The 115,343-nt window shown below is 69.4% G+C and carries 76 protein-coding genes and 1 pseudogene (1 of these 77 cut by a window edge); 33 read left to right on the forward strand and 44 right to left on the reverse strand.

The features are described from left to right. Window positions 1-235 precede the first annotated feature (235 nt). Together ABD817_RS10905 and ABD817_RS10910 are read right to left on the reverse strand one after the other, a co-directional pair. Entirely contained in the window at window positions 236-1,411 is a 1,176-nt protein-coding gene (locus ABD817_RS10905; protein ID WP_425583314.1) for an acyl-CoA dehydrogenase family protein, read from the reverse strand. A 59-nt stretch (window positions 1,412-1,470) separates the two neighbouring features. After that, the gene (locus tag ABD817_RS10910; protein ID WP_344917691.1) at window positions 1,471-2,673 is read right to left on the reverse strand and encodes an acyl-CoA dehydrogenase family protein; all 1,203 of its coding nucleotides are present in this window, start codon (window positions 2,671-2,673) and stop codon (window positions 1,471-1,473) included. 76 nt (window positions 2,674-2,749) lie between these two features. Here ABD817_RS10910 and ABD817_RS10915 point away from each other — a divergent pair, with 76 nt between their 5' ends. Together ABD817_RS10915 and ABD817_RS10920 are read left to right on the forward strand one after the other, a co-directional pair. Continuing rightward, the gene (locus ABD817_RS10915; protein ID WP_344917692.1) at window positions 2,750-3,346 is read left to right on the forward strand and encodes a YdeI/OmpD-associated family protein; all 597 of its coding nucleotides are present in this window, start codon (window positions 2,750-2,752) and stop codon (window positions 3,344-3,346) included. Between the two features lie 44 nt (window positions 3,347-3,390). Beyond that, window positions 3,391-3,978: a GNAT family N-acetyltransferase gene (locus ABD817_RS10920; protein WP_344917693.1), complete on the forward strand. Its 588-nt coding sequence runs from the start codon at window positions 3,391-3,393 to the stop codon at window positions 3,976-3,978. Between the two features lie 163 nt (window positions 3,979-4,141). On the opposite strand, the gene ABD817_RS10925 is transcribed toward ABD817_RS10920, so the two are convergent. After that, window positions 4,142-4,720 carry a TetR/AcrR family transcriptional regulator gene (locus ABD817_RS10925; RefSeq protein ID WP_344917694.1) on the reverse strand — a complete coding sequence of 193 codons (579 nt, stop codon included), beginning with the start codon at window positions 4,718-4,720 and terminating at the stop codon, window positions 4,142-4,144. 73 nt (window positions 4,721-4,793) lie between these two features. Here ABD817_RS10925 and ABD817_RS10930 point away from each other — a divergent pair, with 73 nt between their 5' ends. After that, a complete protein-coding gene (locus tag ABD817_RS10930) occupies window positions 4,794-6,008 on the forward strand; it encodes an FAD-dependent monooxygenase (RefSeq protein ID WP_344917695.1) in 1,215 nt (404 codons plus the stop codon). Between the two features lie 15 nt (window positions 6,009-6,023). Here ABD817_RS10930 and ABD817_RS10935 read toward each other — a convergent pair whose 3' ends face one another. The 3 genes from ABD817_RS10935 to ABD817_RS10945 all read right to left on the reverse strand — a co-directional run bounded on the left by ABD817_RS10935 (window position 6,024) and on the right by ABD817_RS10945 (window position 9,324). After that, a complete protein-coding gene (locus tag ABD817_RS10935) occupies window positions 6,024-6,884 on the reverse strand; it encodes a DMT family transporter (protein ID WP_344918100.1) in 861 nt (286 codons plus the stop codon). A 173-nt stretch (window positions 6,885-7,057) separates the two neighbouring features. After that, window positions 7,058-8,668: a pentapeptide repeat-containing protein gene (locus tag ABD817_RS10940; RefSeq protein WP_344917696.1), complete on the reverse strand. Its 1,611-nt coding sequence runs from the start codon at window positions 8,666-8,668 to the stop codon at window positions 7,058-7,060. Between the two features lie 290 nt (window positions 8,669-8,958). Beyond that, window positions 8,959-9,324 carry a VOC family protein gene (locus ABD817_RS10945; protein ID WP_344917697.1) on the reverse strand — a complete coding sequence of 122 codons (366 nt, stop codon included), beginning with the start codon at window positions 9,322-9,324 and terminating at the stop codon, window positions 8,959-8,961. 469 nt (window positions 9,325-9,793) lie between these two features. Here ABD817_RS10945 and ABD817_RS10950 point away from each other — a divergent pair, with 469 nt between their 5' ends. From ABD817_RS10950 to ABD817_RS10960, 3 genes are all read left to right on the forward strand, one after another. After that, the gene (locus ABD817_RS10950; RefSeq protein ID WP_344917698.1) at window positions 9,794-10,912 is read left to right on the forward strand and encodes a DMT family transporter; all 1,119 of its coding nucleotides are present in this window, start codon (window positions 9,794-9,796) and stop codon (window positions 10,910-10,912) included. Between the two features lie 469 nt (window positions 10,913-11,381). Beyond that, window positions 11,382-13,583, forward strand: coding sequence for an accessory Sec system translocase SecA2 (gene secA2 / locus ABD817_RS10955; RefSeq protein ID WP_344918101.1), 2,202 nt, complete (start codon window positions 11,382-11,384; stop codon window positions 13,581-13,583). A gap of 192 nt (window positions 13,584-13,775) precedes the next feature. Further along, window positions 13,776-14,579 carry a helix-turn-helix domain-containing protein gene (locus ABD817_RS10960; RefSeq protein ID WP_344917699.1) on the forward strand — a complete coding sequence of 268 codons (804 nt, stop codon included), beginning with the start codon at window positions 13,776-13,778 and terminating at the stop codon, window positions 14,577-14,579. A gap of 135 nt (window positions 14,580-14,714) precedes the next feature. Here the strand turns inward: ABD817_RS10960 and ABD817_RS10965 are convergent, their stop codons facing one another. The 10 genes from ABD817_RS10965 to ABD817_RS11010 form a co-directional block, all read right to left on the reverse strand. After that, entirely contained in the window at window positions 14,715-16,160 is a 1,446-nt protein-coding gene (locus tag ABD817_RS10965) for a PepSY-associated TM helix domain-containing protein (protein WP_344917700.1), read from the reverse strand. 351 nt (window positions 16,161-16,511) lie between these two features. Beyond that, window positions 16,512-17,057 (reverse strand): hypothetical protein, encoded by a 546-nt coding sequence (locus ABD817_RS10970; RefSeq protein ID WP_344917701.1) that lies wholly within the window; start codon window positions 17,055-17,057, stop codon window positions 16,512-16,514. A gap of 211 nt (window positions 17,058-17,268) precedes the next feature. Continuing rightward, complete coding sequence (locus ABD817_RS10975; RefSeq protein WP_344917702.1) at window positions 17,269-18,366, reverse strand: CU044_5270 family protein; 1,098 nt, start codon at window positions 18,364-18,366, stop codon at window positions 17,269-17,271. Continuing rightward, window positions 18,359-19,162 (reverse strand): RNA polymerase sigma factor, encoded by an 804-nt coding sequence (locus tag ABD817_RS10980; protein ID WP_344917703.1) that lies wholly within the window; start codon window positions 19,160-19,162, stop codon window positions 18,359-18,361. Before ABD817_RS10980 ends, ABD817_RS10975 begins: the two co-directional genes overlap by 8 nt. A 92-nt stretch (window positions 19,163-19,254) precedes the next feature. Further along, window positions 19,255-21,081: a GH39 family glycosyl hydrolase gene (locus ABD817_RS10985; RefSeq protein WP_344917704.1), complete on the reverse strand. Its 1,827-nt coding sequence runs from the start codon at window positions 21,079-21,081 to the stop codon at window positions 19,255-19,257. 59 nt (window positions 21,082-21,140) lie between these two features. Continuing rightward, window positions 21,141-22,751, reverse strand: a complete 1,611-nt coding sequence (locus ABD817_RS10990; RefSeq protein ID WP_344917705.1) for a glucoamylase family protein — start codon at window positions 22,749-22,751, stop codon at window positions 21,141-21,143. A 19-nt stretch (window positions 22,752-22,770) separates the two neighbouring features. Beyond that, window positions 22,771-23,580, reverse strand: a complete 810-nt coding sequence (locus ABD817_RS10995; RefSeq protein WP_344917706.1) for a carbohydrate ABC transporter permease — start codon at window positions 23,578-23,580, stop codon at window positions 22,771-22,773. 44 nt (window positions 23,581-23,624) lie between these two features. Further along, window positions 23,625-24,572, reverse strand: coding sequence for a carbohydrate ABC transporter permease (locus ABD817_RS11000; protein ID WP_344917707.1), 948 nt, complete (start codon window positions 24,570-24,572; stop codon window positions 23,625-23,627). Between the two features lie 2 nt (window positions 24,573-24,574). Next, window positions 24,575-25,825 carry a sugar ABC transporter substrate-binding protein gene (locus ABD817_RS11005; protein ID WP_344917708.1) on the reverse strand — a complete coding sequence of 417 codons (1,251 nt, stop codon included), beginning with the start codon at window positions 25,823-25,825 and terminating at the stop codon, window positions 24,575-24,577. Further along, on the reverse strand, window positions 25,822-26,826 hold the full coding sequence (locus ABD817_RS11010) for a LacI family DNA-binding transcriptional regulator (protein WP_344917709.1): 1,005 nt from the start codon (window positions 26,824-26,826) through the stop codon (window positions 25,822-25,824). The genes ABD817_RS11005 and ABD817_RS11010 overlap by 4 nt, the downstream gene beginning before the upstream one ends. A gap of 530 nt (window positions 26,827-27,356) precedes the next feature. On the opposite strand from ABD817_RS11010, the gene ABD817_RS11015 reads away from it, so the two are divergent. Continuing rightward, window positions 27,357-30,395, forward strand: a complete 3,039-nt coding sequence (locus tag ABD817_RS11015; protein ID WP_344917710.1) for an AfsR/SARP family transcriptional regulator — start codon at window positions 27,357-27,359, stop codon at window positions 30,393-30,395. Window positions 30,396-30,561: 166 nt separating this feature from the next. Here the strand turns inward: ABD817_RS11015 and ABD817_RS11020 are convergent, their stop codons facing one another. The 3 genes from ABD817_RS11020 to ABD817_RS11030 form a co-directional block, all read right to left on the reverse strand. After that, window positions 30,562-30,705, reverse strand: coding sequence for a hypothetical protein (locus ABD817_RS11020; protein ID WP_344917711.1), 144 nt, complete (start codon window positions 30,703-30,705; stop codon window positions 30,562-30,564). 724 nt (window positions 30,706-31,429) lie between these two features. Continuing rightward, the gene (locus ABD817_RS11025) at window positions 31,430-32,431 is read right to left on the reverse strand and encodes an NADP-dependent oxidoreductase (RefSeq protein ID WP_344917712.1); all 1,002 of its coding nucleotides are present in this window, start codon (window positions 32,429-32,431) and stop codon (window positions 31,430-31,432) included. 95 nt (window positions 32,432-32,526) lie between these two features. Beyond that, window positions 32,527-33,522: a zinc-binding dehydrogenase gene (locus ABD817_RS11030; RefSeq protein ID WP_344917713.1), complete on the reverse strand. Its 996-nt coding sequence runs from the start codon at window positions 33,520-33,522 to the stop codon at window positions 32,527-32,529. A 128-nt stretch (window positions 33,523-33,650) separates the two neighbouring features. On the opposite strand from ABD817_RS11030, the gene ABD817_RS11035 reads away from it, so the two are divergent. Next, window positions 33,651-34,841, forward strand: a complete 1,191-nt coding sequence (locus ABD817_RS11035; RefSeq protein WP_344917714.1) for an ADP-ribosylglycohydrolase family protein — start codon at window positions 33,651-33,653, stop codon at window positions 34,839-34,841. 10 nt (window positions 34,842-34,851) lie between these two features. Here ABD817_RS11035 and ABD817_RS11040 read toward each other — a convergent pair whose 3' ends face one another. The 3 genes from ABD817_RS11040 to ABD817_RS11050 all read right to left on the reverse strand — a co-directional run bounded on the left by ABD817_RS11040 (window position 34,852) and on the right by ABD817_RS11050 (window position 37,482). Beyond that, window positions 34,852-36,189, reverse strand: coding sequence for a sensor histidine kinase (locus ABD817_RS11040; RefSeq protein WP_344917715.1), 1,338 nt, complete (start codon window positions 36,187-36,189; stop codon window positions 34,852-34,854). After that, the gene (locus tag ABD817_RS11045; RefSeq protein WP_344917716.1) at window positions 36,186-36,851 is read right to left on the reverse strand and encodes a sigma-54-dependent transcriptional regulator family protein; all 666 of its coding nucleotides are present in this window, start codon (window positions 36,849-36,851) and stop codon (window positions 36,186-36,188) included. Before ABD817_RS11045 ends, ABD817_RS11040 begins: the two co-directional genes overlap by 4 nt. 478 nt (window positions 36,852-37,329) lie before the next feature. After that, the gene (locus ABD817_RS11050) at window positions 37,330-37,482 is read right to left on the reverse strand and encodes a hypothetical protein (protein WP_344917717.1); all 153 of its coding nucleotides are present in this window, start codon (window positions 37,480-37,482) and stop codon (window positions 37,330-37,332) included. 101 nt (window positions 37,483-37,583) lie between these two features. On the opposite strand from ABD817_RS11050, the gene ABD817_RS11055 reads away from it, so the two are divergent. Continuing rightward, window positions 37,584-38,141, forward strand: a complete 558-nt coding sequence (locus ABD817_RS11055) for a DJ-1/PfpI family protein (protein ID WP_344917718.1) — start codon at window positions 37,584-37,586, stop codon at window positions 38,139-38,141. Between the two features lie 21 nt (window positions 38,142-38,162). On the opposite strand, the gene ABD817_RS11060 is transcribed toward ABD817_RS11055, so the two are convergent. Next, window positions 38,163-38,846 carry a DUF998 domain-containing protein gene (locus ABD817_RS11060; RefSeq protein WP_344917719.1) on the reverse strand — a complete coding sequence of 228 codons (684 nt, stop codon included), beginning with the start codon at window positions 38,844-38,846 and terminating at the stop codon, window positions 38,163-38,165. Between the two features lie 104 nt (window positions 38,847-38,950). Between ABD817_RS11060 and ABD817_RS11065 the strand changes: the two genes are divergently transcribed. Both ABD817_RS11065 and ABD817_RS11070 read left to right on the forward strand, forming a co-directional pair. Continuing rightward, on the forward strand, window positions 38,951-39,664 hold the full coding sequence (locus ABD817_RS11065) for a TetR/AcrR family transcriptional regulator C-terminal domain-containing protein (protein WP_344917720.1): 714 nt from the start codon (window positions 38,951-38,953) through the stop codon (window positions 39,662-39,664). 4 nt (window positions 39,665-39,668) lie between these two features. Then, window positions 39,669-40,166, forward strand: coding sequence for a hypothetical protein (locus ABD817_RS11070; protein ID WP_344917721.1), 498 nt, complete (start codon window positions 39,669-39,671; stop codon window positions 40,164-40,166). A 179-nt stretch (window positions 40,167-40,345) separates the two neighbouring features. Here the strand turns inward: ABD817_RS11070 and ABD817_RS11075 are convergent, their stop codons facing one another. The 3 genes from ABD817_RS11075 to ABD817_RS11085 all read right to left on the reverse strand — a co-directional run bounded on the left by ABD817_RS11075 (window position 40,346) and on the right by ABD817_RS11085 (window position 45,205). Further along, a complete protein-coding gene (locus ABD817_RS11075; protein WP_344917722.1) occupies window positions 40,346-41,500 on the reverse strand; it encodes an ARPP-2 domain-containing protein in 1,155 nt (384 codons plus the stop codon). Continuing rightward, window positions 41,497-42,870 (reverse strand): hypothetical protein, encoded by a 1,374-nt coding sequence (locus ABD817_RS11080; protein WP_344917723.1) that lies wholly within the window; start codon window positions 42,868-42,870, stop codon window positions 41,497-41,499. The genes ABD817_RS11075 and ABD817_RS11080 overlap by 4 nt, the downstream gene beginning before the upstream one ends. 232 nt (window positions 42,871-43,102) lie before the next feature. Next, window positions 43,103-45,205: an MMPL family transporter gene (locus ABD817_RS11085; RefSeq protein WP_344917724.1), complete on the reverse strand. Its 2,103-nt coding sequence runs from the start codon at window positions 45,203-45,205 to the stop codon at window positions 43,103-43,105. 69 nt (window positions 45,206-45,274) lie between these two features. Between ABD817_RS11085 and ABD817_RS11090 the strand changes: the two genes are divergently transcribed. From ABD817_RS11090 to ABD817_RS11115, 6 genes and pseudogenes are all read left to right on the forward strand, one after another. Continuing rightward, complete coding sequence (locus tag ABD817_RS11090; RefSeq protein WP_344917725.1) at window positions 45,275-45,745, forward strand: MarR family winged helix-turn-helix transcriptional regulator; 471 nt, start codon at window positions 45,275-45,277, stop codon at window positions 45,743-45,745. 121 nt (window positions 45,746-45,866) lie between these two features. After that, window positions 45,867-46,223 carry a nucleotide pyrophosphohydrolase gene (locus ABD817_RS11095; RefSeq protein ID WP_344917726.1) on the forward strand — a complete coding sequence of 119 codons (357 nt, stop codon included), beginning with the start codon at window positions 45,867-45,869 and terminating at the stop codon, window positions 46,221-46,223. Window positions 46,224-46,901: 678 nt separating this feature from the next. Then, window positions 46,902-48,204: pseudogene (locus tag ABD817_RS11100) on the forward strand (DNA/RNA helicase domain-containing protein). A 1,024-nt stretch (window positions 48,205-49,228) separates the two neighbouring features. Further along, window positions 49,229-51,757 carry a DUF4132 domain-containing protein gene (locus ABD817_RS11105; RefSeq protein ID WP_344917727.1) on the forward strand — a complete coding sequence of 843 codons (2,529 nt, stop codon included), beginning with the start codon at window positions 49,229-49,231 and terminating at the stop codon, window positions 51,755-51,757. 354 nt (window positions 51,758-52,111) lie between these two features. Continuing rightward, window positions 52,112-53,014, forward strand: coding sequence for a hypothetical protein (locus ABD817_RS11110; RefSeq protein WP_344917728.1), 903 nt, complete (start codon window positions 52,112-52,114; stop codon window positions 53,012-53,014). Further along, window positions 53,011-53,766, forward strand: a complete 756-nt coding sequence (locus ABD817_RS11115) for a hypothetical protein (protein ID WP_344917729.1) — start codon at window positions 53,011-53,013, stop codon at window positions 53,764-53,766. The genes ABD817_RS11110 and ABD817_RS11115 overlap by 4 nt, the downstream gene beginning before the upstream one ends. A 98-nt stretch (window positions 53,767-53,864) precedes the next feature. Here ABD817_RS11115 and ABD817_RS11120 read toward each other — a convergent pair whose 3' ends face one another. The 10 genes from ABD817_RS11120 to drmA form a co-directional block, all read right to left on the reverse strand. Continuing rightward, window positions 53,865-54,215, reverse strand: coding sequence for a DUF1801 domain-containing protein (locus ABD817_RS11120; protein ID WP_344917730.1), 351 nt, complete (start codon window positions 54,213-54,215; stop codon window positions 53,865-53,867). A gap of 347 nt (window positions 54,216-54,562) precedes the next feature. After that, window positions 54,563-56,677 (reverse strand): elongation factor G, encoded by a 2,115-nt coding sequence (fusA, locus tag ABD817_RS11125; protein WP_344917731.1) that lies wholly within the window; start codon window positions 56,675-56,677, stop codon window positions 54,563-54,565. 423 nt (window positions 56,678-57,100) lie between these two features. Then, window positions 57,101-58,399, reverse strand: a complete 1,299-nt coding sequence (locus ABD817_RS11130; protein WP_344917732.1) for an erythromycin esterase family protein — start codon at window positions 58,397-58,399, stop codon at window positions 57,101-57,103. Window positions 58,400-58,858: 459 nt separating this feature from the next. Further along, window positions 58,859-60,226 (reverse strand): carotenoid oxygenase family protein, encoded by a 1,368-nt coding sequence (locus tag ABD817_RS11135; protein WP_344917733.1) that lies wholly within the window; start codon window positions 60,224-60,226, stop codon window positions 58,859-58,861. Window positions 60,227-60,344: 118 nt separating this feature from the next. Beyond that, window positions 60,345-62,615, reverse strand: coding sequence for a GmrSD restriction endonuclease domain-containing protein (locus ABD817_RS11140; protein ID WP_344917734.1), 2,271 nt, complete (start codon window positions 62,613-62,615; stop codon window positions 60,345-60,347). 74 nt (window positions 62,616-62,689) lie between these two features. Then, window positions 62,690-64,783, reverse strand: coding sequence for a UvrD-helicase domain-containing protein (locus tag ABD817_RS11145; RefSeq protein WP_344917735.1), 2,094 nt, complete (start codon window positions 64,781-64,783; stop codon window positions 62,690-62,692). Between the two features lie 59 nt (window positions 64,784-64,842). Further along, the gene (locus ABD817_RS11150; RefSeq protein ID WP_344917736.1) at window positions 64,843-66,429 is read right to left on the reverse strand and encodes a serine/threonine-protein kinase; all 1,587 of its coding nucleotides are present in this window, start codon (window positions 66,427-66,429) and stop codon (window positions 64,843-64,845) included. A 189-nt stretch (window positions 66,430-66,618) separates the two neighbouring features. Beyond that, complete coding sequence (gene drmC / locus ABD817_RS11155; RefSeq protein ID WP_344917738.1) at window positions 66,619-67,383, reverse strand: DISARM system phospholipase D-like protein DrmC; 765 nt, start codon at window positions 67,381-67,383, stop codon at window positions 66,619-66,621. Between the two features lie 25 nt (window positions 67,384-67,408). Beyond that, window positions 67,409-69,337 (reverse strand): DrmB family protein, encoded by a 1,929-nt coding sequence (drmB, locus tag ABD817_RS11160; protein WP_344917739.1) that lies wholly within the window; start codon window positions 69,335-69,337, stop codon window positions 67,409-67,411. Continuing rightward, window positions 69,337-73,299, reverse strand: coding sequence for a DISARM system helicase DrmA (gene drmA, locus ABD817_RS11165; protein ID WP_344917740.1), 3,963 nt, complete (start codon window positions 73,297-73,299; stop codon window positions 69,337-69,339). Before drmA ends, drmB begins: the two co-directional genes overlap by 1 nt. A gap of 203 nt (window positions 73,300-73,502) precedes the next feature. Here drmA and ABD817_RS11170 point away from each other — a divergent pair, with 203 nt between their 5' ends. The 4 genes from ABD817_RS11170 to ABD817_RS11185 all read left to right on the forward strand — a co-directional run bounded on the left by ABD817_RS11170 (window position 73,503) and on the right by ABD817_RS11185 (window position 78,204). Further along, window positions 73,503-73,847 carry a hypothetical protein gene (locus ABD817_RS11170; RefSeq protein ID WP_344917741.1) on the forward strand — a complete coding sequence of 115 codons (345 nt, stop codon included), beginning with the start codon at window positions 73,503-73,505 and terminating at the stop codon, window positions 73,845-73,847. Between the two features lie 203 nt (window positions 73,848-74,050). Beyond that, complete coding sequence (locus ABD817_RS11175) at window positions 74,051-76,762, forward strand: DNRLRE domain-containing protein (protein WP_344917742.1); 2,712 nt, start codon at window positions 74,051-74,053, stop codon at window positions 76,760-76,762. 16 nt (window positions 76,763-76,778) lie between these two features. Next, a complete protein-coding gene (locus tag ABD817_RS11180; RefSeq protein ID WP_344917743.1) occupies window positions 76,779-77,195 on the forward strand; it encodes a hypothetical protein in 417 nt (138 codons plus the stop codon). A 112-nt stretch (window positions 77,196-77,307) separates the two neighbouring features. Beyond that, window positions 77,308-78,204 (forward strand): serine/threonine-protein kinase, encoded by an 897-nt coding sequence (locus tag ABD817_RS11185; protein WP_344917744.1) that lies wholly within the window; start codon window positions 77,308-77,310, stop codon window positions 78,202-78,204. Here ABD817_RS11185 and ABD817_RS11190 read toward each other — a convergent pair. Continuing rightward, window positions 78,194-79,363, reverse strand: coding sequence for a protein kinase domain-containing protein (locus ABD817_RS11190; RefSeq protein ID WP_344917745.1), 1,170 nt, complete (start codon window positions 79,361-79,363; stop codon window positions 78,194-78,196). The genes ABD817_RS11185 and ABD817_RS11190 overlap by 11 nt on opposite strands. A 535-nt stretch (window positions 79,364-79,898) precedes the next feature. On the opposite strand from ABD817_RS11190, the gene ABD817_RS11195 reads away from it, so the two are divergent. Both ABD817_RS11195 and ABD817_RS11200 read left to right on the forward strand, forming a co-directional pair. Next, window positions 79,899-80,513: a hypothetical protein gene (locus tag ABD817_RS11195; protein WP_344917746.1), complete on the forward strand. Its 615-nt coding sequence runs from the start codon at window positions 79,899-79,901 to the stop codon at window positions 80,511-80,513. Between the two features lie 151 nt (window positions 80,514-80,664). After that, a complete protein-coding gene (locus tag ABD817_RS11200) occupies window positions 80,665-82,818 on the forward strand; it encodes a hypothetical protein (protein ID WP_344917747.1) in 2,154 nt (717 codons plus the stop codon). A gap of 1 nt (window position 82,819) precedes the next feature. On the opposite strand, the gene ABD817_RS11205 is transcribed toward ABD817_RS11200, so the two are convergent. Next, window positions 82,820-83,263 carry a hypothetical protein gene (locus ABD817_RS11205; protein ID WP_344917748.1) on the reverse strand — a complete coding sequence of 148 codons (444 nt, stop codon included), beginning with the start codon at window positions 83,261-83,263 and terminating at the stop codon, window positions 82,820-82,822. A gap of 85 nt (window positions 83,264-83,348) precedes the next feature. Between ABD817_RS11205 and ABD817_RS11210 the strand changes: the two genes are divergently transcribed. After that, window positions 83,349-83,639 (forward strand): hypothetical protein, encoded by a 291-nt coding sequence (locus ABD817_RS11210; protein ID WP_344917749.1) that lies wholly within the window; start codon window positions 83,349-83,351, stop codon window positions 83,637-83,639. Between the two features lie 95 nt (window positions 83,640-83,734). Here ABD817_RS11210 and ABD817_RS11215 read toward each other — a convergent pair whose 3' ends face one another. From ABD817_RS11215 to ABD817_RS11225, 3 genes are all read right to left on the reverse strand, one after another. Beyond that, window positions 83,735-84,271 carry a phosphoribosyltransferase gene (locus tag ABD817_RS11215; RefSeq protein WP_344917750.1) on the reverse strand — a complete coding sequence of 179 codons (537 nt, stop codon included), beginning with the start codon at window positions 84,269-84,271 and terminating at the stop codon, window positions 83,735-83,737. Between the two features lie 196 nt (window positions 84,272-84,467). Continuing rightward, on the reverse strand, window positions 84,468-85,388 hold the full coding sequence (locus tag ABD817_RS11220) for a DNA-processing protein DprA (RefSeq protein ID WP_344917751.1): 921 nt from the start codon (window positions 85,386-85,388) through the stop codon (window positions 84,468-84,470). Between the two features lie 97 nt (window positions 85,389-85,485). After that, window positions 85,486-85,932: an ATP-binding protein gene (locus tag ABD817_RS11225; protein WP_344917752.1), complete on the reverse strand. Its 447-nt coding sequence runs from the start codon at window positions 85,930-85,932 to the stop codon at window positions 85,486-85,488. A gap of 416 nt (window positions 85,933-86,348) precedes the next feature. Between ABD817_RS11225 and ABD817_RS11230 the strand changes: the two genes are divergently transcribed. Beyond that, a complete protein-coding gene (locus ABD817_RS11230; protein ID WP_344917753.1) occupies window positions 86,349-87,176 on the forward strand; it encodes a helix-turn-helix domain-containing protein in 828 nt (275 codons plus the stop codon). A gap of 14 nt (window positions 87,177-87,190) precedes the next feature. Beyond that, window positions 87,191-87,400, forward strand: a complete 210-nt coding sequence (locus ABD817_RS11235; RefSeq protein ID WP_344917754.1) for a DUF397 domain-containing protein — start codon at window positions 87,191-87,193, stop codon at window positions 87,398-87,400. Between the two features lie 212 nt (window positions 87,401-87,612). On the opposite strand, the gene ABD817_RS11240 is transcribed toward ABD817_RS11235, so the two are convergent. Continuing rightward, window positions 87,613-91,842: an Eco57I restriction-modification methylase domain-containing protein gene (locus ABD817_RS11240; RefSeq protein WP_344917755.1), complete on the reverse strand. Its 4,230-nt coding sequence runs from the start codon at window positions 91,840-91,842 to the stop codon at window positions 87,613-87,615. Beyond that, window positions 91,839-95,018: a DISARM system SNF2-like helicase DrmD gene (gene drmD / locus ABD817_RS11245; RefSeq protein WP_344917756.1), complete on the reverse strand. Its 3,180-nt coding sequence runs from the start codon at window positions 95,016-95,018 to the stop codon at window positions 91,839-91,841. The genes ABD817_RS11240 and drmD overlap by 4 nt, the downstream gene beginning before the upstream one ends. Before the next feature lie 505 nt (window positions 95,019-95,523). Here drmD and ABD817_RS11250 point away from each other — a divergent pair. The 3 genes from ABD817_RS11250 (at window position 95,524) to ABD817_RS11260 (ending at window position 106,309) form a co-directional block, all read left to right on the forward strand. Continuing rightward, window positions 95,524-101,796, forward strand: a complete 6,273-nt coding sequence (locus tag ABD817_RS11250; protein ID WP_344917757.1) for a hypothetical protein — start codon at window positions 95,524-95,526, stop codon at window positions 101,794-101,796. Further along, window positions 101,793-103,850, forward strand: coding sequence for an MBL fold metallo-hydrolase (locus tag ABD817_RS11255; protein WP_344917758.1), 2,058 nt, complete (start codon window positions 101,793-101,795; stop codon window positions 103,848-103,850). Before ABD817_RS11250 ends, ABD817_RS11255 begins: the two co-directional genes overlap by 4 nt. A gap of 341 nt (window positions 103,851-104,191) precedes the next feature. After that, the gene (locus ABD817_RS11260; RefSeq protein WP_344917759.1) at window positions 104,192-106,309 is read left to right on the forward strand and encodes an N-6 DNA methylase; all 2,118 of its coding nucleotides are present in this window, start codon (window positions 104,192-104,194) and stop codon (window positions 106,307-106,309) included. A gap of 128 nt (window positions 106,310-106,437) precedes the next feature. Here the strand turns inward: ABD817_RS11260 and ABD817_RS11265 are convergent, their stop codons facing one another. Then, the gene (locus tag ABD817_RS11265; protein ID WP_344917760.1) at window positions 106,438-107,934 is read right to left on the reverse strand and encodes a serine/threonine-protein kinase; all 1,497 of its coding nucleotides are present in this window, start codon (window positions 107,932-107,934) and stop codon (window positions 106,438-106,440) included. 199 nt (window positions 107,935-108,133) lie between these two features. Here ABD817_RS11265 and ABD817_RS11270 point away from each other — a divergent pair, with 199 nt between their 5' ends. From ABD817_RS11270 to ABD817_RS11285, 4 genes are all read left to right on the forward strand, one after another. After that, the gene (locus ABD817_RS11270; RefSeq protein ID WP_344917761.1) at window positions 108,134-109,834 is read left to right on the forward strand and encodes a PD-(D/E)XK nuclease family protein; all 1,701 of its coding nucleotides are present in this window, start codon (window positions 108,134-108,136) and stop codon (window positions 109,832-109,834) included. A 75-nt stretch (window positions 109,835-109,909) separates the two neighbouring features. Then, window positions 109,910-111,106, forward strand: coding sequence for a pPIWI_RE_Y domain-containing protein (locus ABD817_RS11275; protein WP_344917762.1), 1,197 nt, complete (start codon window positions 109,910-109,912; stop codon window positions 111,104-111,106). Further along, complete coding sequence (locus tag ABD817_RS11280) at window positions 111,099-114,791, forward strand: pPIWI_RE_Z domain-containing protein (RefSeq protein ID WP_344917763.1); 3,693 nt, start codon at window positions 111,099-111,101, stop codon at window positions 114,789-114,791. Before ABD817_RS11275 ends, ABD817_RS11280 begins: the two co-directional genes overlap by 8 nt. Window positions 114,792-114,817: 26 nt before the next feature. Beyond that, window positions 114,818-115,343 carry the start of a pPIWI_RE module domain-containing protein gene (locus ABD817_RS11285; RefSeq protein ID WP_344917764.1) on the forward strand. The gene runs 2,438 nt beyond the window's last position, so 526 of the gene's 2,964 nt are visible here — the first part of the coding sequence; the start codon lies at window positions 114,818-114,820; its stop codon lies beyond the right edge, outside the window.

Raw genomic sequence — 115,343 nt, forward strand, 5'->3', positions numbered from 1 at the left:
CTACGCGGCCCGCTCGTCCCTCACGACCCACTCCACTCACCGCGTCGGGCTCGCCCTCCGCCACCGGTCGCTCACCACTCCTCGTTCACTACGCGGCCCGCTCGTCCCTCACGACCCACTCCACTCACCGCGTCGGGCTCGCCCTCCGCCACCGGTCGCTCACCACTCCTCGTTCACTACGCGGCCCGCTCGTCCCTCACGACCCACTCCACTCACTGCGTCGGGCTCACTCCTGTCATCGTGGGAGGTCCTTCCAGGGCACGTCCTTGTCGACGCGGGGTTCCGAGGGGAGGCCGAGCACGCGTTCGGCGATGATGTTGCGCAGGATCTCCGAGGTGCCGCCCTCGATGGAATTGCCCTTCGCGCGGAGGTAGCGGTACCCGGGTCCCCGGCCGAAGAAGTCGACGGTGTCGGAGCGGCGGAAGGTCCAGTCGTCGTAGACCAGGCCGTCCTCACCGCGCAGTTCCACGTCCAGCCCCGACAGGGCCTGGTTCAGGTCGGCGAAGGCGAGCTTCATGCCGGAGCCCTCGGGTCCGGGCTGCCCGGCGGAGAGCTGCTCGCGCAGGCGCGTACCGGCCAGGCGGGTCACCTCCGCCTCCACCCACAGGCGCAGCAGCCGCTGGTGCAGGTCGTGGGTGCGCAGCTCGGGCCGGGAGCGCCAGGTCTCGGTGACCAGACCGGCCACACCGCCGCCCCGCCGGACCGGCGCGCCGCCGATGGCGACCCGCTCGTTCATGAGCGTGGTCTGCGCGACCCGCCAGCCGTCGCCGACCTCTCCCAGCCGCAGGTCGTCACCGAGCCGTACGCCGGTGAGGAAGACCTCGTTGAACTCCGCCTCGCCGGTGATCTGCCGCAGCGGCCTGACCTCGACCCCGGGCGCGTGCATGTCGCACACGAAGTACGTGAGCCCCCGGTGCTTGGGCACGTCCGGGTCGGTCCTGGCGACCAGGATCGCCCACCGGGAGTGGTGGGCGCCGGAGGTCCACACCTTCTGCCCGTCCACCACCCACTCGTCGCCGTCACGCACCGCGCGGGTGCCGAGCGTGGCCAGGTCGGACCCGGCACCGGGCTCGCTGAAGAGCTGACACCAGATCTCCTCGCCCGTCCACAGCGGGCGCAGGAACCGCTTCCGCTGCTCGTCGGTGCCGAACGTCAAGATGGTGGGCGCCGCCATCCCCAGCCCGATCGTCTGCGTCCCGAGGTCGAGCTGCGGCGTCCCCTCCAGCTCGCGCTCCACCACGTTCTGCAGCTCGCGCGCGGCCCCGAGCCCGCCGAGCCCCTCGGGAAAGTGCACCCAGGCCAGCCCGGCGTCGAACCTGGCCCGCAGGAACTCCAGCCGGTCCCCGGCGGGGTCGTACCCGGCCAGGAACGCGGCGGCGCGCTCCCTGACCGCCTTCTCGTCCAGCGCCACGAACGCTCCCTTCCGTCGATCTCCATCAACCCTCGTCGGTTCGCGCGCCCCGAGGGGACTTACATGTGCTTTTTGAGCTCCCGGTAGGCCAGGGATCGCTTGTGGACCTCGTCGGGCCCGTCGGCCAGCCTCAGCGAGCGCGCTCCCGCCCAGAGACCGGCCAGCGGGAAGTCCTGGCTGACGCCTCCGGCACCGTGGGACTGGATGGCCTTGTCCAGGATCCACTCCACGTCACGCGGTGTGGCGATCTTGATGGCCTGGATCTCGGCGTGGGCGCCCCGGTTGCCTACGGTGTCCATCAACCAGGCGGTCTTCAGCACGAGCAGGCGGAGCTGCTCGATCTTCACCCGCGACTCGGCGATCCAGTCCTGGACCACACCCTGCTGGGCGATCGGCTTGCCGAACGCGTTCCGCGACAGAGTCCGGACGCACATCATCTCGACGGCCCGCTCCGCCATCCCGATCAGCCGCATGCAGTGATGGATGCGGCCGGGCCCGAGGCGGGCCTGGGCGATCGCGAAGCCGCCGCCCTCCTCGCCGATCAGGTTGTCGACCGGCACCCTGGCGTCCTCGAACACGATCTCGGCGTGCCCGCCGTGGTCGGAGTCGGAGTAGCCGAAGACGTGCATCCCACGCTTGACGTGCATGCCGGGTGTGTCGCGCGGCATCAGGATCATCGACTGCTGCCGGTGCGAGGACGCCTCGGGGTCGGTCTTGCCCATCACGACGAAGATCCTGCAGTTGGGGTTCATCGCGCCGGAGGCGAACCACTTGCGGCCGTTGACGACGTACTCGGAGCCGTCCCTGACGATCGACAGCTCGATGTTCGTGGCGTCGGAGGACGCGGTGTCGGGCTCGGTCATCGCGAACGCCGACCGGATCTCGCCGCGCAGCAGCGGCTCCAGCCACTCCTTGCGCTGCCACTCGCTGCCGAACATGGAGAGGACCTCCATGTTGCCGGTGTCGGGGGCGGCGCAGTTGGTCGCGGTCGGGGCGATCCTCGGCGAGCGGCCCATGATCTCGGCCAGCGGCGCGTACCGCAGGTTGGTCAGGCCCGCGCCGTGCTCACCGGGCAGGAACAGGTTCCACAGACCTCGCCTGCGCGCCTCCTGCTTGAGATCCTCCATCAGCGGAGGGGTGGCCCACCCGCTCTCGGCGGCCTGGGCCTCGAAGGCCTCCTCCGCCGGGTACACACACTCGTCCATGAAGCCGAGCAGCCGTCCCCGCAGTTCCTCGGTCTCGGTGTCGAACGCGAAATCCATGGGTCCTCCTCACGGTCTCCCGTGAGGGTACCGACCGGACGGTATGAGTGTCGACACGCCCCCTATGCTGAACGCCATGGAACCCGTCTTCTTCGCCACCCCCGAGGAGTTCCGCGCCTGGCTGGAGGCGCGTCACGAGACCGAGGCGGAGCTGCTGGTGGGGTTCTTCAAGAAGGGCACCAGCCGTCCCAGCATGACCTGGCCCGAGTCCGTCGAGCAGGCCCTGTGCTTCGGCTGGATCGACGGCGTCCGCAGGAGCGTCGACGCCGGGAGCTACAGCATCCGCTTCACACCGCGCAAGGCGCGCAGCACGTGGAGCGCGGTCAACATCGCCAAGGTCGCCGAGCTGACCGAGCGCGGCCTCATGCGCCCGGCGGGCCTGCTCGCCTTCGAGCAGCGGACCGAGGACAACTCGGTGATCTACTCCCACGAGCAGGCCGTGGAGTCCGCGCTGGAGGAGGAGCAGGAGCGCCGCTTCCGGGCGGAGACGACGGCGTGGGAGTGGTTTCAGGGCCAGCCGCCCGGCTACCGCAGGACCGCGCTGCACTGGGTGACCACCGCGAAGCGGCCCGAGACGAGGGAGAAGCGTCTCACGCGGCTGATCGAGGATTCCGCGGCGGGACGCAGGCTCGGACAGTTCGAACGCCGAGTGGTTCCCGGAAACACTCCCTGAGTGGACCTCCGAACAGGTCCACCCCGGGTTCTAGAGTCGTCCCCATGACCGCGAAGATGCCCGCTCCCGTCACCCTCGAAGGCGAGACCGTACGGCTGGAGCCGCTGACCGGCGGCCACGTCCCCGACCTGTTCCTGGCCGGTGGCGGCGACGACGAGGTGTGGCGCTGGATGCCCGCCCCGACCCCGCGCACCGAGGCCGAGCTGGCGGAGATCGCGGTACGGCTGATCGGGACGCCGGACCACGTGCCGGTCGCTGTGATCCTGAGGGAGACCGGCCGCGCGGTCGGCTGGACCACCTACATCGACACCCCGGGGTACGCCGACAGCATCGAGATCGGCTGGACCTGGTACGGCAGGTCCGTGTGGCGCTCCGCGGTGAACACCGAGTGCAAGGTCCTGCTGATCGACCACGCTTTCGACAAGCTGGGCGTGAACCGGGTCCAGCTCAAGACCGACAACCTGAACGTCCGCTCACAGAACGCGATCATGCGCATCGGCGGCGTTCCCGAGGGCACCCTGCGCCGCCAGCGCCGCCGTGCCGACGGCACCTGGCGCGACACCGCCTATTTCAGCATCCTCGACGACGAGTGGCCCGCCCACCGCGCCCGCCTCACCGGCCTGTCGCGCTGAGCCATCTCCCCCGCTGAGCCGCCTCCCCCGCTGGGCTTGTCTCCCCCGCTGAGCCGTCTCCCTCGCTGGGCCGTCACGTTGCCCGAACCGTCACCCCCGCCGAACCCGCTGAATCCTCCGTCCCCCGGGCCAGCGAACCCCGCAACGCACGACCTACAGGGGTCTATAGGGCCTCGTGGCCGAGCATGCCGCGCAGGAGTTCCCTGACCCCCAGGCGGAGGTCGTCCAGGGTCGGTTCCGCTCCGGCGCCGACGATGGCGTCGAACATCACCCCCTCGCTGAAGGCGATGATCTGGCGTCCGTGCCGTACCGGGTCGGACGACCCCACGGCGGAGAGGATCGCGACCACGGGGTCACGGAAGCGCTCACCGGTCCTGTCGTAGATCTTGCGCAGCTCGGGGCGGCGGGTGGCCTCAAGGGCCAGCTCGTAGCGGGCGACCGTCCAGCGTCGGCCGACGGTCAGCTGCGTCCAGAGCGCCTGGGCCGTCATCTCGGCGAGCGCTTCGATCACGTCCGGCCCCTGAGAGTCGCGGAGCGGCGTGAACGCGGCGATTTCCAGCTGGGTGAGCCGGGCGAGGGTCAGCTCCAGGAGCGCGGAGCGGGTGCGGGCCAGATTGGAGGTCGACCCCGGCGGCAGTCCCGCCGCCTCGTCCACGGCCCGATGGGTCAGGCCGCGCATTCCCCGATCCGCCAGCAGGGCGATGGCGGTATCGGCGACGAGCTCCGCGCGTTGGGACTTCACCCCCTGATACTACATTTGTAGTTCAACTACAGGCGTAGTAATGTCCACTGCATTCGCGGTAGAGGAGAAGGTCATGGCACGTGCGGCGGTCATCGGGGCGGGCATCGGCGGGCTGACGGCGGCGGTGGCGTTGCAGCGACGGGGCTGGGAGGTGACGGTGTTCGAGAGGGCGGCGTCCCTGGAACCGGTCGGCTCGGGACTCGCCGTCGCCGCCAACGCGCTCAGGGCGCTCGACACGCTCGGAGCCGGTGACGAGATCCGCGAGCTGTCGGCCATCCAGGGCTCGGGCGGCATGAGGCGCTCCGACGGCAGGTGGCTGGTGAGGACCAGCGTGGAGGCCGCCTCGGCACGCAACGGCGGCGACTCCGTGGTGCTGCTGCGCCGCCCCGACCTGGTCGACGTGCTCTCCGCCCGCCTCGCACCCGGCACGGTCCGGCTGAACACCGAGGTCTCGGAGGTCGACGCGGAGAACGGCCTGGTGACCCTCCCCGACGGGCCGGTGGAGGCGGACCTGGTGGTGGCGGCCGACGGCATCCACTCCCCCATCAGGTCGGCGCTGTTCCCCGGGCACCCCGGCCCCCGCTACGCGGGCGTCACCAGCTGGCGGATGCTCATCCCCGCCGAGGGCGTCCCGGGCCAGGCGTACGAGAGCTGGGGGCGCGGCAGGGTCTTCGGCGTCATGCCCCTCGCCGGGGGCACGTTCTACTGCTACGCCACCGACACCGTCCCGGCGGGCGGCGGTGGTGGGGACCAGCTGGCCGAGCTGCGACGACTGTTCGGGGACTGGCACTCCCCGATCCCGGAGCTGCTCGCGGCGGCCTCACCGGAGAAGGTTCTGAGGAACGACGTCCACCACCTCGCCACCCCGCTGCCCGCCATGCACCGGGGCAGGGTCGCCATGCTGGGCGACGCCGCGCACGCCATGACCCCCAACATGGGGCAGGGCGCCTGCCAGGCGATCGAGGACGCGGTGGTGCTGGCCCACGTGGTCGGCGACGGCGAAAGGTTCACCGGCGGCACCGGAGCGTACGGCGAAGGCGCGGTGCCACCGGGCGGGAGCGGTGGGAGCGGCGGGAGTGGCGGTCTGGCCGGTTACACCGCCGCCCGGCTGGAGCGTACGTCCAGGATCGTGGCCCGGTCCGCCACGATCTGCCGTATCACCCGGCTGCGCGACCCGCTGGCCGTGCGGCTGCGCGACGCGATGGTGACGCTCAGCTGGCGGCTCGCCCCCTCGCGCGTGCACGGCCCGATGGACGAGGTACTCAGCTGGACACCCCCTTCCGCCTGACCGGTGCGGATACGCCTACGGCGCGACGTTCACCTTCTCGCGCATCGGGGCGGGAACCCCCTGGTCGGGAGAGAGACGTCCCAGAGTGATCGTCCCCCAGACGAGCAACGCGGCGGCGAAGAGGGCGGGGATCACGTTCAGCCATCCGCTGGGCACCGCCTCGTCGAGCAGGAGAGCCCCCGCGAGGATGGAGGTGATCGGGTCGACGATCTGGACGGCGGCGTAGGAGATGCCGAAGTAACCCACCTCGTAGGTCTTCTGCAGCAGCACGACCGCGCAGACGAGCAGCACGGGAATGGCGACCGTGAACCAGTTGAGCAGCGCGCTCAGGTCACCGTCGAAGTTGCCGCCCACCACCCGGACGAAGGTGGAGACACTGGCCGTCACGGCCCCCGCGCCGACCGACAGCACCAGCGCGTGGGCCGAACCGGTCATCTTCCGTCCCAGCAGATGGGTCACCAGCACGACCAGCCCGACACAGCCGAGGAAGCCCAGCGCCTCCTGGTTCGTCATGTGAGGTCTCACGGGATGCGCGGGGACCAGCAGCAACAGTCCGAGCAGCCCGACGGCCACCGCGACCGAACCGAAGATCTCCGCCCTGTGCGGGCGCCTGCCGTGCAGCATCGCCGCCAGCGGTACCGCGAACACCAGCGTCGCCACGCTGATCGGCTGCACCGCGATCAGCGGCGCGAAGCTGAGGGCGACGGCGTGCAGGGACGCCCCGGTGAAACCGATGACGCCGCCGAGCCACCAGCGGGGCCGCTTCATCAGCTTCAGCGAGGCGCCCTCGGAGACCGCCTCGAACTGCTGGAGCGCGGCCCCCAGGGCGTAACCCAACGCGCCGACCAGGGCGATGGATATCCCGACCCAGGTCATCGCCACCCCACATAGCGGACGGGGCATCCGGAAAGAAGCGATTCACGGGTCATCCCGCAAGCTTAGGGCGCGCGACGAACGGGTAGGGACCCTCCTCGGCCGTATGACGTGCGGCGAGACACCACCCGGCCGGTGCCGGTGAGAGCTTGGCGCCCTACCGGGCGGGAAAACTCTCACGAACCGGCACCCCGGGCATGTCCGGCGTCCTGGTCATCGGCCTGGGCCTCGTCGGCCCCCGGACCGCCGTCGCCGGTCCGGGGGCCGACAGGTTCACCGGACCGGGAGCCCTCCCGAACGGGACGCGCGGCACCGGAGCCATCGTCGCGAACAAGGCGCGCGGAACTATCATCACGAACAAGACGTGCGATACCGGAACCGTCATCACGAATGGGACGCGCAGTACCGGAACCATCATCACGGACAAGACGCGCGGAACCGGAGCCGTCGTCGTGGGTGGCCTCGCGCCAGCCGGTGGGCCAGGATCGCCGGACGCCGGGAGCCTCCCGTACCGTCGCCTCCCAGAAGGCGGGCACGGTCGTGAAGCGGGCCTCGGAGAAGGAGGCCCCTCCCTCGAAGGCGGCCTGGCGGAAGACGGCCTCGTTCTCGAACACGGCGTCGCCGAAGATCGCGTCCCCCGCGAAGGTGGTCGTGCGGAAAAGGGCCCGGTCCCTGAAGACGGCCCGGCTGAAGAGTGCCGCCCGCTCGAACGTGACCTCCCTGAAATCCGCCCGGAGGCCGAACACGGCCTCCCTGAACATGACGTCGCCCCTGAACACGGCCCCTTCGAAGCCCACCTTGTAGTTGGCCTCGCCCCAGGCCGCCCTGCCGGTGAAGACGGTTCCCCCGAACACCGCCACGTCCTCGAAGGTGGCCCTGTCGAAACGGGCGAACCCCTCGAACCTGACTCCGCCGAACCGGGCCTCCCGCATCCGGCAGTCGACGAACGCCGGCTTCATGAGCCACGCCCCCGTGAGGTCGAGGTCGATGTCCGGCCAGAACGTGACGGGCCGGACCGGCTCGGACCGGCTCCAGCGCAGATGGTTCCTGAGGATCCCCTGGGCCGTGGCGCGCACCTGGAGTTCCTGCGGGTCGACGGCCTTCTCCTGGCTCATGGACTCCCCATCCCCCGGCGCGGCGGGGACAGGAGGCATGCGGAGATAGGCGCAGATCACGTCGACGATCGTCTGACGGTGTTCGGGATTGTCCTGCGCGACGCGTTCCAAGGCGTGCAGACCGGCCAGGCGTACGGCGGCCTTGTCGTGCCCGAGCTGGTCGGCCGCCTTGGTGTAGAGCTCGGTCACGCGCCGCTCGTCGGCGTCGTACTCCTGGTATGCCTGCGTACGCTCCCCGAGCCACTGGCGGCGCACCCCCAGGAGGAGCGCCACCAGTCCCACGGCCCCGGCGCCCACGGTCAGGCCGGTCTTCACCGCGTCCAGGCGCATCTCGACACGCTTGGCCGCGTCCGGTGCCGTGTCCGCGAGGGACAGCAGGACGGCCGTGGCGCTCCACATGGACACGACGATGAGTACGACGCCGCCGAGGACCCACCACCAGGACAGGACGCGCAGTGCCGCGCGGTCGTCCCGCCGGGGACGCGCCAGGATCAGCCCGGCACCCACCCCCGCGAGCGCCGCGGCCACCAGGGCGAGCAGGCCGGGCAGGGGTACGTAGGCGGCCACGTCCGGCGCCCCGGCGCGACTCGCCACCAGCGCGGCCGTCGCCACCGCCCCCGCCGCGACGAGTGAGCCCACGCCGATCGTCCCGCGCCCGGGGTGCCGCCTCATCAGTCCTCCTTGGGGGTGGGGCCTTCGCCTACGGGCGAGCCTCAGGCGGGGAAGAACGGGCCGTCCCCGTCCCTGGAGGGAGAGGAGAACCCGGAAGGCAACTTCAGCGCATCACTCCCGGATCGTCCAATCGTCCGGCGCGGCATCCAGCCCCCGAGACCCCGGGCCCTGGGGCTTCGGGGGTTCGGGCGGTGACCCGGTCCGGGGGCCGCGTGGTCAGCGGTCGAGCCCGGACCGGGCCCCCGGCGTTCGTCCGGTCCGAGGGGGTTCGCTCGGTCAGTGGCCGGTGGTCACTGGCCGCTGGGCGGGCAGACGCAGAACAGGTGTCCCTCGGGGTCGGCGAGTACGACCCACTTTCCCTCGCCGGGCTGGAAGTCGGGCCGGGTGGCTCCGAGCTCCAGGTAGTCCCGGATGGCCCCCTCCAGGTCGGGGACGCGGACGTCCAGGTGGAACTGCTTGTCGGGACCCGGCCACGTGGACGGCTTGCGGTCGAGGTTCTGCTGGAAGTAGATGCTCATCGTGCCGTCGCCGATACCGGCATAGGTGTCCTCCGCGTACTGGACCTCGTAGCCGAGGACGGCCGCGTAGAACTCGGCCAGCCGCCTGGGCTCGGCGCAATCGATGTTCACCGCGAGAAGTTGTGCTGTCGTGGTCATGGAACGATCGTCTCGCCCATACCTGTCAGCCACTGTCACGTTTGCCGGGGCCGTTCCCCGAACGGTGCCGGGACATCCTCGGCACTGGAACGGGTGCCCCGGTTCCCAATGCGCTTCCCGGCACGCTTCCCGGCACAGGCGCCGGAGCACAAGCCCGAACAGGTGGCCGACACGCTTCCCGGCACGAGTTACTGGAACAGGCTCCGGGCCGGTTCTTGACACGGTCCCGGCACAGGCAGTGGAAGCAGGCTCCGTACAAGCACCGGAACGGGCCGCGCGACCGGGATAAGTGGTGGCCGTCGTGAGGAGCGCCTGGCTAGGGTGAGCTCGTGTTTCTGATCGTTTCCCCGCCCCCCGCCCACTAGCGGGCGGCCCTCTCTCCTGACGACCGGACCCGAGCGGTCCGGTGGGTGCTTGCCGTCCGCGTACGTGCGACCTGACGACAACCACCTCATCTGGAGAGATCTCCATGACGCACGTCTCCGTACGGCGGGGCCTGCTGTACGTGTCCATCGCGGCGACCGCCTGGGGCACCGGCGGCGCGGCCGGCGCGCTGCTCCACCAGGCGGGCGGGCTCGGCCCCGTCGCCGTCTCCTTCTGGCGGTTCGCCGCCGGAGCGGTCGTGCTCCTGCTGGCCGCCTCCCTGTTCGGCCTGGGAAGAACCCGGCACACCACACCATTCGCGGCCAACCGGCGAAACCGCCCCGCCCAAGGTCCCGAGCACGCCGGACCACTCACCTCCACCCGAGGGAACCGTCCCGCTGAAGGGCCCCGGCACACCGGACCCCTCACCCCCGTCCGGCGAAACCGTCCCGCCGAAGAGGACACATCCCTCGAAGAGACCCCGCACCCCGGACCGTTCGCCGCCCTCCGGCAAGCCCGCCTCGCCCGGCGGGGCTCGGTGCTCGGGCGGGTCCTGGTCACCGGCGTGGCGATGGCCGTCTACCAGACGGCCTACTTCGCGGCGATCGCCGAATCGGGCCTGGCCGTGGCGACCGTGGTCACGATAGGCGCCACCCCCGTCCTCGTGGCCACGGGTGGGCGGCTGCTGCTGGGCGAGCGCCTGAGCGCGGCGGGGCTGGGCGCGGTCGCGATCGCCCTGACCGGCCTGGCCGTGCTGACGCTCGACGACGGATCGGCGACCTTCTCCGCGTACGGCATCGGGTGGGCGCTGCTGTCGGCGGCCGGGTACGCGGGCGTGACCCTGCTCAACCGGGCCTCCGCCGACGAGCCGTACACCACCGCGATGGGCGGCTTCGTCGTCGGCGGGCTCTGCCTGCTCCCCGTCGCGCTGGCCCAGGGCCTGCTGCCCTCCGGTGACCCGCTCGCCTCCTGGGCGGTCGTCGTCTACCTGGGTACGGTCCCGACGGCCCTCGCCTACGGGCTCTTCTTCACCGGTCTCGCCTCGGTACGCGCCACGACGGCCGCCGTGATCTCCCTCGTGGAGCCGGTCGGCGCGGCGTTCCTGGGAGTCGCGCTGCTCGGCGAGCGGCTCACCCCGGCGACGGTGTGCGGGAGCGTCCTGCTGCTCGGCGCGGTCGCCCTGCTCGCCCTGAAGGAGAGGGAACAGGCGACCGCTCCGGCGTGAGCCGCGCGAGGGTCCCGTACGAGGATCCGTACGAGACCCTCGCCGGGCCACCCACACGCGTGAGCCGTACGGAACCCTCGCGGGTCGCGCGGCCGTCCCGGCGGAGGGCTCGCGGTGCCGGAACCGTGGCCGTGGCTCGGAGCCCTCTCAACGCGGCCCAGGTCGGCGATGGACGTCGAGTACGGGGGGCGGGCTCCCGGCCAGGCGGTCGAGGTGGATCTCGTACCGGTGACCGGAGTACCGGTGACCGGAGAAGGCCATGTCCCAACCTTTGTTCCGATCACCGTGGATGTCCACGACTTGTTGGCTAAAATCACGTCCGACTTATCGTGCTATGACACGACGAGTCCCCGGTGCCCCGAAAATCTGATGGACGCACCTGGATCCTGAACGGCCGATCTTTGCACCACAATGTGCGGAGAGACGGAACGCGAGCCCGGAGACGGGCGTTGGAGGGAACGTGGCCTCGATTACCCAGCTCTTCAGGCGGCTCCTCGAACGCCCCGGCTCCATCGACCTCTCGAAGTTCGAGCGGGTCGTCGCGGAGGCCGGGGCCCGCGAGGAGCGGATCCGCGCGCTCGACGAGCTGCCCACGCCGTCGGCCGACGACCTTCCGGAGTTCTGCGCGATCATGCGGGAGGCCGCGCGCCGCACGCTCGACCTGCGGCCGTACGACGTGCAGCTGGTCGGCATGCTGGCGATGCTGTCGGGAAACGTCGCGGAGATGGCCACCGGCGAGGGCAAGACCCTGTCCGGGGCGATGGCCGCCGCCGGATACGCCCTGCAGGGCAAGCGCGTCCACGTCATCTCGGTCAACGACTACCTGGCCCAGCGTGACGCCGAGTGGATGGGCCCGCTCTACGAGACGCTCGGCGTCTCCAGCGGCTGGATCGGACAGAACTCCACACCCGACGAGCGCCGGGCGGCCTACGCGGCGGACGTGACGTACGGCTCGGTCAGCGAGATCGGCTTCGACGTGCTGCGCGACCGGCTGAGCACCCGCGTGGACGACCTCATCGTGCCCGCACCGGCCGTGGCGCTGGTCGACGAGGCCGACTCCGTGCTGGTCGACGAGGCCCGGGTGCCGCTGGTGCTGGCCGGTGCCGCCGACCCCGGCGACTCGGTGCCGGAGATGGCGGCGCTGGTCAGGCAGCTGGTCAAGGGCTACCACTACGAGCTCGACGACCAGGCGCGCAACGTCCACCTGACGGGCAAGGGCATCGACACCGTCGAGCAGGCGCTCGGCCTCGACCTCTACGACACCCCGGCCACCCTGACGGACGTCAACCTCGCGCTGCACGCGCACGCCCTGCTGACCAAGGACGTCGACTACATCGTCCGCGACGGCAAGGTGCACCTGATCAACCCGTCGCGGGGCCGGGTGGCGCTGCTGCAGCGCTGGCCCGACGGGCTGCAGGCGGCGGTGGAGGCCAAGGAGGCGCTCCCGCCGTCGGAGACCGGTGAGATCCTCGACTCGATCACCGTCCAGGCGCTGATCACCCGCTATCCGGAGAAGTGCGGCATGACCGGCACCGCGGTGGCGGTCGGCGACCAGCTGCGGGAGTTCTACGACCTCAAGGTCGCCGTGGTCCAGCCCAACCGGCCGAACGTGCGGATCGACGAGCCCGACCGCCTCTTCGAGTACCGCATGGAGAAGGATCTCGCGCTGGTCGAGGAGATCGTCGAGGTGCACGCCACCGGCCGGCCGATCCTGATCGGCACCCTGGACGTGGCCGAGTCCGAGCGCCTCGCGCTCACCCTGGCCGGGCGCGGGCTGGAGTGCGTGGTCCTCAACGCCAAGAACGACGCCGAGGAGGCGGCCATCATCTCCCGGGCCGGGGAGCGCGGCGCGCTCACGGTCTCCACCCAGATGGCCGGGCGCGGCACCGACATCCGCCTCGGCGAGGGCGTCGACGAGCTCGGCGGCCTGTACGTCATCGGCTCGGGACGGCACACCAGCAGTCGCCTGGACGACCAGCTCCGCGGGCGCGCGGGCCGCCAGGGCGACCCCGGCGGCTCGATCTTCCTCGTCAGCGGCGAGGACGAGCTGATCGCCCACTACGTCGCCGACGAGTACGCCAAGGGCGTGCCGGAGCACTCCCTCGTGGGCCACGCCCAGCGGGTCGCCGAGGGCGTCAACATGGAGATCCACCGCAACACCTGGCGCTACACCCGCCTGCTGGAGCGCCAGCGCGGCCAGCTGCTGGAGCGCCGCGACCGGGTCCTGCGCGACCGGGTGGCGGGCGACGCCCTGGCCAAGGCGGCCCCCGAGCGGTGGGCGGAGCTTCAGGAGAGCGTCGGCGAGGACGTGCTGCACGAGGCCGCCCGCCAGATCGTGCTGTTCCATCTCGACCGTGGCTGGGCCGACCACCTGGCGTACCTCGCGGAGCTGCGGGAGGGCATCCACCTGCGGGTCCTCGGCAGGCTCAACCCGATCGACGAGTTCCACAAGGACGCCGTCCCGGCCTACCAGCGCCTGCTGGCCGAGATCGAGTCACGCTCGGTCGAGACCTTCGAGACCGCCTCCGTCACCGACGAGGGCCTCGACCTTGAGGGCGCGGGCCTCAAGCGCCCCACCGCCACCTGGACCTACCTCGTCCAGGACAACCCCTTCGGCACCGAGTGGGACCGCATCCTCAACCGTCTCGCCACCAAGGTCCGCCACCGCTGACCGGCATCACCCTCACCGCGATCGGCGGGCGTCCGGCCGATGCCGGATGGTGCTCACTCGAACCACGACCGTGTCGCCGTCGATTCGGATTCGCCGGGGAGATGTGAGACCCCGGCTTCGGCTCCGACATCATGACACGCGTTACGTACGTGGTAATGGTTTCGCCGACCACCCCCCGTTATCGTGGCGTACGTGACCACCACCAGCGCGTCCCGGCCGGTAGGCGAGCTTCTGCGCCAGTGGCGGGAACGACGGCGGATGAGCCAGATGGACCTCGCGATCCAGGCCGACATCTCCACCCGGCACCTGAGCTTCGTGGAGACGGGCCGGTCCAAACCGAGCAGGGACATGATCCTCCACCTCGCCGAGGAGCTGGAGCTCCCGCTGCGCGAGCGCAACCACCTGCTGCTGTCGGGCGGGTTCGCACCGCTCTACGCGGAGACGCCGCTCAGCTCACCGCACATGGCGTCCGTACGGGAGGCGCTGGGGCAGGTGCTGAGCGGGCACGAGCCGTACCCGGCGGTCGTCGTCGACCAGCGCTGGAACCTCGTCGACCGCAACGCCGCGACCGGGGTCCTGCTGCGCGGGGTCGCACCGGAGCTGCTCGTCCCCCCGGTCAACGTGCTGCGGCTGAGCCTGCACCCCAAGGGCATGGCACAGCGGATCATCAACCTGGGCGAGTGGCGGGCCCACCTGCTGCACCGGCTCCGCCGCCAGATGAGCCTCACCGCCGATCCCGACCTGGCGGCGCTCTGGCAGGAGCTCGACGACTACCCCTGCGACCAGCCGGAGCCGGAGATAGACCGGCCGGGACCCGGTGACATCGTGATCCCCCTCCGGCTCCGCCGCGGCTACCGGGAGCTGGCCTTCTTCAGCACCATGGCCACCTTCGGCACCCCGCTGGACATCACCGTCGCCGAGCTGGCCATCGAGGCGTACTTCCCGGCGAACCCCGAGACCGCCGCCTACCTGCAGCACCAGCACCACCCCGACTGACGAGGACTGACAAGGACTGACAGGGGGGCGGGGATGCGGCGTGCGCCCCACGCCGCACCCCCGCCGTCTTGGCCGGTCCCGGCCGGTGTCACCCGGTCCCGGCCGGTCCGGGTCCTGGAAGGTCTTCCGTGCGTCTCAGCCGGTGACCCCGGCTGCCGGCTCGCTGTCCTCCCGCTTCCTCGCGCGCGAGGCCGCGACCCTGGCCAGGACGACGTCGACCACGAGGAAGGCGAGCAGCGAGATGCCCAGCAGCGGCAGGAACACGCCCACCGCGATCACCACGGCCGCCAGGGGCAGGACCACGGCCAGGGGCAGCCGCCGCAGGCCGCCGCGCTCGTAGGGGGTACCGAACCCTCGGGTCGGACGGCGCAGCCACCACATGCGGTAGCCCCACACGATGACCGAGATCAGCGCCAGGGCGAGCACGGCCAGCAGGATCTGGTTGACCAGGCCGAACAGCACTCCCATGTGCCCGTCAATGCCCCACCGGGTCAGCTTGGCCCCGATGGGGAAGTCATCGAAGCGCAGCTCGGCGACCGCCTGGCCGCTGGCGGCGTCCACCGCCACCTGGTCGTTGCGCTGCGGCCAGAGGCGGTCCACCTCCTTGACGACGTACGGGTCGCCGTGCTCGGCCGGCCAGACGATCTCCAGGGGTCCGGACAGGCCCTTGCCCGCCGCGGCCCGGACGACCTGGTCCGCGTCGACGGCCGGGGTGGCGCCCGCCCCGGACCCTCCGGCCGCGTGGTCACCGTGACCGCCGGAGACGGGCATCGACGGGGTGGACCAGCCGATCGAGGTCTGGAGCACGTCGACGTTGACTCCCGCGTACTTCGACCAGGTCAGGCCGGTGACCGACAGGGCGAGCAGGCCGACCAGCGCCCACAGGCCGACCGAGCCGTGCCAGGAGAGGGTCTTGCGCAGGCCGCGGGCGCCGCGCTCGGGGGCGAGGACGCGGCGCAGCCGCCGACCGGCACGGCGACGGCGGGTCAGCCACAGCACCAGGCCGCCGAGCGCGACCAGCCACAGCCAGCTGGCGGCCATCTCGCTGTAGACGCGTCCCGGCTCGCCCAGGTGCAGGTGGCGGTGGAGCTGGGAGATCCAGGTTCGCACGGGCAGCGCGCCCGAGCTGCCGTAGCTCTCCAGCGTCCCGCGGATCTCGGCGGTGTACGGGTCGACGAAGACCGCCGTGCGGATGCTCTCCGGGAGGCCGGGATCGTTGAACAGTACCCGGGTCGTCGCGCCGGGCTCGTCGTAGGTCCATACGGCCCCGACCGTTCCCCCGGGATGCGCGGCGGTGGCGGCGGCGACCTGTCGCGCCACGGGCAGCTTCTGCTGCCCGGCCGGTACGGAGGTCGTCAGCTCGTGGGAGTGGACCACGTTCTCCAACTGGAAGGAGGCGGCGTACAGCAGGCCGGTCGTCGCCGCCACCAGCAGGAAGGGCGCGACGAGGATTCCGGCGTAGAAGTGCAGGCGGAGCAGGAGCGAGCGCAGCGTCGCCCAGGTGGAGGGCACTCCGGGCACGGGGGTCGGGGAGGGGCCGGAGGGTCCGGCCTCGGGCTGGATCTCGACGTCAGACGTCATGGGAGGTTCTCCGTTCACAGGGAACGCGCGCACCGTCAGGTACGCGCCCCCGCGGTGTGAGGTTCAGGTCGGCGTCACCGAAGGGCAGGCGGTGCTCCGGCTCTCACCGGTGGAAAGGCATGGTGAGAACCGGGCTCGCGGCCCGTTGGCATGGCGTGGCAGGTGCCGGCGGATGCCGCCGGGCGCCGCTGCGGCGACGTTGTGACGACGCTGTGGCGGCACTGTGGCGGCGCTCGGGCTCACCGGCCGGGAAGGGCGCGACGGCGCGACGACCCGCGGCCGGGGAGGGTACGGCGCTCGGAGGCGCGGGCCCGCGAGGGCACGGCGGCGTCCGGGCGCGACCGCCCGATGTCAGATGGCGTGCGAGGGCGCGGGCGGCCCGCGGCGCGAGACGGCGGCGGCGAGCAGCCGGGTGACCGGTGACACCCGGTCGGCGGCGGTCGCGGCGGGGAGGGTGACGCGCTGGACGACGGGCGCGTGCCACCGCAGCAGGGTGAGGACCGAGGCGAAGAGCAGCAGCAGGAGCGTGGCCAGGCCGCACTCCCCGCGCTCCAGCCAGTGGGCCGACAGCACCGCCATCAGGGCGTGTACCAGCAGCATGAACAGGCCGGTGGACAGGTCACCGGCGCCGTGCTCGTGCCCGGTCGACGGCGGTACCGCGCCGGAGGTGAACCACAGGTGCATGCCGTACTGCGCGGCGAAGCTCGCGCCCAGCAGCATGCCGAAGCCACGCCGCCGCCGGGCGAGCACGAACGCGCCCGCCGCGGTCGGCAGCACCGCCCAGACCAGCACACCCGGTCCCACCGGGCTGCCTCCGGCCAGCACGTGCATGGCCAGTGACGCCGTCACGCACACGACCGCGAACACCGCGGCGCGAACAAAACGGAAGGCGTGCATGGGGCAATGGTGACAGAGAATGGCGAATTAGCCATCCCCTTGACCCGTTGTGAGGAGTGTGGATTAATACCACCCGACCTGTACGTCACGATTGGGCGGTCTGTGCTACTGGTGTGGTGTTCGCGGGCGAGGCGGCGACGCGGGTGCGGGTGCCGGTTCCATCGCGGTCACCGGCCTACCCGTGCCGCGCCTCGGGCGCGTGGCCGGAGCCCTAGGACGCGGGGCCGGAGTTCTCGGGCGTGGGGTCGGCCACCTCGGGCGTACGGTCGGCCACCTCGACCTTCAGCTGCGCCGTCGAGGTCAGCAGGGTGCCCTCGGGCGCTCCCGCCGCGGCCGCGTCCACCACGACGACGCGCTCGCCCAGGTACAGGTAGGTGGCAGGATCGAAGATGTACTCGTGCCGCACCCCGCCGAACCTGTTGACCATGGCCACCGCGACCCCCCTGCGCCCGGCGGCGTCCTCGGCCTCGGCGACGGTCTCGACGCCGGGGATCGTACCGGCCGCCCGGAACAGCGCGGCTCGCTGGGCGGACGGCATGTACGCCTGCGTGATCATCGACCCGACACTTCCCCACGCCTTGTAGTCGGCCAGGGGGTCCTGCGCCAGATCCCGGTAGAGGTGTTCGCGCATCCCCGCGGGATCGGTGGGCAACCGGCTCAGGAAGGCGTAGTCGGTGCGCTGGTGGTCGAGACGGATGTCGTAGCCGGTGAGCTTCGACGGGGCCCCGACGCTTCCCTTCCTCCGTTCGGCATCGGCGGGCAGCGGCTCCCCGGGGAACGGCCTCGGCTCCAGGTGCTCGCTCGCCATAACCCCTCCGTTCAGGGGGGAGCCCTCGACCGGCAGCCACACCTTGAGCAGGCTGCGCTTGAGGTAGCGAACGTCCTTCCCGCCCTCCTTCAGTTTGGCCGGGAACATGACCTGCAACTCGTAGGCGAGGAACTGCCCGGGTTCCGGGTGCAGCTCGTCCCACTGGCTCGCGGTGTCCGCGGCCCGCTGGAGGACCGCCGACATGGCCATGGGCGTCACCTGGACGGTCCTCTCCGGCTGGAGGGCCGAACGGGTGCCGACGTATCCGAGTCCCACGACCATCGCGGCCCCCGCCCCCATCGCGATGCTCGTCCTGAGGCTCAGCCGGAGGTTCCTCCTGAAGCCCTCCGAGCGGTGTGCCCGGCGGGTGGCCGGTGCCGGTGACGCCGCGCCGTAGGCGGCGATCTCCGACAGCAGCCGCCGCTCCTCGGCGCGCAGCTCCGCCGGACCCGGCCGGGGCACCTCGGCGCGCAGCCGGTTCACCTGGGTCATCTCATCCATGGAAGGTCTCCTCGCTGACGGACGTGGGGTCGGCCCCGCCGAGTTCCTCGCGCACCTTGCTCCTGGCCCGGTTGACCCGCGAGCGGACCGTGCCCACCGGGATGTCCATCGCCTGGGCGGCCTCCGTGTAGGTGAGGCCGCCCCAGGTCACCAGCAGCAGCACGTCCCGGTGGCCCGCGGGCAGCCGCGCCAGGGCGGCCGCCAGCCTGCGCCGCACGGCACCGGCGCTCAGCCGCTCGTCGCTGCGCTCGGTGAACGGGACGGTCACCGGGTCGACGCCGGTCCGTTCGAGAACGCGCAGCTGCCGCACCTCGACGCGCTTGTGCCGCCTGATCAGGTTGGTCGCGATGCCGTACAACCACGGGCGGGCGCTGGGCTGCGACGGGTCGTAGCCCTCCCTCCCCCGGAACGCCGCCAGGAAGGTGTCCGCCACGACGTCCTCGGCCGCGTCGGCTCCCAGGCGCCGGGTGACGTAGCGCTTGATCTCGGGCGCGTGCCGGTGGAAGACCGCGGCGAACGCCTCCGGCTCCCGCCGGGACCGCTCGATGAGAAGGGCGTCGTCGGCCTCGGCCCCGTCGGCGGGAGAGACGTCGCGGTCCCGCGTTTCGTCGGCGGGGAGGGCCTCGTGACACCCCGCCCCGTCAACGGGGAGGGTGTCACGATCCCCCGCCCCGCCGACTTCCCCGCCGACGGGGAAGTCGGCGGGGAAGTCGGCGGGAAAAGCGTCACGGTCCCGCGCCTCGTCGATGGGGAAGGTGCCGCCCGTCCCCGCCCGGGTCCGGCTCGTTTCGCTCATATCCGGCCTCTCGGCTCTCGGTCAGGACACCCGTTGTTGCCCTCCCGCGTGCCCGCGGTTCCCGAAAGCGACAGGATCGGCGCGCTCCCCCGTCACACCGGGGTGAACTCCAGGTAGGAGACGGCGGGCATGGGCAGGGTGAACTCCAGCCTCAGGGTGCCGTCCTCGGCGCGGACGGTACGGGCGGGTTCCAGCTCGTCCAGGGTGTTCGCGGCGTGCAGCCGTTCCCACTGCCCGCCCTCCGGCCAGTCCGCGCCCCCGCCGATCTCCGCCCAGACCGCCCGGATGTTGGAGTGCCGCTCGTCGATCCGGTGATGGCCGACCGCGTACTCCCCCGGGGCCAGTCCCTCGACGGTGAGGGTGACCTCGCGCGACAGGATCGCCGCGCCGTCGGCCCTGTCCTGGTCGAGGGTGCCGTTCCACACCAGCACCCCGACGGCGCCGGTGGCCGAGCGCGCCGCCCACGCCTCGACCCCCGCGACGTCGCCGGTGGCCGAGCAGGCGAGCTCGTCCTCGCCCAGCCGGTCGGCCAGGGTGAGCGCGAGGTAGCGGGGCTTGCGCAGGTTGCCGACCGTGAGCAGGCCGAACCCGCCGTGGAAGAGCGCCGGTGGACGGCCCAGCTCCTCGAAGTGGTCCGAGGCCACCCAGTGGGCCAGCGCGTCCACCCGCCCGGCCGCCGACCTCATCCCGTGCAGCAGGAACGCCGCCCCGAACGGCCCGTCGCCGATGCCGTGGAAGTGCGTGGGGGTGGGGCCCCACTCCGTCCACCAGATCGGCGTGCCCGCACGGCCGTGCCGTTCCAGGACGGGCCGCCAGTCGAGCGGGGCGTTGCCGTAGGTGTGGGTGGAGACGAAGTCGAGCGCCGCGCCCGAGGCGTCCACGTGGTCGATCAGCTCCTGGACCCAGCCGTTCGCCGCCGACGACGGGCCGCCGACGCGGATGTCCGGGTGGACGTCCTTGACGGCCGCCGCCGACACGTCGTACAGCCGGAAGAACTCCTGCGGCGTGCCGCTCCAGAAGACCTCCAGGTTGGCCTCGTTCCACACCTCGAAGGCCCAGTTGTCGACCACCTCCCGCAGACCGTACCGGTCGACGAGGTGCCGGGTGAGGTCGCGGACCAGGTCGCCCCACCGGTCGTAGTCCCTGGGCGGGGAGATGATCGCCCCGTAGCCGAAGACCGTCTTCGACGGGTCGGAGGCGAGGTCGCGCGGCATGAACGACAGCTCCACGATCGGCCGCAGGCCGAGCGCGGTGATCGTGTCGTAGACCTCGTCCACCCGGGTGAAGTCGTGCACGGGCTCGCCGTCGTCGTCCTCCCGGTAGACGCCGAGGTCGTCGCAGAGGATCGCGTGGGCGCGCACGGTCTCGACGCCGAGTTCCTCCCGCGTCGTCCGCAGCGCCTCGGTCAGCTCGGGGCCGATCGGCCGCCCGCCCACGGTGTCGGCGGACAGCATGTACGACAGGTGCTCGGAGCCGATCATGTACTTCCACGGCCTGGGCAGCGGCCGCGTGCTCGCGGAGGCGTCGACCCGCAGGGCCGTCGCGCCCGGTTCGGTGAGCGGCGCGGCGAACACCGGTCCGGAGAGGGGGCCGGTCCGCTCCATCGCGGTGACGGCGGCGACCCGGTACCAGGCGGGTTCCCCGCGCGTGTCGACGTAGTGCGGATCCGGCACGGCCGGAACGTCGACGTCGCGCTGCGTGGTCGAGGTGTACGGCCCCTCCTCGGCGGGCGCGCGGTGGACGAGGTAGCCGATGGCCCCGGCCACCGGTTCCCAGGTCAGCGTGACGTGCCCGCCCCCGCTGTCGGCGCGCAGGCCGCGGGGGGCGGTGACCTCGACCCGTCCGGCCGAGGTCACCTCCCCCGACGCCCGGTAAATGCGGGCCTGCCAGTCTCGGCGTGCGGCGTCGGCCGTGCTCATCAGATACGTCTCCCCGATGGTCGGTGGGTGGGTGTGCGGGCTCCCTCGGGAGGAGCGGCTCACTTGGGAGGCACGACGGCCCATTCCTCCTGGCGCAGGACGGGGGCGAGTTTGGCCGTGACGTCGCGGGTCGCGAAGTGGCGGCGCAGGCTGTCGCCCGCGAGCGCGTTGCCGAGCGCGATCATGATCATTCCCTGGTCGAGGGCGAGATACTGCTTGGCGACCTTGCCGCTGCGCACGGCGACCGCGTCGTAGAAACCGCCCGGTCCGTAGGCGTCGAAGTTCGCCCTGAGCCTGGCGAGGTTGGTCAGGGCCGCGCCGGGCGCGTGGCGCAGCGCGAGGAACGACGCGTGCGGGGTGACGACGCCGTCCCCGTACGACGTCGGCTCGGGCTGCCCCTCGCGGCATCCCTCGAACCCGTAGTCGACGGAGGTGCGCTCCTGGTCGGAGGTGTAGCCGGGGGTGTCCATGCCGATCGCGTCCACGCCGTACTCGCGGTAGCCCCCGGCGGGGTCGTTGGACGGGGAGAAGCCCCAGTAGCCGTACTTCGCCTCGTTCATGCCGTGCTCGATCTGGGCGGCGATGTAGACGGGCTGGTTGCGGCCCCAGCTTCTGGCGCCCCAGACGTCCTCCGGCACGAGCTGGGTCACCATCAGCTCCTCGAACATGCTGCCGCCCCAGGTGGGCACCAGGCGCATGCCTCGGTAGCCGTACGTGCCCTCGAAGACGTTGACGCCCATGTACGTGCGCCAGGCGCCGACCGGCTTCTGTTCGGCCCACGACCAGTCGCAGGTGTCGGGGAAGGTGCGCCACATGCCGTAGTAGTGCTCGGGCGGGAGCTGGCCGAGGGCGATGCCGACGTAGCTGGCGATCCTCGCCTCGGTGAGCGCGCCGTAGTGGTGGCAGGTGGAGTGGACGGTGGTCCCCGAGTCGTTGTAGTCGCTCTCGACCGAGCAGCCGGTGGGCTTCTCCGGCCAGAACCCGCCGCGCAGCAGGCCGGTGCCCGCGTCGGGCCGGGCCTGCGGGTCGTAGTAGGACTCGAAGTCCATGCCCTTCAGCAGCGCCCCGGCCTGCCTGGAGACCTCGGGCACCGCGTTGCGGACCATCATGAGGGAGGCCGCGAGCCAGCCGTTGTCGACGCTGGACAGGAACGGCTGGACGGCGGAGCCGTTCTCCGGCCAGGTGCGCACGATCTCCAGCGTGCGCGGGTCGTACCAGTTGTAGAACTGGCCGGTCGGGGCGTGGCGCTCCAGCTTCGCCGTGGAGGCGAGGGTCCTGGCCACCCGGCGCAGGGCCTCGGTTCTGGAGATGAGGCGGGTGTCGCGGGCGGCCACCGTACTCCACAGGTAGGTGGCGATGTTGGTCGGCGAGGTCACCTTGGCGCGGGTGGCGGGGTCGAGCGAGCCGTCGATCTTGTCGGAGGGCAGCCCGGTCGCCGGGTCGGTCATCGCGTCCATGGACTTCCAGGTGTCCGCGGCGTAGCGGCGCAGCAGCTCCCGCTGCCGCCCCGCCGACGTTGTCGACGCTGTCAAGGGGACAGAGGGGGAGACGAGGGGAGACGCGGAGGGGGAGACGGAGGGGGTGGGGGAAGGGGCGGCCGAGGCGGGAGCGGGGACGGCCGCGACCAGGGCCAGACAGGCCGCCAGGACGGCCGCGTGAAGACGACGCACGGGGGGCTCCTTACGTGGGTTACTTGAGTCCGGTGGAGGCGATGCCCTGGGTGAAGAAGCGCTGCAGGAAGACGAAGAGGACGAGGACCGGCAGCACGACGACCACCGCCCCGGCGATGAGCAGGCCGTACTGGGTGCCCTGGTAGCCGTTGAAGATCGCCAGCGCGACGGGCAGCGTGTACCTGTCCTCGCTCTGGGCCACCACCGCGGGCCAGAGGAAGTTGTTCCACGAGCCGAGGAACGTGATCAGGCCGAGTGTGGCCAGGGCGGGCTTGCAGAGCGGCATGACGATCCGGAAGAAGATCCGGAACTCCTTGGCGCCGTCGACCCGCGCGGCGTGGATCAGCTCGTCGGGGATGTCCGCGATGAACTGGCGCATCAGGAAGATGCCCAGCGGGGTGACCAGGCCGGGCAGGATGATCCCGAGGAAGGTGTTGACCAGGCCGAGCTTCGCGATGAGCACGAACTGCGGGATCATCACCACGATGGCGGGTAGCGCCATCTGCGTCAGGACCAGCGCGAAGAGCACGTTCTTGCCGCGGAAGGCCATCTTGGCGAAGGCGTATCCGACCATCGAGCAGAACAGCAGGTTGCCCGCGACGGTGGCGAGGGCCACCACCGCGCTGTTGACGAACACCTGCGTGATGTTCATCTTCTCCAGCAGCTCGCCGTAGTTGCCGAGCGTCCACTGTGTCGGCAGGAACTCCGGCGGGTCCCGCCTGATCTCGGTCTCCGGCTTGAACGAGGTGAGCAGCGTCCAGACGAACGGGAGCACGACGAGCACGAGTCCGGCGCTGAGCAGCGCGTACGTGGAGAAGCGGCGTTTCACGAGGGCCCCTCGGCCCGGTGTCGGTCTCACGTCCTGAGCCGGTCTCATCTGGACCTCCCGATCCGGAACTGCAGGACCGCCAGGGCCACGATCACGGTGAACAGGACGCTCGCCGCGGCGGCGGCGTAGCCGTAGTTGCCCGAGCCGAACTGGTTGTAGATGGCGAGCGACGCCGAGGTGGTCGCCCCCGCCGGGCCTCCCCGGGTCATCACCAGCGGCTCCTCCATGAACTGGGCGAACCCGATCGAGCTGTAGACGGTGCAGAACAGCAGCGCCGGGCGGAGCATCGGCAGCGTGACGGAGCGGAACCGCTCCCAGCGCCCGGCGCCGTCGACCTCCGCCGCCTCGTACAGCTCCCTGGGGATGCCCTGGAGGGCGGCGAGCAGGACGACCATGTCGAAGCCGAAGCTCCGCCAGGCGGTCATCACGATGATCACGGGGAGCGCCAGGTCCTCGTCGGCGAGCCAGCGGGGGCCGTCCACGCCGACCGCCCCGAGCAGCTGGTTGACCAGTCCCGCGTCGGGTTCGAGCAGGAACCTCCAGGCCACCGCGACGCCGATGATGCTGGTCACGTACGGCAGGTAGTAACCGAGCCGGAAGAACGCGGCGGGCAGCCGGGCGATCCCCGAGTTCAGCGCCACGGCCGCGCCCAGGCCGAGGGCGATGGTGAGCGGGAGCGCCGTCACCACGAAGATCAGCGTGTTGACCGCCGCCTTGCGCATGAGCTCGTCGTCGAACAGCCGCAGGTAGTTGTCGATCCCGACGAGGTTCACCCCGAGGGGGTCGCGCACGTCGGTGCTGCGCATGTCGGTGAAGCTCATGCCGAGCTCGACGAGGAGCGGCCCCGCCCAGAACACCGCGAACATCACGACGAAGGGCGTGACGAACATCCAGGCCAGGCCGGTACGGCGGAATCCGCCCCGGGGCCGCCGCTCCCGGGCGGGGGCCGGTCCGGTGGACTCGCGCGAGCCCACCCGCTCGTCGACCACCACGGTCAGACCCCGGTCCCGATGGTCTCGGCCTGTTCCTGGACGCTCTTCGCCGTCTCCTCGGCCGTCTGCTTGCCCAGGGCCATCTTCTCGATCTCGGTCTCCAGCACCTTGGCCACCTGCTCCCAGGTCGGGACGGCGGGGACGGCCTTGGCGTCCTTGAGCTGCTCGCCGAAGACGGTGACGCGCTCGTCGGCGGTGAGCGCCGGGTCCTGCCAGGCGGCCTCGACGCTGGGCAGCGCGTTGACCTTGGTGTACCAGCCGGCCTGGACCTTGGGGTCGACGAGCCAGCGCAGGAACTTCCAGGCGGCGTCGCGGTTCTTCGCGTCCTTGAAGACCACCATGTCGCTGCCGCCGACCAGGCTGGGACCTCCCGCGCTCCCCTTCGGGTAGGGGGCGACGGCGAACTTCTCCCCGAAGCCGTCGCCGCCCTCCTTCTCCAGGCCCGCGATCATCCACGGCCCCGAGTAGAAGGCGCCGACCTTCCCGTTGACGAACGTCTGCGGGAAGGCGCCGGTCGGCTGGTCGGTGCTGGCGAGCCCGCTCTCGAAGAACGAGCCGTACTGCTTGAGCGCCTTGACCATCTGGGGCGTGTCCAGCGTCCACTTCCCGTCCGAGACGATCTCACCCCCCGCCTGCCACACCAGCGGCAGCACCTCCTGCCAGGAGCCCTGCCGGAAGTTCTGCTCGACGCCGAGCGAGGCGCCGCCCCTCTCCTTGAGCGCCTTCACGAAGGCGGTGGTCTCCTCCCAGGTGGTGGGCGGCTTCACCGACGCCTTCTCCGCGAGGTCCTCGCGGTAGTACAGGGCGCGGGTCTCGACGTACCAGGGCACGCCGTACGCGGTCCCCTCCACCTCGACCGTGCCCCACGCCCCGGGGAAGAACGCCGACTTGTCGATCAGGTTGGCCGGGGTGGGGTCGAGGGCGCCGGTCTTGGCCATCTCGCCCATCCAGGTGCTGCCCAGCATGGTGATGTCGGGGGTGGCGTTCCCCGCGATGGCCGCGGTGATCTTGTCGTGGGCCACGTCCCAGCCGAGCGCGGTCACCTTGATCGTGATGCCGGGGTTGGCCGTCTCGAAGTCCTTGGCGAAGGCGCCCAGCGCCTCCCCCTCGGCGCCGATCGCCCAGACCGTGACCTCACCGGTGGCCTTGCCGGTGTCGACGTCCCTCGCCTGCTCCGCGGCCCCTCCGCCGCCCCGGCCGCACCCGGCGAGCACCAGTCCCAACGCGAGGATCCCGACGGCGTACTTCTTCACTTTTCCTCCAGGGGGTGAGGACCGCAGCTGGACCGCACGATCAGCTGGGTGGGGAGAATCTCGGAGTTCGGGACGGTACGCGTGCCCTTGATGAGCTCGTCCAGCGCGCGGGCGGCGCGGGCACCGAGCAGGCGCATGGGCTGGCGCACCGTGGTGAGGGCGGGCCTGGCGTGGCGGGCGGCCATGATGTCGTCCCAGCCGGTGACCGCCACGTCGCCCGGCACGTCGAGGCCGAGCTCCTCGGCCGCGAGGATGACGCCGAGGGCCACCTGGTCGTCGGCGCAGATCACCGCCCGGGGACGCCGCCCGTCACCGGCTCCCCCGCCGAGCAGCGTCCGTCCCGCCGCGTACCCGCCCTCCACGGTGAGCTCGCAGGGCAGCGGCTCCGGGGGCCGGATCCCGTGGCCGGACAGGACCCGCCTCACCCCCGTCCAGCGCTGGGTGACGTCGCCCCGGTCGTCGTCCCCGGCCAGGGCGAAGGTGGAGTAACCGTGGCCGAGCAGGTGGGTGGTGAGCGCCTCGGCCGACGCGGTGTTCTCGCTGGAGACCGCGTCCGCCCACTCGACGGGGTCGCGCGCGAGCAGGACCAGCGGCGTCCTGCTCCTGGCGATCTCGTCCACCACGGCGTCCTCGACGGTCCTGCCGAAGATCACCATGCCGTCCACCCGGCCGGCGAGGTCCCTGACCAGGTCCTGTACGGCGGCCCGCCCGCGCGTGGACAGGATGAGCACGGAGCGGCCGAGGTCGGAGGCCACCTCCTCGTACCCGAGGAGCACCTCGGCGAAATAGGGGCCCGACAGGTCGGGGAAGACGATCCCGTTGGCCGCGTGGCGGCCCTGGGCGAGGGAGACGCCGAGGCGGCTGGGGGTGAAGCTGAGCTCCTGAATCGCCCGCAGCACCTTCTCGCGCGTCCCGGCCGCGACGGGGCCGGTGTTGCGCAGCGCCCGGGAGACGGTGGCGATGGAGACGCCCGCCCGCTGCGCGACCTCGTAGATGGTCACACCCTGACCTTCGTCACTGTTTGACACCTGTCGTCCGATCTCCCGGCGAGTGGAAGCGCTTACACTCAACGGCGACAGGAAGTGGAAGCGCTTACAGTGGATGCTCGGAGTCAATCACTGGAGGTAATCACCAGTAAAGGTTTGTTACATCACCGTTACCAAACGGGCACGGTGTCACATCGGGCCCTGTGAGATCTTCCCGAGCCTCGTGAGATCTTCCCGGAAAGCGTAAGACCTGACCGGAAGACCTTCCCGGAAGGCGTGAGACCCGACCGGAGGAGAGGCCCGACCGAGAAGAAGGGCCTGACCCGGAGGAGAGGACCCGACCGGAGGAAAGGAACCTGGCCGGGGTGGCGCCCTGACCGGGTGGAGAGGACCCTCGACGTCTCCCTTCCTGGGAACGAATACCAATTGACTACCGTTGAAAGATCATCCGAGCTATTCTCGCCGGAATCGGGCAGTCCATAACCTCCTGGGCGCGGCGCCGTTCACCTCGCCCCCTGAGATCCGTGAGCCGTTCGGGGAGCTTGATGAGATTCCAGGTACTCGGCGATGTGACGATCATCGCCGACGGACGTCCTGTGCCGCTGTCCTCCCGCAGGCAGGAGCAGTTGCTGGCACTCCTCGTCTGCGCGCGGGGACGCATCGTGGCGGCCGAAACCCTGGTCGACGCGCTGTGGGGGGAGCGGCTCGGACCGCGCGCCGGGAAGAACCTGCAGGTGCTTGTGCACCGGCTGCGCAGGACCCTCGACGCCCCCGAGCGGATCCGGCACGACCGCTCGGGCTACACGCTGTCCGCGCGGCCGGAGGAGGTGGACGCCTGGCACTTCGCCGACCTGGCCGAGCACGCCAGACGGACGCTGAACCGGGGAGAGCCCGCGGCGGCGTCCGTCCTGCAGCGAGAGGCGCTCGCACTGTGGAACGGCCGCGCCTTCTCGGGACTGGACGGCGTGGCCCAGCTGGCGGAGGCGGCCGAACGCCTGGAGCAGGACCGCAGGCGGGTGCTGACCGAGCGCATCGACACCGACCTGGCACTGGGCAGGCACGCGGAGGTCATCCCCGAGCTGATCTCGATGGTCGCGGAGGATCCGCTGGTGGAGTCCGCGACCGCCCGGCTGATGGTGGCGATGCACAGGGCCGGGCTGCGTACGGAGGCGCTGGATGCCTACCGGCGCGCCCGCACCGTCCTGGCCGAGGAGCTGGGGCTGGAACCGGGACCGCAGCTGCGCTCGCTGGAACAGGCCATCCTGCGCGGGGACACCCGGGTCGGCCTGGACCCCCAGCCGGAAACGGCGGCACCGGCGAGACCCCCGGACCCCGCCACCCCGCCGGATCCGGCCCCGTCCCTGCTCCCCGCCGGGGTGAGCGACTTCACCGGGCGCGACACCGAGCTGCGCTGGCTCGTCTCGGTCCTGCGCGACCGTCCCGCCGCCGGACCGGTGATCTGCTCCGTCTCCGGCATGCCGGGGGTGGGCAAGAGCGCGCTGGCCCTGCGGGCCGCCCACGACCTGCGGGACGCCTTCCCCGACGGGCAGCTGTACGTGAACCTGCGGGGCGCCGGAACCGAACCGGTCGAGCCGTCGCACGCGCTCAGCCGGTTCCTGCGCGCCCTCGGCACAGCGGGAACCGCCATTCCCGACAACCTGGACGAGCGCGCCGAGGTGTTCCGCGCCCGCCTGTACGACCGGCGCGTGCTGCTCCTGCTGGACGACGCCGCCGACGAGGCCCAGATAGAGCCGCTCATCCCCGCGGGGAACGGCTGCGCGGTGGTGGTCACGAGCCGCGGCGCGCTGACCGCCCTGCCCGGCGCGCAGCGGCTCGCCCTGGGAGTCCTCGGGAACGCCGCCGCCGTCCGGCTGCTGGGTACGATCACCGGCCGGGTCGAGCTGGCCGCCGACACCGCCACCGCCGGGCGGCTGGCCGAGCTGTGCGGGCACCTCCCCCTGGCGCTCAGGATCGCCGGGGCGCGGCTGGCCGCCCGGCCGCACTGGAGCGTCGACCGGCTGGTCTCCCGGCTCGCCGCCGAACACGACCGGCTCGACGAGCTCACCCACGGCACCCTGTCGGTACGGGCCAGTCTCGCCCTCGGCTACTCGGGTCTCGACGAGCCCAGCCGTACCCTGTTCCGCCGCCTCGGCCTGGTCGAGACGCCCGACTTCGCCGGCTGGGTCGCCTCGGCCCTGCTCGACACCGGACCGCACGACGCCGGGACACATGACACCGGACCGCACGACGCCGCGACACGTGACACCGCATCGAACTACACCGGGTCGCACGACGCCGAGGAGATCCTGGAAGGACTGATGGAGGCGCAGCTCGTCGAGTACGCGGGCCAGGACGGCATCGGCGAGCCCCGCTACCGCGTCCACGACCTGGTACGCCTGCACGCCAGGGAGCGCGGCGCGACCGACGATCCCCCCGGTGCCACCGACGCCGCGCTGACCCGGCTGGCGGGAGGGTATCTCGCGCTCGCCGAGCGGGCGCACCGGCGGCAGTACGGCGGCGACTACACCGTCCTGCACGGCGACGGGCCGCGCTGGGACTGCGGGGAGGCCACCTCCGACCGCCTGCTCGCCGACCCGTCCGGCTGGCTGCGTGGCGAGCGGCTCGGTCTGGTGGCGGCGGTGGAGCAGGCCGCCCGGCTCGGCCTGAGCGAGATGTGCTGGGACCTGGCGATGACGGCGATCACCCTGTTCGAGGCGCAGGGCCACTTCGACGACTGGCGGCGTACCTCGGAGACCGCGCTGGCCGCCGCCCTGCGCGCGGGCGATCGGCGCGGCGAGGCGGCGATGCGCTACTCCCTGGGCACGCTCGCCCTGTTCCGGCAGCGCTACACCGACGCGCGGCCACACCTGGAGGCCGCGCTGCCGCTCTTCGCGGCGGTGAACGACCGGCACGGCCAGGCCCTCACCCTGCGCAACGCGGCGCTGATCGAACGGGTGGAGGGCCGGGTGGAGACCGCGCTCGACGGCTACCGGCGGGCGCTGCGGATGCTCCACGAGGTCGGCGACCGGCACGCCGAGGCCCACGTACTCGGCAGCATGGCCCAGATCCACATCGAGCACGACCGCCCCTACGCGGCGGCCCCGCTCCTGGAGACGGCGCTGGCCGCCTACCGCGACCTGGGCAACGCGCGAGGGGTCGCGCAGATCCTCAACAGGCTGGGACTGCTGTACCTGCGCCAGAACGACCCGGAACGGGCGAAGGACGCGTTCGGGCAGGTGCTGGCGGCCGCCAGGTCGACCGGAGACCGCATCGGCGAGGCGTACGGCCTGCTCGGGATGGGCGAGGCCGAGCTGCTGGCGGGTGAGCTCGACCACGCGGACAACCGGCTCGACGCGGCGCTGCTGCTGGCCGAGGGGCTCGGGGAACCCTTCGTCGCGGCCCGTGCCCGCCTGGCCTGCGGGCGACTCGCCATCGAGCGCGGCGAGCACGAGCTGGCCGCGTCCATGCTGGACCGGGCGGTGCGGGAGTTCGCCGACATCGGCCTGCCGGTCTGGCACGAGCGGGCACTCGACGCCCGGCGCGCCCTCGACGGCATGATGTCCTCCCCGCCCACCCCGTGCTGACCTCTCGCTCACGTACTCTCCACACTGTCTTCCACGGCAGCCGGTCATCGCTCGCATGCCTCCACACCGCCCGCTCCCGGCCAACCGGACCACGGTGCGCGGCCGGACGGGAGTACCGCAGCCCCGCCCGGCCGCTCTTCACGCGGCGCCGGTTCCCTCCGGTGAATTACTCGCCGGGGTCCATCCAGTGGCTGTCGCAGTCAGGCTTGGTGGCCTGATCATGCAGCTCGACCGCCGAGGCCGGTGTGGCGCTCGCGCCCAGCAACCCGGCCACCATCAGCGCCAGCAACCCCGCCTTGATCTTCTTCATCTCTCTCCTTGATCGTCAACAGATCGGTGCCATACCCCCGTGGGCGTTGGTGGTCGATAGCAAACCATGACCACCAGGTGCCGCATATGGGATCTCGCTGTTGAAATTCCTCCCCTTCGAGGCGTCCCCGCCCCTCTCCCCTCGGGTGCCGACGGCCTTGCGACAGACCGGTCCGGTCCCCCCGGTCGCCGAACCTCGCGCTGACCTGCCGCTCGACGCTGAACGGCCGGTATTCACCACCGGGCGACCGATGCCCGGTACGTGAGTTGGTGCCGGACGTCCGGCGAGGGCGAACCGGCGGAGAAGTGGCCGGCACTTCTCGGCGGGGTCGCGGTGACCACGGACGGCCCGGTTCCCGGCGTCATCGCCGTGGCAGCCCCCGTGGCAGCCGCGGCGATGACTCCGGCGGTCGCTGTGGCCCGCCTGACGTCGTTCTCGATCGGTGTACCACCCGGCGTTCCGGACAGTTCCCGGACCGACGAGAAGCGAGGCGACAGGCATGGGTACGGCCGGTTGGCCGGCCGTACCCATGTCGCCCCGGTGTCGTGTCGTTGAGCCCCAAGTACGGACGACCACCTTCACCTTGAGCGCAGCCCGGATACCGCCTGCGGACGGTATCTGAGCTGGTCAAGGTCAAAATAAACGGCTCCGGTTTCACGCCGGTTTCACCTCGTTCCCCGGGCCGGGTCCGGAAACCACGGGCCGGGGAGACGCGGATCCGGCGTCACGGAACGGTGACAACGATCTTGCCGAGGAGGTGCCCCGCCTCGCTGAGACGGTGGGCGTCGGCGGTCCTTTCCAGCGGGAAGGTCCTCTCGATCGGCACGCGCAGCGCGCCGCGCTCCAGCAGGGGGAGGACCTCCGCGAAGACCTCCGCCGGGGAAACCCCGTCGGCATCGGTGTCGGCACCGCTGTCGGCACCGCTGTCGGCACCGCTGTCGGCACCGCTGTCGGCACCGCTGGAGAAGCGCACACCGTGCTCGGCGGCCCGCCCGTCGGCGATGGTGACCACCCTGTCCGGACCACCGGCCAGCTCGACCGAGATGGCGAGCACGTCGCGGCCGGAGGCGTCCAGGACCGCGTCGACACCCTCCGGCGCCACGGCGCGCACCCGCTCGGCCAGGCCGTCGCCGCCGTCGCCGTACTCGACCGGCCGCACGCCCAGCTCGCGCAGGAAGTCATGACGGGCCGGGCTCGCCGTGCCGACCACCCGTACGCCCCTGAGGCGGGCGAGCTGCGCGGCGACGAGGCCGACGCCACCGGCGACCGCGTGGACCAGCAACGTGTGCCCCTCCTTCACGTCGAGCTGCCGCAGGGTACGCCAGGCGGTCCCGACGGCCACCGGCAGCGCGGCGGCCCGCTCGAAGGACAGCCAGGCGGGTATAGCCAGCAGGTCCCCGGCGTCGGCCACCACGTGGGTGGCCGCGGCACCGGAGACGACCGTGCCGAAGACGGCCTGCCCCACGCTCCAGCGCCCGTCTCCGGCACCCGAACCGGTGCCGAGGGCGTCGACCGTTCCGGCGAACTCGACGCCGACGCCCGCGGGCCCGGCCGACGACAGGCCACGGTCCATGAACCCGTAGCGGAGTTTCCAGTCGATGCCGTTGACACCGGCGGCCCGTACCGCGACCCGCACCTGCCCGGGTCCGGGATCGGGGATGGGAACGTCGTCGAGGGTGAGCACCTCGGGACCGCCGTACCGGGTGTAGCGGATGGCCTGGGACATGGTTCTTCTCCCTCTGAGCGCGTACCGCGCCCGGTTGACGGAATGGAGGGCCGGGCGCGGCACGCGCCACGACGGAGGCATGGGAGACGGGTCCCTCAGAGCAGCAGCAAGGTCTTCCCCACCGTGTCGCGGGCCTCGATGGCGATGTGCGCGTCGGCGGCCCGCTCCAGCGGGAAGGTCTGCCCGATGACCGGCCTGATCCGGCCCGCAGCCGCCTCGGACAGCGCCAGCCCGGCCAGCCGCCTGCCCTCCTCCGGGGCGAACTGCACCTGCTCGATCCCGCGCACGCTCACCCCTCGCCGCTCCGCCTCCCCGGGGTCGACCTGCGCGAAGCTCCCGCCGGGCACGCCGTACGTGAAGAACCTGCCGCCGCGCGCCGTGATCCCGAACGCGTCCTGGCCGATCCGCCCGCCCGCACCGTCGAAGACCACGTCCACCCCGTCACCGCCGCCTGTCCCGGGCGATCCTCTGTCGCCGACCGCCTCCCGCACCCGCTCGGGCCAGCCCGGCTCGGAGTAGTCGACCACGGTGTCGGCTCCCAGCTCCCTGGCCAGGTCGAGCTTGCGCCCGCCCCGGGCGGCCGCGACCACGTGGGCGCCGACCGCGTGGGCGAGTTGCACCAGCAGGCTGCCGAGTCCCCCGGCCGCCGCGGTGACCAGCACCCGCTCCCCCGGCTTGACCTCGGCCGCGCCCACCAGGCTCAGCGCGGCCGGGCCGATCTGGAGAAGCGCGGTCGCCTCCCGCACGCCCAGCCCCTCCGGCACCGGAACCAGGGCGTCCACCGACACCGCGACCCGCTCGGCGTAACCTCCGTCGCCGGTCATCGCGATGACGTCGCGGCCGATCCAGCCCTGATCGACCCCCTCCCCCGCCGAGACCACCCGCCCGCCCATCCCGCCCCCGGGCACGTACGGCGGGCTCTGGCCGAAGAACTCGGCACCCCAGCCGGTGCGGAGCTGCGTCTCAAGGAACAGGACGTCCACGACGGACACCCCGATCACGACCTGCCCGGCTCCGGCGACCGGCTCCGGGGCCCGGTCCACCACCAGTACCTCTGGTCCCCCGAACGCGGTCACCTGGACAATGCGCATATCGATCACTCTCCCTCGATGCCTTCGCGCACAGTCTCAGACCTCAAGTTATGTTGATGTCAACAGACAACGAAAGGATCATGCCCGTGCATCCTCCCGCCCATGACCCGCCGGACCACCGTGGCCGCGTGAGAGGCTGCCTGCTGGGCGGCGCCCTCGGCGACGCGCTGGGGGCTCCCGTCGAGTTCGAGTCGATCGAGAGAATCCGCAGGCAGCACGGGCCCGAGGGCCTGACCGGACTGGTCCCCGACTGGCGTGGCAAGGTCGGCCTGGTCACCGACGACACGCAGATGACGCTGTTCACCGTGGAGGGGCTGATCCGCGGCGGCGACGTCGCCGCGGTCCGGCGCGCCTACCTTCGCTGGCTGGACACCCAGCAACACCGCTCCCCACCCCTCGCCTCTCCCGTTTCCTCGGCTTCCTCGGCTTTCCCGACTTCCTCGGCTTTCCCGACTTCTCCGGCTTTCCCCGCGAACGACCGTCCGGCGTACGGTCCCGCGTCGACCTCGTCCGGGAACGACCTGGTCCGTACCGGCCTGCTCCGCGAGCAGGAATGGCTCTACTCCCGGCGAGCTCCGGGGAACGCCTGCCTGTCGGGCCTGCGCGCCCCTCGGGCCGCCGCCCCCGCCCCGTTCGGCGAACCGGGACCGGTCAACCCCGATTCCAAGGGCTGCGGGACGGTCATGCGCTCGGCCCCCTTCGGCCTGGGCGCGCGGAGCCCCCGTCACGCTTTCGACCTGGCCGCCGAGTGCGCCCAGATCACCCACGGCCACCCCACCGGCTACCTGGCCGCCGGCGCCTTCGCCGCCATCGTCCACTTCCTCGCGGAGAACCGGCCCGTCGAGGCGAACAGGTCTCCGACGCCGGACGAGACGCTCGCGCGTGCCGTACGGAAGGCGCTGGACCTGCTCGCGACGTACCCCTCGCACGAGGAGACCAGCCTGGCGCTGCGCGGTGCCGTCTCCCTCGCGGCGGAGGGCGGCCCGAGCCCGGAGAAGGTCGAGTCACTGGGCGGCGCGTGGGTCGCCGAGGAGGCGCTCGCCATCGCGGTCTACTGCGCCCTGACGTATCCCGCGTCCGGCGACGTCGAGCGGGCGCTGCTCCTCGCGGTCAACCACTCCGGCGACAGCGACTCCACCGGCGCCGTCTGCGGCAACCTCCTGGGAACCCTCCACGGCGAGGCGGCGCTCCCCGTCGGATGGCTCGCACACCTTGAGGGCCGCGACGCCATCACCGAACTGGCCGACGACTTCGCGGCCCGGTCCGCCGGAAACCACGAGATCACCGACGCCTGGCTCAGGAAGTACCCCGGCGCCTGACCCCGGGCCCTCACGCCGTCCGCGTGCTGAGCGGGAGGCGGAGGACGAAGCGTGCTCCGCCCGAGGACGACGCGTCCTCGACGTGGAGGGTGCCGTGGTGGGCGCGGGCGATGTCACGGGCGACGGCCAGGCCGAGCCCGGTGCCGCCGCGGTCACGGCTGCGGGCGGTGTCCAGCCGGGCGAAGCGCTGGAAGATGTACTCGCGCTCCGCTGGAGGCACGCCCGCGCCGTCGTCGGCGACGCTGAGTTCAGCTATGCCTCCGGCGCGGCGCACTGTGACCACCACGTCGCGCGCGGCGTGCCGTTGCGCGTTGTCCAGCAGGTTGTCCAGCACCCGGTGGATCTGTTCCGGGACGGCGTCGGCCGTCATGCCGACGGTGAGGTCGAGCCGCGCCGGGTGCGGATCCCCGGTGCGGCGCGCGGTTCCGGCCTCGGCCAGCAAGGCCAGGTCGACGGGCTCCAGGGCGGCGGGCGGCGCAGCTCCGATCCGGGCCAGCATGAGGAGGTCGCTGATGATGGCCTGCAGCCGTTCCACATCGCGCAGGGAGTGTTTCACCAGGTCGGCGAGGTTGGTCTCGTCGGGGTGAAGTTGCGCCTCCTCCAACTTGACCCGTAGCCCGGCCAGCGGAGTGCGCAGTTCGTGCGAGGCATCGGTGGTGAAGCACCGCTGGCGGTCGAGTGCCTGCTGCAACGACGCGGTGACCCGCTCCAGCTCCGCGGATATCGCGTGCTCACGGGTGTAGTGGCGGGCGTTGTCGACGCACACCGCGGCGCGGCCGACCAGCTCCTCGGCCAGGTCGAGGTCGTCCTCCTCGAACGCGTCCTTGCCCGTGGCGCGATAGAGGCTCACCACCCCGAGTGTGACGCTCCGGGCCCGCATCGGCACCGTGATGAGCGAGTGGATGCCCTGCTCACAGATTCTCCGGCCGTGCTCGGGATCCTGTGCCGGCCACCCGTAGGTGGTGAACAACACCGAGCCGAGCACCGACTGCTCGGTGGCGAGGCTGCGCCCCTGCGGCGTGGACGGAAGCGGGTAGATGAGCGTGCCACGCTGGTACAGAGCGGCCCCCTCCCCGACGCCCGCGAAGGCGACCCGGCGCAGCCCCGCGTCCATGCTGCCGGGCTCGTCGCCCCGCAGGACGCAGTCGGCCAGGTCGACGGCGACGTAGTCGGCGAACCGGGGGACGGCGACCTGGGCCAGTTCCTCGGCGGTCCGGGTGACGTCCAGGGTGGTGCCGATGCGGGAGCCCGCGTCGCACAGCAGGCCGAGCCGCTCGCGCGCCCGCAGGGCGAACTGACCGATGCCCGGCTCGCTCACGGCGAGCAGCCACTCGTCGGTTCCGGTCACCTTCCTCCCCCGTTCAGCCGGGCCTCCTGGCCGTCGGTGAGCCTCGCCTTCACCGCGATGGCGGTGGAACCGACGATCGGTTGGGCCACAAGCGTGGCGGTGCGGCCGTCCGAGAGGGCCATCTTCACCACCGCCGCCCGGCCCTGCGCGACCAGCCTCACGGCGGCGTCCGTCAGGGCGAGCCGATCACGGCGGCACAGGTCCAGGGGCGTGGAAGCCATCGCGACGCCTCCATCTGGCGCCCGGAGGAAGTCATTTACCAGGGCCTGCTCGTGTTCGACCACCATTTCGAACAATCGCCGCTCGACGGCGGCGGCCGATCGCCGGGCCAGGACCATCATCTCCGCGTTGGCCGTGTCGTTCAGGCAGACGACACTGATGGCCCCGTCCACCCGCCCGCTGAGCGGGTGGCGTATCGGGGCGCCCACGCCGGTGAGCCCGCGCAGTTCCTCCGCGAAGTGCTCGTTGCCGGTGACCTGGCAGATTCGCCGTTCCACCAGCGCCGAGCCGAAGGCGCTGGTGCCCATGTCCGCCTCGGCGAAGCGGAACCCGGGCGCGGCGCCAACCGCGTCCAGAGTCCGGCGCAGGGCCGGTTCGCCCTCGTTGCGCAGGAACAGGACCCCACTCGCATCGCCCAGGAACACGGTCACGGGGGTACCCATGATGATGGTACGCATCCGCTCGAACACGGGCCGGGCCGCGCGCACCACTCCGCGGTCGAAGTCAAGATCACCGGATAGGCGCGGCCGTACGGTGCTGGGCGTGAGTCCCGCCTCCTGACACCGCCGCCACGAATGCAGGGTCGTGGCGCGTACCTCATTCCCCGTGAGCCTCCCATCCAGGAACCACTCCACGAACTTCTCGTCGGGCCCTCCCCCGTCGTCCCACCGATCTGCCATCCGGCTCACTCCAAAGACATCCACACAGTGAGCTTTATGCACCTTTCACCCAGAATACGAAGGAACCACATCTCTAAAATCCCATATCCTGGCAAAGAAATGGCAGGTCCTGGCCTTCCTTGACGAAGGCCTCTTTGATCCCCACGTTGTTGCCCAGCGCGTACAGGACCAGCGGCAGCCGCTCGCGGATCACCTCGCGCAGGATCGCCGCTCTGGTCGCGACCGTGTGAAGCCGACTCCTTCAGGAGGTCCAGCGGGTCGATGATCCCCAGCGGGCGGCGACCTCGGTGTGCAGGGCGCCTTCGGCTTGCTGTGCCCGGCGCGGCTCACCGCGGTGCGTCTTCACCTTCGTGACCTTCGTGCCGCCGGACTTGTTCCCGCGGACCGCCTGCACGCAGGGGTATCCGTTTTACCGGTTTGTGGAAATCCCTGCCGTTGACCCCGTCCGTACGCGTGATAAGGATCGAAGGACACGGACCACGGAGGTGTTACGCGATGGCGAAGGTGCTGATCGTCACAGGTGACGCGGCGGAGGACCTGGAGGTGATGTACCCGTACCAGCGACTGCTGGAGGAGGGGTACGAGGTGGACCTCGCTGCTCCGAGCGTGAAGAAGCTCCAGTTCGTGGTGCACGACTTCGTCGAGGGGTTCGACACCTACACCGAGAAGCCGGGGCACACCTGGGGGTCGGACATCGCGTTCTCCGACGTCGATCCGGAGCGGTACGCGGCACTGGTGCTGCCGGGAGGCCGGGCGCCGGAGTACATCCGCAACGACCGCCGGTGCCTGGAGATCGTCAGGCACTTCGCCGAGAGCGGCAAGCCGATCGCGGCGCTGTGTCACGGGCCGATCGTGCTGGCCGCCGCGGGGGTGCTCAAGGGGCGGGAGAGCAGCGCCTACCCGGCCTGCGCCCCGGACGTCGAGCAGGCGGGCGGGACCTGGATCGACAGCGAGGCCCACGTCGACCAGAACCTCGTGACCGGACGGGCCTGGCCGGACCACCCGGCGTGGATGCGCGAGTTCATGAAGGTCCTCCGCACCGCGACCGGCTGAGCGGTCTTTTCCGGCGTACCCTCACCCGGTACCAGCTCCGGCCGATGTGTGGGATCCGCGTACCCGTACCGCGAGCACCGACGCCCACCCCCAGCCCAGGAGTGCCATGGCACGGAGGAGCAGGCTCAGGGGCCGGGAGTTCTCGCCGCCGTCCGAGAGCAGCCCCGCCAGCAGGTAGAGGGCGGGGAGCGCCACGCCCGTGGCCGCGCAGTAGATCGCCCATTCGCGCTCTCCCCGTACGGCGAAATAACGGGTGAAGACGAAGCAGGCCGCGACCAGCGAGACGAACACCACGCCGAAGGCGGCGCCGTGCAGGACGTAACTCCAGCCCGGATCCTCGGGAAGGCCCGGCGGCGCGCCGGGCGGGTAGCCCCACGCCGGTTCGAAGCGGAAGACTCCGGCGCCGACCAGGCCGGTCCCGTACGCGCCGATCAGTAGCGGCCCCCAGGCCCCGCCACGGCCCGGACGCAGCGCCCGCCACAGCCCGGCCGCGAACGCGACGTCCAGCAGCCCGGTGACGACGAAGTTGACGACCTGGATCCATCCCAGGTCGCCCAGGCTCAGCAGGCTGAGCGGCTGTCTCCGGGGGTCGAAATCCGCGCGCGTGTAGTCCTGGATCACGACTACGAGGACGAACAGCGGTCCGGCTACGGCACCGCAGGTCAGCAGGGCCCTGGTCAGCCGCTGTTCCCGGATGGTGGACATGCCTCTCCCCTCGGTGCCCGGGATGTCCGACGCGCAAGCGTTCCTTAGCAGCGCTAAGTTCGTGTCGCCGTCATGCTTCCTTAGCGCTGCTAAGGTGTCAACCGATGGGCGAGAACAAACGGGGGGCCGGCCTGACCCGGCAGACGGTGATCGACACGGCGCTGCGACTGCTCGACGAGGTCGGCCTGGACGGGCTGACGGTGCGCCGGCTCGCCTCGGAGCTGGGCGTCCAGTCGCCCGCCCTGTACTGGCACCTGCGTAACAAGCAGGAGTTGCTCGACGGGATGGCCGACGCGATCGTCCTGGCCGCCGGGATGGGGCCGCCCCGCGACGGCGAGTCCTGGCAGGACTGGCTCGCCCGCCGGGCCCACGCGTACCGCGACTCCCTGCTCGTCCACCGCGACGGCGCCCGTCTCGTCGCCAACGCCGCGAGCCTCGGCCCGGCGACGATCAGAATGTTCGACGAGGAGCTGACCGCCATGGTCGGCCACGGCTTCACCCCGGACCTGGCACTGCGCACGATCACGGCTCTCACCCGCTACGTCAACGGGTGCGTCCTGCAGGAGCAGACCGAACACCGGCGACACGTGGACACACCGCCGGACCGGCTCGCGGCGCTGGCCGGGCTGCTCGACGGGGGCATGGAGGCGACCCTGATCGTGGCGTTCCGCGAGAGCGGCGGCTCGTTCGGCGAGGACGCCTTCGAACACGGCCTCCGAGCCCTGATCGACGGCACGGCCGCCGCCCTGGCCCGCCGGCCCCCACCCCAGATGCTCAATCCTGGCGAGCCATTTCCCGAAGGTCGAACACTAAAATGAGGTGGTGAAGCTCCACGCGGATCCGATTTATCGGCTAAGCCTCACCCTTGTGGGGATTTCCCTCATCGCAATGGCCTTTGAGGGAATACGGGTAAGGCTTGCCATCGACATCCCCTTCCGGCTGGAAGACTTCCGGCAGGCTTCGCCGGCGGGTCTTCTGGGTTGCGCCGTCTTCGGCATCCCGATGGTGACCCTTGGTGGCCTGCTCACGACACGAGCCCTCTCGCTGGGCGTCACCTGCACCGACGAGTTCATCAGGGTTCGCGGCTGTTTCCGGACCCGCACCATCCCGGCCGGCAAGGTCACCGGTCTTCGCCGCGGCCTCCTGGGAGGGCTGGAACTCCGCTGGGAAGATCAGCACGGATGGCCGCGCTGGACCAGGATCGGCGCGTTCCCCGTCTCTTTTCTCGCCGGGAAGACCTGCGACTGGATCACGCCGCATAACGCGCGATGCGTCGGCGCCCTGGAAAGGTGGATCGATCAGCACGCCTCAATACGGTGACCGAGATCGCCTTTCGGGCAGTGAGCGAAGCGGCCGGCGACGCGGCCCGAACCGTCGAATCCAGCACCGGCGAGGGTCGCGCCCGGTCCTTTTCCGTCGGCGCACGACGCCGTTTCCTGTCCCGCCCGAGTTTGACGCGGAGGGTCTCCGTAAAACTCAAGGCGGTTCATCCGGCGTGGTCACCGACGACTGCGGCGGGCCTGGGCACGGTAGCGGTCGAGGACGTCCTGGCGAAGGAGGTGGCCGAAGCCCGCGGCTTCGATGCGCAGGCCGAGTTCGGGCTCGGTCACGCCGAGCGTGGCGGCGGTGTCGGCCATGTTCCAGTTGTCGGCGGCGAGCCTGGTCAGCAGGTGACCGCGTCGGACCTGGTTCTCCGAGAGGCGGAACGTCTTGAGGTACGCGAGCTGACCGGCGCCGTCGGTGATGAGCTCGCCGATGTGGTTCTCGCGTTGCCGTTCGAAGGGCGGCAGGAAGCGGGACAGGCGATACCCGCCCATCTCGGAGACGCGCTGGTAGGTGTGGTCCGCGCCCAGCAGCCCGCCCGCCATGACCCGGTCGTGGAAGGCCGCCCACTCGTCCTGCTGCCGGCGGGCCCGCGCGCGCAGATCGGCGAGCGACCGCACCGTCTCGTCCGCGATGCGGGCCCGGAAATCGGGCACCGGCCCGCTGAGCATCGCGTAGTGGTAGATCAGCTCGCCGTACAGGTCGTGCACGAGGGTGGTGTGCAGGGTGCGGTAGTCATCGGGGTGCGGCACCACGAACACGGCGGCGAGCGCGTCCGCGACGTAGACGAGAACGCCGCACTGGCCGCGGTGGATCTCGAAGACGCGAAGGGCGTCCTCCAGGCCACCGACCTCGGCGCCCGTGTACGCCTCCTCGACGCGAGGCGAGAGCCCGCGGCTGATCGCGCGGTGGGACCACTCCTCCCACGCGATCTCCGGCCCGCCGAAGTGCAGCGCCAGATACCCTTCGAGCGCCAGGTGCAGGGGCAGGAAGCGCAGCCGGTTCCTGCCGGCTCGGCGAGCCATCCGGCGGTGGAACCGCAGCGACATCCGGTCGGGCGCGCGGTCACGCTCCTGCGGCCCCCGCAGCTGGGTTCCGTACGCCGCGGCGGGGGTGCCGTCGTGCGTCCAGCTCGCCACGAACCCGTGCGGGATGTAGGAGAAGTACGCGGTCCGTGAGTCCACCTCCACGACGCCGAACTCCGCGTCGTAAAGCCGGGCGTCAAGCCGGAGGTCCTCGATCGGCTTCTCGCGGACCAGCGGGACGAGCCGTACGCCACCCCACGCCTGCGCGGGGCGGGTGGAGAGCCCGGTGAGGGCGAGATCCGTCATGCGTCCTCCCGCAGGAACACCTCGACGCGGCGCGCCAGATGGGCGCGCAGTTCGAGGATCCCGGTGCGCCCCTCCGCGAACTGGGCCAGCTCCACCAGGGCGACCAGGTTCTCGGCGTCGCGAATCCCGGCGGTCGGGACGGTGGGCGCCAGCCGCCGTACGTCGAAGTCGGCGGCGTCGTACACCGGATTGAGGTGCACGATTCCGCAGGTGTGGTCCAGGTCGAGCCGGGTGCGCCAGATCCGCAGCACCTCTCCCGCGAGCCCCGGCGGTGAGTTGTCCCATCCGTCGGAGACGATGACGAGACGCCCGGGTCGGCGTTCGAGGCCGTCGAGGATGCGCTCGCCGAGCGGTGTCGCCCCGTACGGATGGACGAGCAGCGCGTCCGAGCGGCCCGACAGCCACAGCGGCGTGTACTCGGAGGCGAGCGCCTCCAGGAGGAAATGGCAGGCGAGCGCGACGGCGAGCGGACGGCGGCGTTTGTGCCCCGACCCGTACGCGGAGAAGCTGTCGTCGAGGACGGCGGCCACCGCGCCCCAGCGCCCGGCCTGATCGCCCGCGGTCCGGCGGGCGGCCGCGCGCAGCGCCGCCGTCAGCTCGGCACGACGGCGCGTGCGATCGTCCGGCGAAAGGGCGAGCACATATGACGCCAGCCGGGTCAGCGGCATCGTGGTGAGGTCGGCCCGCACCGCGTCGGCCCCCAGGCCGCGCGCCGACTCCTGCAGACGCAGCCGCTCCAGCCGGGTGAGCCGGGGCGCGACGCGCTCCAGGAAGGTGGCGCGTGCGATGCCGTGTTTCGCCGCGAACCCCTCCGCCACCGTGTAGGGCAGTTCGTACAGCGCGGCCTGCTCGTAGTGGGCCCGCCGCCAGGTCTCCAGGATCGGTGTGGTGTAGGCGACCGGCCGGTGCGGGGTGAACAGGAACGGCCCCAGCTCACCTCCGGGCCTCAGGTGGGCATGGCGGACGGCGTCCTTGACGGCGCCACGGTACTTCACCGCGTCGAACGCGAGGTCGGGACGGGCGGCCAGCCAGTCCCGCATGATCGCCCTGGTGCGCCGGTTGTTGACCTTGGCGCGACGCAGCTCGCGGAACAGCCCGTACACCCGGGGCGGTGGCAGCAGGGCCAGCCTCCGGGCGATCAGGCGCCCCTCGGCCCGACGCTGCTCCGGGTCCGCCTCCCCCGTCGTGGCCAGCAGGTTCCTGGCGATCAGTACGGCGTTGTGGTCGTTGACGTCCAGGGCGAGGGTGGCCGCGTACAGGTCGCGATAGTTGCCCAGCAGGTAGCGGTGCAGGAAGTCCAGCGAGAGGCTCTGCTCGTCCGCGCCGGAGTGGAACTCGCGCTGGCCGGTGGAGGTGATTGCCGCGTTCACGAACAGCAGGACGTCGTCGGCGGCGATCAGATCCGCACCGGTCTCGATGTGAGCTTCGATCGCCGCCTCCGGGGTGGTGTACGAGGCCGGCCGGGGAATGGGGGCACGAGCTGCGAATCATCGCTTCAAAGGCGGGTCCCGGAAGTCGCACCGAAGTCCCGCGACCGGCTCCGGAAGATTAGCACCGACATATCGCCTTCTTCCTCTTGTTTCCCGCCGCCCGGGCCGGGGGTCACCTCGACGCTTCGGTCAGTTCCCGGGACTCCTGCCCCGCCCCGGAACGGCCCAGGCCGCTGGGCCACCAAGCCCGCGCGCCCAGATCTCGTACCAGCGCCGGGACCAGCAGGGACCGCACCACCAGGGTGTCGAGCAGGACGCCGAAAGCGACGATGAAGGCTATCTGCACAAGGAACGCCAGGGGGATCACCACCAGCGCGGCGAAGGTGGCGGCGAGCACGACGCCCGCCGAAGTGATCACCCCGCCGGTGGTGACCAGCCCGCGCAGCAATCCCTCTCGCGCCCCGTGGTGCGCGGTCTCCTCGCGCACCCGGGACATGAGGAAGATGTTGTAGTCCACTCCCAGCGCGACCAGGAAGACGAAGCCGTACAGCGGAACGGACGCGTCGACGCCGGTGAATCCGAACACATGCGTGAAGACCAGCGTGGAGACGCCGAGGGTGGCCAGGAAGTTCAGTGCCACGGTGACCACCAGGAGCACGGGCGTCACCAGCGAGCGCAGCAGGACGATCAGGATGAGCAGGATGATCGCCAGGACGACCGGGACGATGAGCAGCGTGTCGTTCCTCGCGGTCTCCGTCGTGTCGTACCGCTGGGCGCTGTAACCGCCGACCATGACGCCGTTCTCGGGAGCGAGCGTGGCGCGTAGGCGCCTGACCGTGTCCTGGGCGGCGTCGCCGTCCGGCGCGTCGTTCAACGTCGCCTCCACCAGCACGAGTCCGTCGACGACCTTGGGGGTGTCACCCGGTCGTCCGCTCTGGGTCACCGCCGCGGCCTCGGACACACCGTCGACGCCGCGGGCCGTCTCCGCCACGGCCGCGGCACGCCCGGCGGGGGCGACGATGACCGCGGGCTGCCCCGACCCTCCGGGGAAGTGCTCGCTCAGCGTCGCCTGCGCCGCCACCGACGGCGCGTCGTTCACGAAGGTCTCGTCCAGCGGCACCCCCCTGGCGTTCAGTTGCGGCGCGAAGAGGGCGAGGCCGACGAGAGGCAGGATGGTGGCGATCCAGAGCCGGCGCGGATGGCGGTCGACCAGGGTGGCCACCCGGCTCCAGATCCCGCGGCCCTCGGCGCCGGTTTCGTCTGCCGGACGCGGCTTCGCCGGCCACAGGGCGACGCGGCCCAGCAGGACGAGAGCCGCGGGCAGGAAGGTGAGCGCGCTGAGGGCGGCGCACACGATGCCGATGGCGCCCACCGGGCCGAGCGCGCGGTTGTTGGTCAGGCTGCTGAGCAGCAGCGCGAGCAAGGCCAGGGCCACCGTGGCGGCACTGGCGACGATCGGCTCGAACGAGCGCCGCAGCGCGACGCGGCCCGCGGTGAAGCGGTCGCCGGTCGCGGCCAGTTCCTCCCGGAAGCGTGCGGTCAGCAGCAACGCGTAGTCGGTGGCCGCGCCGATGACCAGGATGAACAGGATGCCCTGCACCTGACCGTCGACCCGGACGATGCCTCGGTCGGCCAGGAAGTACACCACGGCGCACGCGAGGCCGAGTGCGAAGACCGCGCCGCCGATGATGATGAGGGGCAGCAGAACGCTTCGGTACACCGCGAGCAGAATGATCAGAACGGTGATCAGCGCCACCCCGAGAAGCAGGCCGTCGATCCCGGCGAAGGCGTCGGACAGGTCGGCCCGGGTGGCCGCCGGCCCCGCGAGCTGAGCCCGCAGGCCGTCGACCGCCACCACCGAGCCGATCCGCTCCAGGGTCTCCCCGAGCGAGTCCTCAAGGTCGGGGCCGAGCTGGACCACGCCCTGCAGCGCCCGGCCGTCGTCCGACGGGATGGAGGGCGTGGGCGTCCCGACGACGCCCTCCGTGCCGCGCAGTGAGGCGAGTGCCCGGGTCGCCGTGGCGCCTTGCTCGGGAGTGATGTCCTTGCCGTCCGCGGTCCACACCACGATGAGTGGCTGCGTCGCGTCCTCGCGGAACCGCTCCTGCACCCCCAGCGCGCGGGTCGACTCCGCACTCTGCGGCAGGAACGCGGCCTGGTCGTTGGTGGACACCTCGGTGAGCTTGCCGGCGAACGGCCCCAGCCCTCCACCGACGGCCAGCCAGACCACCACCAGCAGCGCCGGGACAAGCCAGCGGATCGGTCGCCGCGCCATGAGATCACCCTCCCACACATAACTCAACCATTAAGTATCTCAATGATTGAGTTAAAGTAGCATGGCTGTATGAAAGGCGACAGCGAGGAGAGCATCGACCTGCTCTCCTTCGCGGTGCGGCTGCGCCGGATGACCGCCGAGTTCAACCGCATCGCCCACGAGTTCGCCCACGAGCACGGCCTGCACCCCACCGACGTCCAGGCCCTGATGAAGATCTTCGACGCTCCGTCACCGATCACGCCGAGCCGGCTGCGGGAGGAGCTGAACCTCACCTCGGGTGCCGTCACCGCGTGCCTCGACAGGCTGGAGCGGGCCGGGCACATCCGCCGGGTCCGCGACGCGCACGACCGGCGCGTGGTCCACCTGCACTACCTTGGCGCGGCACAGGAACTCGCCGCGGTCTTCTTCCGCCCGCTCGGCCGTAGCACGGACAACGTCCTGCGGCGTTTCAGCCCCGAGGAGTTACGCACCGCGGCCGCCTTCCTCGACGCCATGAACGAGGAACTTGAGGCGTTGCGAGCCGAGCCTGGTTCTCACTGACCCCGCCCGCGACCACGTGGGCTGAACGGTCGCAGTTCTGGTACGGCGAGCTCGCCGAGGTGACCGCCACCCCGTGCGGGTTGCTGGTGGTGTCGATCATCGTTGCCTGTAATTTGCTCCCATGACAGAGCTTGAGAAGCTGGCCGGAAAGCTCCGGCGGTTCGCCGAGGTCAGGGACTGGGAGAGGTTCCACACGCCGAAGAACCTGGCGATGGCTCTGGCCGGCGAGGTCGGCGAGTTGCTCGCGGAGCTGCAGTGGCTGACGCCCGAGGAGGCCGCGAGCGTCATGGACGACCCCGAGGCCGCCGAGCGCCTCAGGTCCGAGGTGGCCGACATCATGATCTATCTGACCCGGCTCGCCGATGTGCTGAACATCGACTTCGTCGAAGCCGCCCACGTCAAGCTCGACAAGAGCGACAGACGCTATGACGTGGAGACCTATCGGGGGTCGGCCAGGAAGGCCCCGCCGCTCGCCTGATTTTGTCGGATGATCGCTGTAATGTGCCTGGCGTAGTGATGCGGCCCGACGGGCTTCCGCTCATCATCTGAGCACGGATAGGCCCCCATACCGCACGAGTCTCTCGTGCTGCCTGGGGGTAGGTCCGTGACGGCATTTCGGCATTCCGCCGAAAGTCTGGCCATGCTGGCGACCGACGGTTCGGTTCCCGAACGACGGTTGGGCGAAGTCATCGCCGAGCACCTCCGAAGGACCGCGCGCATCAACCCCTCCGACGCCGAGCGCAGGTCCTGGGACCGGAGCCTTCCCGTCCTGGCTCGCGACCTGGTCGACGCCGGGCTCGGCGCCGTCGAGATGCTGGTCGAGTACCAGCTCCCGCTGACCAGCAAGCGCGCCGACGTGGTCCTCGCCGGGGTCGACCGCCGCACGGGTGGTGACGCGTACGTGGTGGTGGAGCTGAAGCAGTGGAGCCAGGCCGAGCTGTTCGAGGACGACCCCAACCTGGTGCTCGTCAGAGGCGTGGCCGGGCCTCGCCTGCACCCGACCCTCCAGGTCCAGAACTACTGCGACTACATCACCGACTTCGTCGGGGCCCTGGAGGGCCGGAGCGAAGCGGTCAGGGGCGTGGCCTACCTGCACAACGCCGCCGACCTCGACGTCGAGGACCTCTATCGGGAGGTGCTGGGCGAGCAGAGCCGCATGTTCACCAAGAGCCGTCGCGGAGCCTTCCTCGACTACCTCCGCGAGCGTTTCGCCTCCGAGCCGGGCGCCGGCGCGGCCGACCGGTTGCTCACCAGCGCCGTCCGTCCGTCGAAGCAGCTCCTCAAACTCGCCGCCGCGGAGATCAGGGACCGGGAGCAGTTCGTGCTGCTCGACGAGCAGCGGCTGGCGTACGAGATCGTGCTGAACTCCGTCGACAGGGCGCGCAAGGCGGATTCGAAAGAGGTCGTCATCGTCAGCGGAGGCCCGGGAAGCGGTAAGAGCGTCATCGCGCTGTCGCTGCTGGGTGAGCTATCGCGACAGGGGCGCGACGTTCTGCACGCCACGGGGTCCCGCTCGTTCACCGAGACGCTGCGCCGGGTGCCGGGCAAGGGCTCCTCGAAGGTGAAGAACCTCTTCAAGTACTTCAACAGCTTCACGAAGGCCGAACGCAACGGTCTCGACGTCCTCATCTGCGACGAGGCGCACCGGATCCGGGAGACCTCGCAGAACCGATACACCCCGGCCCGCCTGCGCAGCGACCGCCGCCAGGTCGACGAACTGATCGACGCCGCCAGGGTGCCCGTCTTCCTGCTGGACGAGCACCAGGTCGTACGGCCCGGCGAGATGGGCACCGTGGCCGAGATCAGGAGCCACGCGGAGGCCCGCGGGTTCCGGGTTCACGAGGTCTCCCTCGACGAGCAGTTCCGCTGCGGCGGCAGCCGCGCGTACGAGGAGTGGGTGCTGCGCCTCCTCGGCCTGCGAGCCGGCGGCCCCGTGCCGTGGCTCGGCGACGACCACTTCTCGGTCTCGGCGGCCGAGTCCCCGCAGGTGCTCGAGGCCCTGCTGCGATCGAAGCTCGACAAGAGCTACTCGGTCCGGATGACCGCCGGCTTCTGCTGGCCGTGGAGCGAGCCTCGCGAGGACAACACGCTCGTCCACGACATCCGGCTTGACGACTGGTCCCGCCCGTGGAACGTCAAGGGCGAGCGCGCTGTGGGCGACCCAGGACGGTGGCTTCGAGCAGGTCGGCTGTGTCTACACCGCCCAGGGCTTCGAGTACGACTGGAACGGCGTGATCATCGGCCCGGACCTGGTCTACCGCGACGGCAGGCTCGTCACCGTCCGGGCGGCCAGTAAAGACCCCGCCCTCACCCGGGGAACCACTAACGAGCAGGCGGACCGGTTGATCCGCAACACCTACAAGGTCCTGCTCACCCGCGGCATGATCGGCACTTTCATTTATTCTACGGACCGTGAAACCCAAGAGTTTTTGTCTCGTCTCGCGACACAGAAAAGCTGACCACTGCGACCCATATATCCACCCACTATACTTTAGCCCGAATGCCGACCTCTTCGAGGACGACCTCATTATGGTCATCCTTCCGACTCGAGGGCGGGAGCCGACCACCCATCCTGTTCTCCAGGTCGAGGATTACTGCGAGCACCTCAGGAATCACTGCGGTTCACTACAGGCCACGCCCCACGCATCGAGCGGAGTCGTGTATCTTCACAACGCGCCGCGCGAAAACGTTCGGAGACTCTTCGGCCTCGCAGCACAAAAAACGTTCAGCTGTTCACCCTCAGCCAGCGGGGAGCATTCCTGGCATATCTTCGCTCTCGTTTTTCCAATGAAACCGATGCCATCGTCGCGAACCGACTGCTAGGCGGAAAGGCACATCCGAACAAGCACTTTCTCACCCAGGCTGTCGATTCACTAAAGGGCCGTAACCACCTTGTTCTTCTCGGTCGACAGAGTGATGCTTTTCAGATCAGCGCAGCGTTCTGGGTCAGCCCGACAACAACATGAGCACGTGAGAGGGGGATGCGACGATCACCGGAAAGAAGTTTCAGTCAGGCCGTGCGATCTCCAGAAAGACAGCGAACACAGTACCTTTGTAACAGTCAGAGAAAATTACCGATCTCCTTAACCTTGATCCCACGATGGGCTTCGCGCAGAAGAAGGTGGGGCCGACATCGGAGCGTCGAGGCTCTTGGACTCACGTACTGAATCGAAGCAAGAAATTAGCTCTGCGGCCAGAATCGGACGAGATACGACTCCAGATCGTAGGAGGTGCTCTGCCGATCGCCTCTGGACGGTTCCCGTAGGCGCCGCATGTAAGCGTGAATATTCCACACTGTCTCACGGCTCCCCAGGCCGAAGACCAAGAGTGGAGGGAAATGCTCCACCCAGTCCGTCAGGCAGACCTTGACGGAATCCAGGCCACGCCCGGTCCTGACGCGGTTGTTCCGTGATCGGGACGGGCGGTTGGTTTGTCGGAGCCGGCTGATAGTCATGGCAACGCCTTCACCACTGGAGGCGACCGATGACTTCGGAGGCTGACATGGGTCTTCTCGACGAGCTCTCCCCCGAGCAGCTCGGATGGCTCGGCGACGACCCCGGCCAGGTTCGCGCGGACCTGTTCGCCCGGCTCGACGAACTCTACGTGCCGGCGCGGCAGTGGCCGGCGCCGACGTTCAGCGAGAGGGTCTTCGCCGAGCTCGGGCCCAGGCTCGGCGACGCGCAGTGGCGCGCGCTGGGGGTGTGGGCACAGCTGCGGACGAGCCTCCATATCCACGGGACGCATCATCGCCCGGATCCGGCGCTGCTGACCACGCGGATCGCCCAGCGGAAACTCGCCTGGACCGGCGACGAGGTCGAGCTGCTCTGGCGAGCCGCGATCGGCCCCGGCCTGCTCGACTACCGCCACGAGTCCTCGACGGCCCTTCCGTGGGCGGCCACCGAGAGGCTCTCCCCCGAGGCGCAACGCCGCCATCTCCCGCTCATGCGCCAGATCCAGGAGAGCCTGGCCGGCAACCCGTGGGCGCCCCACTCCCGGCTCAAACGCGACATGGACATCTTCCTGGCGAGACACACGGAGAACGACCCCGTACGGGCCACGACCTACCTGGTCGGCGAGGGCGACGGCTTCGCCACCCTGCTCGCCGCCGAGTACGGCTCCCGCCTCGGCGATTCGAAAACGCTTCCCCTGTCGTGCCACTGGATCACCGCGACCGCCGCGCGCCCCGCGCCCACCTGGCTCCGACAGGCCGCCGCCCTGCTCACACCGGACACTGGCCCGCTCATCCGGGAGATCCTGAGCCGCGTCCCCGCCCACCGGGAGACGACGATCCGGCACCGCCACGACACCCACGAGTGGACCACGACGACCTATCTGAACGAACGCACCGCCGTGGCGCTGCGCGGCCTGATATGGACGTGCGGGCTGATCGACGAGCCGTGGGTGGTCCCGCTGCTCGGGGAGGTCGCCCTGGCGGCGGGCACCGGCATCGGCGGATCCGGGCCCAACTCACGCAGCGAGAAGCTCGTCAACGCCGCCCTGCTCGTACTGGCCGAGCACGGCGGCCTGGAGGTGGTGGCTCCACTCGCCCGGATGCAGACCAAGGTCAGGAAGAGGTCGATCCTGGCGAAGGTGGCGCGGACGCTGGACGCGGTGGCCGAACAGGCCGGGCTGAACCGTGAGCAGCTGCTCGACCGGACCGTGCCGGCCTTCGGGCTCGGCCCGGACGGCGTACGGGAGGAGAAAGCCGGAGAGCACGTCCTGCGGCTGGCGCTGGACGAGGCGGGCACACCGCTGCTGGCCTTTATCAATCCGGCCGGCAAGCCTGTCAGATCAGCTCCGAAGGCGGTCCGGGAGAGTCACGGCGGGCTGCTCGCCGAGTTCAGGAACACGCTCAAGGAGATACGGAAGACGCTGCCCTCCGAGCGGCTCCGCGTCGAGCGGGCGCTCGCCGAGGAGCGGCTCTGGCGCTGGAACCAGGTTGAGGAGTTCTTCCTCGACCATCCCGTCACCGGCGTCCACGGCAGGCGGCTGATCTGGCAGATTCTGCAGGGCCCCGCCGGGATACCGGTCAGGACCGCCGACGGCTGGGAGCTCACCGATCCGATCGGCCGCCGGATCCAGCCCCGTGCCGACACCCCGATGTGGCTCTGGCATCCCATCAGGGAAACCGTCGAGGAGGTTCGCGGCTGGCGTGACCACCTTCTGGAGATCGGGCTGCGGCAGCCGTTCAAGCAGGCCTTCCGCGAGGTCTACCTGCTCACTCCGGCCGAGGAGCGGTCCGGGACCCTCTCCAACCGTTTCGCGGGACACAGGCTGCGGTACGGCCAGGCCAAGGCGCTGCTGTCCGAACGCGGCTGGACCGGTCTTTCGCTCGGCCACTGGGACGCGGCGGGCGGCTCGGAGCAGAGCGAGGCCGTCAAGGAGGTTCCGGGCTGGCGGGTGCGCTGGGACATGCACCTTCCTATGGGGTCCTGGGAGACAGATCGCTACGGCGACCCGGCCTCGTTCTGCGTCGGCGATTCGATTCGGTTCGACCGCACCGGCTCCGGCCATCTCAGTGAGGAGTCGTGGGAGGGGGTTCCCGAACCGACGTCACTCGCCGAGGTGCCCCCGCTGGTGCTGTCGGAGGCCATGCGCGACGCCGACCTCACCGTGGGCGTCTCCTCCGTCGGCCTCGACCCGCATGGACAGGGCGACTACTGGAACTCCTACAACTTCGGCGACCTCACCGAGAGCGCCGAGGTTCGCCGCGACGCCCTGACCCGGCTGCTTCCCCGGTTGCGCATCGCCGACCGGGCCGAGCTCACCGACCGCTTCCTGCGGGTACGTGGCGACCTTCGTACTTACCGGATCCACCTGGGGTCGGGCAACATCCTGATGGAGCCCAACGACGCCTACCTGTGCATCGTCCCCGATGTCACACCCGACCAGGTCTTCCTGCCCTTCGAGGAGGAGGGCGGCATGCTGTCGGTCATCGTCTCCAAGGCGCTCCTGCTGGCCGGCGACGCCGCCATCACCGACCTGTCCATCACCCGCCAGATCAGGGGCTGACCCGACGCCCGCCAGGAGACGCGGCGCGTCTCCTGGCGGGCTCGCCACTCCGCGTCCGTACCGCCCTTCACAGAGCGAGCAGACCGGGAAACGCCTGTTCTGTGGCCTGCGGAATCTCCGATCCTCCGGCTACACGGGATCCTCATCGCCCGGCTCCGGACCGGCCGCCATCAGCGGGCCCAATCGCGAGGCGAGGCGTTCCTCGTCCACCGGTACGCGCGCCCTGTGCAAAAATGATCATGGCTTCTGTGAGCCGTGAACCGGTCCATCCGGATTGCCGAAAAGGTGTTCGGCACCGCCGAGGACACCGCCGAGGACCATCGAGAATCATCGAGGAGAGGATGTCGGTTGTCCGTGACGGACTCGGAGCTCGCCGGCGAGCTCCGCGAGCTCGCCGATCATCCTCATCTGGCGGCCCGCCGGGAGCAGCTGAACGACCTCGCGAACGCGATCACCGATCCCGGGGGAGCCGGACGCTGGTGCGAGGTCGACCTGTTCGCCGCGTTCGCTCCCGACGACAGCATCCTCGTGGACGACGAACCGGTGGAAACCACCTCCTCGCCGGGGAGACCGCGATGGCGCCGGGGGCTCGGTGCCGCCGTCGGTCCGGCCCTCGCCTTCGTACCGATCCTCATCACCTGGCTCGGGTTGATGATGGCCACCGGCGCCTACGGCGACATCCTCGACGACGGAGGGGCGGACGCGGCCCGACGGCCTTTCCTGGAGATGTGGCAGCAGGGCTTCGACGGCAGGCTGCCCCGGTTGTTCGAGTTCGACAACATCGCGCTCTGCACCCTCGTGGCCATCTTCTGCCTCATCTGCTGGACCGTGTACGAGAACATCGCGCGGAACAACAGGGAGGACGCCTCGGAGCGGGCGCTCCGCGCCCTTCGCGTCCGGCTTCGCGGGGCGCTGACCGACGCGAGCCTCGTACTCGGCCAGGTACGGCTCTCCTCCCCGGAGCGGTTCGGGGCCGAGCTCAGCAAGGCGGCGGCCGACATCGGCTTCGTCGGGACCACGGCGCGCAAGGTACACACCGAGCTGGTCGAGGCGCTCACCCTGACCCTGGAGGCCACCCGGAAGACCACGGACGCGCTGACCGGCAGCGCGATCGACGTACGCGACGCCGTCGAACTCCTCAACGGGCACCTCGCGGCCATCAACAACACCTGCGACGACCTCGCCGCGGCCGTGGCGCGGGCCTCGACCGTGATCAAGGTCCAGGACGCCTCCCAGAGAATCCGGACCCCGCGGTGACGGCCCGGCGAAGGACCCCCACCTCGACCCTGCTGGCCGGTTTACTCTTCGCCGACCTGCTGCTCGGGCTCACGATCATCATGCTGGGAACGCAGGCGCCGCTTCCCTCATCCGCCGAAGCCGCGGCGGACACCAATCGGCCGCAACCGGACATCGTCCGGTCCCTGCCGGAGAGCACCCGGCCTCCGGCAGAGAAAGCGGAAAAACCCGAGGTGGAGAAACCTGAGACGGGGAAATCCGAGGCGGGGAAGTCCGAAGTGGGAACCCCCCGAGGGGAAAAGCTCTCGAAGGAAAAACCGCCGGAGGAGTCTCCGTCGAAGGAGCGGAAGGAACGGGAGAAGAGCGAGGATTCCCCCGGGAAGGAAAACCCCTCCCGGTCCCTCCCCTGTGCCGATCTCGTCGGAGGGGTCCGGGCGGAACCGACCACGATCTCCTTCCGGGTCGCCCCCGGCGCCGGTGACGGCGTGCTGGCCGCGCGGGTACGCCAGGAGTTGCGCGGGTACGGGGACCGCCTGGCTGGACGGCACGCCGGCATGGTCCTCACCTTCGGCACCGGCGACGGCGCCGGGGAGGGTGTCCGCCTGGCCACGCGGGTCAACACGGTCATTCGCGAGGCGTACCCGCGCGTCTTCGGGACGGCCGTGACCCGGAACTTCCACGACCTCGCCGCCCCGAACGGATCGGTCTCCATGGAGATCTACTTCGTGCCCCATGGATGCTCACCAGATCCTACGAACCCGAGAAACCAGTAAAAGGGAGAAAGCCACCCATCGGGATATAGGCGCCACCTTTGAACCGTCCGGCCCAAAGACGACGGCCTTGAGGTCCGGCCGCTCCTGACCGGCCCCAGCTACTCCTGGTCCAGTCGCACGGCCTGCCGCGCGTAGTCGCGCAGGGCCTCCTGGTTCACGGCTTCGGGCTTCTTGAGCTTGACGTGCCTCGTCGTCTTCCCGACGCCCTCCAGCAGTCCGAAGGAGTCCTCGAACTCCGCGCCCCGCGCGAAGGCGAAGGTCAGGTGCGTCTTGCTGACGCTGATGATCGCCAGGAGCTTGCGGCCCTGCCATGCGGGCGACCCACGGCTGATCACCTCGGTCGCGTCGGGAGCGCACTCCTTCATGAGCGTACGCAGCGTCTCCACGATTTCCCGGTGTTCCGGCTGGACCTTGGTTTCGACGAACTCATCCACAGCTTCGCTGCTCATGAACAAGCCTCTCTGACGTCGCTCGTTGATGCAGGTGGCACACGTCCCTGCTTCCCGGCCGGTCGATCATCGGCGGGATGAGGCAGCATAGCCCGGCCGGAGAACGACGGAAACACGATATTTCGGGGTGCCCGGCCTCCCTGTAGGTGTGCCCTGAGGTTCCCCTGTAGGTGCGCCCGGCCTCCCTGTGTCGGTGTGCCCGACCTCGCGGGACCTCGCATGGTTTCGAGCCTCTTCGCATGAGCCTTCCGGTGCCGGGACGGCCACAGTCACAGCGATGGCCCCGCCCGGAGGCGGGGCCATCGCCGGGTCTTACCGGGTTCTCCCAGGTCCTACCGAAACTGGTCCTACCGAGGCGGCGTCCCCTCGGGCACCGCGCTCGGTGCCGGGGCGTACCCGGTGGCCCGGGTGGTGAAGGTTCCCCGGCCCTGGGTCCGGCTGCGCAGCCGGGTCGCGTAGCCGAACAACTCGGCCAGCGGCACGGTCGCGGTGATCACCACCGCCCCCGCCCGCGCGGTCGAGCCGGAGACCCGGCCGCGCCGTGCCGACAGGTCGCCCAGCACCCCGCCGGCGGCGTCGTCGGGCACGGTGGCCGTGACCTCGACCACCGGTTCCAGCAGCACCATCACACTGGCCCGCAGCGCCTCCCGCAGCGCGAACCGCCCGGCCGTACGGAACGCCATCTCCGAGGAGTCCTTGGGATGGGTGGCTCCGTCGGTCAGCGTGACCCGCAGGCCGGTCACCGGATGCCCCCCGAGGGGCCCCTCGGCCAGTGCGTCCCGGCAACCGGCCTCCACCGCCCGGACGTACTCCCTCGGCACCCGCCCGCCGACGACCACCGAACGGAACACGAAGCCCGCCGCGCCGCCGTCAGCGTCACCGTCCGGGACGCCCTCCAGCGGTTCCACGTCGAGGACGACGTGGGCGAACTGACCTGCGCCGCCGTCCTGCTTGACGTGCCGGTACAGCAGCCCGGACACCCCGCGCCCGACCGTCTCCCGGTACGCCACCTGGGGCCGCCCGACCCCGACGTCCAGCCCGTGGGTACGACGGATCTTCTCCACCGCGACCTCCAGATGCAGCTCGCCCATCCCCGACAGCACCGTCTGACCGGTCTCGGGGTCGGTCCGTACCACCAGCGAGGGATCCTCCTCGGCCAGTCGCGCCAGCGCCGACGCCAACCGGCCGGTGTCGACGCTCCTGTGCGCCTCGACCGCGACGGAGACCACCGGGTCGGCCACGACCGGCGGTTCGAGGACCATCGGCGCCGAGGGATCGCACAGGGTGGCCCCGGTGCGAGCCGCCTTCAGCCCGACCACCGCGACGATGTCCCCGGCCACCGCCCGGTCCACCTCCGTGTTCCGGTCGGCCCGCACCCGCAGGATCCGGCCGATCCGCTCGGTACGCCGCGCGCCCGCGTCCAGCACCGTGTCTCCCTTCCGGATCGTCCCCGAGTACACGCGCAGGTAGGACAGCCGCCCGGTGGCGGTCGAACTCACCTTGAACACCAGCGCGGCGAACGGCGCCGCCGGGTCGGCGGCCCGCTCCCGCACCGTGCCGTCCCGGGAGCCGTCCTGAGTGCCGCGTACCGGCGGCACGTCCAGCGGTGAAGGCAGGTACGCCACGACGGCGTCCAGCAGCGGCTCGATCCCCCGGTCGCGGTAGGCCGATCCGCACAGCACCACCACGCCCTCCCCCGTACGGGTCAGATCGCGCAGTGCGGCGGCGAGGGTCGGCGCGGAGATCTCCGACTCCGCGCAGAACTCCTCCAGCGCGATCGGGTGCAGCTCGGCCACCGCCTCCTCCAGCAGCCGTCTGCGCCGGTGCGCCTCCTCCAGCAGGGCGTCCGGCACCGGCCCCTCCTCGAACGTGTCGCGGCCTCCGGCCCACACCAGCGACCGCATGCGCAGCAGGTCCACCACGCCGGTGAACCCGTCCTCCCGCCCGATCGGCAGCTGGACCACCAGCGGGACCACGCGTAACCGTTCGCGGATCGACGCGACCGCCGCGTCGAGGTCGGCACCGGCGCGATCGAGCTTGTTGACGAAGGCGATCCGCGGCACCCCGTGCCGGTCGGCCTGCCGCCACACCGACTCGCTCTGCGGTTCGACGCCCGCGACGGCGTCGAACACCGCGATCGCGCCGTCGAGCACCCGCAGCGAGCGCTCCACCTCGTCGGAGAAGTCGACGTGGCCGGGGGTGTCGATCAGGTGGACGCGGTGGCCGTCCCAGGCGCAGCTCACCGCCGCGGCGAAGATGGTTATTCCACGGTCGCGCTCCTGGGAGTCGAAGTCGGTGACGGTCGTCCCGTCGTGCACCTCGCCACGCTTGTAGGTGGCGCCGGTGGCGTACAGGATCCGTTCGGTGATGGTGGTCTTGCCCGCGTCGACGTGGGCGAGGATGCCCAGGTTGCGGACGCCGGTCAGCGAGTCGGTGACATGACGGTGCGGGTCGGTGCGCATGGCCCATGGCCCTTCGGAATGATCCGGACAGGACGGCGCGATTCATGACGAGACGAGTGGAGAGCCCCCGGTACGGTGCGGCCGGGCGGACAGGGTTCAGACGTTCGTCACGGGCATTCGACGCGGGCCGCGCGGCCGGCGTCGGGCACCGGCGAAGACACCAGGATCACGTCGTAGCGTGACGGGGGAATGACCACAGCGGCGTGATGGCGCACGGCCCGCTCCCCTCACTGGTCAGGGCTTCACTGGTCAGGGCGCGCGCCGCGATGTCGCGGCGGCGCGTGATCAGTGGCGAGTGTACTGAGAGCGCCACGGGCGGGAAACCGGTTTTCCGCCGGTGGCGACCCCGGCTCGACGCGTCGGCGACGGACGAGGCCCGGGTCCGGCACCGGTGCTCGCCCCGCTGACAGCGTCAACGGCGATTCACGAGTCCGGTCCGGAAGCGACGTGCTTGACGAAGAGGAGTCCGTCGGTCTCACGCAGCTGGCCGGGGTCCAGCGGGAAGTAGCTGTGGTTGGCCGACGTACCGATGCGCGGGGCCGGTTCAGTCCCCGCGGCGCCAAGGGCCCCGGCCAGGCCCGCCGAGTCGACGACGTAGCGGTTTCCCGGGAGGGCGGACAGGATTCCCTCGAGGGTGTCCGGCTTCGGGGCGTCGAGTCCCTGGTGCGGCGCGGCTCCCAGGGCCGAGGCCACGAAGGCGTACTCGTCACCCAGCCGCGCGCCGACGACCGCGCCGGCGCTCCACCACCTCAGCGTCCGGCCTTCCAGCGGCCCCCAGCCCTGCGGCAGCAGCCAGAGGCTCTCGTCGCGCTGGAGGTGGCGGTTGTGGGCGTGGACCAGCGTCGGCCCGCGCCGCGCCCGGCGCTCCCGCTCCGCGATGGCCAGCAGATTCTCGGCCATCATCGCGTCCCGGAGGCCCATGAGCCGCACCATGCGCGCCTCGGACGTGTCGGCCATCGCGGCGTGGTAGCGGAGCAACCCGGTCGCGGTACGCCCGTGCAGGTCCGCCCGCCACCAGTCCTCACGCGACGTCGCGCGGATCAGGCGCGGTGACTCGGCGGTGAGCAACGCCAGAAGGTCGTCCGCGATGAGGCGCAGTTCTCCGGCGTCGGCGGACAGTCCCACGGACAGGGAGGGATCCATGGTCACCGCGGGATCGCTCCATCGGTCGTCGGAGCCGACCAGGTGGTCGATGGTGCCCACGGTGTACGGGAGAAGGTCGATCTCCACATGGGCCGCGAGGTAGCCGTGCAGCGCGGTGAGGGCTCGCCTGGGACTGTCCGGGCCGGTCATCTCGAACGGACCGTCGAACCCGAAGAACCGGACCCTGTCCGACGCGGGACGATCCCGGTTGTGCTCCCTCATCCACCGCACGAGCTCGCGGCTCGACTCCAGCTCGCCGGATCCGTGGCTGAAGCCGCGACGCACGACGTCGTCGAACTCTCCCACCCCCTCGGTGACGTACGCGTCGACGATCAGACCCGTGAGGCAGTCGCTCTCAAGCGCGATCGACCGGTAGCCCTCGTGCTCGACGAGGTGCCGGAAAGCCTCGTTGCGCAGCCGGGGAAGCGTCTCCTCACCGTGCATGGCCTCGCCCAAGCCGAGCAGGCGGGGCCTGGCGGGAAGCGACCGGAGGAGTCTCGTGATCGCGGCGCCGAGATCGGCGACGCTCTCACCGGGGAAGGCCCACGCGTCGTCCCGGACCGGTGCGTCAGCGGCCATGGCGGCTCCTGTCTCTTCGATGACCCTGGCAACACCTTCAACCGTATCGCTTAACTCTCTGTTTAAACTTTGACGCTTTCCTACTGGTCAGCATGGCCGAAACCTTCAACCATGTGGGGCGGCTCAGCTCCGGCGCGCGAACTCCGGTCAGCTCCCCGCGGGCGACTCCGGCGTGCGAACTCCGGTCCGGCGCGTGGCCTCCGACCGGTCGGCCGGGCAGGTGGACGGACGGGCTTCGGCCCCCGGCGACCGTCGCCCCTCCCGCCCGCACCGGATTCACCGGTGCGGCCGGAAGGGCCGAGAGGCCGAGGAGCCGACGCCCTTCCCCCTGGACCTGGATCTGGCCCCGAACCCAGACCCGAGCCCGTACCTGAAGCTGGACCTGAAGCTGGCCCCGGGCCTACACCTGGACCCGGACCCGGACCCGGGGTCGCCCCGGACCGGCCGGTCTCGCGGCCGTCACAGGTCGGGGAGCCAGCTCCCGTGGAAGCCGAGCGGCACCCGCACCGGAAGGTGGATCCGTGCGACGGGCTCGCCGGTGAAGTCCCGCGCGGACAGGATCACCAGGTCCGCCGCCCCGCGGTCCGGGTCGTGGACGTAGGCCAGGACGTAACCGTCGTCTTCGCCGGCCCCCACGGCGGCGAAGACGCCCTCACCCACGGTGGCGCCGCGCCCGAAGCGGTGCACCTCGGCGACGTCCCTGTCGTAGTCGTGCTTGATCAGCGCGTTGTCGAACGCCTCGTCGGGGAGCGGCCCGTCCACCGGAGGCATGGCGACCTCGTTCATCTCCCCGATGACGGCGGCGTAGCCGTACCGGTGGCGGCGCGACAGGAGGCCCTCGTTGACGCGGGGGAACTCCTGCGGGCGGTCGTCGATCGTCCGCCGCCCCACCTTCCCGGCCTGCGGGTCGATCGTCCAGCGTTCCAGCACGGCCGGTTCGGCGGTGTTGGTGCGGACGTCCATCCGCGGATACCTGACGAGGTCGAGCACCACGGAGGAACCCTCGTCGTAGGCGTTGAGCGTGTGGGCGACGTAGCACGGCTCGATGTCGACCCACCGGACCCCGCCCCCGTCTCCCCTGTCGCGCGGCACGAGCCCGACCCGTGCCTGATGCGCCTCGTTCCAGAGGTAGGGCACCGCCTCCCCGGCCTGCACGAGTTCCATGCTGAACGTCACCGGCTGGTCGATCAGCACGACGTACCGTTCGGTGAGCGCGAAGTCGTGCATCATCGGGGCGTCCGGGACCGGGACCCTGGTGGTGCGGATCGCCGTACCGGTCCCGTCGATCACCACGTGCCGGACGTGGTCCCACAGCGGGAAGTACGTGACGGCGTGCAGCTCGCCGTTCACCGGGTCGAGCTTGGTGTGCGCGGTGAACGCGCCGTCGAGGGTCCCGCCGAAGTCGTACGGCCCGACGGTGCCGAGCTCGTCGTCCAGCTCGTACGGCAGCGGTCCCCCCTCGACCAGCGCGAGCGTACGGCCGGCGTGCCGGATCACGTGCGTGTTCGCGGCGAAGTCCATGGCCGGGTCGACGTCGCCGGTCCGGCCGGGGCGGCGGGGCTCCCCGAGCCGGTCGGTCACGTCGGCCGAGCGCACCCACCGGTTGCGGTACCACTCGGCGCGGCCGTCGCGGAGCCGGAGACCGTGGATCATGCCCTCGCCGAGCATCCAGTGGTGGGCCACCGGGTCCTCGATGTTCAACGGGTTGGGGCCGTTGCGCAGGAGCCGCCCGTTGAGCTCCGGCGGGATGCGCCCGGACACGGGCAGGTCGTACGCGGTGACCTCTTCCTTCACCGGCGCGAAGGGACCTTCCAGGTAAGGATTCATGACGAATGCCCTTTGGTGAGGTGGTGATGTCACCGACCTTCGCCGAAGTGGCTGACGGCCCGCGTACCGGCCGCTGACGAGGCGGTCACTGGGAGAACTACCCGCTTTCCGCGACCGGTCAGTGGTGGCCGAACTGACCGAGGCGGTGATGGGCGATCTCGACCTCGGCGGGCGTGAAGAGATCCGCGAACCGTGGCTGGACGACCAGCGCCTCGACGGTCAGGTCGAGGCGGCCTCGCTCCCACAGCGCCGCGAAACCGTCCGACACGGCCGGCGCGTGCAGGAGCTTGCGGGCCGTGGCGAGGCTGCCGTGCTCGGCCAGCATGCTCAGGAAGTACGTCGCGTGGTAGTTCGCCTCGCTACGTGCCCTGTCGTAGACGGAGCGCATCGCCTCGTTGAACTCGGCGTCCGCCGCCGACGTGGTGTCCGACCCTTCGAGGGCGGCGGACTCCTCATCCGCGTCGTCATGGGCGCCCGCGGCGTTCTCGTTGCGGCGGGTCACATAGCCGAGCAGGGCGTCGACCGATGTGAAGACCTCGTATCCCAGTTCTTCGAGGCGAGGCAGGTCCGCGACGTCGGGGTCGAGTTCCAGGACCACCGGCCTGCCCTGTCCCGCCTGGAGCCCGTCCGGCCAGAAGGCCTCGGCCACGGCCAGCGCTCGACCGGTGACGGGATCGGCGATCTCGCTGTCGAGCGCCGGTTCGGCGTATCCGAGCCGCACCAGCTCCTCCGCCATGGCCTTGACCTGCGCCGAACGGACGTCGTCCTGCTCGCCGGCGACCACCGTCACCGGCCGGAGGTCGGTGGCAGTCGCGGCGGAGGCGCCGTCGCGAAGCTCGGTCAGGAACGACTGGACGGCCTGCGCCAGCAGTTCGCGCCGGGCGGCGAGGAAGTCCGGGTAGCGCTCGACCCGCCACAGATCGGGATCGGAGGGAATCCACTGCGAGGCCAGCACGCCAGGTTGCTTCTCCTCGGCCTCCGCGAAGTACTCCTCGGGAGAACGTTTCCCGATCATGAGATTGGTGTCCTGTGTCAGGAAGCAGAAGTTCGCGACGGCGTTGACCTGCCCCCGGTCATACCCGGCCTTGTAGAGAACCGCCTTGGGGAAGATGTGGTGCACCTGTAGTGCACTGAGCTTGCCGAGGGCCTCGGCACGCAGTTCCAGACCGCTGCCGAGGTCCCGCGCCCCCTTGACCCGGGTGATCATGTAGAGGAGCGGGTAGAAGCGCGCTCCCTTGGTGGAGCCGTCGAAGTCGTGGGGCTGGATCTCCAGGTTCCCACCGCGCCAGCGCTCCAGGGAGGCGATCAGCCCGTCGATGCCTGATTCCTTCACGACCTCGTAGTCCTGGGCGAGGACGGTCTCGGTGGAGCCGGCGAAACGCCCCCACAGCGCCGAGTGGACGTACCAGAACAGCACCTTGTCACGGTGGACGGCGTCGGCGAACCGGCCTCCGGGGCTGAGGTGAAGCAGCCGCGAGATGACGGGAATCGCGTAGCGGCCCATGACGACCTGGTCGTGGTCCAGGCCGAGGCGCCCGGACGCCGCGTCCAGGAAGTTGCCGACGTATCCGACGGACTTGGCCAGGGCGGTCTCGAAGTCGGCGGCCGACACGGCGTCGAGCGCGGTGAACACCGCGCGTCCCGTCGCCACGGCGGTGGTGTTACGCAGGAGCCAGTCCAGGGAGAAGTCGAATCCCGCGCTTTCCCAGCGCTTCAGGTGGTCACGCATCACCTGCCGGGCCGGTGACCAGTGCGCGCAGATCTTCGCCAGCGCGAGGTCTCCCTTGGACAGGGCGGTCCCTCCGGAGTTCACCCGGTTGAAGATGTCGACGACGACCTCGATGTCCTTGTCCGGGCCGGTGATCTTCTCCTCGTGGAACTCCCTCTCAAGCAACTGCCTCAGCCGGTTGAGCCGCTCAAGGTAGGTGGCGAACCTGTCCGGGGCGGTGCTGAAGTCCTTGAAGAACGGCTCCAGCCCATCGGTGAACAGGCGGGTCACATCCACCCATCGGGCGTCGTCGCGCATCTTCGCCGGGGCGTAGAACTCGAAGTTCTCGTCCTCGACGTTGAAGCGGAGACCGGTGAAGGCGGAGGCGTCCCCCTCGAAGAAGGCGGGCGCGTGACCGCGGATGACCCCGTAGAGGGAGGTGATGCGCTGCTGGCCGTCGAGAAGCAGCAGCCGCACACCGCCGTCGGTCGCGCCGCCGCGCACCGAGGCCTGGTCCGGCTCGGTCTCCCACAGCAGCAGGCCGCCGACCGGATACCCGCGGTACAGCGAGCGCATGAGCCCGCGGACCTGGTCGCGGTTCCAGACGTATCCCCGCTGGAACTCCGGCAGGAGCACGGTGCCGTTGTCGATCTGGTGGAGGAGTACCGAGAGCTTGGCCATGTCCCGCCTTCATCGTGACGAACTGATGATCTTAACTGCCGCCGCACTTTTCGTGCTTGGTCTTTCACTGAAAGTCACGTGGTGAAACCGGCCAGGAACGGGCTGGCCGCGCCGTGCCAGGAGAGGTGGAGCTGCTCCCGCGCCCGGGTGCACGCGACGAACACCAGGCAGCGTTCACGTTGGAGGTCCTGTGAATGCGTCAGGGGATCCTCCCTGGCCGGGGTGACGGCGTTCGACGACGGCACCTGGTGTTCCGAGAGTCCGATGACCGCCACGCATCGGAACTCCAGTCCCTTCATCCGGTGCATCGTCCCGGCCCGGACCGCGTCGTCGGCGTCCTGCGTTTTGGCCAGCGACCGCGCGGGGATCCCTGCTCGCTCCAGCACGGCGATCGCCGCGTCCGCCAGCATGTTGGACCGGGCCGCGACGCCGATCTCCCCCGGTTCCACTCCTGCGTCCAGCCACTCACGGACCCTGCGCGCGAGCGCGTCCAGCTCGTCCTTCTGCGTGCGGTGTCCGCGCAGTTCCGGAGGGCGTCCGTGTACCTGCGACCGGTAACCGGCCACCGTGTCCAGCCCGCCGTCCATGTCGTCGATCCGCTCGCCGTGGAGCATGCCCAGGCTCCAGGCGAGGATCTCGGCGGTTGTCCGGTAGTTGACGGTGAGGCGCGACGAACGTCCCCCGACCCTGATCCCGATCTCCCGCAGCGAGACGCGGCTGTTGTAGATCCGCTGATGGGTGTCGCCCGCGATGAACAGGTCGTCGGGCCCCTCGGCGACCGCCGCGCGCAGAAGCCGCCACTGGACGGGGTGCAGGTCCTGCGCCTCGTCGACGACGATGTGCCGGTACGGCTTGTCCGGCCGCTCATCCAGCAACCGGGTGGCCTCGACGCAGATCGTCTCGTACGTCCATACCCGACGCCGTCTGAGCTCCTCCTCGAACTCCCACACCGCCTGCCATACCTCGGCCTTCTGCCGGGTGCCCAGCCCGCGGCCCCGCCCCTCCCGCTTGGCCTTGAGATATTCGGCGGCGTTGGTCACCCGCTGGGCGAGCACCACGTGCCGCCACTCCTCCGCGAGGAACGTCTCGGTGAAGGACACGTCGAGCCGCTTGACGACCCGCCGCCAGATGTCCTTCTCCTCCCTGTCGCGCAGGATGGCGGGGCGGCCGTGCCGCTCGGCGAAGACCTGGTAGGAGAGCTGGTCGACATGCCGTACCTCGATGTGGTCCCGGACCTTGGCCGAGTCGGCCAGCAGGCGTAGCCCCGCCTCCAGCGAGGCGGACAACGTCGAGGTGAAGGTGGTCACCAGCACCGGCCCCGCCTCAAGGCCCGCGAGGTGATGGGCGCGGTGCAGCGCGACGACCGTCTTGCCCGTACCGGGACCGCCGGTGACGCGCGCCGACCCGTTGAAGCGCACGTACGCCACGTGATGCTGTGCCGGGTGGAGGTAGACCCTCCAGAGCGCGAACGGGTGCCGGAACACCTCCATGAGCTCCTTCGGCCCCTCGACCAGCACCACCCTTTCCGGGGTGCGCTCGACCGCCGCGGTGATGTCCTCGGTGTCGTACGACTCCCGTCCCGGCACGACACCGAGCTCGGCCCACACCTCCTCGGGGGTCATGCCCGCGGCCAGGCCGTAGAGGGCGTCCCACTGGTTCTGCGGCAGGAAGGACCTGGCGGCCTCCAGTTGCACGATGTCGGTCAGCACCCTGGCGAAGGCCAGAGTCTGCTCGTCGACGCCGAGGCGCCTGAGGTCGGCGTCGCCCGCGTCGTCGAAAAGCCGTCGCGGCGCTCGATCGGCCATCCTGGCCAGTTCCGGCAGGGTGGCGTCGATCGCCGCCCCGTCCCTGATCTCGATGCGGCCGGTCGCCGTGTTCACCGAGGCCTTCCGCCGCTGCGCCCATGTGTAGGCGTCGTCGTGCGGGAGCACCTTCAGCAGCGTGAACGAGTCGCCGGTCTCGGGGGCCAACACGACCCCGCGCCAGAATTTGTCAATCCGGATGGTCCGGAACCGGGGGTCGCGTGCGTTGTTCGGTTTCTCCAGGTGCAACCCGGCATGCGTGGCCTGTTCGAACTTCGCGAAGACCTCCGCGACGCGCTCCTGGACGGATCGTTCCAACTTTCCGTAGTCACGGAGAAAGTCCTTGTCGATCCCGAGCTTTGCCACGCCATGTCCTCCGGGGGTTTCTCACGTGTGGAGACGACCTACAAGAATGCTCGCCCAGGTTATAGATCATCAAGGCTTTCCAGGATTTCCCGGACTTTGTCGACGGTGGGATGACGGGGGCCGTACCGCCGTTCGAGATCCCGCAGAAGATCGCTCAACGTGGCCTTCGCCCGCGACCTCCGGCCGGAGCCGAGCTCCAGCAGCCCGATCTGGCGTCGCAATTCCAGGGTCCGGTCCTCGTCGACGCCAAAACGCCGCTCGTCGTCCAGAAGCGCACCGAGTTGGGTCAGGGCGAGATTCGTCTCTCCGACCGCCGCGTGGCAGTTCGCCTCCATCAGGCGGCAGCGCAGCACGAGGTCGTGCTCGGGCCCTTCCCGTTCGGCGAGGTCGGCAGCGAGCCTGCGGAACTCAGGGGCCGCCCGCCGGTAGTCCCCGCCGAGGAACAGGGCGTCGGCCAGTTCAATCCGTAGATCGATCACGGCCGGATCCTTTGGCCCGAAGGCTCGGGCGGCGCCTTCCAGCGCGTCTGCCAGCACCTCCACGGCCTGGGAGAACCGGGACTCGGCCTTGAGCGCCGCGGCGTCCTTACGGGCGAACGCGATGGCGGCCCACCCGCTCCGCACCACCTCACCACTCTGTTCAGTCCGGCCCCCCTCCTTGTCGCGACGGATCCCGTCCGCCTGAGGGGACGCGAGCTGTCCGGTCTCAGCCGCCGGTCGGCCTGAGACGGGCGTGTCAGGGACGCCCCGACCGCCAGCGACCTCGTCGGCGGCGATACGCCCGACGACAGCCGCGTACATGCGTACCGGATGCGGTGCGCCGAGGTTCACGTAGCCGGGGAACGGCGGCAGGCTTCGGCAGAAGTCCATCAGTCGCTCGTAGACCACATCGGCGCTGGGAGGCCGCTTGTCCGGCGTCTTGGCGAGCAGCCACAGAACGAGCCGCTCCAACCCCTCTGGCACGTCCCGCCTTCTTTCGCGCAGCGGCCGTGGCGCGACGTCGGTGTGGTTGCGCATCGAGGCCAGCGCCGTGGGACCGGCGAACTGGTTGTCCCCGGCGAGCATCTCGTCCAGGACCACGCCGAGGGAGTACAGGTCACTCCGCCGACTGGTGACGCCGTTCATGGCCTGCTCGGGCGCCATGTAGGCGGGGGTGCCCACCACGACGCCCGTCCCGGTGAGCTTCGTCGCGACATTGGGGCCGAGCGCGGCGGCGATGCCGAAGTCCAGCACCTTCACCGTCCCGTCGGGGCAGAGCATCAGGTTGCTCGGCTTGAGGTCGCGGTGCACCAGCGAGCCCGCGTGGGCCACGGCCAGCACCGAGCACACCTGGGCGGCGATCGCCACGGCCCACGCCACGGGTACCTGGGCCTCGTCGAGGAGCGAGGAGACCGGGCATCCGTTGATGAGCTGCATGACCAGATAGAGGTCGTCACCGTGCGATCCGCAGTCGTAGACGGTGGGCACCCCCGGGTGTTCCAGTCGGGCCGTGATCCGCGACTCGCGCACGAAGCGTTTGGTGAGCTCGTCGTCGGGCCTGCCGTCGGCCTGCCTGTCGATCCGGATGAACTTGACCGCGACCGGCCGGTCCAGGCGTTTGTCGTAGCCGAACCAGACCTCTCCCATGCCGCCCGCGCGACGGGACACGGGGTCCAGTTCGTAGCGGTCTCCGATAATCGTCCGCCTGCCCAAAACGGTCCGCCTTCCACGGTGGCTTCGACTTTTCGTGACAATCGCCAAGGACTTTCCGGGAAAAACGTACATGTTCCTATGCAAGACTGCGGATCTCACCGTCGCTCATCGCTCTCGTGGTATTCCGCGCCTTCTCCCACCGCCTCATCGGAGCCTTTCCAGAATGCCCCGGGAACGCAGCTCGGCGATGTGCTCGGCCGCACGCCGCGGAGCGGTGCCACCCCGCACGAGCAGGCCCGCCTCGATGTTCCTGGCGACTCCCGACTGGGTGAGGTTGGCGCTGGAGACGAGCATGACGCGCCGGTCGGCGACAGCGAGCTTGGCGTGCGTCTTCGCCCCCTTCTCGGTCCGCCTGGCGACCGGCCAGTGCCACAGCTCGACTCCTGCGACCGCCGCGAACGCCGCCGCGGGCTCCGCGCCGCCCAACGCGGAGCCCGCGCCCTGCAACGTCTCGACGACGGCCATCACCGACACCCCGCGCCGCACCGCCGAGGTGAGGGCGTCGGCCAGAGGCGCGTACGGCGTCGCGGAGTAGGTCATGAGGAGCAGTTCGTGTGATGCCTCCCCCACGAGATCCACCAGAACCTGGGCGGTAGCGCGGACCGGCACGGGGTGGGTGCTCGGCCCGCTCCACACCGACTCCACCCGGATCACGTCCGCCTGCTGCACGTGCCCGTCGGCGACGCCCCGCAGATAGGCCGCGGCCTCGCCGTCGGGGATCCTTTCCTCCTCCTGCGCCGCCAGTACGGCCAGTGCCACCTCGGCGAAGCCGGGAACCGGAACCGACGAGGGAATCGCCGACCGCAACCACCCCTCGGCGATCCGCCCCGCCAGGACGCGGAGCCGCGCGGGTCCGAGCCGGGCAGCGGCCTCCGCCGCCGCCCGTACGAACCGCGAGTCCGGCGTCACGAAGACCCAGGACAGGAGCGGGGCCTCATGGAAGCTCGGGATAGAGGGCCAGATCGGGATCGCCGATCGGGACGACGAATCTGCGGTCGAGATAGCGGTTGCCCCGTTCGCAGGTCGTCTCCGAGACGAAGAGGCAGACGTGGCAGGCGGCCCCGTGCAGGAAGTCCTCGGGCCTGCGGGGCAGCCGCTCCGCGCACAGCGGGTCGGAGGAGCAGCGCCGGGCGTCCGACAGCGCACGACGGGTCAGCCGTACGAGTTCGTCGGGTTCGGCGAGCGACACCAGGCCGCCCAGGGTGCCCTCCGCGTCCGGCACCGCCGTGTAGATCAGCAGCCCGCTGCGCGGGTCGTCCTCGGTGCCCGCGTAGATCCGCTCGGACAGGCTGGCGGAACTGTAGCCGCACTCCAGCGCGATCGTACGGATCAGCAGGTGGGACAGGGTGTGCAGGGCGTAGTAGCGCAGGCCGGGCCAGCCGCGATACTTGTCGAAGCCCGCGGGGAGCCGGTCGGAGTACCGGTGCTCGCGGAATCGGCCGTACGCCTCGCGGTGTTCCTCCGGCACCGAGTGCCTCTCACGGCGCTCGTCCGTGAACGAGGAGCGGCGCACCCGCTTCTCCCAGGCGACCAGCAGTTCCTCGGGCACCCGCAGGAAGACGCCCTCACCGCGCACCTCGCTCGCCGGTACCCAGGCGGGCTTGGACCGGGCGAGCGGTGCCCGGATCACCAGGTCGGGGTCCTCGAAGTCCGGGGCGTCCAGCCGGGTGAAGCCGATCATCGCGCGGACCTCGCGCAGGCGTTCCGCCTGGACGACGTCCGTGTAGTAGCCCTTCAGCGGAGCGGGCACGCCGTCCGGATGCCGGTAGAGGGTGAAGTCGTCGCTCGGCTCGGGGAGCGTGGGACCGGAGAAGACCCGCCATTCGGGCGTGAGCAGGTCGGTCTGGCTCTCCGGGTCGGTGCCCGCGCCGTCGAGTCCGGCCCGGTGGCGCTCGATGGCCGCCCAGAGTTCCCCGTTGTCGGGCCACTTCTCGAACTCGTAGGAGAGCGGCGCCATCGTGCGCATGAACGGCAGGCTCTCCGGTCCGGGGACGTGTTGCAGGTTTCCCCAGAACTTCTCGATCCTGGCGTCGAGCTCGTTCGCCCCGCTCTCGGGGACGGCGAGCGCCGAGAGGGTCTGCGCGAACCACTGGTTGGAGGCGCCCACGACGAGGATGTGCGGCTGCTTGTCACAGCCCTGTTCGGCGAACGTGCCGAGGTGGGGGTGGCGTCCCCGGCAGCGCGGCAGCTGGTCCCTGCCGCGCCGCCCCATGGCCTCGCGGATGTTGCGGTCGGCGCCGCAGCGCTGGCAGACGATCCGCACGTTGGCCCCGATGTTGCCGCCGTAGTCCTCCATCAGGAGGTTGGGCTTGGCGACCTTGGAACACTCCTCGCCCCGGTGCACGAACTCCAGGTAGGGAAAGTCGTCCAGGTGTCCCGCCGCGCAGGCCAGCACGAAGCGGGCGCCGACCACGCGACGTTTCCTGTTGCCGCGCCCGCACTCGTGGAAGAACTGGGCCTCGTGCGGCTTGCGCGCCTTGTCGTTCTGGAAGCCGAACGCCTGCGTGTCGATCGGCGCCAGCAGGTTGCAGGTGGTGCACCGCATCCAGCTCGGGAACGGGAAGACGGGCACTCCGACCCGGGAGGCGTCCCCGTTGGGGTTGGTGTCGATCCCCGGCAGCCACGGTGCGGGCCTGAGGTCCTTGACCGACTTGCCGAGGATGGCCTGGACGGCGGCGAGCAGCCGGGGTTCGGCGATGGCCTGCGTGGCGTCGCCGAGGTTGTCGTGCCGCCACTCGTCCACTCCCTTGACCAGCACCGAGAAGTTCGGCAGGTCGACGATGGAGCCGACGCCGGAGGTGAACATCAGGTGGCTGGGACGCACCGCCCCCACCCGCCGCCGGTACGGTGCGGAGTCCGCCATCACTTGCCGCCCTTCTCGTCCAGCGTCGAGACACCCATCTCGTCGCCCTGGGGGATGTCCACGCCCTCGCCGTCGTCCTCGGGCGGGCGCAACGTCCACGGCGGCGCTCCATAGGCGGAAGTGAAGATGTCCCCGCCGCCCGGCAGCAGCAGATTGATCTCGTTCTCCGTCTCGCGCATCGAGTTGCCGACCGTGAGGTCACCCCACCGGCCGTTGCCCGCGCGGTCCAGCAGGCCGACGACGATCTCCTTCGTGGTGCTCTTGCGCCGCTCGTAGCCCAGCCGCGCGGGACCGTTCTTGCGCAGCTCCCAGGCGTCGGTCACGACTCTGATCCGCTCTCGCAGGTAGTCGCGGGCGCGGGTGTCCCCGGCCGCCTCCGCGCGGGCGAGGAACCGGTCGACGATCCGGCCGACGACCTCTCCGGAGAGCGACACGTCCTCGGCGTCGCGGTTGCGCGCGTGGGACTCCTCCACGTTGCGCACCGCGGCGACGAACGTTCCGGCCGTCCCCCGGTCCAGGGCCCGGCGCGTGTACGGCGTGACCGACAGCGCCTCGACCTGGCGGTAGAAGGTGGCGTGATAGTGCTCGAAGTCCTCGTAGTGCGCCAGGTCGCGGGGGCGTGACCAGTTGTAGAGCGTGATCACCAGGCCGGGGCGCTCGGCGTCACGGCCGACCCGGGACGAGGCCTGGATGTACTCGGCGGTGTTCTTCGGCTGCCCGGTGACCACCATCAGCCCGAACCGGGAGACGTCGACGCCGACCTGGAGCATCGACGTGGCGAGCACCACGTCGACGGGCTGCCGGATCGCCCCCCGCCGATGCTGACGGTCCGCCAGCGGGTGGAAGGCCCGCCGCCTGTCCTTGTTCCTCTCCCTCAGCACGTCGGCGATCTCGGCGCGCACCTGCGACCGCCGACCCGAGGTGTCGAGCTCCTGGTCGAAGCCGACCTCAAGCCGCCTGAGCACCTCGCTGATGTCGGCCGACGAGATCCGGGAGGTCAGCTCCACGATGGTGAGCATGTCGGTCGGACTGAGAAGGCGGTTCGACAGGCCCTTGCGCCTGCCGTGGGTTCGCACCCGCGTGGTCACGTCGTCGTCCATGTAGCGGCGCATGCCGGCGAGCTCGCGGGTGGCGTTGAAGTAACCGACGATCGTCATGTACGGGTCGGCGGGCTCGCCGTACCGGTCGAACATCGTCTGTCCGGCCAGGAACAGGATCTCGGCGAGCCTGATCTCGGCGGACTTGAGGCGCACCCCGTGCGCGCACACCCCGAGGTAACGGCGACCGGGGGTCTTCGGGGTGACCGGCACCTGCCGGGAGAAGAAGGTGTCGGCAACGTCGATGACCTGCGGCGGGAACACCGCGAGTCCCCGGCCGAAGACGCCGAGCACCTGGCGCTCGGCCCGCTTGGTGGTCGCGGTGGAAGCGATGATCTTCGGGCCGGTCGGCCGGCCCGGCGCGGGGTTCCACGTGCAGAGTTCGTCCACGGCCGCCTCGAACAGACCGACCGTGGTGCCGAGCGCTCCGGAGATCAGGTGCAGCTCGTCCTGGATGATCATGTCCGGTGGCCGGAGCCGCACCACCGGGCGGCTGACGACCTTGGGCAGCCTTCCCTTCGCGTTGTGCCTGCCACCGCAGTTGACCTGGTCGTCCAGGTCGGCGTGGCGGTAACCGTGCCGGGGACACCACTGGCCGACCCTGCCGAACAGGTGACCGGCGGCCCCCTTCCAGGGAAGCTGGGCCAGCTTGTCGACGGTGGCGATGACGAGGCTCGGCACCAGCCGGTAGATCTCCTCGTCGACGGTGAGGATCGGCAGGCCGTCCCTGCGCGCGGCGATCTCCTCGGGGTCGTCCAGCCGAGAGGTGAGCATGCGGTCCTCGCCGAGCCGCGAGAACGGGCAGAGCTCGGCGTCGCCTTCCCTGCCCCGGCCGCAGTAGAGCAGCACCCGGTTACGGTCCTCGTCGATGTCGAGGCTCCGGTCGCCGGTCAGCTTCTCCCCGCACCACGGGCAGGTGAGCGTCTGCAGGACGTTGGTCCTGCGGCTCGCCGGGGCCTGCCTGGCCTCGGTGATCTGGTCGGCCGCCTCCTTGAACGAGTTCGGGGAGACCGAGCCGCCGACCCACAGGCCGATGCGGAACGGCTCCTCCCCCCAGGTCGCGGGATCCTCGCGGCGCTGCACCTCGACGGCGCACACCAGCGCGGCGGCACGCTGGAACTGCTGCGCGGTGAGCAGCCGCAGGGTGTAGCGCATCAGCACCGACACCCCGGCCCTGCCGTCACGGGCGTCGACGCCCGAGCCGACCAGCCCTTGGAGGCGGCGGATCGCGAACGTGTAGGCGGTCAGACCCAGGTAGGCCTCGGTCTTGCCGCCACCGGTCGGGAAGAACAGCAGGTCGACGGTCGCCGAGGAGTCGGCAGCCCGCTCCGGGTGCTTCGGGTCGGTCAGCGACGGCAGGTTGAGCAGCACGAACGCGAGCTGGAAGGGCCGCCACCGCGCGGCCCTCACCCCCTGCTCCTCGATCTTCGCCATGGCCTGCTCGTAGCTCAGGCCCAGCTCGTCGCGGAGCTTACCGACGGCGGTACGGCGGCGCTGCGACGCCATCGCCGTACTGGCGAACCGGAACGCGGCCAGCGCGTCCGCGTGGTGCTCTCGCTCCGGGTCGGTGAGCAGGCCGACGCCGTCGCGGATGCGTGCCGCGGCCCGCCTGGCCTTGAAGACGGCGACCTCGGCGGCCTCGCGGAGCGGCTCCGGCAAGCCGGGGATGCGGGCCTCCTGCCCGTCCAGCCAGGTCGCGTACCCGTCGGCGAGCGGCCGGAGCCCGGCCCTGAGCTCCTCGGGCGAGGCGACGGCGAGGGCGTCCATGGACAGCTCGACCTCGGCGAGGTCCGTGCCCTCGCCGTCCGGGGCGACGGTGGCGGGCACGTCGTAGGCGGGCAGCCAGGTCGTGCGCAGCCGCTCCGCGCACCGCTGCCCCTGCGGCACGTCCGCGTGCACGGCGACGTTGCGGCCCGAGGCGTACCGGCGCTCGTCCCGGTAGAGCAGCCGCAGGTGCCGCTCCTCCAGGTCCTCGCCGACGGCCTCCAGGTCGTCCAGCGGGTCGTCGATCGGCAGGAAGACGCAGGCGTCGGGACCGGGGGCGGCGCGGTCGAGAGTGTCCTGGCCGGAGGCGGCGCGATCGGGGGTGGTCACGGTCAGCTCGGCCTGGAACAGCCACGCGGTGTCGGTGTTGCGTTCCGGCTCGGCCTGTTGGTTGACCAGCGTCAGCTCGACGACCCGCCTGCCGTCCTGCTGCGGCCGTACGGCCGCCCGCAGCAGGACGCCGGGGTCGTCGGCACGTTCCATCGTGAGCGGGAGCCGCTGCGAGGGCGCGCCGTCGAGCCGGACCTCCCGGTCGTACCGGATCGGTTCCCGCGACCAGATCGGGACGGTCCGCTCCCTGCCCTTGGCGTCCTCGACCACGGTGTCGGCCTTGCCGTACCGGCCCCAGGAGGCGGTGACGGCGAGCACGTCGACGTCGCCGGGCACCGCGAACGACAAGCCCATGGAGGAGGCCCAGATGCGGCCGAGGTTCTGCGGGGTGAGCACCTCGGGCAGCTCCCCCTCACTGCCGTCGCCCTCGGGCCCGATCTCGGTCTCCGGCATCTCACCGGCGTCCTCTCCGGGAGCCCTGCGCGAGGGCTTGGGGCCGAGCATGCCGACGAGGTAGCGCTCGCGCGGCCCGGATGCCCTGGGCGGGAGCTCCTCGGTGTCACCACCCCACGGGCCGAGCAGGTCACGCCGGACGAGCTCCTCGAACGCGCCGCGCACCTCGAAGGACGTGGCGCGCTCGAAAGCCTGCGGCACGTCCAGACCATGAGGCGCCTTCTCCTGGCCGGTCGTGGCTCCGCCCCCGCCCGCCAGGTCAAGCCCCTGCTGCTTGTCGCCTAAGTCCGGAAAAAGGTCCTCTTGGTCATTTGTCACGCCCGCCGACACCCCTCACCGAAGACCCCGCCTTGGCCGTTCATTACAGCAGATTTTGCCTGCTCTTCGGCATGTCTGCGGACCACGAGCCCACGGTCTGATGATGTCGGCTTGGCCTTCACCGCCCGTCCTCGGGCATCGACACGTGATCCGGCTCCCACCACAACTCGCGGGAGCTTCCTCGGCCGAATTCGTGGAAGCCGGTGGACATCGGAGCCTCCAAGGAACCCGAAGCGTTTCACCCCACCACGTCAGGTCAACTCGAATTGTCGCCCATGGCCCCTATGGTCAATGTCCCAGCGAGCAGCCAGGAGGCACCGCGTGACCACCACTCCCCACGAGAGCCGCATCCGGGTGAACCTCAAACCGAACGCGACGAGTATGAACATCCTGATGAGTACGACGCGCTGCGCCACGTTACAAGTTCGATTTTTGGTGACAGTGCCGAGACCTCCCATCCCGGAAAATTCTCCAACCTCGCCGACGATCCTCACTGGGTGTTCAACAGGGATCCACGGCTCGCCTTCGCCACCCACGATATCGGTTAGCCCGTTTCCTTAATCAGGAACCGACTCAAAAACATGTGACGCCAGCCCGTGCCACCAAAAGACTTCACCCCAAAAGCCGGACCTGACGATTCTCGACTCAACGTAACGCTCAGCTATCTCGCCGACACTCCGACAGGTCACGCAGAGCAACTGCAAGAACATATTGTTACAAGCAATCTTTACTGTTACTTTTTACTGGCTTGATGATCTCTGTCGGAGATAGGAGTTTTGTGCCCCCATTCCCCCAGGTTTCAACCAAGTTTAATCATCTAGGACGAGGAGCAATCGCCGGACTTCTGATCACCTCTCTCCTCACGATCACCCCCGTTTCCACGGCGTCAGCAGATCCCGCGCCCAGCGGAACCACCAAGCAGGAAAGTGTCACCGGTTCACAAACCGCACCCGTCGAGTTACTCGGAGCGGCAACCGAAACCACACGATACTGGCGCTACCCCGACGGACGCGTGACCACGGAGATCTGGCCGAGGCCCGTCCGCGTCCAGAAGAGCGGCGCCTGGGCGTGGATCGACCCCACCCTCGTGGAGCAGAACGGCGTCATCAAACCGAAGGTCATCAAGGGTGATCTGTCGCTGTCTCCGGGCGGCGACACGGACGTGTTGACCACCTTCACCCCCACGCCCAAGCAGTCCTTGGCCCTGTCATGGCCCACCGGGCTACCCAAGCCGAAGCTGGAAGGTAGCCGGGCCACCTATACCGACGCGGCCGGCCCCGGTGCCGACCTCGTGGTCACCGCGCTGGCGGTCGGCTTCCGCTATGACGTGGTCCTGCGGACGCGTCCGGCAAAGACCCTGGAGCTCAAGATCCCAATGCAGGGCAAGGGCCTCGCGCTGCGTGAGGCCCCAGACGGCCGTCTGCGGGTGACCGATGACAACAACCTCAATGTCGCCGTCGCTCCCAAGCCCTTCCTGCGCGGTACCGAGACCGCAAAGAGCCGTAGCGCCGAAACCGGGGCCGTCGAGGCCGCCGTGGCCACCGCGAACGGGCAACAGACACTGCTCCTCAAGCCTGACCCCACGTACCTGGCCGACCGGGCCACGTCATATCCGGTGACGATCCAGTCCGCGTTCAGCATCATCCCCACCGCCGACGCCGACGTCTGGAGCCTCACCCCCGACTTTCCGAACGGTGACGGCAGCACCCTGAAGGCGGGTACGGACCGAGACGGCAGCAAGTCCCGCGCCTACCTGAAGTTCAACGTGTCGCCCCTGGTCGGGCAGCAGGTCAGCAATGTCACCCTGTCCCTGCTCAACATCGACGGCCCCAGTTGCGGTACCGCGGTCGGTGACGGAATTCAGGTCCGTCGAGTCACTTCCGCCTGGAATCCTGCCACCGTCGCCTGGTCCTCGCAGCCGACCAACACCACCGAAAACGCCGTCACCAACAGACGCAGCGTCGGCGGAGCCTGCGATCCCGCTCCGATGAACTGGGACATCACCGCCATGGCCCGCCAATGGGCTGGCGATGTCGGGAACTACGGCTTGGTCCTCATGTCTCCGACCGAGCGCGCGGAAAAGAACTACCGAGTCTTTCCCGCCTCCGAGGACACCGACTTCAATGAGCCGCCCAAGGTCACCGCGACCTTTGATCCAGTCGGCGCCCCCGTCACCGTCCATCCCGCCGGCCCTGGCGGTGTAGAGGTCATCTCGGCCTCGGAGAAGTGGGGCGCCGACGCCCTGCAGATGGCCGAACCTCAGGCTCACGCCCTGAGCGCGGCCCAGGATCGCGTCGAAGCGAACTCCGACGCGCTCGCCACCCCGTACGTCGACATGGTCAGCGGTCAGGTCATCGTTCCCGCCGCTACCACCGGCGGTCGTGCGATCGGCTCCGCACTTCTGGCAGGAACCTCCCACCTTGGTCTCGCGGGCACCGACTGGACCGTCCCCGGCACCTACACGGGCGACGACACCGACGAGGACCTCGAAGGACCGGCCGGCCAGACAGAGAACTACAGCTTCACCCCGCAGGTGCCTGATGTGAGCGTCAGCTCGGCACGGCTCTCCAGCATCGTGTCGGAAGTGCTGCACGCGGACGCCGGCCAGTTGCCCGGCGCTGAGAGCATCGTCTCCGGCCGAGCATGGCCCGAACGCAACCAGGTCCTCTTCACCGCCAATGCCGTGTCATCCGAGATGCGACTTGCCCTCGCCCAACGCTACGGCACCAACGCCGTTGTTATCCGACTGGATCCGAACGCCGAGCACCCACAGTTTCAAGACAGCCGGGACAACGACAATGATGACTACATCAATGGCGCAGGAGCCTACCTCAACGGTCAGGATCAACCTTGCACCATGGGTTTCGCCTGGTCACTTCCGGCGGGTAGGCGACTTGTGACCGCTGGACACTGTCTGCGGAACGATTACGGGGGTGATTTTTCGTACGGACAGCGCGTGCTGGGCAATCAGAAATACGGTACGGGAACCGTAGCTCTCCCCGGCCAGAGTAAATTGCTCGGCGATTCCGCACTGGTGCAGGTCACCCAGGCACCGAAGCAACCGACGGCGTCCATCTTCGTCGGTGATGACGAATCGACCACGAAGCGTCCCGTGAAGCGCAGCTGGCCCCGCCGCGCCCAAAACGGTGACCTGTACTGCGTTGGTGGTAGGACGACGGGTCAGACCTGTAGCTGGAAGGTCATAAATCCTAACACCTCCATCGACTTGAAAGAGGAGGGCGTGACAAAAAACGTCGTAGAAGGCACCAGAGACAACGGATGCACTGACGAAGGCGACTCCGGCGGGGCTGTTTACACCATCGAGCCAGGTGCTGGATATATTATCGCCAAGGGGATTCACAACGCTGGAAATGTCCCCCTGATCGGTGACTGTGGCGAATACTTCACCGATATCCATTCTGTCCGCCAGGCATATGGCGGCGACGTCATGAAACGTAGATAGGAAGCACTTCGAGTCCATGAAAACTATCCGCTTCGGTACGCGCCCCAAGGCGGTCGCCATCGCTTCTGCGGCACTGGCCTTGACGGCATGCAGTGCCCCTTACTGGGAGAAGATCTATTTTACGACGCTGTCCGCCGATGAGTTGACCTTGACAGCAAAAGTGATCTTTGGAAAGCCCGGCAAGGACGGCACACATTGTGAGCGGGTTACAAGAGCGGAAGTGTTCGAATCCTCCTCCAAGGTGATCATAAAAGTCCAGGTGAGCGAAAGCGCCTGCCCTCGCCCTTGGCCCTGGGAAAAGGTCGTCACAAACTCAATAGGTTACCTGTATCCTGTGCAGTTCAAGTTGAAGAAACCACTCGCGGGGCGGACTGTCGTCGACGGTACAAGGAATAAAAAAATCGAAGTCGAACGATCGACAGACGCCTCCTGACACCAACGGGTAGCCGGGGGACATTCCCGGCTACCCATTTTTCCGCAGCCGTCCTGACGCTCCTCACGGACGACGTCGATCCTCCCCCACATCTGAAACCCGGAGTCTTTTAGTGGTCGCGCAGCGATACGAACTACGCCAGCCGATAGGCCGGGGCGGCATGGGTGAGCTCTGGGAGGGCGTCGACACACGCCTGAGGCGCAAGGTGGCCGTCAAGCGTGTCCGGCGTGACCGGCTCAGCGAGGAGACCCTTCGGCGGTTCAAGCGCGAGGCCCAGGTCATGGCGTTGCTCCGCCATCCCGGTGTGCCCTCCGTCTACGACTTCGGGGAGGACGAGTACGGGTTCTTCCTCGTGATGGAGTTCATCGACGGATGGCCCCTCACGCACGTGCTCGACGCGCACGAGAGGCTCCCTGTTTCGTGGGCCGCCCTGATCGGGGCACAGTTGTGCGCCGTGCTGTCGACGACGCATTACCACTCGCTCGTTCACCGGGATCTGAAGCCGGGCAATCTCATGCTCTGCCGCGACGCGACCCTCGTCGTCCTGGATTTCGGTGTCGCGACCGTGCTGAACTCACCGGACTTCTCGGTGATCACCGGGACGACGGGTGCCCCGGGAACCGCCCGCTACATGGCTCCCGAGCATGTTCACAGCGGCAGGACCAGCGCGCTGACCGACCTGTACTCGACGGGCTGCGTCCTCTACGAGATGCTCACCGGTGAGCGGGTGTTCCAGACGACGGGCCTCGTCGCCGAGGTCGGCGGACATGTCAGCCTTACCCCGATGCGTCCCGGAGCGCTCCGGGAGGCTTCGGTGCCCCGGGAGCTCGACGCGCTGGTGACAGCCCTGCTGGAAGAGGACCCCGACAAGCGCCCGCAACGTGCCGACGAGGTCTTTCACCGGCTCCTGCCGTTCGTGCGGGACCTGCCGCCACTGCCGGGCGTGGTCGATCGCGTGACGAGGCCGATCCATCTGTACGCCGAGGCGGTGTCCCGGTTCAGCCGGTGACCGCCATCATCACCTCGGCGGCCGTCGGCCGGGCCCGCGGGTCCTTGGCCAGGCAGGCGGCCACCGGATCCCGAAGCGCCGCGGGCAGCACGGACAGGTCGGGATGATGCTGGAGAATCATCCGGTAGATGTGCGGGTGGGAGGCGCCGTCGAACGCGTGCCTGCCCGTGGCGCCGAAGAGCATGGTCGAAGCCCAGCTGAAGATGTCGGACGCCGGGCCGACCGGATCACCGGAGATCTGCTCGGGAGACATGTAGATCAGCGTGCCCCTGAGGCCACCCGAGGTCATCGTGAACCGGTCCACCGCTCTGGCGATCCCGAAATCGATCACCCGAGGACCGTCCGGGCCGACCAGGACATTGGCGGGCTTGAAATCCCGGTGCACGACGTCCGCGGCGTGAATGCCGTTGAGCGCCGCCACCGTCCCTATGGCCAGCCGGGTCAGGCTGTCTCCGTCCCTCGGCCCCTCATCTCGCACCAGCCGCTCCAGGGATGGGCCGGGCACGTACTCGCTGACGATGTAGGCCAGGTCCTCAATGACACCGACGTCGATCACCCTGGCCGTGGCGAAGGGACGCACCCGCCGGGCCATGGCCGCCTCCTTGACGAAACTCTCGCGCTCGGCCGCGCCGCCGATGATCCGGTTGTGCAGCACCTTGATCGCCACCGGCTGCCCATCCGGACCGTGCGCGAGGTACACGGCGCCCTGGCCGCCTTCACCGATCTTCCGGGTCAGCACGTACGGCTTGATCCTGTCGATCCCGAGCCCGTCGAGGGAGCGAGAGACGGGCATCGCGCCCATGTCGTTCCACGAAGGCCGGGGGAACGACGGGGGCGGTCCGGCGGGAGCCCGGTAGGAGGGCGGCGCGGGCGGAACGGTGGGGCGTCGGTAGGACGGCGGAGGTGCGGGGTCGCGGCCCCAGGCCACCGAGGGGGCCGGATGTCTCGGCTGAGAGCGGAAGACCTTGGACCGAAGGAACAACGCGTGCGCCGTACCGCCCAGCCAGCCCACAAGAAGCCATACCCCCGCCGCCGCGTTCACCGGCGCCTCCACCTCGGTCGCGGGGTTCCCGTCGTCCATGACACTGGCGATGGTGGCGTACGCGAGCAGGAACGCACCGTAGAGGCCTGTCGCGAAGCCCAGGTTCTTGCTTCTCAACCGCACAGCGGCGTGTCCGATGATGAAGGGGGCCGCGAATCCGCAGGTGTACAGCGGAGCGAATGCCCAGACAATGCTGAGAGGGAAGCCTCGCCAGGAAGACCGGTCGGGAATGCGCCTGTCGGCGCTGTGGCCAAAAGCGGGGCCGCCGGTTGGGGACATGGTGTGAATGATACGGATCGTTCCATGCCCGGGACGGCGAGCGCCGAGAATTCGGTACCGAACATCGAATCACTGAGCGCTGTCTCGCCGATAGGTCCGTAGTGGGCGGCCTCGACGACGAGGCGCTCCCCGGTTTTCGCGGGCGAACGGCGCCCATGGATCTCGATCGCGGCGCACGTCATGATGCTGGAGAGGCCCGGCACCGCCAGTAAGCACGTCCAGGTAAAAGCACACATTTCTTTTGTCGGCTTGTACCGGGATTCCCTTTCCTCTTCTCCCTATCTTCGAACACGACGCCAAAGAGGGCGTCGATTCGAGATGAAAAGGATTTGACATACCCACCGACATCGATCTTGCTAAGGGACCTCACACGATGCGAGGGAACAGGACAACGCGCAGAGCACTCCACCTCTCCCTGCTGGCGGGCCTCGCGGCCACCGCGGTCGTCGCCACTCCCTCCGCCGGCCACACCGCCGCCGGAGCCGAGGTGAAGGTCTACCAGAACACCATCAGTCACATCGCCGGACCGGGAGAGGCCAACCGCGTCCGCTTCTACAAGAGCGGCACCAAGATCATGGTGCACGACGCGGTGCCCATCAGCGCGGGAGACGGCTGCACGCAAGTGAGCGCCACCAGGGTGAGCTGCACCTCGGACGGAGTGGGAGCGGTCGTCGCGCTGCTCGGCGACGGGAGCGACTCCATCGTGATCGACATCCCCATGCCGAGCTACGTCGACGGCGGCACCGGCTCCGACGCCTACTACGGGGGCACGGCCCCGACCACGAGCCGGGTCTTCTATGTCGGCGGAGAGGGCACCGACTGGGTCAGCTACCAGCTCACCACACAGCCCGTGAGCGTGACCCTGGACTCCCTGAACAACGACGGCCGCGTCGGGCTCGACCAGGACAACATCCAGCCCAGCGTGGAGAACGTGATCCTGAACCAGGCCGTCACGACCGAGGGAATCCCGGCCGTACCGGCCGAATGAGAAACACACCTGCGAGCCGGTCACGGCCTGGTCCACGCGCGGTGACCGTTTTTGACCAACCATCAGAACATGGGGTTATCTTTCACGGCTGGTGAAAATAACTCATTCTGGAACTAGGGTGAAATAACCAAAATAGAGTGAGGGGGAGTCGATGTCGCCGGGAACGGGGCCCTCGTCGCCGGACTTCACCGGAATCGACCCCGAGCTGATGCGGGGTTTCGTCACCGCACTGGAACGCGGTCGCGATGTGATCGGCGAGCAGTCCGAGCGGATCCGGCAGCTGCTCGCGGCGGCCGGGGTGCCGGCGGCGGGACTGCGGCCGATCAGGGAGATCGACGGCTGGGTCGGCGACGAGCTGCCGAAACTGCGCGAACGCCTGGAGACGATCAACCAGGACCTCCCCATGCTGGGAGAGGACTCCGGCGTCCCGGGGCGGGCATCGACGTGGACCGGCGACCGCTTCAACAACCCGTTCGAGTGGGGACTGCTGCCCTACGACGAGAAGACGGGAAAGTCCCCGGCGGGCAGTGCCAAGAAGGGCACCGACCTCGCCGCCGAGTTCCGACGTCTTCCCGAGTCCTCCCTCGGCCTGCCCAACGCCGACTACGACCGGATCCTTGGAAAGCTCGCCGACAGGCGGAAGGACGGCTATCTCACCGCCGGGTTCTTCCGGTCCATCGGTCCCGAGGGCATGCTCGGCATGATCAGCCGCCTGGAGAGGTACGACAAGAACGCGGCCGACAAGCACCGTAAGGTCATGGGTGACGCTCTGGCCACGGCGGTCGGCGCGCAACCGGCCCTCCTCGGCTCCGCCTGGAAGGCGGACAGCCTCAAGAAAACCCCGGAAACCAAGCTTGCGGGCCTGCTCGCGTACGGCACCTTCCCCGCCCCGTGGCTCACCCAGATGCTGCAGGGCAGGGTGGGCAAGCCGATCGGTACCGGCGACGGCAGCCGGCCCAGGCGTTGGAAAACCGATCTCGTCCCGTTCCTGCCCGCCCTGGCGAACAACCCCGAGGTGGCCAGAGGCCTGTTCAACCCCATGTCACGCGAGGATCTCAGAGACCTGTTCACCGAGTTCAACCGCATGGACACCTCCATGCCCCACGGAGATCCCCTGAGCGTGAAGTACGACATCAGCCTGGAATACGGCAGGTCCTACAAGCAGCCCTGGGGAACGGACCTCAACGTCGGCACGGAGTTCGGCCGGATGCTCGCCGCCGGAGGCGGGGCCTACGAGAAGGGCCCGCACAGCCCCGAGGCCGCGAAGTTCGCCTTCAACGTCATGACCATCATGGGAGACCTCAAGGACACCGACGGTACCGAGGACACTCCGGCCACCCCGATGGAGGTCATGCCGGAAGCCAGGCCCTTCATGTCGACGCTGGCCGGTGCCTACGCCGCCGAGATCACCGAGGGCGCGAACATCGGCGATGCCAACATGACCGAGGAGAGCACTCTGAAGCCCTTCACCACGGCCTTCGGCATGACGTCGGCGTTCACCCTGAGCCCGAAGGACACCTACCGCTTCCTGAAGACCTTCGCCGACTCCACGGCGAACCTCGCCCCATTCGAAAAGGGAATGGGCGCCCTCAGCATGAAACTCATCGCCGACGCCTCGGCGACGACCCGGAGCACCGGCGACGTCAAGCACATGGACCAGGTGTTCACCGCGCTGGGCAACGTGCGTGGCTTCGAACTGGCCGCCATCGAGAAGGTCCAAGGAACGCTGGACACAGCCGATAAAAAGCAGGCGGACATGATGAAATACCTGCGCGACACCACCATCGGGGTGGCGGGCCTCTTCGCCCCAACCAAGGCGGCGTCATATTTCTGGACACTCGTGGGCTTCTCCTTCTCCACTTACGACACCGCCGGAGACGTCTTCGGCGAAGAGGACGAGACACGGGTGGACCTGGCCGACAAGAAGGACGCCATCGAGACCCTCGGTCGCCAGCACATCTACGCGCAAATACTCATGGCCAACGGCTTCACGCCGAAGGTGACACCCGCCGAGTTCCAAACCGGCCGCGTGTCCATCACCGACGCCAACGGCAATCTCAAACCGTTCTCCGAGTTGATCAAGCCATCCGGCGTGTCCGTCACCGACGCCAAAGGCAACCTTAGGTCACCCTCCGAGCTGCTCAAGCAGGGGAACGAAGGGCTTGAGGCGTTCGAGCGGTGGGCCGTGGCCAACGGGATGGGAAGCAACGATCTATCAGTGGGAGATCTCTCTGAAAAGATGGCGAGCCGCTTCGATGGTGGTAACAAACGAGGCCGAGAGCGCGGTCTGGCCTACGACAGCTAGCTCACGAGATCGGGAGGCACTCAGTTTCACCCCGCACTCCGTATTGCCCGTTAGCTGGTGACTCCAAGATGATCACTGTCTTGTACGTGTCATTGGCAAGCCGGATGGGAGCATTGCCTGGGTCTTCGACAATGCGGTAGGGAGCAACCGAGGAAAGCTCACCGAGCATGTAGGTATTGAGTCCATCTGGCTCGCGTTGCGATGCGGCGTCTCTGGCCGTAGCCGCGAAGGTCCTCTTGGCCTTTCCCTCGCCACAGGAAATATCGCGCCCGCCGGAATCAGTAATCCGGACATCCAGAACGTGACTTTCCTTCATCAGTTCGGTGATGTGTGATTTGAGGGTCTCCCCCGCTTCGGCCGCCGTAGGGCCACTATCCCCACATCCGGACACCGTTAAAACCATCACCGCGCAGGCCAAAACCCCGCGCCTTGCAAAACGTGTCATACATTCCTCCAGGGCTGGCCGAGGTGCCGTAGATCCAATAATGTCCAATAGTCCGCCTGATGTATCGGCCTCCGAAGAGGGATATATGAATCCTGGCCCGGAAGATCTGGTGCCCAACCCGCGGCGTCAGGTGCTGGAACAGACATTGGCGGAGGTCAGGGCGAGAGTCGCCATCCTTGAGGCCGCGCTCGACCCGGCCCACGGCCAGTTCACCGGCCAGTCGGTGTGGGTCGGGCCGAAGGCCCGGACGTTCACCGAAGATCTCACCGCCCGCCGCGCCCGACTGCGCCAGGCGGCCAGGGCGCTCGTCGACGCCCTCGAAGAGGAGATCCGGTCCGCTCCGGCGAAGGTTTCGCCTTCCGCCGCACGGCATTGACACACCAGGCTCAAAGTCCGATCACGGGTCGACGCCACGGCAGCGGAGGATTTCCGCCCCCGGAGCACGCGACCGAGGTCCTCTTGTCATTGTGGTCAGGAGTGGACGGCGCACCAGTCTGAGCGGAAGGGCTTCTCCTTCACCTCACGAATGATCGGTTTCCAACCCTCCCATTCCGGGTTCACGTGGCGTCCGAGCACTACGGCGGCGACCCTGTCGGCACCCGCCAGTTTGAGCGCGTACGACACCGACTGGATACGAGACCCCGTCGTCCAGGTGTCATCGAGCAGAAGAACACGAGCGCCGCTGAGATCCACGCCGGACACCCTGAACCAGTCGGCGCGAAATTCCCGTACCTCAGGAGAGATGCCAGGATTCACGGACAACTCGGCCCACGGCAGACCGAGTCGGCCTTCGAGCATCGCCCGCAGAGGATGCATGTCCGGACGGCTCTTGGTGCTCGGCACGATCGCCGCGTGGCTCCAACCGGTGACGCGGGCCGCTCGGGTGACGCAGCCGAGATGCTCTCCGATGAAGAGCAGCAGGAGACTGAGAAGGTTCGTCTGGCTCTCCTGCGAGGGAAACCCCGCTTTGTAGGCGGCGAGGTTGTGCGCGTGCTGGGCTCGCTTCACCGCATAGGAGATAGGGACCACGACGTCGGCGACCCGTGACTGCGCCGACTTCAGATGCCTCTCACAAGCGTGGCAACGGCTCCAACCGGGGTTTACCGGTCCTCGGCACACGTAACAGATGGAAGGTGATGGATCGAGGGGATTTCGAAGGTAAGAAGCCTGCTGAGCGACTCGCGCGCGAACGAACTGCCAGGGATCAGCTGGTTGCGACAAGGCGGGGGGTCTCCGGAAGCGCGTCAGGGCCGGTGTGCAGATCCGAGATCACTTGCTCCACAACCGAGAGTAACTCCTCAAGGCCGGAAACCACATGCACTCCGGGCCTTTTCGCGTATTCCCGCGCCCAGTCGTGCTCCAGAAGCTGATCGGGCATCACGACGGGGCGGCCGTGCTCAAGGGCCAGTCGCGCCTGAATGCGCGCGCCGCTCTTCCAGGGCGCCTCCACCACCACCGTGGCCGCCGCGTAACCGCTCATCACCGCGTTGCGCATCGGGAAGCTCTGCTTGCTGGGCGGGGCGTCGGGCCAGAACTGGCTGATCACCGCACCCTCGCGGGCGATCTGCTGCTGCAGCGCCCGGTTCTCGCTCGGATAGAAACGGTTGATGCCCGTCCCGATGACGGCGACGGTCCGGCCGCCCGCCTCCAGCGCCGCTCTGTGCGCGGCGGTGTCGATGCCCTTGGCGAGACCGCTGACCACGGTCACCTTGTGCAGGGCCAGCTCTCTCGCCACCGTCGACGCGATCTGGAGACCCCGCTCACTCGCCTGCCGGGTGCCCACGACGGCGATCGCGCGCCGATCCTCGGTGAGAGTGCCCCGCGAGAACAGCAGCGGGGGCATCTGGTGAATGCCACGGAGCTGGCTCGGATACGCGCGATCGAAGCAGGCGTGAACCTCCAGGCCCGCCGCCTCCCATTCGGTCAGGGCCTCCGCGGCCCGCGCGATGGCGGTCACCACGGGATCCGTCTCGGGGAACAACGTCTCCTGGAGCCGGAGCTCCCGCTCAAGCATCTCCACCGCACCGCCGGTTTCGAGCACGCCGAGCGCGATGTCCTGCCACTTGGCGCCAGGACGCTGCAGCAATGCCACGAGTGCGGCACGTTCACGCAGTTCCTGGAGCATGCCTCCGATGCTACCGGGCAACAGGCGCACCACCCAGGGTCTTGGGTTCATCACATCCCAAAAATTCGAACTGTTCGAGGCGGCGACCGTCCGACCGCTATTCGGGAGCTCCCGGCGAAGCGGCCAGGGTGCACCAGACGATCTTTCCGCCCGGGGACGGGCGGTAGTAGCCCCACTCGCTCGCGAGCAGGTCGACGATGTGGAGGCCACGACCGCTCTCGTCGTCCGGGGCGGGGTCGCGGATCACCGGCGCGAGGGGGCTGGCGTCCCAGACACGGAGCACGATCGTCTCGCCGACCCGGTAGAGGTCCATCCAGATGTGGTCCGGGTCGACCTGAGCCGTCGCCTCCGTGATCGCGGAGCACGAGGCGTGCGCCTTGACCGCGTTGGAGACCAGTTCGGAGGTGACGAGCACGGCGGCCTCGATCAGGTCGTCCCGGTGCCAGCCCTCCAGCACGCGCTGGACGTGTACGCGGGCGTAGTAGGCCGACGTCGAGAAGACGGAGAGTTTCAGATACTGCTCGCTGCTGGTGACATCGGTCATTTTCACCCGCTCCTGATTGGTACGTCGGGCATAGGACCGGCACCGTTCGCAGACGGGGGCGCCGCTCACCCCACGGGGGACGAGGGCACGGTGCCGGTCCTACGGGAAGTACGGCCGGGGAGCGTCGCAGATGTGTCGCCGGTCGCACCACTGAGGCCGGGCGAACACCCGGTACGGGGTGGGCCGCCTCGGGAGGGAAGATCGTCCGCCCGGCCGTCTGGGGAAATCATGCGTTTCGCCCTCCAGGAAGAACCCAACCTGGAAGGGTTGACTCTGTGAGCATGCAGTATCACTCTCAGTTAATGCAAGGGCTACATTTGTATCTCGTACATGATCCAGAAATGCACCAAACGCGAGCGAGGTAAGGAATGGGTGAAAACGCACCCCCGTCATCCAGCAAGCGTCAACCTCCCACGGTGCGTCTGCGCCGCCTGGCGTCCGAGCTACGCCGTCTCCGTCAGGCCGCCGGGCTCTCCCAGGAGGATGTCGCGGAGAAAACCAACGTCAACATCGTCACGCTCTACCGGATCGAGACCGCCCAGACCAAGCCACAGCTCAGGACGCTCATCGCCCTGCTTGACGCCTACGCTGTCACCGGCGACACCCGCGCCGACCTGCTGGCCTTGCAGAAGGAGGCAAAGCAGCGCGGCTGGCTGAACGGCTTCGAAGCAGATCTTCCCGGCAAATACAGTGCCTACATCGGCTTGGAGTCCGAGGCCCGGCAAGTCATCAACTACGAGTCGTTGTTCATCCCGGGCCTGCTACAGACCGAGGAGTACATGCGAAAAATGATCCGAGGGGTGCGACCGACCGCCACCGACGACGAGATCGAGAGCCGCGTCGGCGCCAGGATGCAGAGACAGGCCCTCCTGGAAAACACCGTACCCCTACAGCTGTGGGCGATCTTGGATGAAGCCGCTCTACGAAGAAAGATCGGCGGCGATGCCGTCATGCGTGATCAGCTCTCGCATCTCGCCCAGCAGGCCAAGCGCCCGCACATCACCCTCCAGGTCATCCCGTTCTCTGCAGGAGCCCATCCGGGAATGCCAGGGAGCTTCATCGTCCTGAAGTTCGGCACGGACGACCCCGATGTGATCCACATTGACAGTGCGGCCGGTGACCTGTTCCTTGAAAAGGAAACAGAAATTCAGCGGTACAACAATATTTGCGAGCACCTTCGTGCGATAGCGCTCAGCCCTGCGGATACGGCCGCGCTACTCGCATCCCTCCGCGAACGTCACTAAAGGAAGGAAGCAGGATGCGGCAACCTGACCTCTCCGCTGCACGCTGGCGCAAGAGCAGCCTCAGCGCCGATGGCCCGAGCTGCGTCGAGATGGCATTCGTCAGCAACGATGTCGCCGTCCGCGACACCAAGGACCGCGACGGCGGCACCCTCATCTTCCGCCGCAACGACTGGACCACCTTCATCAACGGCATCAAGAACGGCGACCTCGACACTCTCACCTGACAAGCTACTCCGCCATGGAAATGACCATCCTCCAGCAGGCTTCGCTTACAGACAGCCCCGAGTCGGCGGGTTGAGGTCAGCCCGCCGGACCGGGCACGCACAGAACCGGCGAGCGACGGGAGATCCCGACCGTCGACATGCGTGTGAACCGGAGGTCACGCAGATCGCCCCGCTACGCGGTCACAAACTTGGCGGAACGCCGTTTCACCGCCTCACCACAGACCGCCCTCGGCTGCGGGCTTCTTCGCAGCCCGGGAGAGTTTGGGCTTGGCACCCTTGTTGTGCAGGCCCTTGGCGACCTCTTCGGCGTAGCGGGCGTGGTTGAGCTCCAGCAGCCGGTCAACCAGCTCCCGCTGCGCGAAGGGGCCAACGGTGTAACGGGTCTCCCGGCCAACCTTGTGGTGACCGTGGTCGAGCTGATCGATCAGGTCGCCCCAGTCGTAGGCGCGGCAGACCACCTCATCGATGGCCCGGTGAATGCGGCGGAGCTCGACGATGTCGCCGTCCTGGCACGCGGGGTCGTTGACCAGGTTGTAGGTCGCGGTCAGCCCAGCCTGCCGGGAGAGCATGAGATCCCGGCGGAAGGTGTCGAGCCGGTCGCCGAGATCGCGCATCTCCTGGGTCAGCTCGGGAAGGGGCAGTGTTTCGAACACGTCCGATGGCGAGTAGTTGATGTCTGCCTTCATCGTCGAACTGCGACTGGCCGTCCACCAATAATGCGGCGCACTGGACAGCAGAGCCAGCATTGCCGTGTCATCCGTCGCAAAGACACCGACCTTGTGAGCGAACACTTGCCCAGTAGGCACCATCACCGGCATCACTACCTTGCTTACAAGCGTGATCGCGATGACGCGTTCCAGCCCTGATATAGCCCGCACCATCGCGGGCCGCTTGTCCGCGTACTGCCAGTAACGCTCTGGCAAGGGTCTACGCAAGGCGTAAGTTCCATCTGGCTTTTTGCGCTGGCGCTCAGGCCTCACATGGCGGTTGACGATTGAGAACACATCTGGGTAGCCCTTTGCCTTCTCTTCAGTCCAGTCGTGAAAGTTAATCACCCAACGACTCCCCGAACAGTCAGGTCGCGAATTAAGGTCTTGCCCATTAAGGTAAGGAAACAACACCTCCACGTTCCGCATATCCTGCTCTATCAATTTCTTCGCAACACGGGAATCAACTACAAAGCCGAGTCCTAAAACGTAAGATCCAATGAAAGATGCCCAAAAATTGACAGCCAGCCGATACGGGTTTCCCTTAACCCGAGACTCCGGTTCAAGTGAAGGAGAAATAGCGGAAACTACGACATCCTCCGCAACCTGCTCGGCCTCCTCGCCAAGCTGGACTCGGCTAGTCCACACCGCACAGTATTCCAACACCGCACTCTTCGACGGCCATGGCCTGCTTTTTATGGCTTGGCGAATCGTAACCCCATCCGCCACGAGTTGATCAAGAGCAACCTCTCGGCTGTCCCCCTGGGCAAGCGTGTTGGTCGCGATCAACCCCGTCTGCCCGCCCGGATTGAGCAGGGCATGCGCCCGAAGCACGAAATAGGCGACGACATCCGCATGTCCGCGAACCCCTCCCCCGATCGACTCGACAAGATACTCGCGATAAGCGGAACCCAGTGATCCACTGATCTTCTTCCCCCCAAGAAACGGCGGGTTGCCAATGACGGCGTCGAACCCAGGGCTCTTCAGTCGCGACCGCCCCTGAAGGTCGCCCGGCTTGCTGGAACTCCCGCTGACTTCTTCGAAAACTTCGGGAAAGACCAGCGGCCAGTGGATCGGATGACGATCGAAGGAGCCGTCAACCTGGTCGGTAGCGAGCCATCTGCGACGTTGCTCACGAGCGGCTACTTCGGCCTGATCCGCTTTCCTGCTCACTGCATCAGCAAGCTCGGCGGCTCTGAGCGAGGCGACATCAACGCTCAGTTTTCGGCCTTCCACTGTCGAACCGTGTCGGCCACGGTTGCCATGTAGATTCTCACCCGAACTGCCGACGTCATAGATTTCCCGTGCCAGCGCACTCCCCACCGTCAGGTCCGCAAACAGCCGGAGCTGCCCCGAGGCGATCCTCGTCTCCTCCAACAGCGCCCGCTTCTTGGCTAGCGCCGCCAACGGATCGTCTCCCAGTTCGACCTCAGCGATCCTCCGGCGGCTCTCGGCCAGTTCGGCGACCTTCTCCCGTACCCCCGCCGTCCAGTCGAAGATGCCCTCGTGGATCTTCCGACCCTTCACCGGGTCCATGTGCATGTACTCAAGCTGCTCAACAGAAGTGATCCCCAACAGTGAATCCCCCGCCACCAGCCTGTCGTCCACGAAGGTGAACGGCCGGGCCGGGTCCATGGAGACGAGCCAGAGGGACAGTTTGGCCATTTCGACGGCCATCGGGTTGATGTCGGCGCCGTACAGGCAGTGCTCGATGACCTGGCGGCGGGCCTCGATGACGAGTGGATCGGCGTCGGCGTCGGCCGTACGCTCGGGGGCGGCCTCGCGGTAAGCGGCGGCGCGCTCATTGCCCTCGCGGGACCAGGCGTCGACCAGGGCCTCACCGAGATAGCGGGCCGCGGCGACCAGGAAGGCGGCCGAGCCCATCGCGATGTCGGCGACCTTCAGCGACAGGATCTCGGTGGACGTCTTGGGCTTCCACTGCGTCCGGTCGGCGGTCTGCAGCGGCCCGACCGTGTAGATCAGCGGTTCCAGGGCTCCCTCGACGACCGACTCGGCGAGCTTCCTCGGCGTGTAGTGCGTGCCGGTGTTCTTACGCAGCGCCGACTCGGTGACGTACAGCGTGCCGGACAGGATGACGACGGGCAGGCCGCGCAGGTCGTCGCGGATGATCCCGGCGAACGGCAGCAGCCGCCGGGTCAGCTCGGCGTCGCCGCCGGTGACGGCGAGGAGCCTGCGGGTCGCCTCCAGCTCGGCGGCCTCGTCGCGCGGGGCCAGGTGGCGGGTGAGCGCTCCGACGGTGCCGATGCCGGAGTCCTTGTGGACCTCGGCCAGCTTGGCGGCGAAGCCGTCGCCCGTCGCGCCGCCGAAACCGGCGGCGAGGTTTTCGAGGGCGGTCAGCTCGACCTCCGCCTCCCTGCCGGACTTGCCGACGAGCCCGACGACCGTGTCGGCCGCGCGGAAGCCCTCGTACGACAGCAGGCCCTCGTAGACGTAGCCGATCTGCTCGACGTCCAGGGAGCGGAAGCTGAGCCTGCGGCGCTCGCGGTTCTTCCCCTTGCCGACCTGGACGTACTGGACGGCCTGGAGCATGTGCAGGACGGTACGGTCGTCGATGGTCAGCGGCATCCAGGTGGAGGTGTGCGGGTCGAACAGCGAGCCATCGTGCGGGTGCATGCTGAGGCGGGGGTGCTCGACGCCACGGTAGACGGCCTCGAAGACGGCGAGCAGCCGGTGCCAGGCGCCGTAGCCGTTCTCCAGCTCGGTCTCGCTGCCTTCGACGGCGCGTTGTTCCAGCTCGGCGCAGAGCCGTCCCGCCGAGTAGGAGGCGGCGTAGACCTCGTTGTCGGCAGGCAGCAGGCCGCGTTCCTCGGCGAACAGCAGGAAGACGATGCGCATCATCACCGCCACCGAGCCCCGGTAGACGTCGGGCGCGCCGACGTCGTCGCGGACGCCCGCACGGCCGATCGCGGTGACGAGCAGCTCGACGGCCTGGCGCACCTGGACACCGAGAGCCTCGGTGATCTCCTCCTGGCTGTCGAGGCTGGCGGCCAGTAGCGCGGGCAACCGCTCGCCGACAGGCACCTCGAAGAAACGGCGGAGGCCGAGCAGCGAGACGAACGCGCGGACGACGTCGCGTTCGGCGGCCTCCGGCCAGGGCATCGCGTCGAAGACGGCCGTGGTGGTGGCGCCGCCCTTGGGCGCCCAGACGAGGGCCCACCAGCGGCCGTCGGTGACCAGGCCCAGCTCGACGCCGTGGTGACGGCACAGGTGGGCCATCCGGTCGACGGGGGTGGCGGCCCAGGTGGAGGACTTCATCCGGGCGGCGGGGTGGCCGCCGGTGATCATCCCGAGGAGACGGATGTCCTCGGTCGTACCCGAGCCGGGCGCGACACCGGCCACGTCCGAGGTCGGCGCGGGCTCACCTCCCGGTACGGACAGCGCGAAGATGGGGGTGAGGGAGGTGTCGTGCTCGGGCACCTGGACGGTGAGCCGGTCGAGCCCGCCGATCTCGACCGCGTCCCCCCAGCCGAGCAGCTCGCGCAGGACGTACGCGATCCAGGGCCTGCGCTTCTTGTCGGCCTGCCAGGTGGCGTGCTCGACGCGGAGCCGCTCGCGCTCCCGCTTGTCCAGCGAGTCGAGGGCGGGCCAGGCCGAGCGCAGCACGGGCAGGCTGAGGAACGGGCCGGAGACCTCGACGAGGCTCAGCCAGTCCTGGTGCTGCCGCCCGGAGTCGCGCTCCGCGCCGAAGGACCTGCCGAAACCTGACCTGCTCATCGGACGGCCTCCCGCTTCGGCACGACGAAGACCACGGCCACCGGGAAGCGGTGCGGCTGCGGGGCGCGGTAGCGGGACGCGATCGTCTCAAGCTCGCGGTCGCGTTCCTCGGCGAGGCGGGACAAGCGGTCCTCCCATGATCTGCGGTCCTTGCGGTACTGGTCGAGCTCTTCCTTGCTCTGGGCCGCCTCGATGCGGCTGAACAGGGCGTCCTCGTCCTCGTTCTCGGCGAGCCTGGCGCGGAGCGCGCTCTCGAACCGGGCCAGGTTGTCGGCGACCCTGGTCTGCTCGGCCTCCATCCGCTGGACGAGCTTGCGTTCCAGCTGGTCGCGCTTCTGGTCCTTGCCGTCGACGCGCCAGTCGATCGACTGCAGGACGGCCTCACCCACCCTCGGCCAGAGCCCGGCCAGGCGGTGCCGTACCGGAGCGGAGGCGGGGGTGCCGCCGGTGAGCGCCCGGTCCAGGAGGCCGCCGAGCACGGTCAGGTTCTCCAGCCGCCGGAAGCGGCCGTTCTCGGGGATCCAGCCTCCGGCGTGCAGGACCTCCTCGTGCAGCCGTACGCCGTCACCGCCGACCAGGACGAAGCGGAAGAACGCCCCGACCAGCACGGTCTCCAAAGCTGGGTCGTCGCTGACCACCGCGGTCACCCGGTGCAGGCCGACCTCCGGGTTGGAGACGGCGGTGCGCAGCAGGCGGGTGGACATGGCGACGAGCGGGTGGTTCAGGTGAGCGAGGACCACGTCGTCGCGGACCCTGCCGTCCGGGTCGAGGGTCACCTTCTCGTCGAAGGTGACCGGGCGTTGCCTGGGCGGCTCGCCGGACTTCCTGAGCTTGGTGGCCAGCCCGGCCGTGGCCCGTTCCCAGGAGCCGGTGAGCGGCGGCACGTCGTGCAGTCCCTCGGCGAGGTGCTTGTCGTCCACATGGACGTGGAGCGGCTGCTGGCGGGCCAGGTCGAGCGCGGTGTCGACGACCCGCTTCACCTTGGCCGGGGTGATGCCGAGTTCGCGTACGGTGTCGTCGAGGTTGGCGCGGAGCCGACGGACCTGCTCGCCGACGTTCGTCTCGGCTTGAACGGTCTGGCGGGACTCCCTGGCGGCGGCGCGCTCCACGTCGTAGTCGGAGATGTCGCCCAGCATGCGCCGCTGGACGGCTTCGGCGAGCACCGCGTTGACGGAGCCGAGGTCCTCCTCCATCTGGGCGACCTTCCCGGCGACCCGGGAGAGGAACTCAAGGTCGGCCTCGTAGGAGTCGACCGCCCTCTCCCAGCCGGTGCCGACGAAGTGGCGGATGTCGGGGTTGTGCTTCTGGCCCCACCGGTCGACCCGGCCGATGCGCTGTTCCAGCTTGTTGGGGTTGAACGGGATGTCGTAGTTGACCAGCCGGTGGCAGTGGTTCTGCAGGTCGATGCCCTCGCTCGCGGCGTCGGTGGCGAGCAGGACGCGAACGGGGTGCTCGGCGGGGTCGGTCTGGAAGGCGATGCGGAGCTGCTCACGCTCGTCGGCGGCGATCCCGCCGTGCAGGATCGCGAGCCGGTCTCCGGCCAGGTCCTCCTGGCGGAGCAGCTCGGCGAGCCACTTCTGGGTGTCGCGGTATTCGGTGAAGACGACGACCCGCTCGTTGGTCCAGTGCTCGCCGGGACGGCAGACGGCCCTGAGGTAGGTGATCAGCTCGCGGGCCTTGGCGTCGGGAGCTGAGGCGTAGTCGAGGGCCCAGCCGCGCATGCGGGTGAGCAGCGCGACCTCCTCCTTGGTGGCGGCTCCCTGGAGCGGCGCGGCCATGCCGACGGCGGCGTCCTCGGCCTCGGCCAGCGGCTCGTCGTCGAGGGTCGCCGTGTCCTCCCAGTAGTCCTCCATCCAGTCGGGGATCTCGTCGTCCTCTTCGGGGACGGCCTGGACGGTGGACGTGACGGTGCTCAGGTAGACGCCGACCGTGTGGGCGAACGCGGCGGGGCTGGAGAACAGGCGCTTCTTGAGCAGCAGCGTGACCAGGTCGGCGGCCTTGCGGCCCTTCCTGCTCCGGTTGAGCCGGACCCTGCGCAGCGCCGCGAACTCCTTGAGCAGGCCGTGAACCTCGCGCTCGTCGTCGGGGTAGAGCACCGGGACGGCGTGGGCGGCGCGCTCCAGGAAGCGCTTCCTCCCCTCGCCGTCGACGATGTGCCGCTTGAGGCGGCGTACGACGGTCTCCTTGACGGCGGCGGGATCCGGGGTGACGCCCCGGGCGAAACGCTGGTCGTCGAGGATCTCCAGCAGTGCGGTGAAACTCGCCTGGTAGCCGTTGTGCGGGGTCGCCGACAGGAAGAGCCGGTGGGTGAAGTGCGGGGCGAGGCGGCGGATCAGCCTGGTCTGCTGGGAGTCGACCGCGTAGACCTGTTTGGGCGCGGCGGGGGCGACGTGGTGGGCCTCGTCCAGGATGAGCAGGTCGAAGCGGCGCTCCAGCCCGGCCGGGTCGAGCACCTCGTCCAGCAGCCGCTGCGTCTTCTGGCCGCGCAGCCACGGCAGGCTGACGATCGTCAGCGGATAGACCTGGAACGGGTTGGCGGCGGAGCCGTAGGTGCGGCGCACGACCGCGCAACGCTCGGTGTCGACGATCGTGAAGTCCAGGCCGAACTTCTCGGCCATCTCGTCACGCCACTTGAGGGTGAGACCCGCCGGGCAGACGATCATGACGCGGCGGGCGCGGTTGCGCAGCAGCAGCTCCTGGGCGACGAGCCCGGCCTCGATGGTCTTGCCGAGGCCGACGTCGTCGGCGAGCAGCAGGTTCACCCGGGGCGCGTCGAGGGCGCGGCCCACCGGCTCCAGCTGGTAGTCCTCGATGGCGACGCCGGAGCGGAACGGCGCCTGGAGCGTCTTGACGTCGGCGCTGGCCACCGCGGACCAGCGGACGGCGTCGAGAAAGGCGGCCAGCCTCTCGGGCGGATCGAAGCCCTCGGGGGTCACGTCGGGCAGCGAGCCGCTCGGCAGGACGCGGCGGCCGGGCTCGATCTCCCAGATGACGTCGAGCCGGTCGCCGTAGCGTCCGTCCTCGACGCTCTGCAGGCTCACCAGGGTGTTGGCGCCGCTCGTCTCGACCTCGCCGACCACCCAGCGCTGCCCGCGGACCGCCACCAAGGCACCAATGGCCGGTCCTTCCGCGGTCGCCTGCCTCGGGGGCGTCTTCAGGGGCGTCGCGCTCGTCACCATTCACTCCTCGCCAACGGCTTCCCACCTGCGGCGCTCACGACCCGCCGTCCTGCGACCACGGGAGAGAAAGCTCGCGGCCAACCAGTCTGACAGGCCTCAAGCGCCCGCAAAGTCGATCGCCCCGGGAACGTTCCGCCAAGGACGTGAACCGGACTGTACGCCCACCATCGTCCCATGTCCACACAAAAAATCATTGTGGACTTAGTTCACATTTTCCAAGAAATGGTCTACGTTCCATAGATGTGACGCGGCGCACATCGAAGACAGGGTGGCGGTGTCGCCACGAAGGACCGTGTCCACCGGGCGGAGCGGTTCGATCGCCGTCGGAGCGGGCTGCGGCACGAGTTCGGGTCGTCAATCACGGGTCGTGTGCGCCGGCCCGTGTCTTCACCCCTCGCGCCCCGAAGCCACCCCTTCCAGGCGAATGCACTTCATCCCTAAACAAGGAATCCAAGAACACGAAAGCCTACGACATCGACCAGCAATACGGAAGGGGGAGGCGTTGGCAGTGCATAACTGCACCAAGAAGAACCCACACAACCATCACTCTGCACCTTTTGGTTATTTAAGTACTCAAAAGGTACTTACGGACATCGATCTAGTCGTAACAGAGATAGCAGCCAGGGTCACCGCGGAAGATCTCCTGTCGAGCGTCGTCAACTACCCCCCGGTTCTTCGCAAGAGGGTATTGCGACATGTGGGGCTTTCCGATATGCGGTCGATCAGCAAATCAGCGGCAACCAGCCTCGTGCACGCGCTCAGGGGAAACGACAGGAAGCGAAGCGCGTCGCTCACCCACGTTCTCAGCCTGCCCTTCATCCACGGATTCGAGAACCACGACGAGCTCACCGCGGAGGCCTGTGCGAGGCTGCTCCTACCGAGCTCCGCCGCCGAGGCGATGTCCTCGGCCTCCATCTTCGTCGAGATGTTGGCGAACACGAGACATCTCACCGACAACCTCGCCGCCCTCGTCCTCGTGCACATCTGCCGGTATGACGTACCGCTGTCTCCGATAGCGCTCGCCCTGCTCGTCCCCTCCTCCGAGCGTATGGACCTGGATGCCGCCGAAACGATCCGCACCGCCTGGCAGGAGTTTCGCGCGCCGCATTCGGAACTACCCGAAACACCGATCTCGCTGTCCGAACTTCGGGACGCCGCCCGGCAGTCACTTCCGGCGGCGGCACTGGAGAATTCAGATCTCAACGGGATCAAAGAACTCGACCACTACGATCCCGAAGAGTCCACGTTGACGACAGAGCCGGAAGAACCCCAAAAGCCCGCGACGGACAGCGCCCACATCCTCGCCGAGGATTCCGTCGAAGCGTTGCGGGAAGAGATGAGCCGTCTACGCCAGACGCTTCTGAAGGCCGCCGAAGCCGCCGGAAACGTGCAGCGAGCATGTGCCGACGCACGCCGGCCTCTTGACCACGACCTCGAAGTGATCACGCGAAGCGTCGTCGGCTTCGACGGACTGCGAGACAGGCTCGCGTCGGCGGCCGACTCCACGATCGCCGACGACGGCACGGTCGCCGCTCTCCAGCGGACCCTCGACCATGTCGTGGCGGCGGGTTCCCGGCGTCGTCGAATACTCGCACTGGCTCACCTTGAGGGCCCGCCCGTCCTCGAAACACTGCTGGAGGAGGTCCGTGCCGCCGCCCGCGGTGAGTCTCCGATCCTGGAGACGCTCGCCGAGCTCATCCACCTCGCCGACGACGCCGACGCCTTCCTGCGGACATCCGAGTTGCATGATCGGTTCAGGCGGGAGGCACCGGACGGTTGGGCCGCCGTGGCCTTGGCCGCGGTGCAAGGTCGGCTGACGGTTCCCGAGCCACTGGACATCGCCTCGTCCACCCCCGCCGACAGCGGATTTTCCGAAGGGGATCAGCCCGACCAGGACGAACGGGACGGCGGAGGAACACCCCCCACGACGGACGAGCCGGAAACGCCGTCACCGACTCAGGGCGCCGCGCTTCCTCCTCCCACGGAGGATCAGGATGAGCTGGCCGACCTGGACGCCTTTCTGGAGGAAGGCTTGAGGCGGCCGGCGGAGTCATCCGTCCGGGAGCCCTCGACGTCAGAGCAGACTCCCTCGGACGAACCCGCCACAGCGGTGACCGACGGTCCCGCCTCCCCTGATTTCCCCGCCGGGCCCGCGGCCGAGATCACACCGGTGAACGAGGAGTCCGAAGAACCGGCGCGCCCCGGGATGACAACGATCGACCATGTCTCTCCGTCGCCCACGGACCATCTGGCGGGACTTCCCCCAAAGGCGGCCGAGGCCGAGGCGGAGGCGATCCGTGCCGGACAGCTGGGCCTGGCCGCCTGGCTTCGCGTGGCAGCGGGCCGCCCCAGCGCCGAGGTCAACGCGCGACGGTGTGCCGCCATGGCCGCCGAGATGAGCGAGTTCGCCGGACGGCTGTCGGCCATGTTCACCGAATCGGTCGCGAACGTGACGTCGAAGGCCCTCGCCGAGGACACGGCCGGGCAGTTGCTCGGCTGGGCCGCGGCGATACGGGCGGGTCTGATCCATCCCACCCCGGAGACCGCCCCGCTGATCGAGGATCTCTCCCCCGTGGTCTCCGACTTCCCCGCGCTGACCGCGTACGGAAAGGCCTTCGCCAAGGTCGCCAAGGACGGCGCCTATCTCGTGCCGGGTCTGTCGGGGAGGTTGCAGGACGCCTCGCAGGCGGAGAACAGCCGCAAAGACGCCTCCCTGGCCGCGTTGAGGTTTCTCGAGGAGGCCCCCTCTCAGACGATCAAGTTTCAACGGGCCACCGAGGTATGGAAATTCCTGCTCCAGGAGAACGCCCCTCTGGGTGCTCTGCTCGCCGTCGCGGCTCGTGACGACGAGAACGAGATGCGGAACGCGAGGGCGAAGCTCAAGGAGCTTCGTGCCGGTCACATGATCGATCGGACGATCGACGCCGCGGCCAAGGAGCGGACGTCGAACCGCGGCAGCAGCCGGATCCACTCCAGCGCGCGGATCAAGCTGGTGGAGAAGGTCAACCGGGCTCTGGACCTCGTGGCGACCTGGGTGACGGCCGTCCACGAGGTGGAGGCGCTACGCACCGACGGCTTCGGCGTTCCCTCGGTCGTCGGGGCACTGAACGACCTCCGTGCGGTGGTCAACCAGAACAGAGTCCGGGCCGAGGAGGAGCTCGTAAGGCTCGCCGAGTCCGCGGAGCCCTTGGCCGCTGCCGCGTCGGCCGCCTCGACGCTGGTCCGCGACACCCTCAGGTTGCTGGACGGAAGTCCCCCGCCGGAGTCCGAGCCCTCGATCGCCCACGTGCTCAACGGCGATCTCCTGTTCTCTCCCACGATCAGAGTCGACGCCGACACCCTGGCCCCGTACGCCCCCCCTGCCCTGAGCGAGCTCACGCCCCTGTGCGGTGGGAGTGGCCGAGACTGGCGTGCAGCCTTTCTCACGCGCGCCGATCTCGGCGACCACGAGGGCACCCAAGCCGTCATCGCCGTCCTGTCCGCCCAGGGCCAGGCACTCGCGGCCGAGCTCCAAAACCACCGGGAGAAGCTCGTCTCCGCCGCCAGGAACGAACGTGGCGATCGGATCGAGAACGTTCGTGACCAGATCGCGGAGTGGCGCCGAGACGGTGTGCTCCCCGAGATCGCCTCGACCCGCTTCTCCGCGACGCTCCAGACGCTGGCCGGTGACGAGCGGGATGACTTCGGCGTCATTTTCCACGCCTTGGAGGAGCTGAAGCGGGAAGCGGAGAAAATCCGTGATGACAGGATCGCCGTGGAGCAGGAGCGGCTGGCCGCCCTCAGCGCCGAGAACTCCAACGTTGCCGACGTGCAGGAGCGAATCAAGGGCTTCATCGACGTGGGCGACCTAACCACGGCTCACGAGTTCATCGCGCAGGCACAGGTCGGCAAGCCGCTTCCCGAACGCTCCGACGCCGTCGACCATCTCAGTAGGTTCTTCCCTCACTTCCCCAGGGCCTTCGAGGGGATGTCCTCCCGCTCATCGAGACGGCAGCGGCCGGAGAGCGACGACTGGCTCCAGAAGCTCAAGGAGGCCCTCAAGTTCAAGAACGACGTCACCGATCCCGAGTTGGGCGACGTCCTGGCACAGGCCGGACTTTCGGTCTCCGGTATCCCCAGAGGCCGGTTCGGAGTGTCGGAATACGGCCTGCGCTTCTGGCAGACCATGTCCCAAGGCCCCAAGGCCGCGGGCAACCTGAAAAGCGCCATCGCGGCGGTGTTGCAGATGATCGGCCTTGAGGCCGACCAGGAGGCCGGCCACAACGAGGCGCAGAACCGGACCTGGGTCGCCCTCAGCAATGTCAGCACGATAGGCGAGGCCCTGCTGCCGGCGTTCGGATCCAGGATGAGCCCGTCGGGTGACCGCCTCAAGCTGCTGCTCGTGTGGAAATCCCCGGGGCCGCAGCAGGTCGTCGAATGGCTGAAGGAGCAGCCGGAGGACCAGACCGTCCTGGTCTTCTACTTCGGTGTCCTCACCGTGGAGCAGCGGCGTCAGCTGATCGCGGTCAGCCGCAAACGCCCCATTCCGGTGACGGCCGTCATCGACGACGCCGCGGTCAGCTATCTCGCGTTACTGCCCGAGGCCAATTGGACCTCCACGGTGAGCCTGCTCGCGCCGTTCAGCTCCGCCAACCCGTACGCGCCCACCGGGGACGTACCGGAGGAGATGTTCTACGGACGTTCCGACCAGTTGCAGGAGGTCACCAGCCGGACGGGCTCCTCGTTCGTCTACGGCGGCAGGCAGCTCGGCAAGTCCGCCCTGCTTCGCAAGGCCGAACGGCAGATCCGCAAGTCCGACCCGGACCGGAAGATCATCTTCGAGATCATCCAGGACATCGGCCGGATGGTCCCTGTGGAGTCGCTCTGGCCCATGCTCGCCGGCAAACTCGCCGCCGCCGAGATCCTTCCGCAGTCGGCGAGGACACTCTCCGACCCGAAGGAGATCTGCCACGGTGTGAAAGAGTGGATCGAGGAAGATCCGGCGCGGCAGTTGCTGATCCTGCTGGACGAAGCCGACGAGTTCCTCAACGAGGATGCTCGGCGCGCGTTCAGCAACGTCATCGCCCTGCGCAACCTGATGAACGAGACCGACCACAGGGTGAAAGTCGTCTTCGCCGGGCTGCACAAAACCGCCCGCTTCGACAGCCTGTCGAACCAGCCACTGGCACATCTCGGAGAACACATCGCCATCGGGCCGCTCGACCCGCAGGACGCGTTCAACCTGCTGACCAGGCCGCTGGCCGCGCTCGGCCTGCGCTTCCCCGCCACCCTCGCCTCACGGGTGATCGCGGAGGCCAACAACGCCCCCGCCCTGATCCAGCTTTTCGCGGAGTCCCTGCTGACCCGCTTGCGGCGGCTTCCAGCCCCACAGACGGCACTGCCCTACGAGATCACCCGCGAGGATGTGGACGCCGTCTGGCGGGACAACAAACTGGCCGGCGGTTTCCGTCACCGCTTCGAGCTGACGCTCAACCTGGACAAGCGGTACAAGGTCATCGCCTACGTGGTGGCGTTCCACTCTCTCGACGCGGGCGCGGACGCCACGATGACGGCCGGCGAGCTGCGAGTCGCCTGTCAGGGATGGTGGCCCCAAGGGTTCAAGGACTCCTCCAGTGACGGTTTTCGCGGGCTCCTGGAGGAGTGCGTCAACCTCGGCGTTCTCGCCGCCGACCGGGAACGTTACCGGCTGCGCACCCCGCACATCCTCAACCTGCTCGGCGGCACCGACGAGGTCGAGGCCGTCCTCGAACAGGCCGAGAGTTTCGAGCAGGCCGACTCCTTCGACGCGCAGTCCTATCGTGCCGCCTATCTGGGACACCGCGAGCGCTCCCCGCTGACCGGCAGCCAGGTCTCCTGGCTGTTGCGCCGGCGGAACGTGCTCCACCTGATCGCCGGCTCGAAGGCGCTGCAGCTCGACCGGGTGGCGGCCGCGCTTCAGGACGAGGCCAGGCGGCACGGCCAGGCGCAGACATGGCGGGTCGGCGAGAACGGCCTCACCTTCGACGGAGCGATACAGCGGGCGAGCAACAACTCGGGACACAACCTTGTCATCGTCGATCTTTCCGGCCTCTCGCACATCAAGGGGACCGGCATCATGCGCTCGGCCTCGCGCGCGGTCTCGCTGTCCAGTGGCGGCACTCTCGCCATCGCCGTCATCGCCCCGCCGGAACACGCCCTTCAGTGGCTGACGGTCGACCGCGGGGCGGACACGGCCAAAGACGAGATCGACGATCTGACCAGCACGGCCAACCTCGTGGAGCTGCAGCCGTTCAACCGGCCGGGAGTTCGGCAGTGGATGTACGAGGAAGGACTGGGATTCCAGGACGAGACCAGTCAGGGGGCACTGTTGCGGGTCACCGGCGGGTGGCCGGTTCTGATCAGCAAGGTGATCCAGGACCTGAGCAGGCCCGACGTCGATCGCGAACACGCCTTGGAGACATGCCGGACCTATCTCCATCAAAGGCCAGATGATTTCGTCAAGTCCACGGGGGTTCTCTCCGGCATGGCTCTGGGATCCGCCTGGCGTGAGCTTGTGCGGCTGACCGAGATCGCCGACGACTCGGAGACGATCTCGGACCTTCTGGCTCTGGCCGGAGCGGAGGAGGAGGGACATCCGCTCTCCGAATCCCATCTGCGGGAGGAAGGCTACGTCTCCACCGCGGACCTGGTCGAGGTGCTCCGTACGCTGGGTGCGCTCGTACCCCGCACCGACGGAAAGCTCGAACGCGAATCCGTTCTCATGAACGCGACCCGGCGGATGGAGCGGTCTCGGTGACACCGGATCCGCTGCTGCCGATCCTCCGTGCGGTGGCCGAGGTGTTCCTGTCCCGGCCCGCCCTGGCCGGACGGGAACACGACGTCGACCAGCTCGTCACCGCCCAGCGGGAAACGCTCATCAAGGCACTGGTCAGGTTCCGGGGACTACGGGATCGTCTCCGGAGAGATCTCCGGATTCCCGACGACCAGCCGGAGTCACGGGCTCTCGCGACGCTGCTGCTCTCTTCTGACCACGATGTCCTCCAGGCGGGACTCCGGCTGGCGGAACAGCTGAACAGAGCGAACCGCCTCCAGCAGACCCGGCTGCGGAGACACCAGAGAAAGGTCGACGACCTCCGGGCCCGGCTGGAGCGGGCCAACGGCCGAAACGAGCACACCGCCGCGGACCTTCGGAACACCAGGGCCACCCTTGAGGAGGCCGAGAAGCGCGCCGAGGAGCTGGACATCCAGGTGTCGACCCTCCAGCGGCGTCTCGATGATCCGGATTCGAGCGTCGCCGACCTCCTCGGCGCCCTGCGACGTACGTTCGACACACCTGACGGCGACCCCGTACCCGATCGGCGGACCTCCGCCGTCGCTCCGCTCGTCGCACTCGCGGCGAAGGTCGCGGGCATCGAGCCCGAAGCGCTTGTCACGGCGCTTCAGGCGATCGTGTCCCCACCGGACATCACACCGGAGCCCCGGGTGGCCGTCACCCAGGAACTCCAGCTGCGCGTCCTGCCTCTGGGAGGCGCCACCGAGATCGGCGGCTCGTGCGTGCTGATCGAGGCCGGTGGCACCCGCCTGCTCGTCGACGCCGGGCTACGTCCCGGTGATCCGGCTCAGCCGCCGCGCGACATCGATCAGGCCCTGAGTCGACCGATCGACGCCGTGGTGGTCACCCATGCGCACACCGACCACTGTGGGTACGTCCCCGCGCTGGTCGAGCGGATGCCGAGGCTGCGAGTGATCGCGACCCCGGCGACCGTGCGGCTGATGCCCGCCATGTGGACCGACTCCGCGAAACTGATGGACCTGCGACGGCGTACCCATCGCCAGTGGGGGGCGAGCGGCGAGGCGCTCTACCACGGCGACACCGTCAAGGCCGCGGTCCAGCGCTGCGAGGAGGTCCCGTACGGCGCGCGGCGTCAGGTCGGGAACGTCACGCTTGAGCTCTTCCCCGCAGGACACATCCTCGGGGCTGCCGGGGTCGTCGTCCAGGCGGGTGACCGGCGCGTCGTCATCACCGGCGACATCTCTGGGTTCCGCCAGGAGACCGTGGACGGCTACGAGATCCCGGACGCGGCACGCGAGGCGGACCTGCTCGTAATGGAGTCCACCTGCTGTGCCGAGATCCACGATGCGCGAGAGACTCGCGTCAACGACCTGGTTCGAGCCGTCGAAGACATCTACTCGGCCGGTGGACGTGTTCTCATTCCAGCCTTCGCACTCGGCCGCGCCCAGGAGCTTGCGCTGATCATGCGCAACCGGCTTCCCCACGTACCGGCGCTTCTCGACGGGATGGCCGCGGACATCACATCTTCGTTCGAATCCATCACCGCGGATCGCGGATCCCCACTGCACATCGTCGGCGGAAACGTGAAACGGGCCAACCGCCCTGACGACCTTGACCAGTTCACCTCCGGGGTGGTGATCACTACGTCAGGCATGCTCACCGGAGGACCGGCTGTGCAGTGGGCGGCACGCATCCTGCCGGAAGCCAACAGCGCGCTGTTTCTCTCCGGATACCAGGATGAGGAATCCGGGGGCGCCAGGTTGCTCAAACTTGCCGAGGAACACGCCTCGCACCTGTCCATCGACGACCACGGTGTGGAAAGGAGAATTCCTCTCAGAGCCCGTATCGAGATGATGCGGCTTTCGGCACACGCCGACAAGCGGGGCCTGTTGGAGATCGCCGACGAGGTCGCGGCCCAGCGGGTGATGTTGGTGCACGGTATCCCGTCGCGTCAACGAGACTTCGCCAAGATCCTGGAGATACGCCACCACCGCGTGACGCCAACCGGCATCTGGCACAACGGCCAATGTGGGGCACCTGGTGCGCCGCTTCCTTGATTCACCTATTTGGATACATTGGAAGCAGCGAGGTGGTGGCAATCGACTGTTTCGTCTGTTTTCTCAGGCCTCGGAGTCCTTAAGGACTCCGAGGATGCCCGCCACGGCCCTTCACCATCACGACAATCTGGAGAGATGGCACCGGTTGGGCCGGAGACGACCTCGCCATCGCCCTTGGTCAGGCTTCCGCGGCCGGGTCGGCTCCCGGGTGAACTGAGTCAACGGATAGGCTGCGAAAGGACCTTCACAGGAAGCCGTGGTGCCCGCCCACCTGGGCACACGCCGTCATCGTGCCTTCCGGCGGGGGTCGCCACCGGTCCTGTCCACTACCCGGAGACACGATGCCTCCTTCTGTCGACCCATCCGTCTCCGTCACCCTGGCGGAGATAGCCAGGATCGCCGGTGTCGGGCGCGCGGCCGTCAGCAACTGGCGCCGTCGCCACGACACCTTTCCCGCGCCGGTCGGCGGCACGGACACCAGCCCGCAGTTCGCGCTGTCGCAGGTGGAGGAGTGGCTGAGGCGACAGGGGAAGCTCGACGAGGTCGGCAGCCGGGAACGGCTCTGGCCGGAGTTCGAGGCGCTCGGGGACCGCGACACGATGGGGAGGGCGATCGCCGCGGCCGGTGCCCGGCTCGCCCGGGAGGAGGCGGGGCACGCGGCGGGTCCGCCGGACACCGACGCGACCGAGGGCCTTCCATATGACACCCGCCTCTCCGACGCCCAGCGGTCCCTGGTGGAACGCGCGGTCGGCCTGGCGAGGAAACACGGGGCCAGGGACACCTACGACTTCCTGCTCGGCCGCTGGCTCGACACGCACGTCCGGCAGATCGGTGTCACACCGCGCCCGCTGGCGGCCCTGATGGCGAAGGTCGCCGAGCTGTCGCGCGACGGTGAGGCGGGCGATGTCGGCACCGTCCTCGACCCCGCGTGCGGCACGGGCGGTCTCCTGCTCGCCGCCGCCCGGCAGTGGGCCGGCGCGCACCCCTCGGGTATCCCGCTGAAACTGCTCGGCCAGGACGTCGACCCGACCCAGGCGGCGCTGGCCGCCGTACGGATCGTGCTCGCTGGTCACTTACCGGGGCGTGAGACCGCGTGGGAGGTAGACGTCCGGAGCGGGAACACGCTGCGCGCCGACCCCCACCTCGACGTCCGTGCCGACGTGGTGCTGTGCAACCCGCCGTTCAACGAGCGCGACTGGGGATACGAGGAGCTCGCCACCGACGCCCGCTGGACGTACGGCCTGCCTCCCCGCACCGAACCGGAGCTCGCCTGGACACAACACGCGTTGAGCCGCCTGGCGCCCGGTGGGACGGCGGTGCTGCTGATGCCGCCCGGTGTCGCCTCCCGCAGGGCGGGGCGCCGGATCCGGGCCGGGCTGCTCCGTAGCGGCACGCTGCGCGCGGTGGTCGCCCTTCCCCCAGGATCCGCGCCCCCGCACAGCGTCGCGCTGCACCTGTGGGTCCTGCGGGCACCGGCCGGAGGCGGAGCGGGGACGGAGGCCGGAGTGCTCCTCGTCGACGCGGCCGGGATCCAGCCGGAGCCGTCGGGGGGAACGCAGAGGACGGGCAGGGCGGCGATCGACTGGCCCCTCCTGCACAGGCGCGTGGTGTTGGCCATCCAGCCGGGAGACAAGGACAGGGACCGGTCGGCCGACCACGCCGTGGTCCCGGTGATTGACCTCCTGGACGACGAGGTGGACCTCACCCCGGCACGACACGTCCCGAAGCGGGGGAGCTCGGCAAACCTGGGCCTGCGGCGCTCGTGGAACCGGTTCGGCACCCTGCTCCACGAGCTGCGGGACCTGACCGCGACCTTGTCCGCGCTCGAACTGAGCGGCGAGGAACCGGCGGGCCAGGGCACGGTGATCGTGGGCGACCTGCTCCGGGCGGGCGCGTTGACGATGCGGGCCGGGCAGCAACCGGCGGACGGCGCGGTGCGCACCGGCGACGCCCCCGACGACGCCGTGCCCGTGCTCACCGTCACCGACGTGCTGGCCGGAGGCAGGCCGTCCGGCTGGCTGCCCGCGCATGAGGCCTCCGCGGGAGAGACGGCGGGCACCCTCACCGTGACCGTCCCGGAGGAGGTGGTGGTCGTCGGGGCCTACCGGGCGTTCGGCGCCTGGGTGGACACCGACGCCCCCACGGTGCTGGGCTCGCAGCTGTTCGCCCTCCGGGCGGATCCGGCACTGCTCGACCCCTGGTTCCTGGCCGGTTGCCTGCGCGCCCCGGCCAACGCGAGGCAGGCGGGAACCCATGCCTCGACGTCCTCGCGCATCGACGTCCGCAGGCTGCAGGTACTGCGGTTGCCCCTGGAAGAGCAGCGCCGCTACGGCGAGGCCTTCCGGCGGCTCACCGCCTTTGAGCGATCGCTGCAGGAAGCGAAGACAGTCGGCGGGGAGTTGGTCAACGGGCTGACGGACGGCATCGCTACCGGAAGGCTTCCGGGCAACCAGACGTGATCTCTGGGGAGAACTTTTCCAGGTAGAACGGAAACGACCGTCCAGCCGTTCGCGATATCGCGCGCCCGGACGCGGGTGACACCTGTGCCCGATGCTCCTCCCCCAGGTGGCCGCCTGCCTAGCAAGGATCACGACCTGCGGCGCCTGATCGGCGCGAGGATCTCGTTCACCTCCGTTTCCCGACGCAGCTCGGACAGCTCGACACCGAGCTCCTCGCAAAGAACGACGACCGGCTCGGCGAGTTCGGCGGGCAGCGCGACTACCTCGCTCACCACGTCGCGCAGGATGTCCAGCGCGGCGTCGATCTCTTCCGACGGGATGCGGCACTCGGCGACCCTGAGCAGGGCGACAAGCCTCTCGGCACGGACGGCCGGATCGGACGCTCGGCCGAGGTCGTCAGCCTGCTGCTGGTAGAGATCACCTGCCCTGACGCAGTCTCCCACTATGCGCAGGCTGTCGGCGCACGTCCTCCGCGCCCTCAGGACCAGCGGGTCAGCGCCGAACTCGCGCCGCGCGGCGGGAAGAATCTCGGCGAGACACTCGGTGGCGGGCCCGGCCCGCCCCTCCGCCAGTTCCCCGTTGACCTCGACCAGGACCTCCTCGACGTTCCGGCGGCTCACCCAGGTGGCGGCCCGGCGCGGGCGGGCGGCCCGCGAAACCACCGGGGGCCGGTGTACGGCACCAGCGGGAGATCCGGCCGGCTCCCTGAACCTGAGCGTCGGATCGGGGTCAACCCGGGGGTCGGGAGCCGTCTCTCCCAGAACGGGAAGATGAGGCTTCAGCACCTTCAGGACAGCCTGGACGTCGGGGGGCCGTTCGCCGGGATCCTTGGCGAGAAGCCTCAGGATGAGCTCGGCGATGTCGTCAGGCACCCAGGGGGCGAACTCCTGGACCGACGGCGGGACACTCTCCAGGTGCTGGCGGACGATACTCAGCCCCGTCTCGGTCCCGAACGGCTGCCGGCCCGTGCACAGTTCAAAGGTCACGCATCCATAGGCGTACAAATCGGTGTGCAGAGTGAGTCGTTCCTCCCTGATCTGCTCAGGCGCCATGTATCCCTTGCTGCCGACCGACTTTCCCTGCTCGGTGTAGCGGGTGACACCGGGACGCAGGGGCAGGGCGATCCCGAAGTCGATGAGAACGACGGTGCCGTCGCGGTCGATGACCACGTTGTGCGGCTTGAGGTCGCGATGGACCAGCTGGGCCGCATGCGCACAGGCGAGGGCGTCGGCGACCTGGTAGGCGATCGCGATCACCACGGACCGCGCGAACGGCCACTGGGTTTCCAGGAACCGATAGAGCGACTTGCCCTTCACCAGCCGCATCGCGATGTAAGGACGATCTCCATGGGTGCCCCTGCCGTACAGCTCCGGGATGCCAGGGTGCCTCAGGCCAGCCAGCACCTCTCCCTCCCGCCGGAACCGGCCGTGCAGCTCCGTCCGGCCCTGGTGCATGTCTTCGGTGTCGAACCAGTGGCCGACGAGGTCCCGGGCAGGGCGGACGACTTTGACGGCGACCTCACGGTCGTCCTGCGTGTCGTGAGCCTCCCATACCTCGGCCATACCGCCCTGGCCAAGAAGCCTCATCAGCCGATAGCGGCCGTCCAGCATGTCTTCAGGTTCCATGTCCACCTTCCGGTCGGCGTTCACACGTGTCCCGCAAATCGCCCGCGTCGCCCTCTGTAACGGCAGAAGTATAGGTGAACTCGGGAAAGAAATATTTACAGCTTGACTTAGTTCACAGTAGATGCTCTCCTGAGGATACTCGCTTCCGCCTCGCCGCAGGAGCCCCACCTGCAAACCTTGATCGAAGAGAGGGGATCCGATGACGACATGGATTCCACCCCTGGGCACCGTCGGCGACGGCTCGCTCGTGCGCACCGGGCTGCCCTCGTCCCGGGAAGACGCCCGAGACTGTCCCGCCGCCGTCGCGGTCAAGGCCCGCCCCTGGATCCGGGCGGATCCCGGGTCGCCACGCCGCTACGAGCCGCTGCAGAGTTTCACCCTGAAACCGCTGATGGACATGCTCGACCTCATTGAACATCAGGGAATGACGGTCACGCAGGCGATGACGGACCTTCGCCGAACCCACGGCACCTTCGGCAGGAAAGGCCGCCCTCCGGCTCATCCCGGGCTGGTCGAGTGGACCGCCGCCGCGGCGCCCCGCTACCTCGCCGCCCGCGCGGCTCAGGAAGCCGAGGGGGCGGCGCGTACCCACCCCGTTCCGGACGAGTGGGTGGCGGGGAAGGTTCTACGATCACCCGACCGGCGCGGCGCGACGCGTTACGAGCAGACCGCCTGGGGGCGCCGGTACACCTCATCCGACGGAAGCATCCGCGAGCTGTGGCTGCTGTCCTTCGGTGTCGTCAACCGGGAACGTTCCACTGCGGAGCTGGCCGCAGCGGCCCACACTGTCGTCTTCGGCATCCCGAGCGCGGCGAGATACGGCGAGCCCTACCGGCCGGTCAAGGGACTGCCCGCCTTTCGTACGGCCCGTCCCCGGCGGGTCCGGGTGGTGGGCGTTGGCTGTAGCGACGGCGGCAGCGCCGTCCTGCTCGATTGGGACGCCGAGGAGGTTCGCGACCGCTACGCCGAACATGCCGTACCAGCCCTGGGCCGGGCGGTGGACGGCACTGACCGCGTCCCCGGCTCCGGCTGTGTCGGGTGCAGGGCTCTGAACGGGTGCACAGCGCCGCATAGGGCTCCCGGCGTGCTGGCCCTTTCTCCCGGCAGGCCGCGTCCGCGGCGCAGCGTGTCCGCCAGCGACCTGCGAGCCCACGACGAGTGCCCGGCCCGCTTCCATCTCACCCGACAGCTGAAGCTAAGGTCCCCGCGTCCGGAAAGCACCGCGATCCTGAGGGGGCGTGCCGTCGACGCCTGGCTGAACGAGCGGCACGCCGCCCTTCCCTCCCAGGGATGCCGACACTCGAAGGGGCCCGGGGATCCAGGCCGCTGGTCCGCCGGAGGACACGTCCTCACCGGCGACGAGGCCAGAGCGGGTGCCCGCATGATCGCCGAGCACACGGCCCTGTGCCCGCTCGACGGGCTCGGCCCCGGCGAGCAGGTGCGTGTGCAGCCGCAGCTGACCTGCTACGACCCTGAGCTCGACGTCGTCGTCATCTCCACCCCGGACCTTCTCCACACCCGCGGGGGTGGGTGGATCTGGCGGGAGACAAAGACCGCGGGCAACCACCTGTGGGAGGGAAGGCCGCTAATGCGTACTTATCCCCAGCTCGCCTTAGCCGTCCTCATGATGGCTTCCGGGGTGCTCGACGGGGACATGCGCCGCTCCCGGGTCGAACTGGAGATGCTCTACCCAGACGACGGAGGCCTGGAGGAGCTGGACCCCGGACTTCCCTCCGTCGTCGACGAAGCTCGCGCGGTGATCGCCGAGATGGCCGGTCCCTGGCTGCGGGACACCGCCTACGCCCCGAAGCCCGGCCGGCACTGCGGCGACTGCGAGGCCCTCGACTGGTGTCGCCCCGGTCGCGAGCACCTCGACACGCTGCCTGGTTCCTCCCGCTGAAAGACAGGCTCGGGCCGACCTTCGCTCGATCCGCCGAACGCGCCCTTCTCCGAGGAATCCACCAGGAGACCGTCCATGCCATCACCCCAGCCTTCCGTGTCCCTCGCGGACTGGTCCACGCACGCCGGTGTCACGCTTCTGCACACGATCGCTACGGCCGTGGTCCAGCTCGCGGAGATCACTGATCTGGAGGCGTTCGCCCTTCCCTATCCCGCCGAGGCTCAGCGCGCCCTGGACCGTATGGTGCTCGCCTGTCTGTTGCAGGAGGCTCGGCCCCCCAGGAGCCTGCCGGAACTTCTTGTCTGGTGCCGCACTCGTCCGGTCGAGGATTGGCCGTTGGAACTCCCCCGGGACGCCTTCGGCCCGGACGACCTCCTGATCGATCCCGATTCCACCCGACCCACCCAGCTGTGCCACGAGTGGTGGATCCGCACCCGTGACAGCGCGGCAGAACAGTACGACCGCGCGGTGATCCACTCCGCAATGCGGTTGTGCCGCGAGAGTGAGGCCCCTGAGTCCTACACGGCCTTCCGCCGTCTGCTGGTGGAGCGTCCCGTCCTCACTGGCAACGACATGTTCGAGGTCGCCACGGACCTCTACCTGGATCCGGTCCGGGAACTCATCGAGCAGATATACCACCGCGTTCCGGACAGCTTTTGCAGCGACGGCGCGTACGTCACGTGCGCCCGCTGCCTGACCCTGCTCGTGCCCCTCACCGACGGTGGCTGGTGGTGCGAGCGTGACCACTGCCGACGACAGGGACAGCCACCACCGGGACGGACGCTGCGCGCCGACGAGATCGGCACGCCGTGGCAGCTCAGCCGTCCGCTGCGGCAGTTCGTCACCGGCCCCGGCCGGGCGGAGGCCGACCTGGAGAGGAAACTGCGGACCCTGCGCCTCCCGGTCGAGATGTGGCCCGGCTTCGACACCTACGACCTGCGGATCACCTTCCCCGACGGCTGGGTATGGGCGGTCGACGTCAAGGACTGGGCCCACCCGGGCCTTCTCGGTCAGGCCGCCATCGAGGTTCGGCAGCAGCCTCCGTACGACGAGGCCTGCTGGGTGGTTCCCCGGTACCGCGTCGACACCCGCCCGGACTACCTGGAGGTATACGCCCGTAATCGCACTCCTGCGGCGGGCGGCCTCCCGCTGCTCACCGACCGGCAACTGGTCGCGGCCGCGCGCGCCCGGCTGCGCGGCGAGACCAGCCCTGCCGCCCACCTCGCGCAGGCCGGCGACGGCACACCGGCGAACGGAGCCTTCGATGCGTGACACGGAAAGCTGGTACCAACCTCTCGTCGCCGGCGCCTTGGGATTCTGGCCCCCAGAGCAGGGCGAGATCAGACCGTCCCTGCTGTTCCAGGTGGAACTCGGCCTGCGGCTCATGGAACGCCTCGATCCCGAGCGGCCCGCTGATGGTGTGTGGGTCCTCCTCGGCGGCTACCCGTTCGCCCGCGCCGGCGGCCTCGTCACCACGCCAGGCGCGGAAAGGCTGCTTGTCTCCGCCCGCCACCTGCTGTGGACCCTGCGCCGCCGCCGGACGTGGCTGCAGTCCCTGGAGGCGTACCAGGAGCTTCAGGAGCGGCTACGCGGTTACCGCCTGCCTTCGGTGGACGGTCCCGCCCGGCGGGTGGAGCCCTCCGTCGCCGCCGGTCGCTTCGCGACGTACGACGCCGCCCTGGAGAGCACACCCGGCTTCACCCGGCGCGAGCTGCCCCTCGCGGGTCCCGGCTCGCACCGCTTCGTCGAACGCCGCCGGATCACCTCCGTCACCCTGCCCGAGTCGTTGCGCCCGGCGCCCGCTCCCAGCCATGAGCTCACCGTGAGGGACACGCGGAAGGAGTGGCCTCTGCACATACCTCTGGCGGAACTCTCCGACACCGCCCGATGGATGGACGACACCGAACGGCAGGTCGGCCGCCCCCCCGGCGACTGGGAGCGGCGCCTCGCCGCCCTGAGCCTGGACATGCGCACCGACGACGGCCGGGGGTTCGCGCCCGCCGACGTGCTCAGCCTCGACGGGCTGCTGCACCTGGTCGGCATGGTCGGAGCGGGCAAGAGCACGCTGATGTCGCTGATCGCGGTCTGGGCGGCCAGGCGCGGGATGCGGACCACCCTGGTCGTCGGCGACGTCGCCGAGCAGCTCACGCTGACCGCCCTCTTTCGCGAGCTCGGCCTGGACGCGGCCCCCGTGCTGGGCACCACCACCCGGGAGACCCACGTGCAGCGACTGCACCGCCGCCTCGCCGCCCGCGCGCCCGGATCCCTGCTGGCCCACGACGACCCGGGCTTCGACGACCTGAGCACCGTCTGTGTCGTGGACGCCCTGCGCGGCAACGAGGCCGTCGAACCGCTCCGTTACGCGGACGCCCCGTGCACCGGCCTTCACCCCGCCCGTAAAGCGCCGAAACCCGTTGCCGACCGGATACTGCCCGACCTCTACCCGATCGGCGGACCGGTTCGGGGCCAGGAGCCGCCGGACGCGCTCGGTCGGGCACACGGCTGCCCGGTCTGGAGCGCCTGCCCCCGGCACAGCGCCGCCCGGGAGCTGGTCGACGCCCTGATCTGGGTGGCGAATCCCGCCAGCCTCGTGCAGAGCCCCGTGCCGAACCACCTCAACGAGGAACGGCTGCGCTATCTGGAGCTGGCCTGCCTGCGCAGCGACATCGTGATCGTGGACGAGGCCGACCGGGTGCAGATGCAACTGGACACCATGTTCGCCCCGTCGGCAACCCTGGTGACGAGAGGACCGGAGTCCTGGCTCGACAAGCTGGACACCCACAAGATCGACGAGCTGGCTCGGCAGGGAAGGCTGCCGCTGTCCGAGCGCAATGTCGAACGCTGGGCCGTCTCGCTCGACGTGGTGAGCGTCGCCACCAACCGGCTGTACGCCATGCTGATGAGTGACGAGGACCTGCGTACCTGGGCCGACATCGAGTACTTCAGCGCCTGGACCCTGCAGGAGAAGCTGATCGCCGGCTGGTATCCGGCTCCCGGCGACACCTCTCTGGACACCCCGGCCGTCTCCGGCCTCACCGACGACGTGCCCGACGAGACGATCCTCTACGAGGACGAGGAACAGCTCGCGCAGGGCGGATCCGCGTCGTGGCCGGTTCAGCAGAAGACCTTTCCATGGGCCGACCGCAGGCAGGAGGTGACCGCCGTCTTCGACACCTTCCGCGACGACCCGCTCGGCGACCGCGGGCCCTACGAAACGGACGCCGACCGCCTTGTCCAAGCCACCCACGACCTGCTTCACACTCTGAACGAGAAGGGCACGCGGCAGCGGGTGCGCAAAGTCCTGAACCTGCTCCTCGAAGGCTCCCCACTGCTGGACGGCTCCCTGCCGGCGCCCGTCCGCCGACACACCGGTGAACCCGACTCGGCTGACGTCCCCGGCAGCCTTTCCTGGTACGACCGCACCACCAAGCGGCTGGAGTTCACCCTTCTCCTCTCCGCGCTACACAAGCGGCTCGACCGGCTTACCTTCCTGTGGCCGCAGGTCGAGGCCGCGCTCAATCTCGACTCGACCGACAACGAACTCTCCAGGCGTCCGCCGCTCGACTACGCCCCGATCGTCCCCGAAGCCCCGATGGGCAACGTCATCGGCTTCCAGTACCTGCCCGAGGAGCAGGACCGCGATCCCGAGGGCCGCCGCAGCGGCACCCTGCGGTTCTTCCGCTGTGCCGGAGTCGGCCGGGAGCTGCTGCTGTCGCTGCCCGGTCTGGGTGCCGTCTCCTCCAACGGGCGCCCGGGGACCCACGTGTTGTTGATGTCGGGCACCAGCTGGGCGGGCACATCCACACGCGCCCATGTCCTGGCCCCCGTCAAGGCGGTGCTCAAACCGGATCCCCGTGCTCTCGACGCCATCCGGAACACCGTTTTCCGCACGCACTTCCTCTACGACGACGACGACACCCCGCTGAGCCTGTCGGGTCAGGACCAGACCGTGCGACCGGTGGTGCTGCGCCGGATGATCGCACGCCTCGGCCGTCCTGGCCGGGGCGGGTTGCCCAGCCCGCTGGAACAAGAACTCGCCCTGATCGGCGACGACGGCCGCCGCAGGGCCCTGCTGCTGGTCGGCAGCTACCGGGAGGCGACCGCCGCCGCGGACGCCCTGCAGGAGATGGAGCGCTGGCGCGGCCGGGTCCGGGTGCTCGCCGCCGACGACGCTGACCTCGAACAGGCTGTACGCGGCGGGGGCCTCGGCTCCGACGGCCGCGTCCACGCCGCCGCCGTACGCCGGGGAGACCTGGCCTCCTTCGCCGAGGACCCCGACGCCGAGCTTCTGGTCGCCCCGCTGATGGCGATCGAACGCGGCCACAACATTCTCAACGCGCGACGCACCGCCGCCTTCGGAACCGTGCTCTTCCTCGCTCGCCCCCACCCCCGGCCCGACGACCTGTCCCTGGCGATCTTCGCGATCAACGACTGGGTGGCCCGCTTCGTACGCGACCACCCCAACCTCGAAGGAGCCACCTTCGGAGATCTGGTGGCCAAAACGGAGGGGCTCGACGCGGCGGGGCTCGCCTTCCGTCATGAGGCCCGCCGTAAGTGGCGCAGGCTGCTCTCCCGCCGCTACGTCTACTCCCGGCTTGACCCCACGGAGAAGCGGTCCTTCGCCTGGGACCAACTGGTGGCGATCTGGCAGGTCATCGGGCGCCTGGTGCGTGGCGGCGTCCCGGCCAGGGTGGTCTTCGTGGACGCGAGGTTCGCCCCGCGGTACGCGGTGGCGACCGCACCGGGAGCCGACACGGCGCGGACCGCTCGTCTCAGCGGCCCCGGCCCCGGCGACGGCCTGCTGGCCGAGTTGCGAACCGTTCTCGCCCCCTACTTCGTCGCCGACGCCGACCCCAACCTCTTCGCCGACCCGGCGGACCCCGCTCTCGTCCAGATGCTCTACCGGCCGCTCTACGACGCGCTCCGCGGCATGACCGCCGGCCCCGCACGTCCCTGACAAAATCCTCACGCCCAGGAGCCCCGATGGGATTCACCTACAGCGAGATCCGCCGCGCCGCCTACCTGCTCGCTCCCGGCGCCGCTCCGCTGACCTCCCGATACCGTGCTTTGCCCTTTCCCGAACAGTGGCGCGACAGCCTGCTGGCATTGTGCAACACGGGCCGGGACGCCGAGGCGGAGCCGTACCGTACCGTCCCCACCTACCGCATGGACGGCGTACTGCAGAGTCTCGCCCCCGACCTGGTGGTGCGGGGGCGAGGCTCGGAGAAACACGGCGACGAGAAGGACTTCTGGCTGTACGCACCCGCCGACATCCCCCACCCGCTGCCGGACGCGGCGTTCGAACGATTGCTCACCGCCTGGGTGCGCAACCTGCGCCCGGAACCGGAACACCGTGCGAGGGTCGTCGAAACCCTCGCCGAACTGCGTGCCGACCCCCCGCGCTGGCGCGAGGTGGAGGTGGACCTGCTGGGCTGCGACACCACCGACGGAGGCACCGCGCTCCCGCTCGGCAGGCAGTTCCAGCTCGCCACCGACCATCTGGCCCGTC

The organism is Streptosporangium oxazolinicum (genome assembly GCF_039537505.1).
GTDB classification, from domain to species: domain Bacteria; phylum Actinomycetota; class Actinomycetes; order Streptosporangiales; family Streptosporangiaceae; genus Streptosporangium; species Streptosporangium oxazolinicum.

Coding starts and splice junctions, on each gene's coding strand:
- ABD817_RS11025 (WP_344917712.1), bottom strand. CDS start 32,431: ATGTCCCAGGCCATCCGCTACACCCGGTACGGCGGTCCCGAGGTGCTC.
- ABD817_RS11085 (WP_344917724.1), bottom strand. CDS start 45,205: ATGGCGCGGCGACCGATCCGCTGGCTTGTCCCGGCGCTGCTGGTGGTG.
- ABD817_RS10950 (WP_344917698.1), top strand. CDS start 9,794: ATGACGCACGTCTCCGTACGGCGGGGCCTGCTGTACGTGTCCATCGCG.
- ABD817_RS10910 (WP_344917691.1), bottom strand. CDS start 2,673: ATGGATTTCGCGTTCGACACCGAGACCGAGGAACTGCGGGGACGGCTG.
- ABD817_RS11105 (WP_344917727.1), top strand. CDS start 49,229: ATGACTTCGGAGGCTGACATGGGTCTTCTCGACGAGCTCTCCCCCGAG.
- ABD817_RS11120 (WP_344917730.1), bottom strand. CDS start 54,215: ATGAGCAGCGAAGCTGTGGATGAGTTCGTCGAAACCAAGGTCCAGCCG.
- ABD817_RS10930 (WP_344917695.1), top strand. CDS start 4,794: ATGGCACGTGCGGCGGTCATCGGGGCGGGCATCGGCGGGCTGACGGCG.
- ABD817_RS11210 (WP_344917749.1), top strand. CDS start 83,349: ATGAATCCTGGCCCGGAAGATCTGGTGCCCAACCCGCGGCGTCAGGTG.
- ABD817_RS11020 (WP_344917711.1), bottom strand. CDS start 30,705: ATGAAGAAGATCAAGGCGGGGTTGCTGGCGCTGATGGTGGCCGGGTTG.
- ABD817_RS11265 (WP_344917760.1), bottom strand. CDS start 107,934: ATGGAACCTGAAGACATGCTGGACGGCCGCTATCGGCTGATGAGGCTT.
- ABD817_RS11095 (WP_344917726.1), top strand. CDS start 45,867: ATGACAGAGCTTGAGAAGCTGGCCGGAAAGCTCCGGCGGTTCGCCGAG.
- ABD817_RS11090 (WP_344917725.1), top strand. CDS start 45,275: ATGAAAGGCGACAGCGAGGAGAGCATCGACCTGCTCTCCTTCGCGGTG.
- ABD817_RS11200 (WP_344917747.1), top strand. CDS start 80,665: ATGTCGCCGGGAACGGGGCCCTCGTCGCCGGACTTCACCGGAATCGAC.
- ABD817_RS10935 (WP_344918100.1), bottom strand. CDS start 6,884: ATGACCTGGGTCGGGATATCCATCGCCCTGGTCGGCGCGTTGGGTTAC.
- ABD817_RS11220 (WP_344917751.1), bottom strand. CDS start 85,388: ATGCTCCAGGAACTGCGTGAACGTGCCGCACTCGTGGCATTGCTGCAG.
- ABD817_RS10970 (WP_344917701.1), bottom strand. CDS start 17,057: ATGCACGCCTTCCGTTTTGTTCGCGCCGCGGTGTTCGCGGTCGTGTGC.
- ABD817_RS11195 (WP_344917746.1), top strand. CDS start 79,899: ATGCGAGGGAACAGGACAACGCGCAGAGCACTCCACCTCTCCCTGCTG.
- ABD817_RS11130 (WP_344917732.1), bottom strand. CDS start 58,399: ATGGCCGCTGACGCACCGGTCCGGGACGACGCGTGGGCCTTCCCCGGT.
- ABD817_RS11240 (WP_344917755.1), bottom strand. CDS start 91,842: ATGAGCAGGTCAGGTTTCGGCAGGTCCTTCGGCGCGGAGCGCGACTCC.
- drmB (WP_344917739.1), bottom strand. CDS start 69,337: ATGGCGGACTCCGCACCGTACCGGCGGCGGGTGGGGGCGGTGCGTCCC.
- ABD817_RS11055 (WP_344917718.1), top strand. CDS start 37,584: ATGGCGAAGGTGCTGATCGTCACAGGTGACGCGGCGGAGGACCTGGAG.
- ABD817_RS10915 (WP_344917692.1), top strand. CDS start 2,750: ATGGAACCCGTCTTCTTCGCCACCCCCGAGGAGTTCCGCGCCTGGCTG.
- ABD817_RS11205 (WP_344917748.1), bottom strand. CDS start 83,263: ATGACACGTTTTGCAAGGCGCGGGGTTTTGGCCTGCGCGGTGATGGTT.
- ABD817_RS11260 (WP_344917759.1), top strand. CDS start 104,192: ATGCCTCCTTCTGTCGACCCATCCGTCTCCGTCACCCTGGCGGAGATA.
- ABD817_RS10975 (WP_344917702.1), bottom strand. CDS start 18,366: ATGGATGAGATGACCCAGGTGAACCGGCTGCGCGCCGAGGTGCCCCGG.
- ABD817_RS11280 (WP_344917763.1), top strand. CDS start 111,099: ATGCGTGACACGGAAAGCTGGTACCAACCTCTCGTCGCCGGCGCCTTG.
- ABD817_RS11180 (WP_344917743.1), top strand. CDS start 76,779: ATGAAAACTATCCGCTTCGGTACGCGCCCCAAGGCGGTCGCCATCGCT.
- ABD817_RS10920 (WP_344917693.1), top strand. CDS start 3,391: ATGACCGCGAAGATGCCCGCTCCCGTCACCCTCGAAGGCGAGACCGTA.
- ABD817_RS11225 (WP_344917752.1), bottom strand. CDS start 85,932: ATGACCGATGTCACCAGCAGCGAGCAGTATCTGAAACTCTCCGTCTTC.
- ABD817_RS10980 (WP_344917703.1), bottom strand. CDS start 19,162: ATGAGCGAAACGAGCCGGACCCGGGCGGGGACGGGCGGCACCTTCCCC.
- ABD817_RS11075 (WP_344917722.1), bottom strand. CDS start 41,500: ATGACGGATCTCGCCCTCACCGGGCTCTCCACCCGCCCCGCGCAGGCG.
- ABD817_RS11060 (WP_344917719.1), bottom strand. CDS start 38,846: ATGTCCACCATCCGGGAACAGCGGCTGACCAGGGCCCTGCTGACCTGC.
- ABD817_RS11175 (WP_344917742.1), top strand. CDS start 74,051: ATGATCTCTGTCGGAGATAGGAGTTTTGTGCCCCCATTCCCCCAGGTT.
- ABD817_RS11065 (WP_344917720.1), top strand. CDS start 38,951: ATGGGCGAGAACAAACGGGGGGCCGGCCTGACCCGGCAGACGGTGATC.
- ABD817_RS11030 (WP_344917713.1), bottom strand. CDS start 33,522: ATGCGCATTGTCCAGGTGACCGCGTTCGGGGGACCAGAGGTACTGGTG.
- ABD817_RS10965 (WP_344917700.1), bottom strand. CDS start 16,160: ATGACGTCTGACGTCGAGATCCAGCCCGAGGCCGGACCCTCCGGCCCC.
- ABD817_RS11270 (WP_344917761.1), top strand. CDS start 108,134: ATGACGACATGGATTCCACCCCTGGGCACCGTCGGCGACGGCTCGCTC.
- ABD817_RS10940 (WP_344917696.1), bottom strand. CDS start 8,668: ATGAGGCGGCACCCCGGGCGCGGGACGATCGGCGTGGGCTCACTCGTC.
- ABD817_RS10945 (WP_344917697.1), bottom strand. CDS start 9,324: ATGACCACGACAGCACAACTTCTCGCGGTGAACATCGATTGCGCCGAG.
- ABD817_RS11045 (WP_344917716.1), bottom strand. CDS start 36,851: ATGGGTACCCCCGTGACCGTGTTCCTGGGCGATGCGAGTGGGGTCCTG.
- ABD817_RS10985 (WP_344917704.1), bottom strand. CDS start 21,081: ATGAGCACGGCCGACGCCGCACGCCGAGACTGGCAGGCCCGCATTTAC.
- ABD817_RS11140 (WP_344917734.1), bottom strand. CDS start 62,615: ATGGCCAAGCTCTCGGTACTCCTCCACCAGATCGACAACGGCACCGTG.
- ABD817_RS11235 (WP_344917754.1), top strand. CDS start 87,191: ATGCGGCAACCTGACCTCTCCGCTGCACGCTGGCGCAAGAGCAGCCTC.
- ABD817_RS11015 (WP_344917710.1), top strand. CDS start 27,357: ATGAGATTCCAGGTACTCGGCGATGTGACGATCATCGCCGACGGACGT.
- fusA (WP_344917731.1), bottom strand. CDS start 56,677: ATGCGCACCGACCCGCACCGTCATGTCACCGACTCGCTGACCGGCGTC.
- ABD817_RS11135 (WP_344917733.1), bottom strand. CDS start 60,226: ATGAATCCTTACCTGGAAGGTCCCTTCGCGCCGGTGAAGGAAGAGGTC.
- ABD817_RS11275 (WP_344917762.1), top strand. CDS start 109,910: ATGCCATCACCCCAGCCTTCCGTGTCCCTCGCGGACTGGTCCACGCAC.